General features: G+C 69.1%; 112 protein-coding genes, 2 tRNA genes and 1 pseudogene (1 of these 115 running past the window's edge). 46 read left to right on the top strand and 69 right to left on the bottom strand.

All coding sequences use genetic code 11. From position 1 onward, the window contains the following. The 4 genes from EXE45_RS03130 to EXE45_RS03145 form a co-directional block, all read right to left on the bottom strand. Positions 1-338 carry the 5' portion of a trans-aconitate 2-methyltransferase gene (locus EXE45_RS03130; RefSeq protein ID WP_137693497.1) on the bottom strand. It extends 319 nt beyond the left edge of the window, so only the first 338 of its 657 coding nucleotides appear in the window; its start codon is at positions 336-338; its stop codon lies off the left edge, out of view. A 311-nt stretch (positions 339-649) separates the two neighbouring features. After that, positions 650-1,690: a site-specific integrase gene (locus EXE45_RS03135; RefSeq protein WP_137693498.1), complete on the bottom strand. Its 1,041-nt coding sequence runs from the start codon at positions 1,688-1,690 to the stop codon at positions 650-652. Continuing rightward, complete coding sequence (locus EXE45_RS03140) at positions 1,690-1,965, bottom strand: hypothetical protein (protein WP_137693499.1); 276 nt, start codon at positions 1,963-1,965, stop codon at positions 1,690-1,692. The genes EXE45_RS03135 and EXE45_RS03140 overlap by 1 nt, the downstream gene beginning before the upstream one ends. Beyond that, on the bottom strand, positions 1,965-2,162 hold the full coding sequence (locus EXE45_RS03145; RefSeq protein WP_137693500.1) for a ribbon-helix-helix domain-containing protein: 198 nt from the start codon (positions 2,160-2,162) through the stop codon (positions 1,965-1,967). Before EXE45_RS03145 ends, EXE45_RS03140 begins: the two co-directional genes overlap by 1 nt. 110 nt (positions 2,163-2,272) lie before the next feature. On the opposite strand from EXE45_RS03145, the gene EXE45_RS03150 reads away from it, so the two are divergent. The 3 genes from EXE45_RS03150 to EXE45_RS03160 are packed head-to-tail and all read left to right on the top strand — an operon-like array spanning position 2,273 to position 4,356. Next, positions 2,273-2,476, top strand: coding sequence for a hypothetical protein (locus tag EXE45_RS03150; protein ID WP_137693501.1), 204 nt, complete (start codon positions 2,273-2,275; stop codon positions 2,474-2,476). After that, positions 2,473-3,111, top strand: a complete 639-nt coding sequence (locus EXE45_RS03155; RefSeq protein ID WP_137693502.1) for a hypothetical protein — start codon at positions 2,473-2,475, stop codon at positions 3,109-3,111. Before EXE45_RS03150 ends, EXE45_RS03155 begins: the two co-directional genes overlap by 4 nt. A 51-nt stretch (positions 3,112-3,162) precedes the next feature. Continuing rightward, positions 3,163-4,356: a hypothetical protein gene (locus EXE45_RS03160; protein WP_137693503.1), complete on the top strand. Its 1,194-nt coding sequence runs from the start codon at positions 3,163-3,165 to the stop codon at positions 4,354-4,356. Between the two features lies 1 nt (position 4,357). Here EXE45_RS03160 and EXE45_RS03165 read toward each other — a convergent pair whose 3' ends face one another. After that, positions 4,358-4,720: a nucleotide pyrophosphohydrolase gene (locus EXE45_RS03165; protein WP_137693504.1), complete on the bottom strand. Its 363-nt coding sequence runs from the start codon at positions 4,718-4,720 to the stop codon at positions 4,358-4,360. A gap of 128 nt (positions 4,721-4,848) precedes the next feature. On the opposite strand from EXE45_RS03165, the gene EXE45_RS03170 reads away from it, so the two are divergent. Next, a complete protein-coding gene (locus tag EXE45_RS03170; RefSeq protein ID WP_137693505.1) occupies positions 4,849-5,238 on the top strand; it encodes a hypothetical protein in 390 nt (129 codons plus the stop codon). A 28-nt stretch (positions 5,239-5,266) separates the two neighbouring features. Here EXE45_RS03170 and EXE45_RS03175 read toward each other — a convergent pair whose 3' ends face one another. Beyond that, positions 5,267-5,545 carry a hypothetical protein gene (locus tag EXE45_RS03175; protein ID WP_137693506.1) on the bottom strand — a complete coding sequence of 93 codons (279 nt, stop codon included), beginning with the start codon at positions 5,543-5,545 and terminating at the stop codon, positions 5,267-5,269. Between the two features lie 86 nt (positions 5,546-5,631). Between EXE45_RS03175 and EXE45_RS03180 the strand changes: the two genes are divergently transcribed. Further along, complete coding sequence (locus tag EXE45_RS03180; protein ID WP_137693507.1) at positions 5,632-5,868, top strand: hypothetical protein; 237 nt, start codon at positions 5,632-5,634, stop codon at positions 5,866-5,868. 69 nt (positions 5,869-5,937) lie between these two features. Then, positions 5,938-6,627: a hypothetical protein gene (locus EXE45_RS03185; RefSeq protein WP_137693508.1), complete on the top strand. Its 690-nt coding sequence runs from the start codon at positions 5,938-5,940 to the stop codon at positions 6,625-6,627. A 22-nt stretch (positions 6,628-6,649) separates the two neighbouring features. On the opposite strand, the gene EXE45_RS03190 is transcribed toward EXE45_RS03185, so the two are convergent. From EXE45_RS03190 to EXE45_RS03245, 12 genes are all read right to left on the bottom strand, one after another. Next, positions 6,650-6,916, bottom strand: coding sequence for a hypothetical protein (locus EXE45_RS03190; protein WP_241989418.1), 267 nt, complete (start codon positions 6,914-6,916; stop codon positions 6,650-6,652). Further along, complete coding sequence (locus tag EXE45_RS03195; RefSeq protein WP_137693509.1) at positions 6,913-7,092, bottom strand: hypothetical protein; 180 nt, start codon at positions 7,090-7,092, stop codon at positions 6,913-6,915. The genes EXE45_RS03190 and EXE45_RS03195 overlap by 4 nt, the downstream gene beginning before the upstream one ends. After that, positions 7,089-7,301 (bottom strand): hypothetical protein, encoded by a 213-nt coding sequence (locus EXE45_RS03200; protein ID WP_137693510.1) that lies wholly within the window; start codon positions 7,299-7,301, stop codon positions 7,089-7,091. Before EXE45_RS03200 ends, EXE45_RS03195 begins: the two co-directional genes overlap by 4 nt. Position 7,302: 1 nt before the next feature. Then, entirely contained in the window at positions 7,303-7,875 is a 573-nt protein-coding gene (locus EXE45_RS03205; RefSeq protein WP_137693511.1) for a hypothetical protein, read from the bottom strand. Continuing rightward, positions 7,875-8,612 (bottom strand): hypothetical protein, encoded by a 738-nt coding sequence (locus tag EXE45_RS03210; RefSeq protein ID WP_137693512.1) that lies wholly within the window; start codon positions 8,610-8,612, stop codon positions 7,875-7,877. Before EXE45_RS03210 ends, EXE45_RS03205 begins: the two co-directional genes overlap by 1 nt. A 31-nt stretch (positions 8,613-8,643) precedes the next feature. Continuing rightward, the gene (locus EXE45_RS03215; protein ID WP_137693513.1) at positions 8,644-9,201 is read right to left on the bottom strand and encodes a hypothetical protein; all 558 of its coding nucleotides are present in this window, start codon (positions 9,199-9,201) and stop codon (positions 8,644-8,646) included. Further along, positions 9,198-9,542 carry a hypothetical protein gene (locus EXE45_RS03220; RefSeq protein WP_137693514.1) on the bottom strand — a complete coding sequence of 115 codons (345 nt, stop codon included), beginning with the start codon at positions 9,540-9,542 and terminating at the stop codon, positions 9,198-9,200. The genes EXE45_RS03215 and EXE45_RS03220 overlap by 4 nt, the downstream gene beginning before the upstream one ends. 1 nt (position 9,543) lies before the next feature. Further along, positions 9,544-9,918 carry a hypothetical protein gene (locus EXE45_RS03225; protein ID WP_199233591.1) on the bottom strand — a complete coding sequence of 125 codons (375 nt, stop codon included), beginning with the start codon at positions 9,916-9,918 and terminating at the stop codon, positions 9,544-9,546. Between the two features lie 91 nt (positions 9,919-10,009). Continuing rightward, complete coding sequence (locus tag EXE45_RS03230) at positions 10,010-10,294, bottom strand: hypothetical protein (RefSeq protein WP_137693515.1); 285 nt, start codon at positions 10,292-10,294, stop codon at positions 10,010-10,012. A gap of 13 nt (positions 10,295-10,307) precedes the next feature. After that, positions 10,308-11,036, bottom strand: a complete 729-nt coding sequence (locus EXE45_RS03235; RefSeq protein ID WP_137693516.1) for a hypothetical protein — start codon at positions 11,034-11,036, stop codon at positions 10,308-10,310. Further along, a complete protein-coding gene (locus tag EXE45_RS03240) occupies positions 11,037-11,558 on the bottom strand; it encodes a hypothetical protein (protein ID WP_137693517.1) in 522 nt (173 codons plus the stop codon). Beyond that, a complete protein-coding gene (locus EXE45_RS03245; RefSeq protein WP_137693518.1) occupies positions 11,558-11,866 on the bottom strand; it encodes a hypothetical protein in 309 nt (102 codons plus the stop codon). Before EXE45_RS03245 ends, EXE45_RS03240 begins: the two co-directional genes overlap by 1 nt. 126 nt (positions 11,867-11,992) lie before the next feature. Here EXE45_RS03245 and EXE45_RS03250 point away from each other — a divergent pair, with 126 nt between their 5' ends. After that, positions 11,993-12,427 (top strand): hypothetical protein, encoded by a 435-nt coding sequence (locus tag EXE45_RS03250; RefSeq protein ID WP_137693519.1) that lies wholly within the window; start codon positions 11,993-11,995, stop codon positions 12,425-12,427. 4 nt (positions 12,428-12,431) lie between these two features. Here EXE45_RS03250 and EXE45_RS03255 read toward each other — a convergent pair whose 3' ends face one another. The 8 genes from EXE45_RS03255 to EXE45_RS03290 are packed head-to-tail and all read right to left on the bottom strand — an operon-like array spanning position 12,432 to position 17,085. Further along, positions 12,432-12,611, bottom strand: a complete 180-nt coding sequence (locus EXE45_RS03255) for a hypothetical protein (protein WP_137693520.1) — start codon at positions 12,609-12,611, stop codon at positions 12,432-12,434. After that, on the bottom strand, positions 12,608-13,432 hold the full coding sequence (locus EXE45_RS03260; RefSeq protein ID WP_137693521.1) for a hypothetical protein: 825 nt from the start codon (positions 13,430-13,432) through the stop codon (positions 12,608-12,610). Before EXE45_RS03260 ends, EXE45_RS03255 begins: the two co-directional genes overlap by 4 nt. 3 nt (positions 13,433-13,435) lie before the next feature. Next, a complete protein-coding gene (locus EXE45_RS03265; protein ID WP_137693522.1) occupies positions 13,436-14,005 on the bottom strand; it encodes a hypothetical protein in 570 nt (189 codons plus the stop codon). Beyond that, on the bottom strand, positions 14,005-14,604 hold the full coding sequence (locus tag EXE45_RS03270) for a hypothetical protein (protein WP_137693523.1): 600 nt from the start codon (positions 14,602-14,604) through the stop codon (positions 14,005-14,007). The genes EXE45_RS03265 and EXE45_RS03270 overlap by 1 nt, the downstream gene beginning before the upstream one ends. Continuing rightward, positions 14,601-15,278, bottom strand: coding sequence for a hypothetical protein (locus tag EXE45_RS03275; protein ID WP_092924115.1), 678 nt, complete (start codon positions 15,276-15,278; stop codon positions 14,601-14,603). The genes EXE45_RS03270 and EXE45_RS03275 overlap by 4 nt, the downstream gene beginning before the upstream one ends. Further along, on the bottom strand, positions 15,271-16,491 hold the full coding sequence (locus tag EXE45_RS03280) for a hypothetical protein (protein WP_137693524.1): 1,221 nt from the start codon (positions 16,489-16,491) through the stop codon (positions 15,271-15,273). Before EXE45_RS03280 ends, EXE45_RS03275 begins: the two co-directional genes overlap by 8 nt. Beyond that, entirely contained in the window at positions 16,488-16,805 is a 318-nt protein-coding gene (locus EXE45_RS03285; protein WP_137693525.1) for a hypothetical protein, read from the bottom strand. The genes EXE45_RS03280 and EXE45_RS03285 overlap by 4 nt, the downstream gene beginning before the upstream one ends. After that, the gene (locus tag EXE45_RS03290) at positions 16,792-17,085 is read right to left on the bottom strand and encodes a hypothetical protein (RefSeq protein ID WP_137693526.1); all 294 of its coding nucleotides are present in this window, start codon (positions 17,083-17,085) and stop codon (positions 16,792-16,794) included. The genes EXE45_RS03285 and EXE45_RS03290 overlap by 14 nt, the downstream gene beginning before the upstream one ends. 128 nt (positions 17,086-17,213) lie before the next feature. Here EXE45_RS03290 and EXE45_RS03295 point away from each other — a divergent pair, with 128 nt between their 5' ends. After that, positions 17,214-17,705 (top strand): hypothetical protein, encoded by a 492-nt coding sequence (locus EXE45_RS03295; protein WP_137693527.1) that lies wholly within the window; start codon positions 17,214-17,216, stop codon positions 17,703-17,705. A gap of 4 nt (positions 17,706-17,709) precedes the next feature. On the opposite strand, the gene EXE45_RS03300 is transcribed toward EXE45_RS03295, so the two are convergent. From EXE45_RS03300 to EXE45_RS03330, 7 genes are all read right to left on the bottom strand, one after another. Further along, positions 17,710-18,321, bottom strand: coding sequence for a tyrosine-type recombinase/integrase (locus EXE45_RS03300; RefSeq protein ID WP_137693528.1), 612 nt, complete (start codon positions 18,319-18,321; stop codon positions 17,710-17,712). Between the two features lie 293 nt (positions 18,322-18,614). Then, on the bottom strand, positions 18,615-20,114 hold the full coding sequence (locus tag EXE45_RS03305; RefSeq protein WP_137693529.1) for a DNA cytosine methyltransferase: 1,500 nt from the start codon (positions 20,112-20,114) through the stop codon (positions 18,615-18,617). Next, positions 20,111-20,338 carry a hypothetical protein gene (locus EXE45_RS03310; protein WP_137693530.1) on the bottom strand — a complete coding sequence of 76 codons (228 nt, stop codon included), beginning with the start codon at positions 20,336-20,338 and terminating at the stop codon, positions 20,111-20,113. Before EXE45_RS03310 ends, EXE45_RS03305 begins: the two co-directional genes overlap by 4 nt. Further along, the gene (locus EXE45_RS03315) at positions 20,331-20,858 is read right to left on the bottom strand and encodes a hypothetical protein (protein ID WP_137693531.1); all 528 of its coding nucleotides are present in this window, start codon (positions 20,856-20,858) and stop codon (positions 20,331-20,333) included. Before EXE45_RS03315 ends, EXE45_RS03310 begins: the two co-directional genes overlap by 8 nt. Before the next feature lie 241 nt (positions 20,859-21,099). Next, positions 21,100-21,741: an SWIM zinc finger family protein gene (locus EXE45_RS03320; protein ID WP_137693532.1), complete on the bottom strand. Its 642-nt coding sequence runs from the start codon at positions 21,739-21,741 to the stop codon at positions 21,100-21,102. Continuing rightward, positions 21,738-22,124, bottom strand: coding sequence for a hypothetical protein (locus EXE45_RS03325; protein ID WP_137693533.1), 387 nt, complete (start codon positions 22,122-22,124; stop codon positions 21,738-21,740). Before EXE45_RS03325 ends, EXE45_RS03320 begins: the two co-directional genes overlap by 4 nt. Positions 22,125-22,297: 173 nt before the next feature. Next, positions 22,298-22,371 (bottom strand) — tRNA-Tyr (locus EXE45_RS03330). Positions 22,372-22,533: 162 nt separating this feature from the next. On the opposite strand from EXE45_RS03330, the gene EXE45_RS03335 reads away from it, so the two are divergent. Continuing rightward, complete coding sequence (locus EXE45_RS03335; protein ID WP_137693534.1) at positions 22,534-23,403, top strand: hypothetical protein; 870 nt, start codon at positions 22,534-22,536, stop codon at positions 23,401-23,403. Between the two features lie 93 nt (positions 23,404-23,496). Beyond that, complete coding sequence (locus EXE45_RS03340) at positions 23,497-24,087, top strand: NAD(P)/FAD-dependent oxidoreductase (RefSeq protein ID WP_137693535.1); 591 nt, start codon at positions 23,497-23,499, stop codon at positions 24,085-24,087. Between the two features lie 67 nt (positions 24,088-24,154). On the opposite strand, the gene EXE45_RS03345 is transcribed toward EXE45_RS03340, so the two are convergent. Both EXE45_RS03345 and EXE45_RS03350 read right to left on the bottom strand, forming a co-directional pair. After that, positions 24,155-25,795 carry a succinic semialdehyde dehydrogenase gene (locus EXE45_RS03345; protein ID WP_137693536.1) on the bottom strand — a complete coding sequence of 547 codons (1,641 nt, stop codon included), beginning with the start codon at positions 25,793-25,795 and terminating at the stop codon, positions 24,155-24,157. A gap of 47 nt (positions 25,796-25,842) precedes the next feature. Then, the gene (locus tag EXE45_RS03350; protein WP_137693537.1) at positions 25,843-26,862 is read right to left on the bottom strand and encodes an AI-2E family transporter; all 1,020 of its coding nucleotides are present in this window, start codon (positions 26,860-26,862) and stop codon (positions 25,843-25,845) included. Between the two features lie 140 nt (positions 26,863-27,002). On the opposite strand from EXE45_RS03350, the gene EXE45_RS03355 reads away from it, so the two are divergent. From EXE45_RS03355 to EXE45_RS03370, 4 genes are all read left to right on the top strand, one after another. Further along, positions 27,003-28,193, top strand: coding sequence for an aminotransferase class I/II-fold pyridoxal phosphate-dependent enzyme (locus EXE45_RS03355; protein WP_137693538.1), 1,191 nt, complete (start codon positions 27,003-27,005; stop codon positions 28,191-28,193). Further along, a complete protein-coding gene (locus EXE45_RS03360; RefSeq protein ID WP_092924075.1) occupies positions 28,193-28,477 on the top strand; it encodes a hypothetical protein in 285 nt (94 codons plus the stop codon). The genes EXE45_RS03355 and EXE45_RS03360 overlap by 1 nt, the downstream gene beginning before the upstream one ends. A 198-nt stretch (positions 28,478-28,675) precedes the next feature. Then, a complete protein-coding gene (locus tag EXE45_RS03365) occupies positions 28,676-29,053 on the top strand; it encodes a translation initiation factor IF-5A (protein WP_092924072.1) in 378 nt (125 codons plus the stop codon). Positions 29,054-29,058: 5 nt separating this feature from the next. Further along, on the top strand, positions 29,059-29,925 hold the full coding sequence (locus EXE45_RS03370; RefSeq protein WP_092924070.1) for an agmatinase family protein: 867 nt from the start codon (positions 29,059-29,061) through the stop codon (positions 29,923-29,925). 26 nt (positions 29,926-29,951) lie between these two features. Here the strand turns inward: EXE45_RS03370 and EXE45_RS03375 are convergent, their stop codons facing one another. Together EXE45_RS03375 and EXE45_RS03380 are read right to left on the bottom strand one after the other, a co-directional pair. Next, positions 29,952-30,203, bottom strand: coding sequence for a hypothetical protein (locus tag EXE45_RS03375; protein ID WP_092924067.1), 252 nt, complete (start codon positions 30,201-30,203; stop codon positions 29,952-29,954). Positions 30,204-30,301: 98 nt separating this feature from the next. Then, positions 30,302-31,927, bottom strand: a complete 1,626-nt coding sequence (locus tag EXE45_RS03380; RefSeq protein WP_092924064.1) for an amidohydrolase — start codon at positions 31,925-31,927, stop codon at positions 30,302-30,304. A gap of 104 nt (positions 31,928-32,031) precedes the next feature. Between EXE45_RS03380 and EXE45_RS03385 the strand changes: the two genes are divergently transcribed. Then, positions 32,032-32,481, top strand: coding sequence for a universal stress protein (locus tag EXE45_RS03385; protein ID WP_092924061.1), 450 nt, complete (start codon positions 32,032-32,034; stop codon positions 32,479-32,481). 13 nt (positions 32,482-32,494) lie between these two features. Here the strand turns inward: EXE45_RS03385 and EXE45_RS03390 are convergent, their stop codons facing one another. Beyond that, positions 32,495-33,442: an alpha/beta hydrolase gene (locus EXE45_RS03390; protein WP_137693539.1), complete on the bottom strand. Its 948-nt coding sequence runs from the start codon at positions 33,440-33,442 to the stop codon at positions 32,495-32,497. A 49-nt stretch (positions 33,443-33,491) separates the two neighbouring features. Between EXE45_RS03390 and EXE45_RS03395 the strand changes: the two genes are divergently transcribed. Next, complete coding sequence (locus EXE45_RS03395; RefSeq protein ID WP_137693540.1) at positions 33,492-34,874, top strand: DEAD/DEAH box helicase family protein; 1,383 nt, start codon at positions 33,492-33,494, stop codon at positions 34,872-34,874. 447 nt (positions 34,875-35,321) lie between these two features. Beyond that, positions 35,322-36,755: a glycosyltransferase gene (locus EXE45_RS03400; RefSeq protein ID WP_137693541.1), complete on the top strand. Its 1,434-nt coding sequence runs from the start codon at positions 35,322-35,324 to the stop codon at positions 36,753-36,755. 118 nt (positions 36,756-36,873) lie between these two features. On the opposite strand, the gene udk is transcribed toward EXE45_RS03400, so the two are convergent. Beyond that, positions 36,874-37,572 (bottom strand): uridine kinase, encoded by a 699-nt coding sequence (udk, locus tag EXE45_RS03405; protein ID WP_137693542.1) that lies wholly within the window; start codon positions 37,570-37,572, stop codon positions 36,874-36,876. 181 nt (positions 37,573-37,753) lie between these two features. Between udk and EXE45_RS03410 the strand changes: the two genes are divergently transcribed. The 3 genes from EXE45_RS03410 (at position 37,754) to EXE45_RS03420 (ending at position 39,285) form a co-directional block, all read left to right on the top strand. Then, positions 37,754-38,482, top strand: coding sequence for an HPP family protein (locus tag EXE45_RS03410; protein WP_092924046.1), 729 nt, complete (start codon positions 37,754-37,756; stop codon positions 38,480-38,482). 86 nt (positions 38,483-38,568) lie between these two features. Further along, positions 38,569-39,150 (top strand): N-acetyltransferase, encoded by a 582-nt coding sequence (locus EXE45_RS03415; protein WP_137693543.1) that lies wholly within the window; start codon positions 38,569-38,571, stop codon positions 39,148-39,150. A 61-nt stretch (positions 39,151-39,211) separates the two neighbouring features. Beyond that, positions 39,212-39,285: transfer RNA gene (locus EXE45_RS03420), tRNA-Thr, on the top strand. Positions 39,286-39,327: 42 nt separating this feature from the next. Here EXE45_RS03420 and EXE45_RS03425 read toward each other — a convergent pair. Continuing rightward, on the bottom strand, positions 39,328-39,966 hold the full coding sequence (locus tag EXE45_RS03425) for an IS6 family transposase (protein WP_137693544.1): 639 nt from the start codon (positions 39,964-39,966) through the stop codon (positions 39,328-39,330). Positions 39,967-40,060: 94 nt separating this feature from the next. On the opposite strand from EXE45_RS03425, the gene EXE45_RS03430 reads away from it, so the two are divergent. Continuing rightward, on the top strand, positions 40,061-40,264 hold the full coding sequence (locus EXE45_RS03430; RefSeq protein ID WP_137693545.1) for a hypothetical protein: 204 nt from the start codon (positions 40,061-40,063) through the stop codon (positions 40,262-40,264). 98 nt (positions 40,265-40,362) lie between these two features. Here the strand turns inward: EXE45_RS03430 and EXE45_RS03435 are convergent, their stop codons facing one another. Then, complete coding sequence (locus tag EXE45_RS03435) at positions 40,363-40,875, bottom strand: CinA family protein (RefSeq protein WP_137693546.1); 513 nt, start codon at positions 40,873-40,875, stop codon at positions 40,363-40,365. A gap of 59 nt (positions 40,876-40,934) precedes the next feature. On the opposite strand from EXE45_RS03435, the gene EXE45_RS03440 reads away from it, so the two are divergent. The 4 genes from EXE45_RS03440 (at position 40,935) to EXE45_RS03455 (ending at position 43,756) form a co-directional block, all read left to right on the top strand. Further along, positions 40,935-41,606, top strand: coding sequence for a bifunctional 2-polyprenyl-6-hydroxyphenol methylase/3-demethylubiquinol 3-O-methyltransferase UbiG (locus EXE45_RS03440; RefSeq protein WP_137693547.1), 672 nt, complete (start codon positions 40,935-40,937; stop codon positions 41,604-41,606). Beyond that, a complete protein-coding gene (locus EXE45_RS03445) occupies positions 41,603-42,196 on the top strand; it encodes a hypothetical protein (protein ID WP_137693548.1) in 594 nt (197 codons plus the stop codon). The genes EXE45_RS03440 and EXE45_RS03445 overlap by 4 nt, the downstream gene beginning before the upstream one ends. A gap of 69 nt (positions 42,197-42,265) precedes the next feature. Continuing rightward, a complete protein-coding gene (locus EXE45_RS03450; protein WP_092924027.1) occupies positions 42,266-42,502 on the top strand; it encodes a hypothetical protein in 237 nt (78 codons plus the stop codon). 72 nt (positions 42,503-42,574) lie between these two features. Continuing rightward, on the top strand, positions 42,575-43,756 hold the full coding sequence (locus EXE45_RS03455; RefSeq protein WP_137693549.1) for a PAS domain S-box protein: 1,182 nt from the start codon (positions 42,575-42,577) through the stop codon (positions 43,754-43,756). 60 nt (positions 43,757-43,816) lie between these two features. On the opposite strand, the gene EXE45_RS03460 is transcribed toward EXE45_RS03455, so the two are convergent. The 4 genes from EXE45_RS03460 to EXE45_RS03475 form a co-directional block, all read right to left on the bottom strand. Then, positions 43,817-44,458: a thymidine kinase gene (locus tag EXE45_RS03460; protein WP_137693550.1), complete on the bottom strand. Its 642-nt coding sequence runs from the start codon at positions 44,456-44,458 to the stop codon at positions 43,817-43,819. Positions 44,459-44,540: 82 nt separating this feature from the next. Next, a complete protein-coding gene (locus EXE45_RS03465) occupies positions 44,541-44,996 on the bottom strand; it encodes a hypothetical protein (protein ID WP_092924018.1) in 456 nt (151 codons plus the stop codon). A gap of 78 nt (positions 44,997-45,074) precedes the next feature. Beyond that, positions 45,075-46,139: an amidohydrolase family protein gene (locus EXE45_RS03470; protein ID WP_137693551.1), complete on the bottom strand. Its 1,065-nt coding sequence runs from the start codon at positions 46,137-46,139 to the stop codon at positions 45,075-45,077. A 67-nt stretch (positions 46,140-46,206) separates the two neighbouring features. Next, positions 46,207-47,505 carry an HD domain-containing protein gene (locus EXE45_RS03475; protein ID WP_092924012.1) on the bottom strand — a complete coding sequence of 433 codons (1,299 nt, stop codon included), beginning with the start codon at positions 47,503-47,505 and terminating at the stop codon, positions 46,207-46,209. A gap of 131 nt (positions 47,506-47,636) precedes the next feature. On the opposite strand from EXE45_RS03475, the gene EXE45_RS03480 reads away from it, so the two are divergent. Further along, entirely contained in the window at positions 47,637-48,041 is a 405-nt protein-coding gene (locus EXE45_RS03480; protein WP_092924009.1) for a universal stress protein, read from the top strand. 73 nt (positions 48,042-48,114) lie between these two features. Here EXE45_RS03480 and EXE45_RS03485 read toward each other — a convergent pair whose 3' ends face one another. The 6 genes from EXE45_RS03485 to EXE45_RS03510 form a co-directional block, all read right to left on the bottom strand. Next, the gene (locus EXE45_RS03485; RefSeq protein WP_137693552.1) at positions 48,115-49,317 is read right to left on the bottom strand and encodes an HD domain-containing protein; all 1,203 of its coding nucleotides are present in this window, start codon (positions 49,315-49,317) and stop codon (positions 48,115-48,117) included. Between the two features lie 64 nt (positions 49,318-49,381). Then, positions 49,382-49,939, bottom strand: coding sequence for a transcriptional regulator (locus EXE45_RS03490; RefSeq protein WP_092924006.1), 558 nt, complete (start codon positions 49,937-49,939; stop codon positions 49,382-49,384). Between the two features lie 101 nt (positions 49,940-50,040). Further along, positions 50,041-51,411: a phosphoribosylamine--glycine ligase gene (locus EXE45_RS03495; protein ID WP_137693553.1), complete on the bottom strand. Its 1,371-nt coding sequence runs from the start codon at positions 51,409-51,411 to the stop codon at positions 50,041-50,043. A gap of 78 nt (positions 51,412-51,489) precedes the next feature. Further along, on the bottom strand, positions 51,490-52,722 hold the full coding sequence (locus EXE45_RS03500; RefSeq protein ID WP_092924000.1) for an FAD-dependent oxidoreductase: 1,233 nt from the start codon (positions 52,720-52,722) through the stop codon (positions 51,490-51,492). Between the two features lie 178 nt (positions 52,723-52,900). Then, the gene (locus EXE45_RS03505; RefSeq protein WP_092923997.1) at positions 52,901-53,134 is read right to left on the bottom strand and encodes a DUF2892 domain-containing protein; all 234 of its coding nucleotides are present in this window, start codon (positions 53,132-53,134) and stop codon (positions 52,901-52,903) included. A gap of 82 nt (positions 53,135-53,216) precedes the next feature. Beyond that, positions 53,217-54,821, bottom strand: a complete 1,605-nt coding sequence (locus EXE45_RS03510) for a cryptochrome/deoxyribodipyrimidine photo-lyase family protein (RefSeq protein ID WP_092923994.1) — start codon at positions 54,819-54,821, stop codon at positions 53,217-53,219. A gap of 111 nt (positions 54,822-54,932) precedes the next feature. Between EXE45_RS03510 and EXE45_RS03515 the strand changes: the two genes are divergently transcribed. Together EXE45_RS03515 and EXE45_RS03520 are read left to right on the top strand one after the other, a co-directional pair. Further along, positions 54,933-56,840 carry a prolyl oligopeptidase family serine peptidase gene (locus EXE45_RS03515; RefSeq protein WP_137693554.1) on the top strand — a complete coding sequence of 636 codons (1,908 nt, stop codon included), beginning with the start codon at positions 54,933-54,935 and terminating at the stop codon, positions 56,838-56,840. Positions 56,841-56,866: 26 nt separating this feature from the next. After that, on the top strand, positions 56,867-57,376 hold the full coding sequence (locus EXE45_RS03520) for a GNAT family N-acetyltransferase (RefSeq protein WP_137693555.1): 510 nt from the start codon (positions 56,867-56,869) through the stop codon (positions 57,374-57,376). Positions 57,377-57,418: 42 nt separating this feature from the next. Here EXE45_RS03520 and EXE45_RS03525 read toward each other — a convergent pair whose 3' ends face one another. The 6 genes from EXE45_RS03525 to EXE45_RS03550 form a co-directional block, all read right to left on the bottom strand. Beyond that, positions 57,419-58,291 (bottom strand): sulfurtransferase, encoded by an 873-nt coding sequence (locus tag EXE45_RS03525; protein WP_092923985.1) that lies wholly within the window; start codon positions 58,289-58,291, stop codon positions 57,419-57,421. 135 nt (positions 58,292-58,426) lie between these two features. Then, positions 58,427-58,849, bottom strand: a complete 423-nt coding sequence (locus EXE45_RS03530) for a universal stress protein (protein WP_137693556.1) — start codon at positions 58,847-58,849, stop codon at positions 58,427-58,429. Between the two features lie 69 nt (positions 58,850-58,918). Next, on the bottom strand, positions 58,919-59,908 hold the full coding sequence (locus tag EXE45_RS03535; RefSeq protein WP_137693557.1) for a Gfo/Idh/MocA family protein: 990 nt from the start codon (positions 59,906-59,908) through the stop codon (positions 58,919-58,921). 80 nt (positions 59,909-59,988) lie between these two features. Continuing rightward, entirely contained in the window at positions 59,989-60,510 is a 522-nt protein-coding gene (locus EXE45_RS03540) for a GNAT family N-acetyltransferase (RefSeq protein WP_137693558.1), read from the bottom strand. Continuing rightward, on the bottom strand, positions 60,507-61,793 hold the full coding sequence (locus tag EXE45_RS03545) for a TIGR00300 family protein (RefSeq protein WP_137693559.1): 1,287 nt from the start codon (positions 61,791-61,793) through the stop codon (positions 60,507-60,509). Before EXE45_RS03545 ends, EXE45_RS03540 begins: the two co-directional genes overlap by 4 nt. Before the next feature lie 90 nt (positions 61,794-61,883). After that, positions 61,884-63,785, bottom strand: coding sequence for a site-2 protease family protein (locus tag EXE45_RS03550; protein WP_137693560.1), 1,902 nt, complete (start codon positions 63,783-63,785; stop codon positions 61,884-61,886). Between the two features lie 110 nt (positions 63,786-63,895). Between EXE45_RS03550 and EXE45_RS03555 the strand changes: the two genes are divergently transcribed. Together EXE45_RS03555 and EXE45_RS03560 are read left to right on the top strand one after the other, a co-directional pair. Beyond that, entirely contained in the window at positions 63,896-64,366 is a 471-nt protein-coding gene (locus EXE45_RS03555; protein ID WP_092923968.1) for a DoxX family membrane protein, read from the top strand. A gap of 64 nt (positions 64,367-64,430) precedes the next feature. Next, the gene (locus EXE45_RS03560) at positions 64,431-64,670 is read left to right on the top strand and encodes a hypothetical protein (protein ID WP_092923965.1); all 240 of its coding nucleotides are present in this window, start codon (positions 64,431-64,433) and stop codon (positions 64,668-64,670) included. A gap of 37 nt (positions 64,671-64,707) precedes the next feature. On the opposite strand, the gene EXE45_RS03565 is transcribed toward EXE45_RS03560, so the two are convergent. From EXE45_RS03565 to EXE45_RS03575, 3 genes are all read right to left on the bottom strand, one after another. Continuing rightward, a complete protein-coding gene (locus EXE45_RS03565; protein WP_092924326.1) occupies positions 64,708-66,366 on the bottom strand; it encodes a methyl-accepting chemotaxis protein in 1,659 nt (552 codons plus the stop codon). A 207-nt stretch (positions 66,367-66,573) separates the two neighbouring features. Next, the gene (locus EXE45_RS03570; protein ID WP_137693561.1) at positions 66,574-67,557 is read right to left on the bottom strand and encodes a 5,10-methylenetetrahydromethanopterin reductase; all 984 of its coding nucleotides are present in this window, start codon (positions 67,555-67,557) and stop codon (positions 66,574-66,576) included. 2 nt (positions 67,558-67,559) lie between these two features. Beyond that, a complete protein-coding gene (locus EXE45_RS03575) occupies positions 67,560-68,315 on the bottom strand; it encodes a coenzyme F420-0:L-glutamate ligase (RefSeq protein ID WP_137693562.1) in 756 nt (251 codons plus the stop codon). Between the two features lie 479 nt (positions 68,316-68,794). On the opposite strand from EXE45_RS03575, the gene EXE45_RS03580 reads away from it, so the two are divergent. Both EXE45_RS03580 and EXE45_RS03585 read left to right on the top strand, forming a co-directional pair. Continuing rightward, a complete protein-coding gene (locus EXE45_RS03580; protein WP_092923956.1) occupies positions 68,795-69,298 on the top strand; it encodes a DUF367 family protein in 504 nt (167 codons plus the stop codon). A 91-nt stretch (positions 69,299-69,389) separates the two neighbouring features. Further along, the gene (locus tag EXE45_RS03585; RefSeq protein ID WP_092923953.1) at positions 69,390-69,863 is read left to right on the top strand and encodes a redoxin domain-containing protein; all 474 of its coding nucleotides are present in this window, start codon (positions 69,390-69,392) and stop codon (positions 69,861-69,863) included. Positions 69,864-70,306: 443 nt separating this feature from the next. Here the strand turns inward: EXE45_RS03585 and EXE45_RS03590 are convergent. Next, positions 70,307-70,510, bottom strand: a pseudogene (locus EXE45_RS03590) (hypothetical protein); the annotation flags it as partial. Between the two features lie 119 nt (positions 70,511-70,629). Here EXE45_RS03590 and EXE45_RS03595 point away from each other — a divergent pair. The 4 genes from EXE45_RS03595 to EXE45_RS20290 all read left to right on the top strand — a co-directional run bounded on the left by EXE45_RS03595 (position 70,630) and on the right by EXE45_RS20290 (position 74,848). Next, positions 70,630-73,065: a cation-translocating P-type ATPase gene (locus EXE45_RS03595; protein ID WP_137693563.1), complete on the top strand. Its 2,436-nt coding sequence runs from the start codon at positions 70,630-70,632 to the stop codon at positions 73,063-73,065. A gap of 77 nt (positions 73,066-73,142) precedes the next feature. Then, positions 73,143-74,147, top strand: coding sequence for a hypothetical protein (locus EXE45_RS03600; protein ID WP_137693564.1), 1,005 nt, complete (start codon positions 73,143-73,145; stop codon positions 74,145-74,147). Positions 74,148-74,240: 93 nt separating this feature from the next. Further along, positions 74,241-74,540, top strand: coding sequence for a hypothetical protein (locus EXE45_RS03605; protein ID WP_092923944.1), 300 nt, complete (start codon positions 74,241-74,243; stop codon positions 74,538-74,540). A gap of 131 nt (positions 74,541-74,671) precedes the next feature. Then, positions 74,672-74,848: a hypothetical protein gene (locus EXE45_RS20290; RefSeq protein ID WP_167603427.1), complete on the top strand. Its 177-nt coding sequence runs from the start codon at positions 74,672-74,674 to the stop codon at positions 74,846-74,848. Between the two features lie 46 nt (positions 74,849-74,894). On the opposite strand, the gene EXE45_RS03610 is transcribed toward EXE45_RS20290, so the two are convergent. Then, positions 74,895-75,962 (bottom strand): type II glyceraldehyde-3-phosphate dehydrogenase, encoded by a 1,068-nt coding sequence (locus tag EXE45_RS03610; protein WP_092923941.1) that lies wholly within the window; start codon positions 75,960-75,962, stop codon positions 74,895-74,897. Positions 75,963-76,146: 184 nt separating this feature from the next. Between EXE45_RS03610 and EXE45_RS03615 the strand changes: the two genes are divergently transcribed. Next, positions 76,147-77,097 carry an aminopeptidase gene (locus EXE45_RS03615; protein WP_092923938.1) on the top strand — a complete coding sequence of 317 codons (951 nt, stop codon included), beginning with the start codon at positions 76,147-76,149 and terminating at the stop codon, positions 77,095-77,097. Between the two features lie 345 nt (positions 77,098-77,442). Here the strand turns inward: EXE45_RS03615 and EXE45_RS03620 are convergent, their stop codons facing one another. After that, a complete protein-coding gene (locus EXE45_RS03620; RefSeq protein ID WP_137693565.1) occupies positions 77,443-78,351 on the bottom strand; it encodes a hypothetical protein in 909 nt (302 codons plus the stop codon). Positions 78,352-78,475: 124 nt separating this feature from the next. Here EXE45_RS03620 and EXE45_RS03625 point away from each other — a divergent pair, with 124 nt between their 5' ends. The 3 genes from EXE45_RS03625 to EXE45_RS03630 all read left to right on the top strand — a co-directional run bounded on the left by EXE45_RS03625 (position 78,476) and on the right by EXE45_RS03630 (position 81,081). Next, positions 78,476-79,459 carry a nucleoside recognition protein gene (locus EXE45_RS03625; protein ID WP_092923932.1) on the top strand — a complete coding sequence of 328 codons (984 nt, stop codon included), beginning with the start codon at positions 78,476-78,478 and terminating at the stop codon, positions 79,457-79,459. A gap of 54 nt (positions 79,460-79,513) precedes the next feature. Then, positions 79,514-79,678 (top strand): hypothetical protein, encoded by a 165-nt coding sequence (locus EXE45_RS20295; RefSeq protein WP_007345976.1) that lies wholly within the window; start codon positions 79,514-79,516, stop codon positions 79,676-79,678. 116 nt (positions 79,679-79,794) lie between these two features. Then, positions 79,795-81,081, top strand: coding sequence for a CaiB/BaiF CoA-transferase family protein (locus EXE45_RS03630; RefSeq protein ID WP_137693566.1), 1,287 nt, complete (start codon positions 79,795-79,797; stop codon positions 81,079-81,081). A 64-nt stretch (positions 81,082-81,145) separates the two neighbouring features. Here EXE45_RS03630 and EXE45_RS03635 read toward each other — a convergent pair whose 3' ends face one another. From EXE45_RS03635 to EXE45_RS03645, 4 genes are read right to left on the bottom strand one after another with little or no spacing between them, the layout of a single operon-like run. Beyond that, positions 81,146-82,066, bottom strand: coding sequence for a CoA ester lyase (locus tag EXE45_RS03635; protein WP_137693567.1), 921 nt, complete (start codon positions 82,064-82,066; stop codon positions 81,146-81,148). Further along, positions 82,066-83,106, bottom strand: coding sequence for an isocitrate lyase (aceA, locus tag EXE45_RS03640; protein ID WP_092923922.1), 1,041 nt, complete (start codon positions 83,104-83,106; stop codon positions 82,066-82,068). Before aceA ends, EXE45_RS03635 begins: the two co-directional genes overlap by 1 nt. A 4-nt stretch (positions 83,107-83,110) precedes the next feature. Then, on the bottom strand, positions 83,111-83,287 hold the full coding sequence (locus tag EXE45_RS19575; protein WP_158293698.1) for a hypothetical protein: 177 nt from the start codon (positions 83,285-83,287) through the stop codon (positions 83,111-83,113). Then, positions 83,284-83,598, bottom strand: coding sequence for a hypothetical protein (locus tag EXE45_RS03645; protein WP_137693568.1), 315 nt, complete (start codon positions 83,596-83,598; stop codon positions 83,284-83,286). The genes EXE45_RS19575 and EXE45_RS03645 overlap by 4 nt, the downstream gene beginning before the upstream one ends. 317 nt (positions 83,599-83,915) lie before the next feature. On the opposite strand from EXE45_RS03645, the gene thiL reads away from it, so the two are divergent. Further along, positions 83,916-84,827 (top strand): thiamine-phosphate kinase, encoded by a 912-nt coding sequence (gene thiL, locus EXE45_RS03650; protein WP_137693569.1) that lies wholly within the window; start codon positions 83,916-83,918, stop codon positions 84,825-84,827. Positions 84,828-85,137: 310 nt separating this feature from the next. Here the strand turns inward: thiL and EXE45_RS03655 are convergent, their stop codons facing one another. Both EXE45_RS03655 and gpmI read right to left on the bottom strand, forming a co-directional pair. Then, on the bottom strand, positions 85,138-86,280 hold the full coding sequence (locus EXE45_RS03655; RefSeq protein ID WP_137693570.1) for a thiolase family protein: 1,143 nt from the start codon (positions 86,278-86,280) through the stop codon (positions 85,138-85,140). A 101-nt stretch (positions 86,281-86,381) separates the two neighbouring features. Further along, the gene (gpmI, locus tag EXE45_RS03660) at positions 86,382-87,899 is read right to left on the bottom strand and encodes a 2,3-bisphosphoglycerate-independent phosphoglycerate mutase (protein WP_137693571.1); all 1,518 of its coding nucleotides are present in this window, start codon (positions 87,897-87,899) and stop codon (positions 86,382-86,384) included. A 136-nt stretch (positions 87,900-88,035) separates the two neighbouring features. Here gpmI and EXE45_RS03665 point away from each other — a divergent pair, with 136 nt between their 5' ends. The 5 genes from EXE45_RS03665 to EXE45_RS03685 form a co-directional block, all read left to right on the top strand. Beyond that, positions 88,036-88,695 (top strand): ArsR family transcriptional regulator, encoded by a 660-nt coding sequence (locus EXE45_RS03665; protein WP_092923906.1) that lies wholly within the window; start codon positions 88,036-88,038, stop codon positions 88,693-88,695. A 146-nt stretch (positions 88,696-88,841) separates the two neighbouring features. Next, complete coding sequence (locus EXE45_RS03670; protein ID WP_092923903.1) at positions 88,842-89,762, top strand: DMT family transporter; 921 nt, start codon at positions 88,842-88,844, stop codon at positions 89,760-89,762. Between the two features lie 79 nt (positions 89,763-89,841). Next, positions 89,842-90,774, top strand: coding sequence for an alpha/beta hydrolase (locus EXE45_RS03675; protein WP_137693572.1), 933 nt, complete (start codon positions 89,842-89,844; stop codon positions 90,772-90,774). A gap of 75 nt (positions 90,775-90,849) precedes the next feature. Next, positions 90,850-91,443, top strand: coding sequence for a GNAT family N-acetyltransferase (locus EXE45_RS03680; RefSeq protein ID WP_137693573.1), 594 nt, complete (start codon positions 90,850-90,852; stop codon positions 91,441-91,443). 111 nt (positions 91,444-91,554) lie between these two features. Beyond that, the coding region (locus EXE45_RS03685; RefSeq protein ID WP_137693574.1) for a transporter at positions 91,555-92,145 on the top strand (591 nt) is incomplete at its 3' end.

Consider the following 92,145-nt stretch of genomic DNA (forward strand, 5'->3'; position numbering starts at 1 on the left):
ACGCACTCGAACCGGCGGTCGACGTCCAACTCCGGGAGCCGCGCCGTCTCGAACCGCAGGGCGTCGGCCCCGCGCTCGTCGGCGATCGATCGGTTCCGTCGAACGACGGACGCGGCCGCATCGTATCCGAACAGGGTCGTGTCCGGGTGACGGCGGGCGGCCTCGAACAGCATGAACGCCGGACCGCAGCCGACGTCGGCCAGCGACGCGGGGAACCCGTCGAAGAGCCGCTCCAGTCGGTTGACCATCCGCTCGCCGGCGACGCGCATCTCGTCTAACTCGTCCCGGTCCGTCGCCTCCCAGTGGGCGTCCCAGTCGATGGTCGACGGAAACGACATCGGCACGCGCACGGTGTGCGCCGGTTGAAATCAACGCTTCGGCGCTTCGCCACTGGTAAGAAACTCGGTCAGCAACCGCGAGCGATAGCGAGCGGTTGCTGAGTGTCAGTCCGCCCTCCCCGAATTGAACTCCGAAAGACGTGCTCGCTACGCTGCGCGCGACTTCCGAGCCCTCGTTCGCTTCGCTCACGAGGACGGGGGACAAGCCGATCTCCAGCCACTACAAACCGGCTGAAAAGGAAGTCCGCCCTCCCCGAACGTGGCATCTCTGGTTTCGCTACCCGTCGCTCGCCGTCTGCGTGCTTGTCGATTCATATGTCGAAGTACCTCCGTCGCTGCGCCGCTTTCTCGCGCTCGCTGCGCCGATCGTAGTGCTTGTCGAGGACATCGTCGCTCGCGTTCAGTCGGTCCTCGACGAGGTCGCGCTTCACGTTCGCTCGCCGGTACGCCGTCACCCTGCCACTCCGCACGTCGTGGGGCGAGCGTGCGGACGGACAGCGGCTCATGTGGCCGCTCTCCGTGAACTCGCAGGTGTCCGGGTCCTCGTCGTGGGGGCACGCCTCGCCGCGCCAGCAGGGCCGCGTCACGCGGTACAGCGTACTCCTGATGGACGAGGAACTGATTCGCCCCTGCCGGGTCGACAGGAGCGGCCGCCGGCCGTGTTCGTCGGTCGCCTCCTTTCGCGGGCCGTCGATGTAGTCGCGGAGGACTGTCGCCACCTCTTGACTGATCGCGTTCCAGCGCGTTCCGGGCCCCTTGTTCTTGAGGGGCGTGCCGGTGTCCGGTCGGTGGACGAAGTGGACCGCCGGCCCCTCGCCACGGGCTCGGGTGCCGTCGAGGTCGAGGTCGCCGAGATCGAGGCCGCGTATCGCGCCCGACCGGCACCCCGTGTGCCACAGCAGCAGGAGGATGACGTGCTGGCGGCTGGCGTACTTGTACTTGTCCAGGTGCTCCAGAATCGCGACGGCGCGATCCGGGTCGAGGGTGCTGTCGCTCACCTGCTCGTCGCGGCCCGCGACCGGGAGCGGGAGCTTGTCCCAGAGTTCGTCTTCGACGGCGTCGATCGTCACGCAGAACCGGAGGAACGCGCGCACCGTCGCGAGCGTTCCCCGGAGCGTGACGGTCTCGATCTCCTCGCCGGAGTAGCCGCCGTCGCGTCGCCAGACGCGGAACTCGTAGAGGTCGCGGCCGGACAGCTCGTTCATGTTCGTGAGGCCCACCTCGTCGGTCCACGCGACGAATGCGCGGAGGTCGTAGAGCTGGGACTCGCGGGTGTTCTCGCTGATGTCGTCGCGGCCTCGCAGGTAGAGGTCGACCGCTTTCGACGGCTCGATCGGTTCGAGGTCCGCCACTACGCGACCACCTCGCCGGTTCTGAACTCTCTCGGCGGGATCTCCTCGCGGCGCCGTGCGAGGTCGACGGCGGCGGAGTCGGTCGCGAGCGGGGAGACCGCGGTCACGACCGTTCTCGTTCCGTATGCGGTGCGCAGCTTGACGAGACGGGTCACCGCGTCGTCGCGTCTCCGCACGTCGGGGACGCTGCGCGTGGCAGCGCGCTCCGCACGCTTTTTACGGTCGCTCGCGTTGTCTTCGACGGGCCCTGAGGGTGTCTCGTTAGGTTGGGTCATCACGCGGGGCCCTTCTTCGATTCGCCGTCCGCCGAACTGAGCGACTGCTCCGGCACCGCGAACGGCGAGTCGTCGGCTTGCCGGATCAGGAAGCGGATGTACTCAGCACGGCTCATTCCGTGTTCTTCGGCCTGTTCGGTCACGTCGTCGACCATCTCCATCGGCATGTTGACGGTCACATTGACTGATAGCGCCATGCGACCTCACATTGAGAGATGAATAACTTAATACTTTCTCCATCTCGGAGATTTGGAGATTACAAACTGTAATCCAGAGATTATTGAATTAGTAACTTCACACAAGGCACATGAGCGGTGCTTACGATCCGGATCAAGAATCCACAAATGTCACAGCTCGTGTAAATGATGAGTTCCTCGACGAGTTTGATCGAGCTCTAAAGAAAGCGCAAATCGAGGGAAAAGTCCCAATGGACATGACCCGTGCGGAGGCCATACGACAGCTTATGGCTGCTGCTATTGAGAATCCCTCTCTATTTGCGGAAAATAAATGAGATTGTACATTAACTCAGGAAAGCACGCCAGCAGAAAGATCGATCAGAGAATAAGTGAGATTGAAAAGAACGTCTCTTCTCCGGATGTGGTATTTACAGAAGATTCCGTAAGGAAACCTACCCTAAGAGAATACGGTAGTACGTTTGCCTTAGCGCCGCTGTTGGTTGGTACTATGATTCTATGGGGGAAGGTCGTTCTACCAGCGGTTCAACTAGCTTTTGAGAAGGATAAGAAGATTGAACAACATCTTGAGATGGAATATGGAGCAGATATTGTTCCGACGGATGCTCCCGCTCTTGAGCTCATCCAAGATGAATCAAAGCTTTGGAGCATGTCTAATTGGATTTCACTGGGGCTAATCGGACTCATAGTTCTGGAAACGGGTGTTTTGAATGAATATTTGTTTGTTTTCACTCTTCTATTTGGATTTGGTTCCAGTCTGTTTCTAGCATTCTTAGCTGGGAATCAGTATGCCAGAAACAGCCACATCGCAGAGCGAATCCAGTCTCACTCTGAGAAATATGATGAGGCCGTTCTCGTTACTGGCGGCGAACATCAACAGGGAATCACCGAACTTTTACACAGCTCTGATGCCGTCTTTGTTGAGAATTCGAGTCAGAGCAGCCAGCAGTGAATTCATTCTATACGACACAATTTATCACCGATTCCAACTGTACACTACTTGATGCGATCAGACCTCCTGAACGCTCCCGTCTACAAGTTCTCCGGCCGGATTGAACACTGGGTTACGACGTTTCACCACGGGTTCTGGGGCCTCCCTGAAGGAGAGCGAAGCAAGTGGGAACGCATCTCGGCGGGCGACGTGTTCCTCTTCCACGGCACGAAGCCCGAGTACATCGACGACAACGATGCCGGCGGCGGCGTGATCGGCGTCGGCGTCGTCGGCGGGTTCGACACCAAGGACGAGGCCGTCTGGCTGGAGGAGCTCCAAGGCGGTCGAGACTACCCGTTCCTGATCTACTTCGAGGAGATGTACTGGTTCGGCGACAGCGACGCCGTCGAGAGCGTCCCGGTCTCCGAGAAGGAAGAGACCCAGCTCATCGACGAGTCTCACGCCCTCTCCGAGAACATCCTCACGTTCGGAGAAATGCGCGAGGACGCCGGCTACTCGTTCAACCCGATGGGCGTCATGTCCGAGGTGAAGGAGATCCAGAAGCTCAGACCGCTCCTCGAAGGCCGCCTACGCGGCGTGGATGTCGACGAGCGCGACACGCCCTCCGCGACACACGACTCCGAGAACGACGGCGAGTTCGTGACGAGTTCGCCCACTTCGACCGGCAGCGGCGGACTCGGCTCGGGCTCCCGTCAACAGCGCGGTAGCAGCTCCGACAGGAGTTCGGGCGGGAGCAGCAGCGGAGGCCCTTCCAGCGGCTCCCGTCGCGATCGGAGCGGTGCCGACGACGTGGAGGTGACCGGCGACGAGACTGAGGTCAGCTTCGTCCGCGACACCGCCGACACACAGCAGAAGAATCAGGAACACGAGCACATCCTCGACGTGGTTGAGGACACGCTCGCGGACAGCGGGTTCACCGTCGAAGAGACCGAGTACAGCGACCTGATCGCTACTCGCGACGATACGCACCTGCTCGCAGAGGCGAAGTACATCGACGAGAGTAACGAACGCGATCAGATCCGATACGCGATCGGCCAGCTCGCGGAGTACCGCTACCGCGACTTCCGCCTCGGCGACCTCGACGACGACCCGCTTCGGTTCCTGGTCCTGTCCCAGCGTCCCACCGACGGCTACGCGCGGTTCCTGAAAGACCTCCAGAGCGAGGGGATCTACACTGTCTGGGTGGACGACGAGACGATCAAAGGCCTGAGTGAGTCCGTGTCGGTCTTTAGCGACCTGCTCTAGCTCAATCGCGTTGCCACTCGCTGAGGCTCTCGGTTATCTCCAACGCCGTCTCCTCGTCGAAACGCTCCTCGTTGTCTTCCATCTTCTCCGCGACGGCCTCTGCGAGGTCGATGTCGAACTGCTCCGCCATCGCGATCGAATAGATCACCACGTCGGCGACCTCCTCTTTGACGCGATCCCGCACCTCAGAGTCGGTACGGACCGCTTCGGAGGGGTGGTTGTCGTGCCAGAGGAAGATTTCGAGCAGTTCGTTCGCCTCCACGCTGATCGCCTCGGCGAGGTTCTTCGGCGTGTGGAACTGGTCCCAGTCGCGATCGTCGACGAAGCGTTTGTAGCGTTCAGTAAGATCGTCGAGGCCGGTCATCACCTACAGGTCTACCGTGGAGGTACATCAATCAGTTCGTGGTTTCATTATTCGGCTACACAGTACTAACGATCTTAATTTATTGAATCCTACAAAACAATTATAAGATAACATGTCACCGGTTCTGTATGGTGATCGAATCATTTGCGGCAGCCCTCCCGGACCTGTCTCAAGAAATGGTATTAATACTCAATCTAGTGGCTCTCGCTTCTCTAGGGCTATTTGTAGGACTCCCATTTGTGAGCTTCAAGGGAGGTGCTGCGAGGGTAAACGGTCAGTTTGCCTCAAATACACAAATTCTGGTTGGGTTGGCGATAGCAGTAGGAATAGTCGCACTCGTGATGGAGTCGATTGAGACGATCTACGATCTCGTGATTCTGAGTGGATACCAAGCACTAGGTGTTTTTATGGTTGCTTTACCCGTGAAAATCATGGACGAGACAGGTCGGAGTGCGGATATAATCCTTGGAGGGTGTGCGGTACTAGGGTTATTGTTTATTTTCCACCCCGCATTCTAGCCGAACATCCTGATCAGTCCCTCGGAACTCACTCGACGGGGACAGCTTCCCCAGCGAGATATTCTTTGATCTGTTCGATTTCGGCCTCTAGATCGGCGACTTCCTGCCGCAACTGCTGCCGTTCCAGCTCGGCCTCGATGTACAGCGAGAGGTCCATCCCTCGCCGCGGTGACGCCGGCTCTAGGTAATCCGCAGCGCCAGCGTTGGCGCCCATCATCCCCAGCACCTCGCCGAACGCCTGTTCCGCCTCCGGTCGGAGCATCCGCCGGAAATCCTCCAGTTCCTTCGCGCGCTGCTCAACAATCATCTGCTGCGTCCTACTTGGCGGCACACGTGGACGAAGCGGGTGTTTAAATAAAGACATAAGCCATGGGCGCTGGGTAAAAGTGAAACATGTCTCTCCAATCCGCCTATCGCGAGGATCTGCGTGAATTGGTCGCCGCGCTCGACGATCGTGGGATCTTCCGTCCCGGTGAACGTGAAGCGTGGGACGAGGGGATCGAGCAGGCCGACGATATGAGCGAGCTGATGATGACGGGCGAGGCGCTACACGCAGCGATGGTCGACCGAGAGGGCGTGGACGAGGTCGTCAGTGAGCATACTGAGGAGCGGACGCAGGCGTTTGTTTGAGCGAACCCAAGAAGCACATCTGAAATACAATCTCAAATTATTATAGGCTGGTAGCATGAAGAAAGGTTGATGTCAACCAATGATGTACAGATTGCGTTAGGGATACTCCAGCTAGTTGCGCTCACTCTTCCAGTATTCGCACTATTGACTCAAGTCTACCTCTCGACAGAAGATAACAGAACCCATGTCTCACTAGGTATGGTTCTTTTATTTGGCGGCGGAGTGTTGATCGTAGGGGCAATTTTCAGCGCACAGTCGTTGTATTTTGATACAAATTCTATTTTAATAGAGCTTTCACTAATGACGATTTCCTTAGGAATCATTGCTATTGGTGTAGTTTTGTACAGAATATACAACACATTACGCATGAATGCGGTGAGAGAAGCCCGATCAAATGAAGATAAGTTGGATCGTCTAATTGAACTCATGGAAGAACATGAGTTCGAAACGGTTAGTGAATTTCATGAATCCAATATTGAACTGGACGATGCGAACAAAAGAGAGGATCTAGAAACGACGACAGTAGAAGATTTAAGAAATGTAAGAAAAAGCGCCAAGAGTACAAGAAAATTCTTTGATAAGGGACTGATTGGAAACACTGAGAGTAGACAACTCGTATTCTTTGGATTAATTAGTCTACTCCTAGTGTTGATATGGCGCACAATCTTTGATTTTGCCCTCTCACCAATTGTGGCAATAGGCTTAGTTATAAGCATGATTTTGCTCACAGAGATAGCAGATCGGGTGGGAGCAATTTGATATTATGTGTTGGACAGACGTTTCATCTACTGATCATCTCAAATTTCTTGACTAGAGGGAAGACCACCCGCTTCCACACCTGATCGAGCGGCGTCGGGTACGGCGTCATGTGCTCGATCACGTCGTCGAGCGCGACCAGCAGGCCGATGAACGCGAAGCCCGCTCCCGTTGCGGGGTAGTACGGCCAGATCGACGCGAAACCGAACAGCGACAGCGCCACTCCCACGTAGAAGTGGTGCGGCGCCAGCGCGTCCCCGTCCGGCTCCTCTTCTGGGTCGAAGAACTTCACGCCTGAACCTCCCCGTCGGCGGGATCTCCGTCGTCGGTCGGACCGTTACCGAGACGATTCCGGACGGCTCGCACGGCCTCTCCAGACCACACTTTCGGATGCGTAAGCAGCGCCAGCGCGAACATCCAGTTCGGCGGACCATCGGCGACCGCCCACTCCACGGCCGCGTCGATCACAGGTGACCCTCCTCCTCCAGCACCTGGCGATGCCGAAGGACCATCTCCACGAGCCCGTTCCACGCCTCGTTTTGCTCGGCGCCGAAGATCGTCCGCAGCATCCGTTTCTGGTTGCGCCACATGGAGACCGCGATCCCCAGCGTCCCGACGGCCGCAGTTGCCGTAATCGCGGCCGCAACTGCGATCACGTACTGAACGGTCGGGGTCACGTCAGGCACCACCCCCGAGCTGGATGTCGAAGAGCTGTCCGGCGACATACATCCCGCCGAACAGCAGCGCGATCGCGGCGGCAGCTTGAATCCGGGTCTGAACGCCGCTTTCTCCGCCAGTCGGCCACGCGAGATCGTCCGAACCGGGCCCCTCACCCGCGTCGTCCGGCGCCTCCTCGGGCGCGTCCCCGCTGTCGCCGTAGACGTCGACCGACTCCGACAGCCGGCTCGACTCCTCACCGGTCTCGGCCATCCGAACGAACGCGTCGTATCGGTGCGTGCCGTCTCTCTCGGGCGCTTCGAAGGTTACCTCGGACGTTGCCTCGTAGGAGGCGACGATGTCGTGCTGCTTCGCGCAGACGGTATCGCCGACGAACTCCTCACCGTCCGGGCCGACCAGCACGCCCTCGACGAGCAGCCCGTAGTTGTTGCCCTCGTTACAGCGGTTGGCGTTCCACGGGTTGATGAAGTTGCTCGTGTTCGTCATGTCGATCCGAGCCGTCGCGGAGTCACCCGGATCTAGCGAATCCGGCAGATCGACATCCTCGATCTGAACGCCCTGCGCTCCGGGCATCAGTCGCCCCCTCCGACGTAGAGGGCGCCGGCCCCGGCGAGGAGCAGGGCGGTCCCCCCGAGAACGGGCGAGAGGCCGCCGCCGGAGTCAGCGCCGCCGAGTTGGTCGGGCACGGGCATGGACTCCATCAGCGACGCCATCTGCGCCTCGTAGGCGGCGCGCTGTTCGGCGAGCGCAGCGTCGATCTGCTCTCCCACGTCGACGCTGTTCGACCCGTCCGAGTTGTCCGGCGCGGAGCCGTCGCCCTCGCCCCAGATGCCATCTGACGCCGCATCCTCGTAGTCGCTGGCGTCGTCTCCCTGTACCGGATCGGTGTCGTTGACCGTGCTTTCGGTTCCGTCGTTCGTGATCGTGGTGTAGCCGCCGCCCGAGCCGCTGTCCTCCCAGTCGTCGGTGTCGTCGGCGCTGCTGTCGGTGTCGAAGCCGTCGCCGCCGTCGCTGCCGTCCGAGTCGAGGCCCCAGGTGTCGCTCCCGTCGGAGCCGTCCGAGGCGTCGGCGTCGTTGACCGTGCTTTCGGTGCCGTCGTTCGTGATCGACGTGTAGCCGCTGCTCGATCCGTCATCAACGAGCCCGCCCGAGTCGTCGTCCTCCGGCGTGAGGTCGGTCACACCGGCATCATCGGCGTCGGCGTCGTCTCCGCTGCTCGTCTCCACGTCCTGATCCCAAAAGGACCCGGACCCGTCGCTGTCGTCCGTACCTCCCGATCCGCCGCCGTCAATTATCGAATCGTAGTTCATTGTCGTTTTAGGCGTTCCTCATGTGTTTGCTCTAAATCGGGTGGGTGTGGTTCTGACCGGATGGCACCTCTACCCAGTCGAGAACGACCTGATAGCCGCCCGAGATGGTGTCAACAAGTTCGTTGACAGAGACCACCGTGCCACTATTCGCTCCAAACGATCCGGACTCGATAGTGCCGCCGAAGCCGTTTATAGTGTAATTCACTTGGTCAGTAGAGTCGTAAGTCGAGGAAAAACTGACCCTCTCAACGTAGGAACCGATCTGCGGGCTGCTGTTTTCAATACCCAAGCTGATATATTGCCGATGAGTCCCACCGGATGCTTGCTGCGTAGATGTGGGCCTGTCGTGGACCGCCGACTGGGCTTCGGTGTCAGTATATCGGCTGTGGTGATCGGCCGCCGACACACCAGCGAGTTGCCCGTGGTTCGTAACGGTCTGCTCGACCCATGAGCTTCCGGTGTACACGTAGGCGGCGTCTTCTGTGACATGATAGAGGCTCTCGCCCTCCTCGGCGTCGCTCGGGTAGCCGTCCATCACGTAGGTGTAGGGCGGCCCTGACCCGCCGCCGGAAGCCGGGAAGCGGGTCATGCTGTCACCCGCAGATCGAGGTCGACCGGGGTGTCGTTCGACGCAGTGATTCGGACCGCAGCGGCGTCGTAGTCGATGAACGCCACGTCCTCACCGGCCGCGTCGAAGCCGATCGGCGACTCGTCGCCCGGCTCTCTCCACGTCTCACCGTCCGGCGAGAACTCGATCGTGAGCCCCACGGCGCCCTCGGTCGCGATGAACAGCGTCGCCGACGACGCCGCTCCCGTCCCCGTCGAGAGGCTCGCCTCTCTGCCGTCGGAGATGTCCTCCGGGCCGTCCGTGAGGGCCGTACCAGACGCTCCGCGGGCCTTGATCTTTTCCACCTCGCTCTCAAGCCCCACGTCAGGCACCCCCGTTACCGCGGCGTTCGTAGCCGATCGGCTGAACGTGGTACTCCCGCTCGGTGTCGGAGAGGTTCGCCACCTGAACCTCCAGCTCCTGTCCGAACTCGTAGGCCGGGACGAAGCACACGCCGAGATCGTCGATATCGGTCGGCGGGATCGACGCCGGGCCGTAGACCTCCTCGTCGTCCATCGTGATCTCGTAGGTCGACTGCGACCGCTTCGAGACCGCGACGGTCGGGAGCACGAACCCGTCGTTCGTCCGCTGGCGGGCGGTGAACGTCACCGTCGCCTGCTGGCCCGGACCGATGTCGACCGACACCGGCTCGTTGACCGGGATGTCCTCCGCGCTCGGCGCCGGGACCACGTCGGTCACGCTTCACCCCCGTCGCCCTTGCGCTCCTCTTCGAGTCGATCGCGCTCTCCCTCGGAGAGGTCCTCGACCTCCACGCGGGTCTCGACGCGGCTCACGCGCCGGCACCTCCGTTCAGCGCGAGGTAGAGGAATCCGAGCGTTCCGATCGCACCGATGAGGTCGGTGAGCAGTTCGAGGTCACGCCGCGACCAGCGCGAGTCGGCGAGCCACTTCGACAGCGGGCTCTCGATGTCGGTCACGTCCACGTCGGCGGCGAGACCGTCGGCGCCCGACGCGCCCCCGGGCGCACCGCCGGACCCCATCGTCGTCACGGGGCCGTCGCTGATGGACGGGCTCTGCCACGGATCGCCGTTGACTGTCGTCGAAAAATCGGACATGGTGACGCCCTCGCTACCGACCCATGTCGGCGCTGATGGCCGACGTGAGTCCCTCGATCTCGCCGTTGGACTTCTGGGCAGGCACCTGAAGGAGCGCGTTCGTCGGCTCCGTGCCGTCCCCGTCCGGGTCGGTCCAACGGACCTGATACGGTGCCTTCAGTCGTGCGGTCAGCTCCATGTCGCTCGCGAGGAACCGCTGGAGCGCCGACTCGTTGAGTTCGAGGAACTCCGGCTGTTCGGACTGGTTCGCATCGTGGATCAGCCCGAGATTTGCCTCGTAGAGCTTCTCGGAGTTCGAGGTCTTCGCCGACGGCGTCTTCTTGCGGAGCTCGAACGTCGCCGCCTTCCCGCTGATGTAGTAGGCGTGAACGGTGACCGCCGATCCCGGCCCCGACACGGTGAACTCGTCGGTGTCGTGGTTGATCGACTTCGGCGACCCCTGATAGGCGTCGTCGAACCAGACCACCACGTCCTGCGTGTCCGGGCATTCAGCGAGGTCGTGGGTGACGTTGAACGTCTGATCGCTCCCGTCGCCCGCCGTGGTGAACGACTGGTACGCCGGGACCGCGATGCGGAGCGGGTTGCGGCGCCCGGTCCGGAGCGCGAGCGCGGTGTCGGCGACGAGCGTCGCGATGTCCGAAAGCGACCCCTGCGAGTTGGTCGACGTTTCGAACTGACGCGGCGCGAGCGCCGTGTTACGCACGTTCGCGTCGTCCAGTCGCTCCATCACTTCGTCGAACATCTACCGCGATCCCTCCTCGATGGCGGCCGTGTCGAAGTAGAACTCCGACTCGTTCCAGTCGATTTCGGCCGCCGACTCGACCGAGACGTAGAACGAGTCCACGTCCCGAACGTCGTGGAACGGCGCCGCACCGTTCTCGCTGGCGGCCTCTGGGTACTCCAGCGTCACCTTCGCGTTGTCGATGTTGTCGACGTCGCGCTGCGTGGTGATGTCGTTAGAGTTCCAGAAGCTGATCTGCTTGACCTCCTCGCTCACCTTGTGCTGGTCGTCGCCGCCGGCGCGCTCCAGCTCGAACTTGACGAGCGTGTTCGTCGGGAGCGGGTCGCCGTTCGAGTCGCGGAGCTTCATGTAGACCGGAATCCCGACCTCGTCGCCGCGCGCCACGCGGTTCAGGAGCCGGAGGAACGTCCCCCGGTCCGGGTCGATTTCGAGGATCGGGGTCGCCCGCTCGATCCCGGCCGCGTTCGTGTGCTTGACGACGACTTCGGACGCCGAGCCGTTGGAAATGTAGATGTCCGCCATCAGGCGAGCACCTCATTCAGGGAGTCGCGGACACCGAAACGCTCCATCAGCGAGAGGATCAGGGCGACACCGCCGCCGACCTGGAGGTGTCGCTTCGTCCGTCCCTCGATCATCGGCGCGTATTCGGCGCCAGCGATGACAGCGACCCCGCCGAGTTCAGCGGGCGTGTCGAAGCCGGCGACCGAGTGGCCGTCGGCGAGGTATCCGAGCGCTTCTCCTCCGAGGACGCCGCCGCCGACCGCGCCGGCGTCCATCATGAACTGCTGATCAGCCAGCTTGTCGAAGCCAGCCGTTACATCGTAGGCCATGCGAGCGGACCGAAACGGGGTCCGTTTGTGATAGGCCGCCCCGCTGAGTTGGCCGTGGATGAATTTTATTGGTGGTTGTATGAGGTTTCCCGAAAAATTACACATCAAGTACGTTCAACAGTACGCATGGAACGAAACTGGGAGGAGGTACTTCACTTGTTGTATGTCAGCGAAGAGGAGTGGATACGATTCTCTAAAGCAGGCGGAGTCACTCCGGATCATCCAATCGTAGAGAATACCGATTTGTCATTTAGTGAGGTACAAGCAGCGCTATCATTCTTGGAACAGCATGACTTGGTTTCTCAACGAGAGGATGGATTCTATTTACTTGAGCCGAAGGGGTTTGAGGTCGCAGCGAGTCGAGAAGAAAAGCGTAGTCAGAACCGGATTCAAGCAATCATCATGGCTCTAACAGTTATTCTATCTGTCGGAGCCTTAGCACAAGTCGCTCAACTCTTTGTACAAGCTGGTGTACAACCGGGAATACTGTATACGCTCCTTCCTCTCCTCTTCGGAATTGGGGGGTACAAATTCAGAGACTGGTTCAGCTTTTTTAGCTAGTGAATCATCTCTCTCTCGGGTCGTCGTAGGGGAGCCCATGCTGTCGATAGAGTAGCATCAGATCCTCGACGACTCTAGTTCGGGCGACCTCGTGGCCCCGAATGGCCTCGATCTCCTCTTTTACCTCGCGGAAGCTGTCCGCCGTCTCCCCATAGAGGGCCACCTCTTCGCTCGGACGGGTCACAGCCCCACCTCGATGCGTTTCCCCTCGGCGCCGACGTGGTCACACTCCGGTTCGTAGCGGTTCGACTCGACGCGCTCGATCTTCCCCGAGTCGTCGGAGTAGATCCATTCGGAGTTGACTGTCTGGGGCTCGCCGTCCGGCCCCTCCTCGATCCACTTTCGGACAGAGATCGCGCCCTCGTCGGACGCATGGAGCTTCGCCGGCAGGTTCGGGACCGACTGCCCGCCGGTGTTGTGCGCCTCCTTCGGGTACTCCAGCACGTCCTTCACCGCGTTGAGGTCGTTGCCGGACTGGTAGCCGCCGAGGAACCGGGCGGTACAGTTCCCGACTATCTTCTTACAGAGCTGGGCGAGCCGTTGAGTGATCCAGATCGACGACGTCGCCGAGCCGCCCTCGGTCCGGCCGTCCGTCGCGAGACCCTTGATCTCGTCGGGGTATCCCTCGCTCTCCGGAGCGACCCCGTGCGCCTCGTCGATGACGACCAGCACGTCGTGTTCAGACTGGCGACACGCGAGGATCACGTCGCGAGCGACCTCCTGCCAGTCGTCCTTGTCGACGTGGCGGCCAACGACGAGCGCCTCGTTCCGGTCGATCATGTTGCCCCACACGCCGGGGTCGAAGTGGTCCCGCTCGCGAGGGCCGGCGAACCAGTGCGACGCGAGCCCCGGCCCGGTCTCTTTACTCACCAGACCCCGGAACTCGTCGGACGTGTCCAGCACGACGACGCGGTCGTAGGTGTCGCCCTTGATGTTCTTCTCGGCGAGAGCGTGCGCCAGCCAGCCTTTCCCCCATCCCGAGACCGCGCTTACGAGCATGTGCATCTGCTACACCTCCCGGTCGAGGTCCGCGAGCGCCTCGGTGTGCGTCTCGATCGGGCCTGCGACGACCTCCTGAAAGACGCGGGCGGGTTCGAACTCCACGATCTCCTCCTCGAACTCGTCGAGGGTGACGCCGAACGTCTCGCGAACGTGGACGTCAGCGAGATCGCGGTCGGAGCGGTCCGCGACGGCGTCGCCGGCTCGGTCCCGGAACGTCGCCGCCCACTCCTCGATCTGGGCGTCCCACTCGTCGGCGTCGACGCCGGCGAACTCTCCCGCCCGGTCGGCGTTCTCCAGCTCGTCCGGCGCGAGGTGGTCGACGTAGAGACTCCACGCGTCGCCGACGACGTGCGCACCGACCGCATCGGCGAGTTCCGCCACGCGCACCTCGGGGTCCGGCGGCTCGGCGAGGCCGACCTCGTCCGGGTCGACGCCGAGGTGTTCGGCGTGCTGTCGCATCTGCTCCCGCTGCTCGCGTTCGAGCCCGGCGAGGATCCCCGCGTAGGCCCGGATCTGCTCGTTCTCCGCGGGGTTCGACATCATCTGCTTCATCGCCTGCTTCTGGAGCCCGAACATCACGCGCTCACCTCCTCGGAGGCGGCGCCAACGAACTTCCCGGCCACGTCACCATCCTTCAGCAGCACGGTGCCGCAGACGATCGCGGTCGAGAGGAGGAGCGCCTGCTTGTCGCTCATCTCCTCCATGCCCATATCCGAAACGACCGCGTCGAACTTCTGATCCAGCTCCACGGGCGGCTCGGTCGCGAGGGCCGCGACCTCCTCGGAGGACATCGCCTCGGCGTCGCCCTCGTCGCGCATCTCCGAGGCGACCTCCGGTAGGAGTACCGAGAGGGACTCGACATACATCTCGCCCCACGAACCCCCTTCAGAGGGGGTCTCTCCCCCCTCCTCACCCCCTTCTGATTGGGTATCGTCGGGGTTGGTCTCGTCGGGCGATTCGGACCCCTCTTCAGGGGGGCCGTCGCCCCCTTCCTCCTCGTTGATCTCCTCGGAGATCGCCGCGAGGTCAACGTCGGCCCGCTCCTCGTCGTCGATCGGGGGTCGTTCGTCCCCCTCGTCGCCCCCTTCGGCGGGGGCCTCGTCGGGCTCGTCGGGGGTCTCGTCGTCGGGCGATTCGTCCGGGTCGGCGTCGTCGTTGGTGGGGTCGTCAGTCATGTTTCGGTCGGCGTGAACTCCATGTCGTCCGTGTCGGTGCCGTCGATGGGGGTCGACCCCCCGCTCTGGTCCCATCCCGACCCCCCACTTCCGCCCTCGTTTTGGGTATCGGTGGGGTTGGTCGCGTCGGGCGATTCGGTGGGGTCCGACCCCCGTCCGCGGAGCAACACCGCGACCGCGAGGGCGCCGGTACCCAGCACGAGGGCCGTGCCGAGCCCCATGCCACTCTCTTCAGCGGGGTCCGGATCGGGGGTATCGTCGCCCTCTCCGTCGGTACCCTCCTCGGAGGGGTCCGGATCGGCGCCTTCGGAGGGGGTCTCGGTGGGGGTATCTGCGCCCTCCCACTGCGCGGCGTATTCGTCCGCCTCGTCGGGCGATTCGGGACCCCCTTCAGAGGGGTCGGGATCGAGGGTATCTCCGCCCCCTTCGCCGGTACCCTCTTCAGAGGGGGCCGGATCGGCGCCTTCGGAGGGGCTCTCGGCTCCCTCGTCACCCCCTTCGACCGCGGTACCCTCGTCGTCGAGGCCGTAGGCGCTCGGGTACCAGTCGTGATGGCGCCGGTCGGCCGCGGCCTCGACATGGTCGTCGTCCTTCCGTCCGTGGAGATGCGACCGGAGCCCCTGCGGCGTCCCCTCGTAGTCGCACCCATCGATCTTACAGGCGAGTTCAGGCATCGGTCTCCTCGTAGTTGTCTAACGTCTCCTCGCCGCCCGTCGCGGCGAACTGTCCGAGCCCGTCGCGGGCGCTGGCGCCCTCGTCGAAGCCGCGAGAGCCGCTCCGGGCGTATCCGCGGTTCTGTGCCCGGCGATGCTCTTCGGAGGGGCCGTCACGGCCCTCCTCGGGCTCGACGCCGAACCGGCCGAGTCCGTCGTCGGGATCCGGGTCGTCGACGTGGCGATCGTCGCGAAGGAGCTGCTCGCTCGTGTCGTCGCTGCCTGCGGACCCACCCAGTGCGTCCGGTCGCTCCGGGACCGCGGGCCGGTCCGGCGCGCGCTCGGCGAGGTCGATGTCGGTCGGATCGCGGCCGCGCCCCGGCTGGCCGTGGAGCCGGTCGTCGTGGCTCCCGTAGAGGTTCAACAGCGTCCGGTGGTGGCCTTCCAGCGCCTCGAACCGCTCCGTGTCGGCGTCGCTGATCCCCTCCTCGATCGCGTCGATCGCGGCAGCGGCGCGCTCCGCGTTCCGGAACTCGCGCTGTACCTCGTCGAGGAGACCCGCGAGCCGGCGGACGCTGGTCTTGTAGCCGCGCCACGAACGCGAGAGGGCGCCCTTCGTCTCCCCGTCGAGGTGTTTGTAAGGGACCGCCTCGGCGAAATCGAGGAGAGACGAGATCTCGGTCTCGTCGGCGCCGCAGTCCTCGGCGAGATGCTCGCAGGCGTCCGGGTTGCCGTGCTGGCACATGTTCCGGGCGTGGTCGCATCCCTCGCCGTCGACGCGCTGCGCCGCGTCCGCTTCTTTCTGGAGGCGTTCCTGTTCGGTCGGCCCGTCGCTCACGTCGGCGCCCGTCTGCTGCTGGCGCACCTCCTCGATCCGACCGGTGTTCTCGTCGGCGGTGAGTGTCGGGTCGTAGTGGGCCTCCCAGTCGTCGATCCCCGCGTCGAGAAACGCCGCCTTGACCGCGGTCGCCTTCCGGTAGTTGTTCGACCCGGTGAACGGGCCGACGCGACGCTTCTCGCCGTCCGTGAGTTCGACGTGCCCGGCGCCGCCCTCCCGGTCGGCGCGGCCGTCGGCGGCGATGCCGCGGATCTCCGCCTCGACGTCGTCGGGAATGTCGTCGGCGAGCTCGACTTTGGCGAACCGTCGGTCGAACCGGCCGGTGAGGTGGTCGGCGTGGTCGTCGCGCACCGCGTTGGCGTCGGCTCGGGTGCCGAATTCGACGATCTCCGTCACGCACAGCCCTCCGCGATGTCCGCGCCGGTCGGGTCGAACGCGAGCGACGGGCAGGGTTCCCCGTCGTCGACGCGCGCCCCTTCGGCAGCCTCGCCGTCGACGGCGTCGGAGCCCATCCCGTCGCGAAGCACCAGGGCGTCGGCACCGGTCGGGTTGAGGTCACAGTACCGGCCCGGATCGTCGTCCCAGAACGGACACGGCAGGCGGTACGCAGTCGCTCGGCGGTAGATCTCGCGAAGCCGTGAGAGCGCGGTCCGCTCGCCCTCGTCCTCCGGCTGGAGCGCGAGGGCGGCGCCGGCTTCAGAGACGCGCATCACCGATCACCGCCTCGATGAGAGCCGCGGCACCGATACCGAGCAGCAGCCCCTTCGCGGCGCTCTCGTAGCCATCCAACGACCTCCGCGTCTCGAACGCGTCCTCGCTGGCAGATGCGGCCTTCTTCGCGGCCACGTAGCTCATGAAGTCGGTGTAGTCGTCGAACTCCTCGATGCGGCTGAACCCGTAGAAGGGCTTGATTTCGTCGTGGTTGCCGTTCTCGGCTGCTTCCTGTGCTTCCTCGAACTCTTTCGGCGTCGGTAGGTCTGTGGCGACCATACCGACACGTCACACGGCCGCTGTATAGTTATTATTGCTCAATTAATAACTGAATAAATTGTGAAGAGGAGACGATCAGACTGGGGCAAAAGCCGTCTTTCATATAACTGTGTTCGAGACGTTTGTGTATGGAAACAGACAGCGTTGGTCCCAATCAGAAGGGGGCGATCGGTGAAGCACTCGTCTTCGGTGGTCGAATTGTGCCAAACCCGATTGAAGACGAGATACGATCATTTATCGAAGATACATATTCACTAGCAGAGGACACACCTATTCGAGTCTCTCACGGATCTGCCGACCATTTCAAAGTATCTACTGAAAACGGTGAAACAGTGTCCGCTCGGACAGACGGGGCATTTACCGCGAAAGTCATACCTGAAATCTACGAGGATGAGATTGAATGGGGGCGGGATGGACGAATCACAAATAAATGGAATATCCAAAAAGAGATTCATTTCCCGGTAGAGGTGAAGTCTGGAGAGTACGCTGAGCTGGAACGCGACCAGAAAGAAGTCTTAGAAGCGATTTCAGAGGCGAATACGGAACAGCATCCAATGTTAGTAAAAGTTCGAATCGAGAAACTACCAGAAGAGTACGAAATGTCTCCGAGGATATTATAGCGATTTAAACTCGGTCGATGTGGTCGTAGACTCGCTCGGTGGTTTGGATCGTCGCGTGCCTGAGCCGGTTCCGCACGTCGTAGAAGGTGTGGCCCTCTTCGACGTTGAGCATCCGGTAGGCGACGCTGTGCCGGAGCGTGTGCGGCGTCACGTCCTCCGGGTCGCCTCGCCCGGTGACCGTTATCGGTCGCACGTCGGCGCCGACGGCGGCCTCTCGAACGACGTTCCGAACGGACTCCGTAGTCATCCGGTCAGACTGTCGCGACGGCCACAGGGCTGTGGTCTCCTTCCAGCGGCCGGCGAGGTACGTCCGGAGCGTCCGGACGGTCTCGTCGGCCAGTTCGATCTCGGTGTAGTTCGGCGTGCGGTCGGTCGGGTAGTCCTTCTGGATGTCGGCCGGGAGCGCGAGAACGCCGTCGTTGAGGTCGACGTGGTCGGCCACGTCGAGCGCGACGGCCTCCGCGACGCGGAGCCCGGAGTCGTAGAGCGTCGCGATCAGCGCGTCGTTGCGAGCGGCGAGGTACGGCGCGCTCGCTTCGACGGTCGCGGAACGCATCCGGTCGACCTGCTCCGGCTTCAGCCAGACGGTCGCTTTGTCCTGAGTTTGGGTTTCCATTGTTCGGGGTGTTTCGAGGTAGTTGGTTTATAAACGGTTCAGGGGAAGGAAGGTGCGAGTTTGGGTTTCTGTATAGAGAATCCCAAACTCGTCTTGGGCGTTGACACACCCGTCAGAACCGCCAAATATTTGATGTGTCAACGAATACCTCAGCTGGTATGCCCGGTGAATGCCCGTCGTGCGGACGTACTGTCGATCCGGTGTATGATCCTCTCCCCGGCGACTACGATCCAAAAGTCTGGAAGTGTCCGGAGTGCGACGTGATTTTGGGAGTCTCTGCCGAGTAGCGCCGATCAATCCCTCAACACCTCGTTTTGGAGGTGAGCGGCTACATGGTACTGGAGCAGCGGAGGAACCGCGTTTCCGACCTGTGCGTACTGGCTCGTCTTCGTCCCGGTGAACACGAACCAGTCGGGGAACGACTGGAGCCGGGCGCACTCGCGGACTGTGAGCCGGCGGGCGCCCTCAAACTGCGATTCGTGGTGCCCGCGTTCGGTGAGCCGGGCTCCGGTGATCGTCGTCGCCGGGGCGTCGCTCTCGTAGCCGTGCGGCTCGTATTCGGTCGCCTCGCGCGGGTTGTGGTTCGGCGGCCGAATCGGTGGGACCGCTGCCGTCTCGTCGGCCGTAATCGTCGGTGACGGCCGCTTGAGCCGGGCCACCCGGCCGCTGAGGCCAGCACCCGGCCGGCGCCCGGCGAGGATGTCACGGAACCGCTCTCGGGCCTGCTCGCCGTGATCCTGTGCGACGTGGTTCGGCACTTTCAGCGGCGCTGTCCCGGCGCGGATCGCGTTCGCTGGTTCGTCGGATCCGACCATCGGCCGGCGGCCCGCTTTCTGGTGGGGCTCGTTGACCTGGTCGGTGATTTGGAACCCTCCATCCGGGCGAGTCACATGCGTTCCGCCGGTCTTGAGCGTGTGACTCGGTTCGTCTCGACCCCGCCAGCGCGCCGCGGAGGTGCCGTTGTTCTCTCCCTGCGGCCGGTGGTCGCCGACCGGCCGTCCGAGGTCGCCAATCGCCTCTTCGACGGTGACCCACTCGGTGAGTTCTTCGCCGTCGAGCGTCGCCGTCGGCGTCTCGGCGTGAGTCGGCGCCGGGAACCAGCGGCTCGGTGCCGGGAGATCCTCACGGACGCCGATAGTGATCACCCGCCGTCGCGTCTGCGGGACGCCGTAGTCGGCCGCGTTGAGCGTTCGCCACCTGACGGCGTAGCCCGCCTCCCGGAACGCCGCCTCCACGCGGTCCATGAAGTGGGTCGTGATGTTCGTCATCCCGGTCACGTTCTCCATCGTCGCCACACGGGGCTGGAGCGCAGCGAGCCAGTCCGTGAACCGAAAGACGAGACTGTTGCGCTCGTCGCCGATGTCGCGGCCGTCGTTGGCCGTCGAGAACCCCTTACACGGCGGCGAGCCGTGAAGGTACTCGGGGCTGCGAGCACGTTCAGGGAGAATCGACGGGTCGACATCGGTGAGATCGTGGCGGACCGTGTAGCCGGGGAGGTTCTCAGCGTGGGTATCCAGCGCGACCGCATTCTTGTCGACGCCAGCGACGACGTCGAAGCCGGCGGCGTGGATTCCGCAGCTCGCTCCACCGGCGCCACAGAACAGATCGACTGCGGTGGGTTGATCGACCCCGTCTCTCTCTTGAACGCGGCCACCGTCGGTCGCTGCTGCGCGCTCGATCTTCGCGGTGTGGCCGGTCTCGTCTCGGTGTTCGTCAGCGTCGCGAGCGGCCCCGTTCATCAGCTTCGGCTCGCCGGTCCAGTCGCATTCCGAGCAGACTGCGCGGTGCTTCATCGGCCCACCTCAACGTACTCGACGACGTGCGCCGCGTTCTGCTCGTCGTGGTCGACGAACCGCGTCTCGCCCGGCTCGACGTGAACCCGCTCGTTGTGGTCGCACGACAGGCACGTCACCTCGTAGATCCGGTGTCGACGGCGGTCGGCCGCGTCCTCGACGTCGCGCTTCCCGCGGAGGTCGACGTTCGGCGCCGCGCCGACGACCGTCTCGTCGTTACGCATCGCGATCACCTCTTCTCGTCGCGACCGCTTCGCCCGCCGCGGCGATCTCCTCCAGCTCCTCGCTCGGGGAGTCACTCGGTGCGTCGGCCGCCGGGACGAACTCCGCGAGGTCCTCCGGCTGACGGACCACCAGCACGCCCCACACCGGCTTGACGATCGGGTCGCCGCCGACGCGGTGCCGGGCGAGCGGGTTGATGACGCGGCGCCGGACCACGTTGCTCGGGAGGTTCGTGCGGTCCGCGATCCGACTCTCGGCGGCCTCGACATCGATCCGGGAGGTGAACGGCGCAGCCTCCTCAACGAGGATGCGGTAGCCGCGCTTCACCATCGGGTCGTCCGGCAGCACCGCGTCAACAACGTCGTCGTCGACGCCGTCGCGGTCGCCGTAGACCTCGCGGAGCGCGGCCCGGATGGCCTCCGACTTTGAGCCGTGGTCCTCGGCCGCGTCGTCGAGCGCGTCGAGGAGGTCGTCGTCGCTCACTCGGGCCGCCACGCGCTGGCCGGCGGAGTCGGCGCTCATCGGGCCACCCCGCTCCGCCTGCGGCCGCTCGGGCGGTCGCATAATGCGCACCGCCGCGCGCGCCGCCTGCTGTTTGCGCGTGAGAGCGCGGCGTGCGTCCCGCGGGGGAGAGACCGATTTGCCACCCCTCCCCCCGCTGTGTGACACAGAGCCGGAACGGCCGCATCGTCCTTGTTACCCCCAGAGAACGCGGCCTCGGGCTGTGTGACACGGTCGATGTCTGTCACACGGAACGCATCGATCATCGGCTCACCCCCTCGCCGAGCAGGTGGCGACCGTCGGTCACGGGATCGCGGTGACCGTCGCGACCGCCGTCAGCGCGGAGCTGCTGTTCGTGTTCGTGGACCTTCTCGCGAGCGACCCGGAGCCGGTTCGAGACCGTGCCGGGCGACGAGTAGCCCTGTGCGCGCTGGAACTCGCGGACGCCAGTGTCCCCGAGTTCGCACGCCAGATACGCCTCGCGCTGCTTCTCCGTCAGGTACGGGTAGCGGCGCTCGGCGGCGTCGGCGGCGTCGAGGTCGCAGATCCGGACCGTCCGCCCGTTGATGTCGCGCTCCGGCGTGACGCCGGTCCACGCAGCCTTTCTGACGGCGCAGAGGTGGACGCAGGGGCCGTCGTTGTACTCCCACCCCTTACAGTCGCAGAGACCGACGTGGTGGTCTCCCTCGCGAGCGAGAACGACGTGGTGCCACTCCTCGCCGTCCGGGGAGCGCACCTTGAATCCGAGCCGGGAGACGGTCTCGATGTCGGACTCGTAGGGCTCCGCCTTGTTCCACGAGGTGTCGTCCGTGCCGGCGAGTCGGTCGAAGTTGATCGACTCGCCGATCTCGGTGTCGACGCGGCCGAACTCCTCGAACCGTCCTCCGGAGCGAGACCGGCTCATGGGGGCGAACACCCCCGAACGAACGTCCCGACAGCACCCGCGTGTCTGTCGAGAACGTGGTCGCGAACGGATTCCGCGACATCCTCCGGCGGGACCTGCTCCTCGTGGATGTAGGTCGACTCGACGACGACTTGATCGTCGCTGACCATCGTCTCGGTCAGGACGTTGACGTGGTAGAACTCGCCGTCGCGACGCTCGTAGCCGTTCCACCCGGCGCCGTCGCTCCAGAGCTGGAGCCGCGCGTCGCACTGGTCCGACTCGACCGGCTGAAAGAGCCTGTCGACGCGAACGTTCTCGATCCGCTCGCGCTCGATTTCGAGGGTGCCGCCCTCGACGTCGATCTCGATGTCGACCGTCTCGTCGCTATCGCGACGAGTACTCATGATTCACCCCCGTCCACTTCGAAATTCGCACGACGGCGTCGGGCGGCGTTACGAACCTTGTTGAACTCCGATTTTTCCCGGCGTCTTCTGAAAATGCGGCCTACCGGCTCACGTCTTCTACGGACCGAAATCACCGGTCTCGGGATGGACCCGAAACCGCTGAGAAGCGGGTATCCGCCCTCCCCGAATTGAACGGGGGACAAGTCGATCTACAGTCGACTGCTCTACCAAGCTGAGCTAAGGGCGGTTACCGAAACGTAGCCGCTGGATCGGACTTAAGCGTTCCCTTTCAGAACCGGTGTGATCCGCCGTACCGCGGCGCCGATCGACCGACCCGGGCGCCGCGGCGAAGCCCTCGTGTCCGCGCTCGCCGCGCGGCAATTAAGTCGCTCGCGGCGGGAGCGGGGGCATGGCCGACGGCGACGACAGACAGGCGACGTTCGGGTCCGACGGAAGCCTCGAGACCGAGACGACGCCGGACGCGACGGGCGAGAACGACTACGGCGAGGAGAAGGGGCCGAACGAGACCGACGGCGGGTACAGTCGGTACGTCGTCTCCAGCCTCCTCCAGAAGGCGGTCAGGCGCTCCGACGAGGAGGTCGCGGCGTGGGCGGCGTGGGAGCTTGCCCGCTCGGGGTACGCCTGGAACCTCTGGGACCGCTTGAACCTCTACGTCGTCGAGGACCTCCGCGCGGGCGACGAGGTCGCGCTCCTGATCGAGCGCTACGAGGAGCTCGCGACCGAGCGCTGGGAGCCGGACGCGTGGAAGGGCCGCCTCTGTGCGATCCACGCCGCGCTCGCGGCCGCTCGCGCTCGCTCGACCCGCGAGGCGTCGAACGCGGACGCCTACTTCTCCGCGGTGGCCGAGATCCGCGCCGAGGCCCGCGAACGCGGCGAGGAACCCGCCCACGACTTCCCGGTCGGCGACCTCGAACCCGACGGGAGGTTCGACGCGGTCTTCGACGGCCACACCGGCGAGGGGTCGAAGCGGGGTCGCGGCACCCGGTTTTTCAAGACCCACGGCGCCCGCGTCGGCCCGGAGGGCGAAGACGAGCAGAGCGCGCGCTGGCAGCGGCTCGCGATGCTGCTCGACGAGGACGTCGAGTACGACGCCGCCGAGCTCGACCGGGCCGTCGAGCCGGTCGACTCCGAGGATCCGTGGGAGAGTCCGGAGTCGACTGGTGACGATTCCGAACCTGACGATCCCGGAGACGATGGGGCTGAAGACGACGATCCCGAAGTCGACGGAACCGGGTCGCTCACCGACTTCGCGGAGTGAGGATCGCCCGGTCCGTCAGCGCCGTCGACGGTCCCGTCCCTGTCGATCCCCGCTTCCGTCAACCCTTATGACCCGGGCCGCGTAAGTGGGCCCATGACAGACGTCGCAATCGTCGGCGGTGGACCCGCCGGACTGAGCGCGGGACTGTTCGCGAGCAAGAACGGACTCGACACCGTCCTCTTCGACACGGACGGGACGTGGATGCACAAGGCGCACCTGTTCAACTACCTCGGCGTGGGCTCTATCGGCGGCAGCGAGTTCATGGCGACCGCGCGCCAGCAGGTCGACGACTTCGGCGTCGACCGCCACCAGGGCGAGGAGGTCACCGGCGTCGAGTCGGCCGGCGACGGCTTCACGGTCTCGACCGAGGAGGGCGAGTACGACGCCGACTACGTCGTCCTCGCCACGGGCGCGAACCGCGACCTCGCGGAGGAGCTGGGCTGCGAGTTCGACGACGACGACACCGTCAGCGTCGGCGTCTCGATGGAGACCAGCGTCGAGGGCGTCTACGCGACCGGCGCGATGGCCCGCGCCGAGGAGTGGCAGGCGGTCATCTCCGCGGGCGACGGCGCCGCCGCCGCGCTCAACATCCTCTCGAACGAGAAGGGCGAGCACTACCACGACTTCGACGTGCCCGACACCGCGGCCAGCGTGTTCGGGGACCTGCGCGACGACGGGGAGTAGGCGCGACGACGGGGAGTAGGGGACATTTCGGCGCGCCCTCCCGCGCGAGCAGCGCGACCCGTTCCGTTCAGCGACGCGACAGCCGACGACGAATTCTCCTCGTCGCTCGACGCGTCCCGCGAGCGGCACGCATCGCCGCGAACGCGCCGCGGACGAACCAGTCGGCCGGGATCCGGTCGGGGAAGGTCAGCGGGCCGACCCGCGAGACGCCGACGGTCCGCGTCTCCGTGTAGCGCTGAATCCCCTCCCGGCCGTGCCGACGCCCGAGCCCCGAGTCGCCGAACCCCCCCATCGGCGCGTCGACGGCGCCCCACGTCGCGAGGAACGCGTCGTTGACGTTCACCGTGCCGCAGTCGATCTCGCGGGCGAGCGCCGCGCCGCGCTCGCGGTCCCCGGTCCAGACGCTCGCGTTCAGGCCGTACGGCGAGTCGTTCGCGGCCGCGACCGCCGCGTCCGCGTCCGGCACTGGCGTCACCGCGGCGACGGGGCCAAACGTCTCCTCGCAGGCGACCGTCGCGTCCGGGTCGACGCCGGTCAGGATCGTGGGGTCGTAGCAGTACGGCGCGACGTCGGGGCGAGCTCGCCCGCCGGTCTCGACGGTCGCGCCGCGCTCGCGGGCGTCAGCGACGTGCGACTCGACGCGCGCCAGCTGGTCGGCGTCGACGAGGGAGCCGAGGTCAGCGTCGTAGTCGTAGCCGGTCCCGAGCGTCAGCGTCTCGGTCTCGCGGACGAACGCGTCGAGGAACGCGTCGAACGCGGACTCGACGACGTAGATCCGCTCCGCCGAGAGGCAGAGCTGGCCCGCGTTCGAGAAACAGGCCTGGACCGCGCCGCGGGCGGCCTCGTCGACGTCGGCGTCCCCGAGGACGACGAGCGGGTTGTTGCCGCCGAGCTCCAGCGAGCAGCCGATCAGGTTCCGCCCCGCGCGCTCGGCGATCGTCCGCCCGACCGACGTGCTGCCGGTGAACGCGACGTAGTCGACCGCGTCGATCAGCGGGGGGCCGACCTGAGGGCCCTCGCCGGTGACGACCTGGAAGAGGCCGTCGGGGAGGCCGGCGACCTCCAGTAGTTCGGAGCACAGGAGGGCGCCGTACGGCGTCTTCTCGTCGGGTTTGAGCACGACCGCGTTGCCCGCGGCCAGCGCCGGGACCGCGTCGGCCATCGACAGGGTGAGGGGGTAGTTCCACGGCGAGATCACGCCGACGACCCCGACCGGCTCGCGGGTGACCGTCGCCGTCGCGATTCCGGGCGCGACGCCCCGCCGCCGCTCCGCAGCGAGCGCGTCTGGCGCCTCGCCAGCGACGTACGCGCAGCCGGTCGGCACGTCGAACACCTCCTCGACCGCGGTGCGCCGGGACTTCCCGGTCTCGACCTGGAGGACGTCGAGCAGCTCCTCGCGGCGCTCCGCGACGAGGTCGCCGAACCGCTCGACGATTCGGGCGCGCTCCGCCGCGGGCGTTTCCGCCCACTCCGCCTGCGCGTCCCGGGCGCGCTCGACCGCGGCCTCGACGTCGCCCGCGTCGCAGGCCGGGACGCTCCCGATCCGCTCGGCGGTCGCCGGAGCGAACACGTCGATGCGGTCGCCGCGGTCGCTCGCGTCGTCGTCCGCGGGCCGCGAGCGCGTCACGCGCTCGGTGAGGCCGTCGAGCCGTCGGGGCGTGAGGGTCGGCGCGTTGCCGACCGCAACGGGGGGATCCGTCGGGGGCATCAGATACCGAACGGACGGTCGGCCGAGGGAAAGCCGTGCCGGTCGGGCTACTCGGCCGCGTCCGCGGTCCCGTCGGCCGACTCCGCCGGGGCGTCGGTCTCGGAGAGCATCTCGATCACTTCGAGCAGCAGCGACACGACGAGCGGGCCGACGATGACGCCGATCGCGCCGAGCGTGAGGATCCCGCCGACGAACCCGACGAAGTACAGCCCCGGAGAGATCTTCCCGGTCCAGTCGGCGAGCTGGGTCCGGATCACCGCGTCCGGGACGAAGCCGATGACGACGATCCCGATCACCAGCACGGCGACCGCGCGTCCGGTCTCGCCGACGAGCGCGTCTCCGGCCCCGAGCGCGACGACGAGGACGCTCGGGCCGAGGACGGGGATGAACTGGAGGATCCCCGCGATGACGGCCAACAGGACCGGCGACCCGTACCCCAGCGTCCAGAACACCCCGAGCGCGAGGACGAACGTCCCCGCCGCGGTCGCGGCCTGAAGCACGTAGATCGAGTACAGCGTCCGCCGCGTGCGCTCGTGGAGCCGGGTCGGGATGTCGTGGTACGTCGCCGGGACGACGCCGAAGAGCGCGGTCCCGACCGCGCCCGGCCGATACAGGATCCCGTACACTAGGAAGGTGAACACGATGAGCTGTAAGACGAGCACCGGCGCAGCGCCGGCGACCCCGAGCGCGACGTCCCGGATGAACGTCTCGGCGGCCGCGACGTACGGGGCGACCTCGACGGTCGTCTGGAAGCCGCCGACGCTGATCGGGACGGCGTCGGGGATCTGTCGGAGGATCGCGATCAGCTGCGACCGACGGCGGTACAGCGCGTACAACAGCGGCGCCACGAGCAGGGTTGCGCCGAGGAAGGCGACCGCGGTGGTGGCGGCGCACGCGATCCGCCGCGAGAGGCCGTGACCCACGAGCTGCTTGCGAACCGGATAGAGGACGTACGCGACGGTGACCGCGAACACGACCGTCCGCAGCACCTCCGCCAGCACGACCGCGGCGAGGGTGGCCGTGAGGACGAGCAGCACGCCCAGCAGCCGTTGGCGGTTGATACCCATGCTCCGACGTCTCGATCCCCGAGGATAGTCGTTGGGGTGCGAGCGCGGACGTCGGTCCGTGCGCCGGTGAGCGACGGCGCCGGCGGCAGTGAGTCGCCGGCAACCACAGCACCTAACCTCGCGCCCGCCCGAGAGCCGGTATGCGCATCGACCCGTTCGGCCTCGAACGCTGGTTCGCGGAGCACGAACACGAGGCCGACATCATGCTGGCCGAAAGCGGCATCCGGTCGCTCGACGCGGACCGGTTCGACCTCGACCCGGGGAAGCTCGGCTACGTCATCCCGACGAACGGCGACCCCGAGTTCCGGGCGTCCGTCGGCGATCGCTACGACCGCGCCGCCGACGAGGTGCTCTTCACCTGCGGCACGCAGGAGGCGAACTTCCTGACGTTCCTCTCGCTGCTCGGCGACGAGGGCCCGGTCGACGGGGGGGCGGGGAACGGAAACGGGGCCGACGCCCCGCCTTCCGGCGTCGGCTCCGGCACCCACGCGGTCGTCGTCACCCCCACCTATCAGGCGCTCCACGCCGTCCCGGACGCGTTCGGCGGCGTGAGCCGCGTCGAACTGGAGCCGCCGGAGTGGGAACTGGACCCCGAGGCCGTCGCTGACGCCGCCCGCGACGACACCGCCGTGATCGTCGTCAACAACCCGAACAACCCTACCGGGCGGTACCACGACGAGGCCGCGATGCGGGCGGTCTACGACGTCGCCGTCGACCGCGACGCCTACCTGCTCTGCGACGAGGTGTACCGCCTGCTCGCCGAGGACCCGCAGCCGCCGGTGGCGAGCTACGGCGCGCACGGCATCTCCACCACGAGTCTCACGAAGGCGTACGGCCTCGCCGGACTTCGCTTCGGCTGGATCGCCGGCCCGGAGCCGGTCGTCGAGCGCGCGTGGCGCTGGAAGGACTACACCACCATCTCGCCAAGCCTCTTCGGCCAACACGTCGCGAAGCAGGCGCTCGGCCGACGCGAGGACCGCATCCTGTCGGAGAACCGCGAGCTGGCGACTGACCACCGCGAAACGGTCGCGGAGTGGGTCGACGACCACGACCTCGACTGGCTCGACCCCGTCGGCGTCAACGCGTTCGTAACCGTCCCTGAGGGCTTCGCGGACGCCGAGGCGTTCTGTCGGACGGTCGTCGAGGAGGCGAGCGTCGTCCTCGCGCCCGGCGGCCTGTTCGGGTTCCCGAATCGGTTCCGGATCGGGTTCGGCCTCCCGACCGACGAACTGGAGGAGGGTCTCGACCGGGTGAGCCGCGTGATCGAGGCGGCCGACGGCGTCGACGCCGCCGCCGACCGCGCGACCACCGAAAGCGGGGGTGACGCCTGATGGGTCTGCTCGGTGACCTCAAAGACGACGTGGTCGGCTTCGTCCGCGACCCGACCGACGAGCAGAAGGTGCTGTTGGTGGCGTTCGTCGCTATCGCGGTCGCGGACCGCGCCCTCTACTTCGTCGACTTCCCGTTCGTCGTCCGGACGACGGCCGCGGTCGGCGTCGGCTTCATCGTCATGTTCCTCGTCAGCTACCTGTACACGGGAGGGCTCGTCCCGCCGGACGGGAACGTCGACGACGACGACGAGCCGGAGGAGTACGTCGACGAGCTCGACCCGTAGACCGGTTCCTCGGGCCCGGTCCGGCCGCCGCGGCTCTCTCGGCCGTTACGTCGCCGCGGCCGTCACCGTCACACCCGACGGTCGACTTCACCCCTCCGCCCCGCTCTTCCGCCCCGTGACCGGGCGTGAACGCCGCTTCGAGCCGCGTCCCGACGGCGTTCCAAACCGTTTATACACGCGCCGCGGGAAGTAGCGCCTATGCCGCGAGAGCAGAAGCAGGTTCGCGAACTCCAAGAGGGCAGCTACGTGATGATGGACAGCGCGCCCTGTAAGATCAACCATTACAGCACCGCCAAACCCGGAAAACACGGCAGCGCCAAGGCCCGCGTCGAGGGGAAGGGCGTCTTCGACGACAAGAAGCGCTCGCTCTCGCAGCCGGTCGACGCGAAGGTGTGGGTCCCGATCATCGAGCGCAAGCAGGGACAGGTCGTCAACGTGAGCGGCGACGAGGTCCAGGTGATGGACTTAGACACCTACGACACGTTCACGATGCGTATCCCCGAGGGCGAGGAGTTCACCTCGGACGACAACATCGAGTACCTCGACTACGAGGGCCAACGGAAGATCATCGGGTAGCCGGCATGTTCCCCGGGGCGACGACCGACCGCGAAGCTGCTTCCTACGTGGTCGTCGGCGCTCCGCTCGACGCCACGACCACTTTTCAGCCGGGTACCCGGTTCGGACCGGACCGAGTCCGGCGGTTCGCCGAGAGCTGCGACGACTACGACCGCCGCACCGACAGTCGCTTCTCCGCGCTGGGCGTCCACGACGCGGGCGACGTGCGCCCGTGGGACGACGTGCCGGCGTACCTCGACCACCTCGCCGCCGAACTGCGGAGCGTCGCCTACGACGACGCGGTCCCCCTCCTCGTCGGCGGCGAACACACGGTCACCTACGCGGGCGTCGACGCCGTCGACCCCGAGGTCCTCGTCGTCTGCGACGCCCACCTCGACCTGCGCGAGAGCTACGACGGAAGTCCGTGGAACCACGCCTGCGTCACGCGTCGGTGTCTCGACGACCTCGGCGTCGACCGCGCGGTGATCGTCGGCGCCCGGACCGGCTCCGAGGCGGAGTGGGACCGCGCGGCCGACGCCGACGTGGAGGTCGTCGCACCGGAGGACGCCCGCGGGTGGCTCGACGCGCTCGACGGCGGGCCGCCGTTCGACGCCGACGACCCGCCGTTCGACGCCGACGACTCCGTCTACTGCTCGGTCGACGTCGACGCGCTCGACCCCGCTTACGCTCCGGGAACCGGGACGATGGAGCCGTTCGGGTTGGAGCCGCGGGAGGTCCGCGACTTGGTCCGGGCGGTCGCGCCGCGCGCCGACGGGTTCGACGTCGTCGAAGTGAACGATCGCGACGACGGACAGGCGGCGGCGGTGGCGGGCAAACTGCTGCGGGAGTTCGCGTACTCGCACGCGAGCGCCCGCGACGACGGCTCCGGGTGAGAGCCCCCGCGCGGCGGAACGGAGCGCTACGACACCTCGGAGAGCCGCCGCCGCGCGGCGGTCACCGCCTCCATCGCGTCGATCCACTCGCGGGGGTCGGTACACCAGATGCGGTCCCCTTCGACGCTGACGCAGAAGACGGAGTCGCCGGAGGGAGACAACGTGACGCGGTCGACGTCGGGGCGGTCGCCGAGATACGCGTCGATGAGCCGTCGGGCGGTCTCCGCCTCGGACCGGAGGCGGTCCCCCGCGGCGTACTCGATGGCTATCTCTGTCATGCGCACTACTTGGAACTACACGATTAATAACTACTGTTTTCTGGCAGCGATTGCGCGTTTCGCCGTCGACCCTCGTCGGGCCACCCGAACCCGCCGACTCACCGCCCGTCGAACACGACCTCGCCGTCGACGACCGTCAGCGCGACGTCGACCTCGTCGATCGCGTCGTCGTGCTCCCACGGCGACGCGTCGAGCGCGACGAGGTCGGCCCGCTTTCCCGGTTCGATCGTGCCGAGCCGGTCCTCGTCGAAGCCGGCGTAGGCGGCGCCGCTCGTGTACGCGCGCAGCGCCTCGGTGACGGTGAGCCGCTGCGCCGCCGCGGGGGCGTTGACGGCGTGGTGGACGCCGAACAGCGGGTCCATCGGCATCCCGTCGGAGCCGAACGCGAGTCGGACGCCGGCGTCGAGCATGTCGCGGTAGCGGTTCGTCTCCGCGGTGCGCTCGGGCCCCAGTCGCTCCTCGTAGAGACCGCCCTCCCGCGCCCACTTCAGGAAGTTCGGCTGGACGCTCGCGACGACGCCCGTCTCCGCGAGTCTCCCGATCGCGTCGTCGTCGGCCAGTTCGACGTGTTCGACCCGGTGGCGAGCGTCGCCCGCGTCGGTTCGGGAGGCGTCCGCGTAGGCGTCCACCACGGCGTCGACCGCCTCGTCGCCGATGGCGTGGGCGGTGAACTGGAAGCCGGCGTCGGTCGCGTCCGCCACCGTCTCGTTCAGCTCCTCGGGGTCGACGACCCACTGGCCGGTCTCGTCGGGCGCGTCGGCGTACGGCTCCGAGAGGCGCGCGGTCCGGCCGCCGATACTCCCGTCGGTGTACGACTTGATCGCGCCGGTCTCGACCATCTCGCTTCCGGCGTTCGTCGCGAGGCCGACCTCCCGGACCGCGTCGAGGTGGTCGCTCCAGTAGTTGATCCGGACGCGGGCGGTGAGCTCCCCTGCCGCGTCGAGATCGCGGTAGACGCGGGGGGCGTGCGAGTCTCGGACCATGTCGTGGAAGGCGGTGACCCCGCGGGCGGCGCAGCCTTCGAGCGCGGCCTCGACGATGTCGCGCGTCTCGGACGGATCCGGTTCGACCGCCCGGTAGATCGGGTCGATTGCGGCTTCGAGGAGGACTCCGGTCGGCTCGTCGTCGTCGTCGGTCGGCACCGTCCCGTCCGGGGCGGCCGCGAGGTCGTCCGCGAACCGGTCGAGCGCGACGCCGTTGACCGCGGCGACGTGCATGTCCTCGCGGAACGCAGCGACCGGTCGCTCGGTCGAGACGCGGTCGAGGTCCGCGCGGGTGAGGTAGCGAGCGTCGGCCCACGTCGACTCGTCGTAGCCGTAGCCGAGCACCCAGTCGTCCGTCCCGTCCCCCTCGTCTCCCTCCTCTCCCGTCGCTTTCGCCACGCGTTCCACTTCCGACGCGCGCTCCGCGAGCAGGTCGACGGCCGCCTCGGGCGAGTCGGCGGCCGAGAGGTCCGCGTGGACGAGGTAGCGACCGACGGTGGTCAGGTGCGTGTGCGCGTCGACGAACCCGGGGAGGAGGACGCGCCCGTCGAGGTCGACCACGTCGGTGTCGACGCCCGCGAGCAGCTCCACGTCGTGCGTCCGGCCGGTCCGGACGATTGCGCCGTCGCGCACCGCGACGGCCTCGTGAACCGCGTCGCCGTCGTCTGCGTCGCCGTCGTCCGGGTCCGCGAGCGTGTGTACCTCCCCGTTCACGAAGATCCGGTCCGCGGCCTCTGTCATGGGAATTCGGGGGGCACACAGCGTGTTAACCGTTCGGGAAACGGCGACCGCGCCGGTCGGGAACCGGCGACCGATTTATTCGCTCGCCCGACGAAGCGCCGCGTATGTACGACGATGTCCTCCTGCCCACCGACGGAAGCGTCGGCGTCGACCGCGCGACCGACCACGCGATCGACGCCGCCGAGCGCTACGACGCGACGCTCCACGTGCTCTACGTCGTCGACAGCGACGTGGTGAACGCCTACTCCGGCGACGAGTTCGTCGACGGCGCCGAGGGCGCCGAGGAGACGCTCGAAGAGACCGGACGCGAGGCGCTCGACGCGGTGGCGACACGCGCCCGTGAGGCCGGCGTGGAGGCGGTCACCGCCCTGCGGTACGGCGTCCCGCACGAGGAGATCCTCCGGTACGTCGACGAGGCGGACGTCGACCTCACGGTGATGGGGTCGAAGACGCGTTCCGGCGACTACCGCCGGATGCTCGGCTCCGTCACCGAGCGCGTCTCCCGGCAGTCCCCCGCCCCGGTGAGCATCGTGAAGACGACCGTCGACGCCTGAGTCCCCGCGACAGTCACAGATAGCTCCGCGCGTCCCTCGCGACCGCCTCCAGCGCCGCCTCCGCGGCATCGACCCGGTCCGCGAGGCTACAGAACCCGTGCGCCATCGCCGGGTAGTGGCGGTGTTCGACCGAGGTTCCCTCGTCCTCGAACCGCTCCGCGAGCGCGACGCCGTCGTCGCGCAGGGGGTCGAACCCGGCGGTGACGACCGTCGCGGGCGGCAGGTCACCCAGGTCGGTCGCCCGGAGCGGCACCGCGTAGGGGTTCGCGGCGTCGACCGGACTGCGGAGGTACCGGTCGTAGAACCACCGCATGTCCCCCCGAGTGAGCAGGGGGCCGTCGGCGTTCTCCCGGTAGGAGTCCGTCTCGAAGTCGCGGCCGGCGATCGGATAGAGGAGCAACTGGCCGGCGGGGGTCGGTAGGGAATCGAACTCCCGGGCACGGAGCGCGGTCGCGACCGCGAGCGCGCCGCCGGCGCTGGTCCCCGACACGCCGATCCGGTCGGCGTCGACGCCGAGTGCGCCCGCGGTTTCCGCGACCCACGCGACTGCCGCGGCCGCCTCGTCGACCGCGACCGGGAACGGGTGTTCGGGGGCGAGTCGGTAGTCGACTGAGACCACGACCGCGTCGGCGCGGACCGCGAGTTCGCGGCAGATCCCGTCGACCGAGTCGAGCGTGCCGAGCGTCCACCCGCCGCCGTGGAAGTGGACGAGGACGCGAGGCTCCGCCGAGTCTTCAACGATGCCCTCGGGACGATAGGTCCGGACCGGTACCTCGCCGTGGGGCCCGTCGAACGCGAGGTCGCGGACGTCAGCCACGGGCGGCTCGGGCGGACCGGCGAACAGCTCGTCCTCTAAGCGTCGGGCGGCCGCGACGGAGAGGTCGCTCCACGCGGGCGGTCCCAGCGACTCGATCTCGTCGATCGCCGCGGCGAGGTCCGGGTCGAGTTCGGCCGCGCGCATGGCGGACCGAGGCGGTGGGACTTTGTAAGTCGGTCGGCAACTCCGGGCGATGGACGTCCGGTTGACCTACGAGGACGGGACGATCCGGGTCGACGCGGACGCCGACCTCGCGCCCGACGCGCTCCCGCCGCTCCCGGGCGTCGAGACGGACCCGCGTTCCGGGACGAGCCGCGCGCCCGCGTACCGCTACGCCGAACTCCGTCGCGCGCTCCGGGTGGCCGGGATCGGCGTCGAGGACCGGGTGCTCGACGCGAGCGACCGCGCCGCCGAGGCGGCCGGGCTGCCGGACGCGCTCCTCACCGACTACGAGCTCCGCGAGTACCAGCGCGAGGCGCTCGACGCGTGGCGCGACGCCGGCGAGCGGGGGGTGATCGAGCTCCCGACCGGCGCCGGCAAGACCGTCATCGCGATCCGCGCGATGGTCGAGGTGGGCGTCCCGACGCTCGTCGTCGTCCCCACGGTGGACCTGCTCGACCAGTGGCAGCGCGAACTGGAGCGCGAGTTCGACCTCCCGATCGGCCGGTTCGGCGGCGGCGAGCAGCGCCGCGAGGCGGTCACGGTGTCGACGTACGACTCGGCGTACCTGAAGGCCGACGGCGTGGGCGACGCCTTCGGGTTCGTCGTCTTCGACGAGGTCCACCACCTCGGCGGCGAGGGCTACCGCGACGCCGCCCGACTGCTCGCGGCGCCCGCGCGGCTCGGCCTCACCGCCACCTTCGAGCGTCCGGACGGCGCCCACGAGGCGGTCGCGGAGCTGGTGGGCGACCGCGTCTACGCGCTCGACGTCGACGACCTCGCGGGCGACCACCTCGCGCCCTACGACATCCGGCGGATCGAGGTGGACCTGACCGACGCGGAGCGCGAGCGCTACGAAGACAGGCAGGGCACGTTCGTCGAATACGTGCGCGACGCGGGGATCACGTTTTCGAGCGGGAGCGACTACCAGGAACTGGTCAAGCGGTCCGGCAACGACCCGGCGGCCCGGGAGGCCCTCCTCGCGAAGCAGGACGCCCGCGAAATCATGATGAACGCCGACCGCAAGGTCGACCGGCTCGCGGAGATCCTCGACCGTCACCGCGACGACCGCGTGATCGTGTTCACGGCCCACACCGACCTCGTCTACCGGCTCTCCGAGCGCTTCCTGCTGCCCGCGATCACCGCCGAGACGGGCGCGAAGGAACGCCGCGAGATCCTCGAACGCTTCCGCGACGGCACCTACGGCCGCGTCGTCGCCGCCAACGTCCTCGACGAGGGCGTCGACGTTCCCGACGCCAACGTCGCGGTCCTGCTCTCCGGGTCGGGCAGCGAGCGCGAGTTCACCCAGCGGCTCGGCCGCGTGCTTCGCCCGAAGGAGGACGGCGGGCGGGCGACCCTCTACGAGCTCGTCAGCGCCGAGACCGCCGAGGAGCGGGTGGCGAGCCGGCGACGATAAGCGGGGGCAGTCGAGAGAAAATATTTAAGTGACGATGGGCGACTGCGACGGTTACATATAAATGACGGTGCGGTGGCGGCGGCTCTGCCGCCGGTTGTAAGAGGCGCGTCGTGCCTCCCTGCGTGCCTGCGAGCGGTCGGAGCGAAGCGGAGGCCGCGAGTCGCACGCGAGAGTGACGGGGTGAACGAAGGGAGCCTCCAGCGAACCGCGAGGCTGGGGGGTGTGAGGAAGTGGTGTTGTGTGAGGTGACCGCTGAGATAGGTAGTAGCCGTTACTGTGGCAGATCTGCGCTCTAAATATCATGAGCTTATTTTATTATATTTATTCGAACACCCCTGCGATTATCAGATCGTATATATCAGACAGAAAAGTTATGATATCACAGAGTTTCTTATCTCTGTGAATCTATCTTCTCCGTCGATATCACGGTGGGAATTCCTCGCTGTGGTGGGCATTCTCATATGCCTCTGTGTCGGTCTCGCCCTACTGTTGCCGTTTGAATTGTTCGTCATCGTTGTCGCCATCACGAGTATGATACTCGTCTTTTATTCGAGTTCTATACTTATTCTCTATTACAGCGAGACCCTCCCGGGCTGGGTGGAGTCTGTCCCGATCTGGACTACGTTGTTGTTACCGCTTACAATCATCTTCGTTCTCCAGACGCAACTCGAGGTTGCGATCCCAGTTGACACCCTCGTCCTACTGTTGGCGCTCATTCTCGTTTTCTTTTATTACTGGCTCATCGTCCCACTCGCGCTCTATCAACGACTTCGGGAGCAATCCCGGAACGTAGCTGTCGAAACGTGGCCGGAACTGACCGTCCTAATTCCCGCATACAACGAAGCGGGATATATCGGTGATACAGTTGAGTCGTTCCTTACGGCCGAGTATCCGCTCGCCAAGCTCGACATCGTTGTCATTGACGACGGAAGCACGGATTCCACGTATGAGGAGGCGCGATCCTACGCCTCTGACGGAGTTACTGTTCTAACGAAGGAGAACGGGGGAAAACACTCCGCCCTCAACCACGGGCTAACTCGGACGGACGGCGCTCTCGTCCTCACCGTGGATGCTGATTCCGTCATCGCTCCCGATGCGATCAAAGAAATTGTGCGGTCGCTACGAGCGAACCCCGATGCCGCTGCGGTCGCTGGAAACGTGAAGATCTCGAACCGCGGTACTCTGGTTACGAATCTACAGGCGCTTGAGTACATCCTGGGAATCAATACGTTTCGACGCGTCTTTGACCTCCTTGGCGTCGTCACTGTCGTTCCCGGCTGTCTCGGACTGTTCAAGCGTGACGGGATCGAGAGTATCGGTCAGTATTCGTCGGACACGCTCACGGAGGATTTCGACCTCACTATCGAACTTCTGAAAAACGGTTTCAGCATACATCACAGTAACGCAGTTGTATACACGGAGGCACCAGACACGTGGCATAACCTCTATCAGCAACGCATTCGGTGGTTTCGTGGGAACCTCCAGACAGTCGTCAAACACGGCCAAATATTCGTTCTACCGAAGTTCGGGATTCTTCACCGGGTTGGCGCGCCCTACCTGCTCTTCTCGATGTCAGTCATACCGGTGCTCGGTATCGCCGTGTTCGGACTCGTTATCTGGTTCGCCATCCAGGGGTCTATCACGGAGTTCGTCGGGGTTACCGCTCTTTTCATGACCCTCCAATTTCTCCTTTCGTTGCTCGCAATTCACATCGAGGACGACGATCTCTGGCTCGCTCGTTACGCCCCGTTCTCGATCCTCGGCTACAAACAGTTCCTCGACCTCGTCTTGGTTAAGAGTATTATCGACGTGCTTAGATACGACGATATCTCGTGGACGAGCGCTGAGCGTATTCGGCAGCGTGAAGACCGTGACGACTGAGTTGAGTGTCGACAACGACGAGAAACGCCGCTTCGTAGACGTGGGAAGTGCGCACACCGCGAACCGCTATTGACGCGGACGACAGCCGTTCTCGAGGAACGCCACCGACCCGTCCGATTCAGTCGTCGCCGTCGACGTCGAGCGAGCGCTTCTCGCCGAGCTCCTGTTCGAGGCTGCCGCGCTCCCAGCTGCGGACCGCATCGCCCTCGACCTCGGCGCGGAGCTTCTCTTCGAGGAGGTTCACGGCGACGCTGTTGGCGCCCTCCGGGATGATCACGTCGGCGTGCTTCTTCGACGGCTCGATGAACTGCTCGTGCATCGGCTTCACCGTCGAGAGGTACTGGTCGATGACGCCCTCCAGGTCTCGCCCGCGCTCGATGACGTCGCGCCGAATCCGCCGCAGGATCCGCACGTCGGCGTCCGTCTCGACGAACAGCCGGAGGTCCATCATGTCGTTTATCTCCTCGTCGTACAGCGCCAGGATTCCCTCCAACACGATCACGTTGGTCGGCTCGACGGTGACGCGCTCGTCCTTCCGGTTGTGGATCTCGAAGTCGTACTGCGGCATCTCGACGGACTGTCCCTCCAAGAGGGCCTCGAGGTGTTCCCTGAGCAGGTCCCACTCGAACGCCGAGGGGTGGTCGTAGTTGACCTCCTGACGCTCCTCGAACGCGAGGTGCGAGAGGTCCTCGTAGTAGTTGTCGAGCGGGATCCGGGTGACGCTGTCGCCGAGGTCGCGGGTGACGAGTCGAGAGACCGTCGTCTTCCCGGCGCCCGTCCCCCCCGCGATCCCGATCACGAACGAGGGAATGACCATACCGACGTTCGAACGTCGGAGGGTTTGAACGCTCCCTTTTTGTCCTCGCGCGTGGTTCTCGCCACCGCCGAGCACAGGGCGTCTCTCGCCCGAGCGTGCGAACCGATCGCATGCGTACGGCCGGCGCGAATAAAACGCTACCGGGGGCACCTTTTAGCCGGTCGGAGCGGATCCGAGTCATATGCGAACAGACACCACGGTCCGTGACGTGATGCACCGCGAGTTCCTCGGCGTCAGCGAGTCGGACTCGCTCCCGGAAGCGGCCGCGCTGCTGGTCGACGAGGAGACGAACTGCCTGGTCGTCGTGCGCGGCGGCGAACCGGTCGGACGGCTGGAGGCCCGCGACGCGCTCGACGCGCTGCTGGACGCGACCGCCGTCGGCGGCGGAGCGGACGGGGCCGCGGACCCCGCCGACCGCACCGTTGCCGACGCGATGGGCCCGCCGCTGCCGGCGGTGTCGCCGGACGACTCGCTGGCGTCGGTCGAGGAGCGCCTCGTCGCGGAGGGCGCCGACCGAGTGGTCGCCGTCGACGAGGGAGAGGCGGTCGGCGTCGTCACGGACGGCGACGTGCTCGCCGCCGGCGCTCCGCGAACGGGGACCGGGACCGACGGCTTCGGCGAGGAGACCGCGACCGGCGAGCCCCGGCCGGACGGAACGGTGCCCTCGGCGACCGTCGCGGACTCCGACGCGGAGCGTGGCGCCGGAGCGTCGATAGAGCCGGAGGCGGTAGCGGGCCGCGACGGGACCGCGTCGCGCGGCGGGGCCCCCGACACCGACGGCTCCGAGGCGGTCGCGGGAGCGTCGATCGGGGCCTCCACGCAGGGCGTCTGCGAGAACTGCGGCGCGCTCGTCCCCGACCTCGTCACCGCGAACGGGCAGGCCGTCTGTCCGAACTGTCGCGAGATCTGAGTCGCTGACCCGACGCTCGACGCGCCGACGGCGCGGTCGATTCCTCGGGCGGCAGCCTCAACACGCCGCGAGCCGAAGCCGAACGTATGGCCGAGACGGACGCCCGAATCGAACCGGCGACCGCCGACGACGTCGACGCCGTCACCGACATGTGGGTGGCGCTCGCGGCGAGCCAGCGCGAGTACGGCGCCACGCTCCGCGCCGAGGCGAACCGCGCGACGGTCTGCGAGTGGGTCGCGGGGTCGGTCGTCACGGGCGACCTGCTCGTCGCTCGGGACTCGAAACCGGACGGGTCCGCCGTCGTCGGCTTCGTCGGCTTCTCGCTCGAACGCGGGGACTACGAGCGCGACGCCGTCCGCGGCACCGTCAGCAACCTCTTCGTGGTGCCGGAGCGACGCGGCGAGGGGGTCGGCGCGGCGCTGCTCGACGCGGCCGAGCGCGCGCTCGACGAGATGGGCGCCGAGCGAGTGGCGCTGGAGGCGCTCGCCGACAACGACCGCGCCCGAGCGTTCTACGCGGACCGCGGCTACGACCCCCACCGCGTCGAACTGGCGAAGTCGCTGGGAGACGAGGGCGGTGACGCCGACGACTCGGGCGACGAGAGCGACGACGCCGAGGGCGGCGACGGCCGCGACGAGGACGCCGAATCCGCGGTCGAAAGCGACTGACGCCGGCCGGGTTCGCGGAAAGCGACACGCACTCATAGGAGGACCGAGTACGGCCGCACGCGCCAGGGGAGCATGGGTGGGTCATGCACTCGACTTGTAATCGAGACTTCCGGGGTTCAAATCCCTGCCCTGGCTTCGAACGGCGTGGTCGCCCCGCTCCACGACTCCTTGGTCGCATTAAGTTTGGCGTGAATTGTGGTGGACGGCGACGGCTTCGAGCCAACTTTGAGCTGTCTCTAGCGCGACATTGCTAAAACTATTCGCAATCGAGGATGTTCTCCGTTCTATTTCCCAAAAGACACGTTCGATGGCATTCCGATTTCCATGTTGAATGACTTGAAATCGATAGCCGTCTTCAGCGAGAACTGGTCCGAGATAGTCTGCGTCATCGACGAGAAATTCCACGTTGTCGAGCTGATAGCGCCGGTGTAGCTCGGTTAGAAACCATCGCGTCGTCTGTTTATTTGCGGTCGGATAGAGACTCACGTGAAGGATCTCGTTCGTCTGTGGATCAACCGCGCCGTACAGCCAGAACTTCTGGCCGTGGAGGCGGATCATCTTTTCATCAACCGCGAGTTGATCCTCGGAGACGGTCGATATCGGCTGTAGATCGGCTTTATGAACCCAATTGTGAACAGCGACGTGACTCCGATCGATCCCAAAACTTTCGAGAAATTTACTCACCTCACGTAGTGACATACCGGCCAAGTGACAGCGGATCCCTACTTCAATCGCCCATCGCGGCGTTCGATCTCGCTCCACAAACGACAAGTCGATCCACGTAGTACGTTCGCTGAGGCGTTCGATTTCGGTCATAGACACTCTGAAGTCGAGCGCCTCATCCTCTAACTTAACGCGACCGACTCCTTCCGCGGAAATTTCTTAAGTACCCGCGACGCGCACGTCGGGTATGGACCCGTCGGACCGCGCGCTGCTCGGCGTGGCCGGAATCGTCGGCGCACTCGTGGCGGCGATCGCGTTCGCCGCCGGCGCGCTCTTCGGCTTCGACGGGTCGGCCACACGGCCGCTCCGCCTCCTCGCCGTCGAACCGCTCACCTGGATCGTGATCGCCGCGCTGCTCGTCGCGGTCGTCGGTAACGCCTACATCGAGTGACGACGAGCGCGGCGCCCCGCGTGACTCCCCGCCGCGTGACTGCCTGCTAATGTCGGTGTCGGACGCCTCGCGGACGCGTGTCGGTCGAGGGTCGCGTCTCAGCCGTCGACGTCTTCGATCGCCCGGACGAGCGCGTTGAGCGCGCGCTCGGCCGCGGATCGCTTCACCGCGTCGCGGTCGCCGTCGAGGACCGCCCGCTCGGTGCGAACGAACGACGCCTCGGTGCCCCACGGGGCGGCGTACGCGACGCCGACGTAGACGAGTCCGACCGGCTTCTCGTCGGTCCCGCCCGTCGGCCCCGCGATACCGGTCGTCGCGACCGCCCAGTCCGCGTTCGCTCGGTCGCGCGCGCCGGCCGCCATCTCGCTGACGACCGGGTCGCTCACGGCGCCGCTCGCGTCGAGCGACTCGCGGGAGACCCCGAGTAGTTCGCGCTTGGCGTCGTACGAGTAGGTCACGAATCCGCGGTCGAAGTAGTCGCTCGCGCCCGGCACGTCGGTCACCCGCGACCCGACCAGCCCGCCCGTGAGCGACTCCGCGGTCGCCAGCGTCTCGTCGCGGTCGCCGAGGATCGCGTTCAGGCGTTCGGCGGGATCCGTCGCGTCTTCCATACCCCCGTTCCGAGCGAGGCGCCCCTGAGGTTTACGCCCCGGCGCGCCGAAGGGCGACCGTGACCGACACCGACTGGGACGAGCGCTTCGCGTCGGGCGAGTACCCGCGCGCCCCCGAGCCGTCCCCCGTGCTCCGCGCGTACGAGCCGTCTTTTCCCGAGGGCCGCGCGCTCGACGTGGCCGCCGGGACCGGGCGCAACGCGGTGTTCCTCGCGGACCGCGGCCGCGACGTCGACGCGCTCGACGCCTCGGCGGAGGGACTCGGTATCGTCCGCGAGCGCGCCGCGGAGCGCGGGATCGGCGGCCGGATCGAGACGATCCGGGCCGACGTGTCGACGTACGAGTTCCCGACCGAGACGTACGACGTGATCGCGATGAGCTACTTCCACACGCTCGATCGGTTCGCGGACCTCGTCGAGTCGCTCGCGCCCGGCGGGTACCTCTTCGTTGAGGGCCACCTCCGGTCGGCGGAGCCGTCCCCGTCGGGGCCGAGCGACGACCGCTACCGCTTCGCGGCGAACGAACTGCTCCGCGCCGGGCTCGGGCTGAGCGTGCGTTACTACGACGAGACGACCACGGAGCGCCCGGGCGACCGCCGCCGCGCGACGGCTCGACTGCTCGCACGGAAGGCGACGGGCGGCCGGCAGTCGTACCCGACGCGCCCGGAGGCGCCGGACCGGTGGCCGAGTGAGGGACACGACTCGACCGACGCGGACGGGCGGGACGCGTGAGCGACGACGACTCCGGGTCGCCCGCGGCGGTCCTCCGGTCGTTCGTGTCGCGCGCGGTCGACGCCGACCCCGCGGACCTCGCCGGTCGAATCGAGGTCGTCGAGCGCGGGAGCGGGTCGGAGGCCGGGGACGCCGCCGCGACTCCGGCCGGACGACTGGCCGAACTCGTCGGCGAGGCCGACAGCGTCGTCGCCGTCGTCCCGCGGTTCGACGCCGACCTCGCCCGACGGCTGAACGCGTCGCCGGCGGCCGGAGGCGACGAGACGGACGGGGAGAGCGACCAGGAGTTCCGGGCGAGCGCGCCGCGGGCGGTCCGCGTCGTGTTCACCGGGTCCGCGGCCGACCGCCTCTCCGGGGCGGCGGGGTCGATCGTCCGGCGTGCGCTCGTCGACCGCGGCGTCGACGCGTACCGTCACGAGGGGGAGTCGCCGGTGACGGTAGCCCTCGTCGACGACCGCGCGGTCGTCGGGCTGACGGACGGAGACGGGGTGGTCGCCCTCCTGTGGACGGACGACCCGTCGGTCCGCGAGTGGGCGGCCGCGACCTGTCGGCGCTACCTCGACGCCGCCGAACGGGTGACCGGCGCCTGAGCGGACCCGAATTCGGTCGGACGCGACGATCCCCCGTTCCCTTTTGAGGGTCGCCGGCGAAGGAGGCGTATGAAGGCGCTCCTGCTGTTGGTGGCCGGAATCGGGGGACTGCTCGAAGCCGTCGCGCCGCGGCGCGCCGTCGCGCTCTGGACGCGCGCGCTCTACCGGAACGCCGGCGAGGCGGAGCCGCGCGAGTGGACGTACGCGGCCGCGAAGGCCGAGGGAGCGCTGGTGGCGGCCGGCGCGCTCGTGGGCCTGTTCCGGCTCGCGACCGCGGACGACGACGCCGCGTCGGCCGCGGAGTGAGCCGATAGCCCGCCCGCGCCGCCGAGCCGACTGATCCGAACGTATATCCGACGGGTCCCGGTACGAGTTCGCATGTCGGGGCCTCCCGCGGACCACAGGTCGGAGGGCGCGTCGACGGTTCGCGTCCTCCACGTCGACGACGACCCCGCCTACCTCGATCTGACCGCGACCTACCTCGAACGGATCGACGAGGCGTTCGAGGTGACGTCCGAGACGGACGTCGACGCCGCGCTCGACGCGCTGGAGACGGGGCCGATCGACTGCGTCGTCTCGGACTACGAGATGCGCGAGACCGACGGGCTGACGCTCCTCCAGCGGGTCCGCGACCGGGGGATCGAGGTCCCCTTCGTGCTGTTCACCGGAAAGGGGAGCGAAGAGATCGCGAGCGAGGCCATCTCGGCGGGCGCGACGGATTACATCCAGAAGCGCGGCCGTAACGACCAGTACGAGGTGCTGGCGAACCGAGTGCGAAACGCCGTCGATCGGCACCGGTCGCGGGTCGCGCTGGCCGAGAGCGAGGAGCGGCTCTCGCGGTTCATCGACCAGTCGCCGCTGGGGACGATCGAGTACGACGACGCGTTCCGGATCGTCCGGGTGAACCCGGCCGCCGAGGAGATCCTCGGGTACGCCGAGTCGGAGCTGCTCGGCGGGACGTGGCTCCCGTTCGTCCCCGAGCCGGAGCGCCGTCACGTCGCTGCGCTCGAACGCGACCTGCTCTCGAACAGGGGCGGGTTCCAGAGCGTCAACGAGAACGTCCGGAGCGACGGCGAGCGGATCCGCTGCGCGTGGCACAACCAGGTCGTGACCGACGCCGACGGGGCGGTGATCGGCGTGTTCTCGCAGTTCGAAGACGTCACTGAGGCGACGGCGCGCAAACGCGAGATCGAGCGGACGAACGCCGTGTTGTCCACCGCGCTCGACGCGCTGCCGGTGGGGATGCTCGTCGAGGACGCGGACCGACGGGTCCTCCAGGTGAACGAGCGGCTGTACGAGCTGTTCGACGTCGAGGGGGACCCGGAGACCGCCGCCGGCCGCGACTGCGAGGCGCTCGCCGCCGAACTGAGCGCGTCGTTCGCTGATCCCGAGGCGTTCGTCGAGCGGATCGAAGCGGTAGTCGAGGGGCGACGCCCGGTCGACGGCGAGCGGATCGCGCTCGCGAACGGAGGAACGCTTATCCTGACGTACCGACCGATCGACCTGCCGGACGGAGAGGGTCACCTGTGGGCCTACCGGCGGGCGCGTTCGACCGACTGAGCCGGGGGCCCGCGACGGCGCCGCCGACTCCCGACGGGTCGGCCGCCCCCGGGGGTCGGCTCAGTCGTTCGCGGAGTCGGCCTCGGCGCTCTCGAAGGGTCGCTCCCCCTCGGGGCGGTCGCCGGTCAGGAGGACGTGGCAGTCGCGACAGCGAGCCTCGTAGGACTCCTCGGCGCCGACGAGGATCGTCGGGTCGTCGACGTGAGCCGGCTCGCCCTCGATGAGCCGCTGGTTCCGCGAGGCGGGCTCGCCGCAGACCGAACAGATGGCCTGGAGCTTGTCGACGTACTCGGCGGTCGCCATGAGCTGCGGGAGCGGCTCGAACGGATCGCCGCGGAACGTCTGGTCGGTGCCCGAGACGATCACGCGGCTGCCGCGGTCCGCGAGGGCGTTACAGACCTCGATGAGGGCGTCCGAGAAGAAGTTCGCCTCGTCGATGGCGACGACCTCGGCCGGGTCGTCGTCGAGGATCTCGAGGGGGCCGTCGTCCTCGTTGTCGACGACGGTCGCCTCCCACTGCCGCCCGGCGTGGCTCCCGATGGTCGCCTCGCCGTAGCGGTCGTCGATCGCGGGCGTGTAGACGGCGACCGACTGGCCGGCGATCTCCGAGCGCCGGAGCCGGCGGAGGAGCTCCTCCGTCTTGCCCGAGAACATCGACCCGGAAATGACCTCGATCCACCCGGATCGAGTGATGGCGTGCATACCGTATCGGGCCGGAGCCAGCGACTAAACCGTTTCTCTCCCGGGGCGCGACGGGCGCGATGTCGAGCCCGCCGGCGCCGCGTCAGATCCCGGTCGCGACCGCGACGACGACCGCGGCGACGACGACGTACGCCGCCGCGGACGCGGCCCAGTCGCGCCGTATCGGGCCGAGCCGCTGGCGCGGGAGTCCGGACGCGCGCGGCAGCGGGACGAGCGCGAAGAAGCCGACCATCAGCGCGAACAGCGCGACGCCGGCGACGGCGACCGTGACGGCGGTCCCGGCCCCGAGGACCCGCCCGGTCGCTGCGACGAGGCCGACGAACAGCAGCCCCGAGCCGCCGCCGGCGACGTAGTGGACCCACGTCGCCAGCCGCTCGGGCGCGTCGTCGACGGGCGTGTCGGTGAGCACGCCGGCGGCCACCTTCGGCGCGGTCGTTCCCTCCGGGAGCCGGGCCATCACCACGTCCATCGCGAGCGTCGCGACGAGTCCGACGACCGGCCCCAACGCGAGGCCGGCGAGCAGCGAGAGCGTCGTCATAGGGAGGGACACGGGCGGGAGCCGTTTCACTCCGTCGGCGGGGGAGCCCCCGCCCGGAGACGCCGGACCGGCCGGGCGTCAGCCGTCGCGGGGGACGACGGGCTCGCCGCCGATCACGACCCGCGAGACGTCGGCGTGGCCGGCGCGCCTGACGACCGCGCGGACGAGGTCGCGCGCGCCGGCGAGGTTGTCGGAGTCGCCGTCGAGGACGAGCAGGTCGGCGTCGGCCCCCTTCCGCACCACGCCGCGGTTCAGCCCGGCGATTTCGGCCCCGTTGACCGTCGCCATCCGCAGGATCTCTCGGGCCGGGAGGTCGGAGAGCTTCGCCGCGAACTCCATCTCGCGGAACATCGACGGCGAGTCGGTCATCACGTTGTCGGTGCCGAGCGCGACGGTCGTCCGCTCGGTCAGCCGGCGGACCGGAGGCACGCCGACGTTCGTCACGAGGTTCGAACGCGGGCAGACGACGACGGGCGTGCCGCGGTCTTCGAGCCGTTCGAGGTGGATCCCCTCCGCGTGGACCATGTGGACGAGGAAGTCCGGCTCTAAGTCCATCGCGGGATTGATGTCGGCGGCGTCGCGCTCGCCCGCGTGGATCCCGAAGGGCTTGTCGGCGTCGCGCGCCGCCGCCCGGACCGCGCCGAAGTCGGCGTCGCGCGCGCCGGAGGCGCCGTACCCGTCGGCGACCGAGAGCACGTCGGGGTCGTCGCGGCCGAAGACGACCGACTCGATCGCGCGTTCGCCGAACGCGACCCCCTCGCCCGCGAGCGCGTCGCGGAGCGCGGCGACGCCCTCGACGCCGCCCTCGCGGAACTCCAGGAAAGTGCCCGTCCCCGTCGCCTCCATGAACCGCAGCGTGCGCGCCATCGCGGCCACCTTCTCCTCGCGGTCCGCGTCCCGGAGGAGGCGGTGTTTCAGCCCGTCCGGCGGCGCGACGAGCTCGTCGAGCGAGAGCCCCTCGCCCGCCTCCTTGGCGATCGAGTCGCCGATGTGGGTGTGCGCGTTGACGAACGCCGGGAGGATCACCGCGTCGCTCTCGACCCCCGTCTCTTCGATCCGGACGATCTCGCCGTCCGCGACGACGACCCGGCCCTCGACCGGCTCGAAGTCGGGACCGACCAGAACCGTCCCCTCGAGATGCATGCCGATGGCTCGCCAGCGCGGGGTTAAAACGTCACGGGAAGGGGCCGGTGGAGCGCCGCGGAGTTCGCTACTCGAACTCGTCGAGCGTCGTCGGCATCGCCTTCCGGGCCTCGCTGACGAGCCCGTCGGGGTCGAGTCCGAGCACGTCGGCGGCGGCGCGCCCGACTCGCTCGGTCGCGGGCGCCGGGGCGTACACGCCGAGGCGCCACTGGTCTCGCTGGGCGGTCCGGAGCGCCGAGACGAGCGGGGACTGTCGCTCCAGGCGCCGTATCTCGCCGTTGACGGTGACGCGTGCCGTCGACTCGCGCATCGTCGGTTCGGCCGGCACGTCGAGGATCACGTGGTCGCGGGCGACGCCCGCCTCCGCCGCTATCTCGCGTTCGAGCGCCGTCTCGGCCGCGTGGTCCGCCTCGTGGACGCGCTCGGGGACGTCGTCGTACTCGGCCCACACCGCCAGCTTGTAGAGGTCGCGCTGGTCGTAGCGGCGGGAGAGCTCGGCGGTCGCCCGGCAGTCGCGGATCGCGGCCAGGAAGTCGTGGTCGTCCATCCGGCGGAGGTCGGCGGCCGTCGTCGCGGTCGCGTCGAGCAGCTCGCTCGCGGCCCGACGCAGCATCGCCTTCGAGATGCGCGCGACGTGGTGGGTGTAGACGACCGGGTTCATTAGCGCGCGCGCGAGCAGCAGGCTCTCGGCGGTCTGGACGTTCCCCTCGTCCAAGACGAGCTCCGGGCCGTGGCGGCCGGTCCAGTCGTCGTCGGCAGCGTCGCGGTCCGCACCGACCCCGTCGCCGTCCGCGACCGCGTCGCGCTCGACGAACGTCAGCTCGCGGACGAACCGCTCGGTGTCGATGGTGCCGTACGGGACGCCGGTGTGGTAGGCGTCGCGCACGAGGTAGTCCATGCGGTCGACGTCGAGCTCGCCCGAGACGAGCCCGGCGTAGGGGCCCTCGCCGGCGACTACCCCGGCGATCCGGTCCGGATCGAGGTCGTGATCGCGAAGCACCTCCCCGACCGCGCCGGTCGCGAGTAACTCGTCGACGTCGTCGTGGTACTTCCCGGTTCGCCGGTGGGTGAGCGACTCGAGGTTGTGGCTGAACGGGCCGTGACCGACGTCGTGGAGCATCGCCGCGGCCTCGATACGGTCGGCGCGTTTCCCCTCGATTCCGAGGTGATCGAGCGCGCGGCTCGCGAGGTGGTAGACGCCGAGGCTGTGCTCGAACCGCGTGTGGTTCGCGGAGGGGTAGACGAGCTGGACCGTGCCGAGCTGTTTGACGTGGCGGAGCCGCTGGACGGCGGGGGTGTCGACGAGGTCCGCGGCGACACCGTCGATCTCGATGTGGTCGTGGACGGTGTCCTTGACCGTGATCATACGTCGCCTTCGGCGGCAACCGATAAAAGGCTGGGAGTGTCGACCGCGGCAGGTCGACTCCGCCGCGACCCGGTTCCGCCGACCGTGAATTCGCGGGGTGATTTATGTTCCGGCTCGCCGAAGCGCCGGGTATGTACGACGTGTTACTCGGTATCGGGCTCGACGACGAGAAGCGGGCGGTCGCACAGGCCGAGGTCGTCGCCGACCTCCCGGACGCGCCGAACGAGGTGACTGCGCACCTCTGTCACGTCTTCCAGGACAATCCGGAGGGGGCGTCGGTCCACCAGCTCGGGACCGTCCGACGCGCCCGCGAGATTCTGGAGGAGGCCGGCGTGAACTGCGTTCACTACGAGGCCAGCGGCGATCCGGGCGAGGAGCTGATCGCGGCCGCGGACGAGGTCGACGCCGACCTCATCTGCGTCTCGGGTCGCAAGCGGAGCCCGGCGGGGAAGGCCGTCTTCGGCAGCACCACGCAGACGGTCGTGTTGAACGCGGACCGCCCGGTGTTGGCGGTTCCGGGGCCGGACGGAGAGTAAGGCGGCGACGCGCGACGCTCGGTGAAAAGCCGACCGCAACGTGCGACGGTTGGTGAAAAACCGACCGCGGTGCTCAGACAGAGAGTCGCCCCGTCGCGCGCAGCCCCAAGACCTCCCGCGCCGCGCCCGCGACGGCGTCGACGCGTTCGGCGGGACAGTAGACGCCGAGCGTCCAGCGGCGGCGCTCCGCGGCCCGGAGCCCCGTCACGAGTTCCGAGGCGTCCTCCAGGCGCTGGGGGACGCCGTCGACGACGACGGCGGAGCCGGACTCCTTGAGCGCCGGACGCGAGGGGATGTCCACGAGGACCGCGTCGCGGTCGATCCCCGCCGCGTCCGCGATCTCGCGTTCGGCCGCGCGCTCCTCCGCGCGTCCGGCGTCGACCGTGCCGGCCGGCACCTCGTCGATCCCGGCCCAGACGGCGCGCTTGTAGAGGTCGCGCCGCTCGATGCGCTCGCCGAGCGCCGGGACGCGGTCCCGGAGCTCGACGAGGAGGTCGTGGTCCGCCATCCGGCGGAACGTCGCCACGTCGGTCTCCGTGCGGTCGAGGTACCGCTCGCAGGCACGCTCCAGCATCGCGCCCGCGACCCGGGAGACGTGGTGACGGTAGACGACGGCGTTCATCAGCGACCGCGCGACGAGCAGGCTCTCCGCGGTGGCGACGTTCCCCTCGTCTAAGACGAGGTCGGCGGGGGCTCCCGTCTCGTCGCCGCCGACCAGTCGGAGTTCGGTGACGAGCCGGCCGGTGTCGACCGTGCCGTACGGGACGCCGGTGTGGTGGGCGTCGCGCACGAGGTAGTCCATGCGGTCGACGTCGAGCTCGCCCGAGACGAGGGGGCCGAACGCGCCCTCGCCGTCGATGAGGCCGGCGACGCGCTCGGGGTCGAGGCCGTTGCGTTCGAGGACCTGACAGGCCTCGCGGTCCGCGTCGGTGAGGAGCCACCCCACGTCGTCGTGGTCGCGCCCGGTCGCGCGCCGGATGATCCCCTCGGTCTGGTGGCCGTACGGGCCGTGGCCGACGTCGTGGAGCATCGCCGCGGCGCGCACGTGCGCCGCGGTGTCGTCGTCGACGCCGAGGCCCTCGACCGCGCGGCCCGCGAGGTGGTAGACGCCGAGGCTGTGCTCGAACCGCGTGTGGTTCGCGGAGGGGTAGACGAGCCGGACCGTCGACAGCTGCTTGATGTGTCGCAGCCGCTGGAACGCCGGCGTGTCGACCAGCTCGGCGGCGACGTCGCCGAGCCGGACGTGGCCGTGGACGCTGTCCTTGATCGCCTTCATCGCCGGCACCGGAGGTCCCGCTCGGTCCGCGGACTGGACGCGGCGACGGGGGAGACGGCGCGGGTCACTCGTCGACGACGTCGATCCCGAACCGCTCTTCGAGCGCTCGCACGACCGACCCGCCCACGTTGGCGGTCGCGGCGCGCCCGTCCTCGACCGCGAGCAGGTCGTCCTCGTCGACCTCCAGCTCGGCGGCGACCTCCTCGATAGTCAGCCCGGCGTCCCGTCGCGCCTCGGTGACGACGTCGCCGTAGCCGGAGACGAGGTACGGGAGCCGGTCGGCCTCGTAGCTCGTTCCCTCCTCCTCCCAGCGCTTCGAGTCCCCCGTCGCGGAGTCGTACATCTTCGCCTGCTTGCGGGCGAGCTCCTTGTTCCGGCTCTCGGTCGCCTCCGAGCCGGAGCCGCCGGCACCGCCGGGGCTGCCACCGGAACTCCCGCCGCGCGACCCGCCGCCGCCGCTCGGCGCGTTGCCGGCGTCGTCGTGGGGGCGGCAGTTCGAACACACGAGCAGCTTCGCGCCGGCGACCGTCGCCTTCCGGAGGTCCGTGGTCTCGCGGCCACAGAGCTCGCACGCGTCGCCGTCGTCGCCGCCGCCGCCGCCGCCCGTCGAGTACTTCGGCATACCACGAGTAGTGGGGCCGGGTCGTTAAAAAGTCGTGGAGGGCGAGGTCCGTCACCGACGGGCCGGCGACGCGGGTCGGGAGTCGTCGCTCGGGCCGGCGGTCACGGTCCGAGGTACCCCCACGCCTGGAGGCGGTCGCCGTCGCCGTCGACCCAGCGCTCGCCGATGTCGTCGCGGTAGTACAGGTTCGGCATGACCACGTCGTCGATCCGGTCGTACGCCTGCTCGCGCGCCGCGCCCATCGTCTCCCCCTTCCCGGTGACGACGATCGGCATCCCGCTCTCGCCGGCGACGCGCCACTGCCCGTCGACCTGCTTCGTGTCCTCCAGGTGGATTCCCTCGCGGTCGTCGGTCTGGAAGACGACCGCCGCGTTCCGCGAGTTCTCGTCGTACGTCTTCTCGTCGTCGAACGGGAACGGCGGCAGGACGACCCGCACGGCGATCTGGTAGCCGCCGTGGAGGTCCGGCTCGGGCTTGTCCCCATGCGCGAGGTCGTAGAAGAACTCGGCCGTCGACGACTCGATCGACTCCTCCTGGAGGGCGATGGTCGGGTAGCCGAACCGCGGCGTGAACTCCAGCGGGTAGATGCCGGTCTCGTTGACGATACAGTTGATGTCGATGCTCCCGACGTACCCCTCGTCGGCGAGCCACCCCTCGATCTTGCCGAACGTCTCCTGGAACAGCCTGTTCTTTCCCGCCCAGAACATCGAGGTCCCCATCTCTCCGGTCGACGGGCCGATGTTCCCCGGGAACAGCTTCTTGTGCTCGAAGTTGAAGTTCACCCGATCGACGAACTCGTTCCCGTCGAAGAAGCCGCAGACCGCGACCTCGACGCCCTCGACTTTCCGCTGGAGCTGGAAGCCCTTCATCCGGTGGCCCCACGCCTTCTCGTACGCCCGAAGCACGTCGACCACGTCGCTGCCGTCGTCCTCGTTGCCGACGTACAGCAGGCGCTTGACGTTCTGGACCTCCCCGAGCGGCTTGATCACGTACGGCGCGGGGTTCTCCCGGACGTGCCGGATGCCGGCGTCGAACTCGTGGAAGACGTGGTGTTCGACCGTGTTGACGCCGTGCGCTTCGAGGACCTCCATCGCGTAGCCGCGGTCCTCCTCGAGCCGGTCGGTGTTCGGCGTCCCGCCGACGACCGCGTGCCCGTCCTCGCGGAGCTCCCGTGCGAGTTCACCGGTGCCGACATCCGATCCGACTCGCGGGGTGTCACCCCGCTCGTTCGTTCCGGGACCCTCCCGCTGGTCGGGTCCCGTGACCCAGATGTCGTCGAAGATTATCACGTCGGCCCAGTCGACCTCGGCGCGCCAGTCGTCCGTCTTCGGGACGAACCCGTCGCCGATCTCTTGGTCGCTTTCGGCCTCGATGTAGTACTTCACGTCGTGGCCCTCGCGGCGGACCTGCCACGCCAGGTCCGTGATGAGCGCCGCGTCGGCCGAGACGAAGAGGAAGTTCGCGGTGTCCATACGACGCCGTCGCCCGGAAGGGACTTGAGTGTGCGTGCCGGCGCGGGCTCCCCGCCGCGGAGTCGCCGACCGGCCGGGTCAGTCGCCCGCTCGCGCGCCGACCACGTCGGCGTCCGTGGGGTTCGCCCCGCCGTACTCGACGACGAGTTCGTCCAGCCGATCGGGCTCGTCGGCGTGTGCGAGCGGTTCGGCCGCGGTCTCGCAGGCGGCGTCGACCCCCAGCCGGTCGCAGACGCGGTCGACGGTCGTCTCGGCCATCTGGCGGTAGGTAGTCAGCTTCCCGCCCACGACGCTGTAGAGGCCGGCGGCGCCGTCGCGCTCGTGGTCGAGCAGCGTGAACCCGCGGGAGATGCCCCGGCGGTCCTGCCCCGCCTCGTCGGGCTCGTAGAGGGGCCGGACGCCCCACCACGTCCGGACCGTCGGCGCGTCGGCGACCGCGGGGAGCATCGCGGCGCACTCCTCGACGGAGCGCTCGACCTCCCAGTCGGCCGTCTCGTAGTCGTCGGGGTCGGAGACCGGGACGCTCGTCGTGCCGAGCACGACCTCGCCGTCGTGGGGGACGACGATGTCGCCGTCGTCCGGGTCGCGACACCGGTTCAACACCGGGCCGAGCCCGTCGTACTCCACCGAGACCATCACGCCCCGGCTCGGCGCCATCCCGACTTCGACGCCCGCCATCTCGGCGATCGAGTCCGCCCACGCGCCGGTGGCGTTGACGACGACCTCGGGCGAGAGCGTCCCGTCGACGTCGCCGCCCACCCGGACCGACTCGACCGCGCCGTCGCGGACGGTCACGTCCTCGACGGGCGCGTGCGGGCGGACGGTCGCCCCGCGGCGCTCGGCGTCAGCGGCGTTTGCGGCGACCAGCCGCGACGGGTAGATGACGCCGTCCGGGACCCGAAACGCCGCCGCCACGTCGTCCGCGAGCCCCGGCACCGCCTCCCGGGCGGCGTCTGCGTCGAGCCGCTCCGTCTCGATGCCGATCGCCTCGCAGGCGGCGACCTTCTCTTCGAGGTACTCCGGGTCGTCGCCGGCGAGGCGGACGAAGAGTCCGCCGGTGTCGCGCACGCAGGCCCCGGCGATCGACCTGAGCGTCCGGTTCTCCGCGATACACTCGCGAGCGCCCTCGGCGTCGGCCTCCGCGTACCGGGCCCCGCTGTGGAGGAGGCCGTGGGAGCGGCCGGAGGTCCCGCTCCCGAGCCCGCCGCGGTCGACGAGCGTCGCGTCGACCCCGCGGGCGGCGAGGTCCCGAGCGATCCCGGTGCCCGTCGCGCCGCCGCCGATCACGAGGACGGTCGGGTCGTCGCTCACGCGGCGCTCACCCCGGGCGAGCCGGCGCCGCCGTCCGTCCCGATACCCCATCGATTCGGGTCGCAGTCGAACATGTGATCGGTACGCACTCGGGCCACTTGAGGGCACCGTCGGTCCGAAGCGAAAATATGGTTTAAACCCGTCTTGACGCTATAATTCGACGCTTTCGGAGCGATTTTCAGCGCGACCCACCGGCGTCCGCGGGACAGGTGTCGACGCCGAACAGAGCGTACAGGCCGCAGGTACCGGTCGCGGCGGTCGCGAGCATCGCGAGCGCGACGACGCCCAAGACCGGTGCCGCGAGGGCCGGGAGCGGCGCGGCGTTCGCGAGGGTCGCTATCGAGGCGAGGCCGGCGACGGCGCCGACCGCGGTCCTGACGCGCTTGTCCGTCGCACCGACGTTTTGGTCCATAAAATACAATACTAACCACAACCGTATGAAGCTTTCTACCGCGGCGGGTCGCACTCCCGCTCACGCGAGCGGGTCGCTTCGGTCATCCGAAGTCGTCGAGACCGGTCTGTGCGGGCCCGTCGCCCGCTCCCGTTCCCGTCGGCTCGCCGTGGTCGGCCGCGATCGACCGCGCGCCCGCTATCCCGCCCGACAGCGACGCGCGGCGGGCGATCGCCTCGTCGCCGAGGCGCGCCGCCGCCGCACCGTGGACGGCCCCGTAGCGCTCGCGGAACTCGCTGCGGGCCGCCTCGTAGTCGACGACGGGGTACGGGTAGTCCGCACCGATTTCGACGCCTACGTCGCGCTGGACCGCGAGCGGCGTCTTCTCGGGGGCGTCGAGGTGCGCGGCGGGCAGCGGTGCGAGCTCGGGAACCCACCGCGTGACGAACTCACCGCCCGGATCCTGGTCGCGAACCTGCTTGCGTGGATCGTACAATCGCAGCCCGGGGCGGCCGACCAGCCCGCACTGCGACTGCCACTGGGTGTAGTTGATCGCGGGGTCGCCGTCGATCAGGTGTTCGTGGAAGTGGTCGGCGCCGATCCGCCACGGCTGCTGGAGGACGTGGAAGTAGACGGAGGCGCACAGCGCCCGCATCCGGAAGTTGAGCCAGCCGGTCTCGCGCAGGCAGCGCATGCTCGCGTCGACCATGGGGAACCCCGTCTCGCCGCGCTTCCACGCCGCGACGAGGTCGGGGTCGTGACGGTCGCGATTGAACCCCTCGTACACCGGGTTCACCGCCCGGTCGAGCCACCCGGGCCAGTCGAGCAGCTTCTGGGCGTAGTGACGGTTCCAGAAGAGCCGGGAGACGAACATCGACTTCCCGCGCCCGTCCGGCGCGCGCTCGTCGACGTGCCGGTGGACCTCGCGGACGGAGAGACAGCCGAATCGGAGGTACGGGGAGAGCCCGCTCGTCCCGTCGCGGGCGTCGACCGGTGAGGAGATAGAGCCGGGGTACTCCGCAATCCGCTCCGTGAACGCGCGGAGCCGATCGCGCGCCGGTCCCCGCCCGCCGGTCGGAACGCGCGTCTTCGTCGGATCGACGCCGTAGGCGTCGCTCGCGCGGTCCGGGTCGACGCCCGTCTCGACGCCTTCGACCCCGACCGACCGGGGGTCCCAGTCGAACGGGTCGGCCGCGAGCCACGATTCGACGTGATCGCTCCAGCCGTCGCGGGGACGGTCCGCGTCCCGGACCAAGCCGTCGCCCTCGACGAACCGGACGCCGAGCCGCTCCCGGGCCCGCTCGTCCCGGCGTCGCCCGTACCGACCCGTCGGGGTCGCGGCCGCGACGACGTCCCAGCCGGCGTCGTCGAACCGCCCGAGGACGTCCAGCGGATCGCCGTGGGCGTACGTCAGCCCCGCACCGTCGACGTCGCGGTACTGCCGGTCGAGGTCGCGAAGGCAGTCGTGGAGGAACTCGATCCGGGCGTCGCAGGCCGCGCCGCGCTCGTCGTAGAAGGCCGGGTCGAAGACGAACAGCGGGAGGATCCGCTCCGACTCCGCCGCGGCCGCCGCGAGCGCCGGATGGTCCGAGATTCGCAGGTCTGCGCGGTGCCAGACGACGGTGCCCGGCGGCTCCGATTCGACCGCGGCCCGAACCCTCGCGGGCTCCGGCGCGGTCGGAAGCGGGGCGTCGTCGGACGAACCCATCTCGTCGTGAGGTTCGGCGCGTCCGGACAAGGGTCTGTCGGGGTCGTCGAGTCGTGCTCGGCCGGGTCCCCGGGAAACGTTCAAGGCGGTTCCGACGCCCGTTACAATCGGATGTCTGAGACCGAGGAATCCGACGTACTCCGCGAACTCGCGGAGCTCCCGACGTTTTCCAGTCCCCGAGTGTCGCCCGACGGCGAGACGGTCGCGCTCTACTACGACGTGACCGGCCGCAACGAACTCCACCTCCTCGACCCGTCCGACGGGTCGCTGACCCGACTGAGCGACGGCGACGTCCCGCGCTCCGTGCGGGCGGGCTTCGAGTGGGACCCGAGCGGCGACCGCCTCTTCTACCACCGCGACGAGGGCGGGAACGAGCAGCACGACGTGTGGGCGATGTCGCTCGACGGCGAGAGCGAACCCGTCGTCGAGATGGACGGCCAGACCCGCCTCCACGACGTGGGCGAGGACGGCGGGACGCTCCTGCTCGGCTCCAGCCGCGACGGGCAGATGAACCTCTACCGCCACGACGTACCGAGCGGCGAGACGACGAAGCTCACCGACTACGAGCGAGCGGTCGCCGCCGGCGAGCTGTCGCCCGACGGCGACCGGATCGCGTACGCGACCAACGAGACGGACGCCTACGAGAACAGCGACGTCTACGTCGCAGACGCGGACGGCTCGAACGCGCGGAACCTCGAGATCGGTGACGTGGGCGCGGAGGCCGCGCCGATCGACTGGAGCCCCGACGGCGACCGCCTGCTCGTCGTCGACAACACGACCGACCTCGGTCGGAGCGGGATCGTCGACCTCTCGGGCGGGGTCGGCGGGGAGGGCGACGTCGACGTGACCTGGTTCGGCGGCGACGAGTTCGAGGAGTCGCCGAGCCACTTCCTGGACGGCGGCGACCGGTTCGTCGCGAGCCGGACGCGCGGCGCCGTGACGGTCCCGGTCGTCTACGACGCAGACACCGGCGAGGGTCGCGAGCTCGACTTCCCGGCCGGCGTCGCCAACGTGACGGAGGGGCGGCTGGCCGACGACCGCCTGCTCGCGTACCGGACCACGTCGAGCCGGCGGCCGGAGCTGGTCGCGTACGACCTCGACGCCGACGCGGCCGAGACGGTGTTCGAGGCCGAGTACGGCCCGTTCGATCCGGACGACTTCGTCGAGCCCGAGACGGTCTCGTTCGTCTCCGACGGCGTCCCCGAGACGCCGGCGCGGGCGGTCGACCACGACCCCTACGAGGCGTTCGAGATCGAGGGGCTGCTGTTCGACTCCGGGCGACGGCCCTCGCCGCTGATCGTCAACCCCCACGGCGGCCCGCGGCACCACGACGCCCGACGGTTCAGCTACCGCGTCCAGTTCCTGCTCTCGCGCGGGTACTCCGTCCTCCAGGTGAACTACCGCGGCTCCACGGGACGCGGCCGGGAGTTCGTCCAGGAGCTGTACGACGACTGGGGCGGCGCCGAGCAGGGCGACGTGGCGACCGGCGCCGAGCACGTCCTCGACGAGCACGACTGGCTGGACGAGGACCGCGTCGTCGTGTACGGCGGCTCCTACGGCGGCTACTCCGCGAACTGGCAGATGGTCCAGTACCCGGACCTGTACGCCGCCGGGATCACGTGGGTCGGCGTGAGCGACCTGTTCGACATGTACGAGAACACCATGCCGCACTTCCGGACGGAGCTCATGGTGAAGAACCTCGGCGAGCCGGAGGAGAACGAGGCGATCTACCGCGAGCGCAGCCCCGTGAACTACGTCGAGAACGTCGACGCGCCCCTCCTCATCGTCCACGGCGTCAACGACCCGCGGGTTCCCGTCTCGCAGGCCCGCATCCTCCGCGACGCGCTCGACGACGCCGGCTTCGAGGCGGGCGACGAGTACGAGTACGAGGAGCTCGGCAAGGAGGGCCACGGCTCCGGCGACATCGACCAGAAGATCCGCTCGCTGGAGCTGCTCGACGACTTCCTCGACCGCCGGATCGGCGCGGAGCGGACCGCGGTCGCGTCGCTGGACGACTGATCGCGCGGCGGGACTCCCGACTCGGAATGGAGGTACGCGACGCGACGCCGAGGGACGCCGAGGCCGTCCGGACCGTCCACTACGCGTCGATCGTCGGGCTCGGCCCGGAGGGATACGACGAGCGGCAGGTCCGAGCGTGGGCCGCCGGGTGCGGCGACGCGGACTACGCCGACGGGATCGACGCTGAGGACGCGGAGTGCGTCGTCGCCGAGCGCGACGGCGTCGTCGTGGGGTTCGGGACGCTGACCGCCGACCCTCCCGACGGCTACGAGGCCGACCCCGACGCGGAGGTGACCGCCGTCTACGGGCTTCCGGCGGTCGCCCGCGAGGGCGTCGGGTCGCGCCTCTACGAGGAGCTGGAGCGCCGCGCCCGCGAGCACGGCTTCGAGGCCGTGGGCCTGACGGCGTCCCTGCCGGCGGTTCCGTTCTACGAGGCGCACGGGTACGACCGGGTCGCCGAACGCGACCACGAGTTCTCTAGTCAAGAAGGGACGGGCGTGACCGGACGGGTCGTCGAGATGCGAAAGAAGTTGTAAACCGGCTGCGTTGCTGGTCGGAACGGTGCGGCGGAGCGGCGCTTACTCGCCCGTCTCGATCGGCGCGCCGACGAGGTTCCCCCACTCGGTCCACGAGCCGTCGTAGTTACGGACGTCGTCGTAGCCGAGCAGCTCGTGGAGCAGGAACCACTCGATCGACGAGCGCTCGCCGACGCGGCAGTAGGTGATCGTCGACTCGTCGCCGTCGACGCCGGCGTCGCCGTACAGCTCGCGGAGCTCGTCGGCGCTCTTGAACGTCCCGTCCTCGTTCAGCGTGGTGCCGATGGGTACGTTGCTCGCGCCGGGGATGTGACCGCCGCGCTGGGCGGTCTCGTTGAGCCCCTCGGGCGCGATGACCTCGCCGGAGAACTCCTCGGGCGAGCGGACGTCGACCATCGGAATCCCCTCCTCGATCGCCTTGTCGATGTCGTCCTTGTACGCGCGGACGCTCTCGAAGGGACCGCGGGCCTCGTAGTCGCGGGGCGTGAACTCGGGCTCCTCGGTCGAGAGCGGGTAGTCGTTCTCGACCCAGTACCCCTTCCCGCCGTCGATCACGCGGATGTCGTCGTGACCGTAGTACTTGTAGATCCAGTAGCCGAACAGCGCGAACCAGTTCGGGACGCGCCCGCCGCCGTAGACGACGACCGTCGTGTCGGCGTCGATGCCGCCCTCGCCGTTCCGGGCCGCGAAGTCCTCCTTCGAGACGATGTCGCGCTCCGTCTCGTCGGTGAACACGGCGTCCCACTCGAAGTTCAGCGCGCCGGGGATGTGGCCCTCCTCGTAGGGCGTGTACTCCGACTCGTCGGTGACGGTCGGGTTGTTGATCTCGACGAGCCGATGATCGGAGTCGTCGTCTTGGAACGTGTCGAGTCGCTCTTCGACCCAGTCCGCCGTGACGAGTACGTCTTCAGACATCACTTCATCTTACGTGCCCAACTACTTTTGAGGACCGGATAACGGAGGTCCTTGCCAGCGTCTCTGACGCCGCCGCGGCTCGCGACCGGCCTCGCCGCGGGGTCCGCCGACCCCTCCCCGGGCGTCCGCCATCGCCTAGCGGATCACCGTCACCGGGACGTCGGCCTTGTCGACGACGCTCTTCGCGACGCTGCCGACGACCTGCTCGCGCTCCTCTGAGGGCCCCCGGTGGCCGACGTAGATGGCATCGACGCCTTCCTCGGCCGCGTACTCGGCGATCGCGTCGGCCGGACGTCCGGTGAGCAGTTGGGTCTCCACGGTGATCGGCTCGTCGACCGCCGCCTCTGCGATGCTGCGAGCGCCCTCCAAGACGCCCTCTCCGGCCTCGACGGCGGCCTCCTCGCCCGGGAGGACGATCGTCCCGTCGACCAGCTCCGAGTCAGGCGTCAACACGTGGGCGATCTCGAGCGTCTCGTAGAACGCGACCGCCTGTCGCGCCGCGTACCGAACGGCTTCGTCGCTCTCCGCCGATCCGTCGGTCGCAACGAGGTAACTCATACGCGGAGATGGGTCCGAGAGACACATAATTCCTGTCGGGCGTTCCCGGCCGGCGAGTTCGCGGCCGATTCACTCTCTGCCGGCGTCGATCCCGGGACGAACGCGGTCGCCCTCGGAGGCGTGGATCGCGTCGAGCACCGCCTGAACGCGCGTCGCCTCCGCGAAGGAGACGAGGTCGCCGCCGTCGTCGTCGACGGCGGCCGCGAACTCGGTCAGGAGCGCGCTCACGGTGTCGCCGCGCTCGTCGACGAGCGGTTCCTCGTCGTCGCGCCCGCGGTTCCGGACGAGCCGGTACCACGCCGTCAGCGACAGCGACGCCTCGTCGCCGACGACCGTGATCGAGTTCTCCTCCTCGCCCGTGTGGTCGCACAGCAGGTCGATCGTTCCCCGGACCCCGTCGGCCCGGAACGTCCCGACCACGTCGGCCTCGTAGGCGTCCGGTCCCGAGTAGCCGACGTCCGCCGAAACGGCCTCGATCGGCCCGAACAGCTCCTGAACGCCGAACAGGAAGTGCGTCCCGACCTCGCGGAGCGGGCCGCCCTGCTCGCGCGACTCCAGCCACGCCACGTCCTGCCACTCGCGGGGCCACTCCGGGAACCGGAACCGGAGCTCGACCCGGCGCGGAGCGCCGATCTCGCCCGCGGCGACCGCCTCGCGGAGGCGGACGAACCCCGGCGTGTAGCGGAACGGGAGGTTCACGGCCGTGATCCGGTCGGTCTCCTCCGCGAGCGCGACGAGTTCCCGTCCCGTCTCCGCGTCCGCCGCGATCGGCTTCTCGCAGATGACGTGCTTGTCGGCCGCGAGCGCGTCGGCCACCACCTCGCGGTGGGCGAGCGGCGGCACGCCGACGTACACCGCGTCGAGGCCGTCGCGCTCGACGAGCGAGGCGTGGTCGGTCGTCGTCGCGGTGCGGTCGGTGCCGTGGTCGGCCGCGAGCGACGCCGCGCGGTCCGCGTCGAGGTCGCAGGCGGCGGCCAGTTCGTACCGGTCGTGGTCGTCTATCGCGGCGGCAAGGCGGTTCCCGATGACGCCGCAGCCGACGATCCCGATCTGTATCACGGCCGTCGAGAACGGGCGAGCGCGCTTGTAGCTTCGGGAGTCGGAACCGTCGCGGGACCGGTCGCGGACTGGGTCGCCCCTCAGGACTCGTCGAGCGGCCGCGCGACCATCTCGCCCCACGGCTCGAAGCCGTGGCGGTCGTAGAACCCCTTCGCGCGCTCGTTCGCGGGGTCGACGTCGAGAACCATACGGTCGAGCGGGAGGTCCTGATCGGCCGCGAGCGCGAGCGCGGCGTCCATCAGGTCGTCGGCGACGCCGGTCTCCCGATACTCGGGCGCGACGTAGATCTCGTTCAGCACCGCCGCGTCCCAGATCATCGACATGCGCTGGGGGAGGACGAAGACGTAGCCGACGACCTCGCTCCCGGAGTCCTCGGTCTCCTCCACCGCGACGGTCACGCATCGCGGATCGTCGCCATCGACGCAGCGGTCGACCCAGTCGAGCCAGCGGTCGCGGTACGCGTCGGTGAGCTTCCCCTCGTAGGCGGCCGCCTTCCCGTCGCCGCCGGTGGTCGCGCCGAGGCCGCGCTCGAAGGCGCGCTTCAGCTCGTAGAGGCCGTCCGCGTCGCGCTCGCGGTCGTAGGGGCGGATTTCGGGGCTCACGCGTCGTCACCCAGCACGAACTCCGCGAGCGTCGGCACGAAGGTCCCGATGTCCGTGACCATCCCGATCGCCTGCGCCGAGCCGCGGTCGAGGAGCTGAGTGACGGTGGCGGGGTTGATGTCGACGCAGACGGTCTTCGTCGTCGACGGGAGGCAGTTCCCGACCGCGACCGAGTGGAGCAGCGTCGCGAGCATGATCACGATGTCGGCCTCGTGGGCCTGCTCGCGGATCGCGTCCTGCGCCTCCACCGCGTCGGTGATCGTGTCCGGCAGCGGGCCGTCGTCGCGGATCGACCCCGCCAGCACGGTGTCGACATCGTTTCGCACGCACTCGTACATCACCCCCTCGGTGACGACGCCGTCCTCGACGGCGGCCTCGATCCCGCCCGCGCGGATGATCTCCGAGATGGTCCAGATGTGGTGTTTGTGACCCTTCCGCGGGTGTTCGAGCGTCTCGACGTTCATCCCGAGCGACGTGCCGTAGATGGAGCGCTCCAGGTCGTGGGTGGCGAACCCGTTGCCCGCGGAGAGCGCGTCGACGTAGCCCGCGGCGACCAGGTCCGCGAGCGCGTCGCCGGCCCCCGAGTGGATCACCGCGGGGCCGGCGACGACCATCACGTTGCCGCCCTCGTCTTTCACCGCGCGCAGCTCCTCGGCGACCTCGCGGATAGTCGACTCCGAGGGGCGCTCGGCGGAGACGCCGCCCTGCATGAAGCCGAACGCGCCGCCGCCGCTCCGCGGGCGCTCGGGGGGGTTCACCCGGATCCCCGACTGGTCGGTGGCGACGAGGTCGCCCTCCTCGACCGCGTTGAGGGTCTTCGTGTAGGCTCGCGGAGAGCCGTCCTCGCCTCGCGAGGCGTCCGCTCGGTTCCCCTCGCCGGCGTCCGCTGCCGGGTCGGGGTCCACCACCAGCGCGCAGTCCATCTCGATCCGCTCGACCGCGATCCACTCGCCGTCGTACAGCACCTCGGTCGGGTGGTTCGTCGTCGAGTAGAAGTCCGGCGGGACCACCCTGTCCGCGGGCGCCGCGACGAGGTCCACCTCGGAGGGGTCCTCGAGCACCGCGCCGTTCTGGTGGAGCTCGTGGAGGATGTCCCGCAGCGTCTCGGGGTCGTCCGCGGAGACGGTCAGCCGGCAGTACGACTCCTCGGTCTCGTGTTTCCCGACGTCGAACCGCTCGACGTCGAACGAGCCGCCGAGGTCCATCACCGCGCCGAAGCAGCGCTGTATCGTGCCGCTGTCGATGATGTGGCCCTCGAGTTCGACGGTCCGCGAGTGGGTCATACGGAGGCGTCGCGCCCGCCCGGGAAACCGGTTTCCCTCGGCCGAGAGGGGACCGCCGCCGGCGACCGCGGCGGTAGTCGGCCGGCCGCCTCAGATCAGCCCCAGCGCGGTGAGGATCTGGTTGCCGAAGATCATCGCGATCAGCCCGGCCAGCATCACGAGCCCGGACGAGACCGTGATCGTCCGTACCGCGGCGTGTCGGTCGCTGATCGGCACCCGGCTGATCACCGCCTCGGCGACCATCCGGAGGATGCGGCCGCCGTCGAGGGGGAACGCCGGCAGGCAGTTGAAAAGCGCCAGCTGGATGTTGATCCACCCCGACCAGAAGAGGAGGTTCGCGAGCAGGAAGGTCCCGCCGCCGAGCGCCGCGAGCGGCCCCTCGACCACGAAGAAGTTGGTCACCTCGCCCGTGAACCCCGCGAAGTTGAACGGGAGCCCGAACAGGCTGCCGAGCGGGAGGATGAGCGCGACGAACACGAGGCCGAGCGGCGACTCGGTGACCCCGCCGAGCGGGATCCCGTCCGCGGCCTCCGCGCCGCCGTCGCCGCCGAGGAGTTCGAGGTACGCGCCCGCGGGGTACTCGGAGACGCCCACGTCGTCGAGCGCGAGCCCGCTCATCCCGGGGAAGACGCTGACCCCGATGAACCCGCCGCCGCGGTTCGGGTGCGCGGCGAGTTCCACGTCGTACGTCTCGCGCTCGCCGTCGGCGTCGTACACCGTGACGGGGACGGTCTCGCCCGGATCGCGGTCGACGAGAACGGCCGAGAGCGCCTCGTTGTCGACGACGCGCTCGCCGTCGACCGAGACGATCGTCAGCGGCTCGCCGAGTGGAGCGCCCTCGTCGTGGATCGGGCCCCCCTCCTGAACGCCGAGGACGTATGCGCCGATTGGCACGTCAGAGACGGTGACCGCGGCCTCGCCGTCAGCCGTTTCGACCCCCGACGCGTTCTCGGCGCCGGGCGCGTCGCGGACCTGTTCGAGGACGGTCGAGTTCCCGGTCACCGTCAGCGACACGCGCTCGGCGTCGCCGACCGCGGCGAAGAACGCCGACTCGGTGGCGACGGGCTCGCCGTTCACGGCCGCGATGGTCACGGGCGATTCCGCGATCATGACCCCGAGGGGGTTGCCGCCGGCGGAGCCGACAACCTGTAGCTCGCGGTCGACCGTCACCGTCTCGCGGGTCTCGCCGCCGTCGACGGTGAGCGCGACCGACTCCCCGGCGTCGGCGATCGCGGCCTCGAACTCGGCGCTCGTCTCGATCGGGGTTCCCGCGACCTCGACGATCCGGTCGCCCTGCGAGAGGTCCGCAGCGGCCGCCGGGGAGCCGGGGTTCACCTCCCCGACCGCGTAGCCCGCCGCGGGCGAGATGGCGCCGACGACGGGGCCGAAGAGGAGCGCGAAGACGACGATCGTCAGCACCGTGTTCGCGGTGACGCCGGCCGCGAACATCCGGGCGCGGGCGCCGCGGGAGGCCTCCTGGGTCGCCTCCTCGTCGGGTTCGACGAACGCGCCCACCGGGAGCAGCGCGAAGAAGACGAGTCCCATCGAGTCGATGTCGATGTCCTCGACCCGGCAGAGGAGGCCGTGGGCCCCCTCGTGGATCACCATCGCGCCGGCGAGCCCGGCGACGATCTCGGGGGCGACCGACAGCGGGAGGAAGTCGTTGACGCCGGGGATGATGAGGAAGTTCTGCGGCTGCTGGATCGCGGCGGGCTGCGCGTTCGTGAACGCCGACCGCGCCGACGAGAGGATGAGCGCGAACGACGCCACCATCGCCACCAAGGCCCCCCCGAGCCCGAGGTTGGCGACCGCGCGCCAGAACCGCTTCGGGGCCGCGAGTCGGCCGAGGAAGGCGCGCCCGCGGAGCGTCCGGAGGGTCAACACGGGGCCGGAGACCCTGAACGCGTCCGGGAGGACCCCCCGGTTCCGCAGCCACATCGCGACCGCGGAGTACGCGAGGATCCCCGTCAGCACCCAGAACAGCGTGTTCATTACGAGCGGGTTAGGTTCGGCCGTCCCTAAGACGTTCGGTTCCCGGAATCCCGGCGGGTCGCCGTCGCGGGCGGCGAGGACTGATACGCCTCCCGCTCGTGTGGCGACGTATGACCGACGCGGACCGAACCCGTACGGAGGAGCCCGCGGACGATTCCGGCGACCCCGACGGCCCCGAGCGGTCGTTCGCGCCGCTGATGGGCGCGACGTACGTCACTGCCGGGGTCGCGCACTTTCTGATCCCCGAGCGCTTCGCGGAGGCGGTTCCGCCGTCGTTCCCGCGGCCGGTCGGGCTGGTGTACCTCTCCGGGATCGCCGAGATCCTCCTCGGGATCGGGGTCGCGTGGCCTCGGACGCGGCGCCCGTCGGCGTGGGGGATCGTCGCCCTCCTCGTCGCGGTGTTCCCGGCCAACGTCCACCTCGCTCGCGGCGACGTCATCGAGGACCTCGTCCCGGACCGGCTCGCCGGCCCGGCGCGGCTCGCGGCGTGGGTCCGCCTCCCGTTCCAGGCGGTCCTGATCGGCTGGGCGCTGCGGTACGCGCGCGCCGACGAGGCGGAGTCGACGGCGGCGGAGGCGTGAGGCTGACGCCCGCGGCGCGGCCGCGAACTCAACACCCAAGTACCCCCCGTTCCAACCGTGGCCCATGATGGCGCTCATCGACTTCGTCTCCCGGCTGGTCGGCGACATCGGGCGGTTCGTCGACATCTTCCTGAACGACCTGATCCTCGGCGCGGGCGACCCGCTCTCGGCGCTGCTCGTCGTCGTCGGACAGGTCCTGCTCGTCGCGTCCGTCGGCGTGCTCGGGTACGCGGCGGTCGGCGCGCTGCTCGGCGAAATCGGCGTGGACCTCCCCTCGCTCGGCGGGCGCGGGCGCTCGGAGTAGCGCCCCGGGATCGCGGTCCGGGCCCCCGTCCGTCTCCTCAGTCGTCGTCGACGCCGGCGGCCCGCGGGGTCCCGACGCGGCGCTCCGGACCGCCGATCGAACCCGCGGCTCCGCCCGTTCCGTCCGGGACCTCGAACTCGTTCAGCCGCGCCAGCAGCCGGTCGGACTGGTCCGAGAGGGCGTGGACACGCTCGGTCACCTCGGAGACGGTCGCGGTCTGCTGCTCGGCCGCGGCCGCGACGGTCTCCGCCTCGGTCGCGGTCTGTCCGCTCACGGAGGCGACCCCGTCGACCATGTCGACGACCTCCTGGGTCGTGCGCGCCTGGTCGTCGGTCGCGTCGCTGATCTCCTGGACGGTCTCGTCGACGGTCGTCACCTCCTCGACGACCCCCTCGAACTCCCGCAGCGTCGACTCGATCGTCTCGACGCCGTCCGCGACCTGCGCCTCCATCGCCTCGGCGTCGGCCGCGGTCTCCGCCGACGCCTCCTGAACCGCCTCGATGCGCCCGGATATCTCCGCCGCGGACTCGCGCGTCTCCTCCGCGAGCGACTTTACCTCGTCCGCGACGACCGCGAACCCGTCGCCGGAGCCGTCAGCGCGCGCCGCCTCGATGGAGGCGTTCAGCGCGAGCAGGTTGGTCTCCTCCGCGATCTCGTCGATCACGGCCGCGATCTCATCGATCTCGCCGACCCGATCTGCGAGGTCGGTGACCGCGGCCGCCGTCTCGCCGATCCGGGATTCGAGCGCCTCCAGCTCCGCGATCGCCTCGGCGGCCTCCTCGCGGCCGGACCGACCCCGCTCGGCCGCGTCGCGGGCGGTCTCTGCGGCGTCGTCCGCGCTCGCCGCAATCTCCTCGACGGTCGCTGACAGCGTGTTCATCTCGGCGGCGATCGCCTCCAGCTCGTCGGTCTGTTCGGCCGCGCCGTCTGAGATCTCCTGGACCGAGCCGGCCACCTCGCCGCTCGCGTCGTCGACCTCGTCCATGCTCGCGCGCACCTCGTCCGCGGTGCCGGCCACGTCCGCCGTGAACGCGCCGACGTCGCCGAGCGTCTCGCCCAGCGTCGCGACGAGCCGGTTGTAGTTGTCGACGAGTTCGGCGTAGCGGTCCTCGTCGGTCGCCAGCGCCTCGTCGTCGATCGTCGCCGTCAGGTCGCCGTCCTGCGCGCGCTCCGCGGCGTCGCCGAAGGCGTCGACGAGCGCCTCCATCTCGGTGGTGTACGCGGCGAGGTTCCCGGCCATCTCGTCGAGCGACGCGCCGAAGGAGCCGGGGACCGCCTCGTCGAGCGCCGGGTCGTCGAACTCCTGGGCCGCGAGCGCCTCCGCCTGCGCGGAGACGGTCGTGAGGTATCGGTGGACCTCGTCGAACGCGCCGACGAGGTTCCCAATCTCGTCGGGCTGGGTCGGATCGAGGGCCTCGGCGGTCCCCCCGTCTCTCCCGTCGAGCTCCCCCGCGGCGATCGCCTCCGCCTCGCGTTCGAGCGCGCGGATCGGGGCGGCGAAGTCGCGCCGGACGATGAGCAGCGTGTTGTAGATTGCGACGACGGCCCCGAGGAACAGCGCCCCGGAGGCGACGTACGCGGCGGTCCCGGAGACGACGAACTGCGTGAGGAAGATGCCGACGGTGACGAGGAACTGGATGCCGACCGCCGTGGCGACCTTGCGCTCTATCGACTCGGAGACGCCGAGCGCGTCCATCGTCCGCCACAGGAGGGCCTCGTACCGCCCGCGTATCCCGGGGCGGCGCCGTCGTGTCGTGGACATGTTCGGACCTCGACGAGAGCGGGTTATGAACCTCCCGCCGAGGTTATCACGACCGATTCCCGATTGTCAGGGGGTGAGAATCCGCCGCCCGTGAGGGGGCGACCGGGAACGGGCGGCGGGCGGTCACGGCGTCGCGGCGCCTCAGAACAGTCCGTCGACCGCCTCGGCCGCGAGGTCGACGGCGCTCTCCAAGTCGGGTCCGAGCGGCGACCCGACCACGAGCCCGTCGGCGTGTTCGGCGACGGCGGCGGCGCGCTCGCGGACGGTCTCGGGGGTGCCGGCCATACAGAACGCGTCGACCATCGCGGGCGTCACGCGCTCGAACGCGGCCGAGAACTCGCCGGCGGAGACGCGCTCGCCGATCTCGCTCGCCGCGTCCGAGTCGATCCCGTGGCGCTTCAGGACGGGGGGGGCCGCACCCGCGGCGATGAACGCGACCGGCGGGCGGGCGGCCTCGCGGGCGGCGGCCTCGCTCTCGGCGACCGACACCGCGGCGTAGGCGATCAGGTCGAACTCGCCCCGGCGGTCGGGGCGATCCGCGAGGCCGTCGTCGACCTGCTCGCGGGCCCACGCGAGGTCCTTCGGATGCGAGCCGTTGTACAGCAGTCCGTCGGCGTGTTTCGCTGCCATCCGGCACATGTGCGGCCCCTCGCCGCCGACGTGAACCGGGACGTCGGCGCCCTGCGGAGGCTCGTAGTTGAGCCCCGCGTCCGCGGCGTCGAAGGTCCCCTCGTGGTCGACGCGCTCGCCGGCCCACAGCTTCTGTGCGGTCTTGAACGCCTCCAGCACGGGACGGAGTCCGCGCTCGTCTTCGAGTCCGAGGTTTTTGAGCGTCGAGGGGTCGCCGGGGCCGATACCGAGGACGGCGCGCCCCTCCGACAGCTCGTCGAGGGTGGCGACCTTCGAGGCGAGCGTCACGGGGTGGGTCTCGGAGGGGTTCGCGACGCCCGGGCCGAGCCGGACCGAGTCGGTGGCGGCCGCGAGCCGCGAGAGGAACGCCCACGGGTCGCGGTTGTTGTAGTGACACGTCGAGTGGACGGCGTCGTAGCCGGCGTCCTCGGCGCGGACGCCGAGGTCGACGAGGCGGGACAACTCGTGTTCGGGGGTGAGTTCGATGCCGAGCATAGTTACTCCTCGTAGCTCCAGTCGCGCAGCGCCTGCCGGACGAAGTCGCCCTCGACCTCGCGGAAGTGTTCGTCCGAGCCGTCGTGGTCGCCGAACGCCCAGTCGCGGACGACGACGACCGGGGTGCCCCCGTCGCCCTCGCCGGCGACGAGGTTGGCGGCGGCGGCGAGCTCGTCGACCACGTTCTGGACGGTGACGCCCATCTCGCGGCCGTCGCGGTCGCGTTCGCCGCGCCAGTCGCGGCTCGCGGGCATTCCCGCCCACCCGATCGCGACCCCGCGCTGGCCGTGTCTGAAGGGGCGGCCGCAGGTGTCGCTGACGACGACGCGGTCGGCCGCGATCCCCTCGCGGATCCGCTCGGCGCTCTCGGAGGGCCGTTCCGGGAGCAGCAGCAGGTCGCCGTCGGGGACGTTCGAGCGGTCGATGCCCGCGTTGACGCCGATATGCCCGAAGCGGGTCGCGGTGAGGAGGAACGGCGCTTCGGTGATCAGCTCCGTCGACTCCTCGATGACGGCCTGCGCGAAGCGCGGGTCCTTCTCCTCGCCCGCAATTTCGCCGAGGCGGTCGGCGACCGCCTCCGCTCGCGGGCTCGCCGGGAAGTCAGCGAGGTCGAAGACGCGCCCCTCGGCCTTCGAGACGACCGTGCTGGCGACGACGACGACGTCGTCCTCGCGGAGGTCGACGCGCTCGTCGATCATGGCCGCGAGGTCGTCTCCCGCCCGGATCTCCGGGAGGTCCGGGACCGCGAACAGCTCCATACATGTACCTGCGTGGCGACGAGGAAAAACCCCGCCGGTACCGGGCCGGTTTGACGGTATCCGGCGGGGTTTGAAGCTCCCCAAGTCGGCGCGACGCGGCTCGGAGCGAACCACGAAGTAAGAGTTCGAGATCGAATACGAGAATCGGATTCGAAAATCAATAATTACTCGTGTACGTGCCACTCCGCGTCTGTAGAGTAAACGGATATTAGGATATCCCCGGAATAATGAATCACTTAGCCGAACTGTTTTCCGTGGTGAGGTGAGACCGTCGCGTGTAATGTGTGAGCAATCGACGGAAGACGGATCGATGCCGATCGGGACGCGGACCCGCGTCCCGTCGGAAACCGACGACGACGAGCCGATCGTGACGCGGACCCGCGCCCCGTGACGGGCCGCGGGCCTCGGCTTCCCTCATTTTTGCGCGGTAACCGGTCACCGTCCGCACGGCTTATGTCCGGCTCCGCCGAACCCGAGGTGTGGACCTCCACGTCCGGTACGAGGGCGACGACGACCCCGAGAAGTGTACGGCCCGGAAGCTCTCGCGCTTCGACCTCGCGGAGCTTCACCGCTCGGACCGGGCCACGCCGTACGGAGTCGTCCTTAACCCCCACGCGGAGCGGGCGCTCTCGCCCGCGGACGCCGAGATGGCTCGCGAGAACGCGCTCGTCGCGCTCGACTGCTCGTGGGAGTCGGCCGGCGAGAAGCAGTTCACGCTCCCGGGCGAACACCGCGCGCTGCCGTACCTCGTCGCCGCGAACCCCGTGAACTTCGGGCGGCCGATGCGGCTCACCACCGTCGAGGCGTTCGCGGCCGCGCTGATAATCCTCGGCGAGCGCGACCACGCGGAGCGCGTCCTCGCGAAGTTCACGTGGGGCGAGACGTTCCTCGAACTCAACGCGGAGCCGCTCCGGCGGTACGCCGACTGCGAGGACTCGTCGGAGATCGTCGCGGTCCAGCAGGAGTACCTCGACCGCGAGTAGCCCCGACGCGGTCCGACCCCTCCCGCGCCGATACCGGCACCGAACGGGGTCGCGACAAGCCTTTTGGGTGAATCGACCGTACGACGTGACGATGGTATCCACAGGCGACGCCGCACCCACGTTCACCGCGACGATCGGGACGAGCGACCACGAGCCGTTCGACCTCGACGACCACGTCGGCGACGGGCCGGTCGTGCTCGCGTTCTTCCCCGGCGCGTTCACGCCGCCGTGTACGAACGAGATGATCGCGTTCCAGGAACGCGCCGACGCGTTCGAGGGGGCCGGCGCCACCCTGCTCGGGATCAGCGCCGACTCGCCGTTCTCGCAGGGCGCGTTCCGCGAGGAACACGGCATCGAGTTCGACCTCGTGAGCGACATGGCCGGCGACGCGATCAGGGCGTACGACCTCGAGATCGACATCGCCGAGCTCGGGCTCCACGGGATCGCGAACCGCGCCGTGTTCGTGATCGACGACGACGGCCAGGTCGTCTACGACTGGGTCGCCGACGACCCGACGAACGAACCCGACTACGACGCGGTCCTCGACGCCGTCGAGAGCGCGTAATAAGTAGCTGATCGTGGAGTAGTCGGTTCCGTTGCTGTTCCGATCATCTTTTTATAAGGCATCGCGGTGCCCGTAGTGGCGAATCCTTCCGGAGCCCCAGCCGATCATTTATAAATGGATGCTGGCGGATCCGCGGTGAAAACCTCCAAAGCCCCAGCCGTGAGGCGGGCGCACGCTCGTTGCGCTCCTCGTCACTCGCTTCGCTCGTTCCTACGGTGCTTACGTCGCCTGCGCCCGCCTCACGGCTGCCCCTTTGAGTCCCGCCCCGCACAGCAACCGCACCTCACGCCTCCCCATCCTCGTCGGTCGCCGTCGCTTCGCTCGGCGACCGACTCCCTCGCACGCGCTCCTCGCGGGCCACAGGCCCGCTCGGAGGCGCGCGCCAGTGTGGAAGGCTGCCTCTTCTGACTCGCTTAAAAATGATACTCTCGCGAAAACAGCGGCTATTCTCCGACGCCGCCGCCGATGGCGCCCGCGAGCGCCGAGTCGACCGCGAACAGGAACGTGAGGAACAGCCCGACCGCGAGGACGCCGGCGACGGCGAGCAGGCTCCCGAGCGGCCCGCCGACCAGCCCGACGAGGCTCCCGAACGCGGCGAGCGCGAAGGTGACGACGATCCCACTCACCGACCCCGCGAGTAGCCCATAGACGGATAAACACTCGCGGACGTTTTATTATCTCTAAGTTCTATTTTAATAATATTTTATAAAATAACCCGCAAGAATGGCAGCCGAATTAATAACGCTGCGGCGGATAGGGGGACCCAATGAGTGACACACGCGAATCGAACGGCCCCGACGCGGGGTCGACCGATCGACGGCCCGGCGAGGCGACCGATCGCCCCGACGGGGCGCAGCTCCGGCTCGCGGTGCCGGACATGGACTGCGCGTCGTGCGCCGGGAAAGTCGAGGGGGCGCTGGACCGCGAGGGCGTCCTCTCGGTCGACACCCGCCCGACGACGGGCGTCGTCGTCCTCGCGTACGACCCCGACCGGACCGACGCCGAGGCGCTGACGGCCGCCGTCGAGCGCGCCGGCTACGCGGTCGCGGACGCCGAGTCCGACGGCGTCGCCGACGACCTGTTCACGAGCCCCCGTGCGGTCGCGACCGCGGTCGGCGGCGCCTTCCTCGCGGTCGGGCTCGTCCTGGAGTGGCTGCTCCCGGGCCTCGACCCGACGTTCGCCACTATCGGCGGCGTCGGCTTCCTCGGACCGTGGGCCGTCACCGGCGCGTCGGTCGCGTACCTGCTGGCCGTCGCCGTCGCCGGCCCGCCGATCTTCCGGAACGGCTTCTACTCGCTTCGCGGCCTGAGCCTCGATATCGACCTCCTGATGAGCGTGGGCGTCGTCGCCGCGCTGCTCGTGGACCTCCCGTTCGAGGCGGCGACGCTCGCGGTGCTGTTCTCGGTCGCGGAGCTCCTCGAACGCTACTCGATCGACCGGGCGCGCACCTCCCTCCGCGAGCTGATGGAGCTGTCGCCCGACGAGGCGGTCGTGATCCGCGACGGCGAGGAGGTGACGGTGCCCGCCGAGAGCGTCGCCACGGGCGAGCGGCTGGCGGTGCGCCCCGGCGAGCGCGTCCCCCTCGACGGGGTCGTCCGCGAGGGCTCCGGCGCCGTCGACGAGTCGCCGATCACCGGCGAGTCGGTCCCCGCGGAGAAGGCGCTCGGAGACGAGGTGTACGCCGGCTCGATCAACGAGGCCGGCTACCTCGAGATCGAGGCGACCGCGCCCGCGGAGGAGTCGACGATCGCGAAGGTCGTCGAGCTCGTCGAGGCCGCCAACGGCGAGGAGACCCGCGCCGAGCGGTTCGTCGACCGGTTCGCGAGCGTCTACACCCCGATCGTCGTGGTCGGCGCGATCGCCACCGCGACGCTCGGCCCGGTCCTCGTCGGCGGCGGCGCGGAGACGTGGTTCGTCCGCGGGCTCACGCTGCTCGTGGTCGCGTGTCCGTGCGCGTTCGTCATCTCGACCCCCGTCAGCGTCGTCTCCGGCGTCACGGCGGCCGCTCGCAACGGAGTCCTCATCAAGGGCGGCGAGCACCTGGAGGCCGCCGGCGACGTCGACGCCGTCGCGCTCGACAAGACCGGGACGCTCACGCGCGGCGAACTGTCGGTGACCGACGTCGTCCCGCTGGGCGACCGCGACGCCGACGACGTCCTCGCGTGCGCGACCGCCATCGAGCGTCGGAGCGAGCACCCGGTCGCGGCGGCGATCGTCGCGCACGGCGCCGAGACGGGTGGCGAGGCGGCCGCCGTCGACGGATCGACGGCCGAGACCGACGTCACCGACTTCGAGGCGCTGACCGGCGAGGGCGTCCGCGCCGACCTCGACGGCGAGACCCACTACGCCGGCAAGCCCTCGCTGTTCGAGGAGCTGGGCTTCGACCTGAGCCACGCGCACGTCCGCTCGGACGGCGGCGTGATTCGGGAGCGCGACGCGGACGGCGACGCCCACGACGACGCGAGCGCAAGCGTCACCGAACCCGAGCCCTGCGACCACGGCCGGTACCTCGACCTGGCGAGCGAGACGATCCCCCGGCTCCAGGCCGAGGGGAAGACGGTCGTCCTCGTGGGGACCGAGGCGGAGCTGGAGGGCGTCATCGCGGTCGCGGACACCGTCCGCCCGGAGGCGGCGTGGGTCGTCGACCGGCTCCACGGCCTCGGGGTCGACCGCGTCGCGATGCTCACCGGCGACAACGAGCGGACCGCCCGGGCGATCGGCGAGCGCGTCGGCGTCGACGAGGTGCGCGCGGAGCTGCTCCCGGACGAGAAGGTCGCGGCCGTGCGGGAACTCGCGGCCGAGACCGACGGCGGCGTCGCGATGATCGGGGACGGGATCAACGACGCGCCCGCGCTGGCGGCCGCAGACGTGGGTATCGCGATGGGCGCCGCCGGCACCGACACCGCCATCGAGACCGCGGACGTGGCGCTGATGGCCGACGACCTGACGCGGCTCCCGTACGTGATCGACCTCTCCTCGCGCGCGAGTTCGACGATCCGGACGAACATCGGGGCCTCGCTCGCCGTCAAGGCGCTGCTCGCCGCGGGCGCACCGCTCGGCTACGTGAGCGTCGCGATGGCCGTGGTCGTCGGCGACATGGGGATGAGCCTCGGCGTCACCGGCAACGCGCTCCGCCTCGGCAACGTCGAGCCCGCCGAGCCGCCGGCGGCGGACGCGGACCCCGACGAGTCCGGCGCGTAGCGGAGCGCGCCGTCTTTCGGCGGAAGCCGGCGGAACCGCCCTCACGATTTTTATCTGACCCGCGGTAATTCGCGCGTATGCCCTCCGAGCGCGGACCCGCGGCCGCGGCCGACGCGGTCGACGCCGTCGACCCCCCCGAATCGGTCGAGGACGCCGAGCGCGAGGAGCCGAGCGAGCGCGACGACTCGGGAACCGCCGCCGGCGTCGACGGGGGTCGCGGTCCCGGACCCGGGGCGATCGAGTGGGGACCGGTCCGCCACGACCGGCTCCGCTCGCTCGCCGCCGGCGCGACGGGCGGGATCGTCGGCGCGGTCCTCGTCGGAATCGGCGCCGTCGCCGTCGCCGCGCTCAGTGGGGCCGGCGGGTTCGAGCCGCCGACCGTCGGCCTCGCCGAGGCCGCCGTCGCCGTCGGGTTCCTGTTCGCGCTCGCGGTCGCCACCCTCCCCTCGCTGTACGTCTGGTACCGCGAGACCCCCGTCAGCGAGCTGACGGTCTCCCGGCTGCGCGAGGCCGCGGGCGCGCTCAGTCCCGGGTGGACGCTCGCCGGGCTCGGCGCGGTCGTCGCCGCGGCGATGGCGCTCCCGACGGATTTTCTCCCCGCCTTCTGGCCGCTGTTCTGGCTCGTCTGGTTCGTGCCGGCCGTCGCCCAGTCGTCGGGGAAGGTCGTCCGGCTCGATCCGGCCGAAGCGACGGTCGAGCGGACCGACCCGAGCTACGACCGAACCCGGAGCGACGACCTCGGGTCGGTCGTGCGGACGCGGCGGATCGACCTCCGGTGGACGACGCTGTTCCTGCTCGCGTACCGCGGGAACGCGTGGTTCCGGTCGACGCCGTGGCTGTTCGTTCCGACCGACCGCGCCGACGCGGTCGAGTCGGCGCTCGACGCGGTGCTCTCCGCGAGCGACGGCCCGGACCGCGCGAGCGTCCCGGAACGGCTCACGCTCGCCGTGTTGGGGTCGTTCTCGCTCGTCGTCGGCCTCCTCATGGCCGTCGCGGCCGGCGAGGGGGCGGGCGGACTGGCGCTGGCGCTGCTCACGGCGCCGTTCTCGCTGCTGTTTCTCGCGCTCGCGGCACGGCTGTGAGCCGGGGACGCGGTCGGACCCCGGCCCGCCGGCACACCGGACGTGCCACCCCCTACCACGCGACTCATATACCCACAACCCCTAAACACGGGTATGGACAGACAGCGCCTGGAGAGCGCGCTCGAAGACGAGTTCGGCGGGAGCGAGGCCGAACGGCGCGCCGTCTCGCGGGCGGCCCGCGACCTCGTCGACTCCGAACGACCCTCCGAGGACCGCGGCCACGGACTGACCGTGGCGGGAGTGATCGGCCACCTGGAGGACGCGCCGGACGGCTCCTCGCTGGTCGAACGGTGGAACTGGTGGATGGGCGCGCTCGACGCCGCCTACGGCGGCTACGACTACTTCACGGTGCGGTTCGTCGAGGACGACGAGGCGACCGACCTCCGTCGTTAAGCGGGAACCGAAGCGGGAGTCTCCGCCCGGTCGAGGTCTCGAGCCGGCCGCCGGCGAGCCGGAACCCTCCACTTTCACTTTCACTCCGCGGACGGCTCGGTTATAGGTGCGTTCCGGCTCGACCGAGACGTATGAGCGCAGTCACCGCCGACCGACCGCGGTACGCGACGCCGACGCGCGTGGACGTCACCGAGTGTCGAACCGACCGCCTCCCGGAACGGGTCCGGGCGAACCGCGTCGACGGCAGCGAGGTCCACCTCGAACGCCGCGGCGGGCGGACGTTCCTCGTCACGCGACCGAGCGAGTGACCGCTGCCGCCGGGCAGCGACGAGGGGAGAGAACTGGTAGCGGCCGTCAGTCGTCGGCCGTCAGCTCCGTGTGCGCCGCGTCGCCGCCCCCGAGTCGGCTGTCGAGGCCCACGCCGAGCGTCTCGTTCGTGCGCGCGATCGACTCGGCCGCGTCGACGTCGGTCGCCATCGCGCGGATCGCGTCGACGTTCTCCGGGACGACGTCCGCCTCCTGGTGGACGTTCTGGAAGAGGTAGAGGTCCCGTCCCGCGACGCTTATCGACTCCTCCCAGACGCAGTTCTCCCAGAGGTCACCGCGGGGGCGGCCCGCGTCGGCCGCGTACTCCTTCAGGGCGCCGGCGCCGTCGACGTCGGCCGCCTCGGGGACGAGGAAGATGCGGCTCTCGCCGGCGAGCAGGTCGCGGACGGCCTGCGAGTCGGGGTCGGTCTCGAGGGTGACGTTGACGCTGTGTGTGTGCATCGCCGTGACCGGCGCCCGCAGCGCCGCGGTGTCGACCGCGAGGTCGGGAAGTATCTCGTTCACGTCCGGGCCGTGGTGAGAGGGGACCGTCGCCGGGTCGGGGACGATGTCGTTTATCGGACCGCGGTCGGTCTCGCTCGGGTCACCGCCGCGGCGCACGAGGGTGACGCGCGCCTTCTCGACGCCGTACGTCTCGTCGAGGGGCGCGAGCAGCCGCGAGAGCGCGGTGGTGTTACAGGAGACGACCCGGACGGAGTCGGCGCCCCGCGCCGCCTCGAACCGGCCGCGGGCGTTGAACGAGGCGTCTGCGACGGCGACGTCCTCGCCGCCCTGAAAGATCGCCGGGGTGTCGTGGGCCTCGTAGACGGGCGCGTTGCGCTCCCCGACGCCGGAGGGCGCGCAGTCGACGACGACGTCGACGGCGTCGAGCAGGTCGCCGAGGGTTCCGGCCAGGTCGACGCCGGCGGCCGCGAACTCGTCGGCGCGGTCCTCGACGGCCGCGTACAGGGCGTAGTCGCGGCGAGCAGCGGCCTCGACCCCGTAGTCGGGCGACGCCTTCGTCACGCCGGCGAGCTCCATGTCGGGCTGAGCCGCGACGGCGTCCGCGACCCGCTTCCCGATCGTGCCGTACCCGTTGACGCCCACGCGTATCATGCCTGTCCGTCGCTCGGGGACCGACATAATGTTTTCGAGAACAGCAAAATGAAATTAACTACCCCACGAGTAAGCGGTCGGTTAATTCGACGGCGATCGGCACCGGACGTAAATAATTCGGTTACGGAATAGAGTGAATTCGTCGATGGCAAGGCCTAACGCCCGGCCGGACGGAGACGCGGGTATGGCAACCGACCTCTCCGACGCCGCGTCGACCGCGGTCGAACAGTGTCTGAACGTCGCGCCCGACGAGTCGGTCGTCGTGGTTACCGACGACGAGCGCGAGCCGATCGGCGAGGCGCTCTACGCGGCGGCGAGTGACGTCACCGACGACGCGACGGTCCTGCGATATCCGCCGGCGGACCAGCACGGGACGGAACCCCCGGAGCCGGTCGCGGCCGCGATGCGAGAGGCCGACGTCTTCCTCGCGCCGACGACGAAGAGCCTGAGTCACACCCGCGCTCGCGGCGCCGCCTGCGACGCCGGCGCGCGCGGCGCGACCCTCCCGGGGATCACCGAGGACGTGTTCACGACCGGGCTCGACGCCGACTACGCCGCCATCGACGCCGCCTGCGACGGCGTGCTCGCGCAGGTCGGGGAGGCGGAGGAGGTCCGGGTCACCGCGCCCGCCGGCACCGACATCACGTTCGGGATCGGCGACCGCGAGTGGCTCGCCGACACGGGGATGGTCCGGGAGCCGGGCGACTTCTCGAACCTCCCCGCGGGCGAGGTGTTCGTCGCGCCCGAGACCGCGACCGGGACGTTCGTCGTCGACGGGACGATGATGCCTCACGGCCTGCTCGACGAGGGGCAGACGCTCGCGTTCGAGGTCGAGGACGGGTTCGTGACCGAGATCGGCGACGAGGAGATCCGCGCCGACGTGGAGGCCGCCGCCGAGGCGGTCGGCGACGCCGCCTACAACCTCGCGGAGCTCGGCATCGGCACCAACGGCGGCGTCGAGGAACTGGTCGGCTCGGTCCTCTTAGACGAGAAGGCCGGCGGCACCGTTCACATCGCGATCGGCGACAACGCCGGGATCGGCGGCGAGACCGACGCGCCGCTCCACCTCGACGGCATCGTCCGGAACCCGACCGTCTACGCCGACGGCGAGCCGGTCGACCTACCGAGCGCGTAGGAACGGCTAGAGCGGATATCGACCTTTTTATTTACAAATGAACGAGGCGGTGGCGCGTGCCGGCGAGCGGCCGGAGCGAAGCGGAGGCCGCGAGTCAGCACGCGCGAGGGAGTCGCGAGCGAAGCGAGCGACGAGGGTGGGGAGGCGTGAGGAGCTGTGCGGAGCGGTGCGGGGTGGGACTCGAAGGGGCGGCCGCGAGGCGGGCGCAGGCGACGTAAGGACCGCAGGGAGCGAGCAGTGCGAGCGACCGAGGACCGCAGCGAGCGTGCGCCCGCCTCGCGGCCGGGGCTTCGGCGGTGTTCGCCGCGCCGGCAGCAACGGAGAGACGCCGAGCGATCCCGCGTCTCACTCGTCTTCTTCCACGTCCGCGAGCGCCACGCCTGCCACCTCGCGGACGCCGACCACCTGGTGGCGCCAGCCGTCTCCCGCATCCACGCAGAGCGTCCCGACCCCCGTAACCACCACGGACACGCCGGGCCCGTACCCGAGCGCGACGACCGTCTCGTCCACGGGCAGGTCCGCGACCGCCCACGTCTCGTCCTCCCACTCGCCCGCACCCGAGTGAACCAACAGATCGCCGTCGACGACCGCCATCGCGTGACCGTCGCCGTCGGCCGCGACCGCGTCCGCGGCGCCCTCGCGAGCCGTCATCCAGCCGTTGCCGAGCCAGTAGAGCCCCGCACCGGTCGCCGCGAGGGGCGTCCCGGACCCGGCCGCGTCGCGCGCGTCGTCGAGGCCGACGTCCGTGAGTCCGTCCTCGCCCGCCCGGTACACCCCCTCCGCGCCCGCGACGAGCGCGCCGTCGACCGCGCGGGGCTCCGCGACGGATCCGAGGCGCGTCGTCGACGGCGCTGCCGACGGGCCGCCCTCCTCGCCCCCCTGTAACTCGACGCGCCCGACCGCGCCGTCTTCGCGGGCGACGAGGAGCGACCCGTCACGCGCCCCCGTCGCGCCCACCGCGACCGCCGGACAGTCGTCGACGAGCGCGAACTCCGGGTCGTCCCCGACCGCGGCGACGGCGAGTCCGTCGGGCGTGGCCGCGGCGACGAGGTCGGCGGCCCCGTCGCCGCGCGAGAGGACCGCGACGTCGCGGGCGGGGTCGCGGGCGACCATGTCGAACGCGCCGACCTTGTCGGCCGACAGCGAGACGCGGACGACTCCGGCCCCCGTCGCGACGTAGGCGTCGGTGCGGCCGGCGCTGCCCGCGTACACGCGCTTTTCGTCTATCGAGATGTCGTCCTCGGCGGGAGCCATCGAGCGGGCGTTCTCCGCGGGGCGACATAAGCCCCGCGCGCCTGGAACGGGCGCGCGTTCCGACGGGACGCGAACGGGCGCGCGTTCCGACGGCCATTTGAGCGCCCCTCGCGTACGTCGGTTCGTGCAATCGGTCGCCGCCGACCTCGCGGCGCTGCTCGCGGACGTGGTCCCCCGGCTGGCTCGGATCACGGCGTTCATCGCGGGCGGCGTCTTCGTCGCCAACGTCGCCGTCGCGTTCGGATTGGTCCGGTACGTCGCCGGAGTCGCGGGATGGCTCACGCGGCCGGCGAATCTCCCGGACGAGGTCGGCACGGCGATCCTCACGACCGCGGCGTCGACGACCGCGGGCTACGCGACGCTCGCGGAGTACCGCGAGGCCGGGCTGCTCGACGACCGCGCGACGCTCGTCGCGGTGGTGATGAACACGTTCTTCGGCTTCGTCCAGCACGTGTTCACCTACTACGTCCCGGTGTTGATCCCGATCCTCGGGGTCACCACCGGCGCCGTCTACGTCGGCGCGCGCGCCGGCATCGCGCTGCTGATCACGGTCACGGGCGTCGTCGCCGGCGGACTGCTCCTCTCCGAGTCGAACGTCGACCGGTCCGCGCTCGACGACGTCGACGCGACCGGGCCCGAAGACGACGACCGCACCGACCGGGAGCGCGTCCGCGACGCAGCCGAGAAGTCGTGGGGGACGCTCCGCCGGATCGTCCCGCGGCTCGCGGTCGTGTACACGCTCGTCATCTGGCTCGTCACGACCTACGACGTGGCGGCGCTGACGGACGTCGCGGAGCCGATCACGAGCGTGCTCGGGCTCCCCGGCGAAGCGGTACCCGTCATCGCGGTGTTCACGCTCGACACGACCGCGGGCGCGGCGACGCTGGCCGGGACCGAAGCCGGCACCTTCACCGCCCGCACCGCGGTCGCGTCGCTGCTCATCGGGAGCATCCTCTCGTTCGCCGTCTCGACGTTCCGGCGCTCGATCCCCTTCCAGTACGGGATCTGGGGCGCGTCGTTCGGCACAAAGGTGATCGTCGTCAACACCGCGCTGAAGCTCGCCTTCATCTCCGCGACGGTCGCGCTGCTGCTCGCACCGGTGTGGTGAGTTTCCCGTACCCGAATCAGTAGGTTCAACACCGCCCCGGACCGACCGGGGCACATGGCGCTCGAAAAGGACGTGGACTGTCCCGCGTGCGGCGAGACCCGCTCGTTCTACCGGACCGCGGCGATGACCCTCCACCTCGGCGAGAAGACGAAGTGGCGCTGCCCCGACTGCGGCTACGGCTACGTCGAGATCGACGGGATCGACACCCTCCCGGCCTGATCCGGTCGTCCCTCCCGTTTCGCTCGGCTTCGACCCCGCCGCAACACTCAGTAGCCCGGCGGCTGAGCCGGATCGCATGAACCGGACACGGCGACGGTCCGCGGAGGCGATCTCGCGTGGTCGGTGAAGCGCGCGATCCCGAGGGCGACGTGGGGCCGCTGGACGGGCTCACGGTGCTGGACCTCTCTCGGGTGCTCGTCGGGCCGTTCTGTACGATGCAGCTGGGCGACCTCGGCGCGGCGGTGATCAAGGTCGAACGGCCCGGTCCGGGCGACCAGACCCGGACGTGGGTCCCGCCGGCGTTCAGCAGGGGTGACGGCGGCGAGGGCGGCGGGAGCGACGACGAGGGCGCGGAGAGCGACGACGGCGCGGAGAGCGCCTACTACGTGAGCGTCAACCGCAACAAGCGCTCGATCCAGCTGGACCTGACGACCGAGGCGGGCCGCGCGGTCGCCCGCGACCTCGCCCGCGAGGCCGACGTGCTCGTCGAGAACTTCCGGGTCGGCAAGACGGAGGAGTGGGGCCTCGGCTACGGCGACCTCGCGGACGAGAACCCGAGGCTCGTTTACTGCGCCATCTCCGGCTACGGCGAGTGGGGACCCGACCGCGACGAGCCGGCCTACGACATCACGATGCAGGCCCGGGGCGGGTTCATGTCGTTCACGGGGGTCGAAGGCGGCCCGCCGGTCCGGATCGGCGTCGCGCTCGCCGACATCGGCGCCGGGATGTACGCGACGCAGGCGATCCTCGCGGCGCTGCTCGAACGCGAGCTCGGCGACGGCCGCGGCCAGAAGGTCGACGTGAGCCTGCTCGACGGCCAGGCCGCCTGGACCAGCTACATGGCGACGAACTACTTCGCCAGCGGCGAGCCGCCGGGGCGGATGGGGAGCAAGCACCCGAACATCGTCCCCTACCGCGCGTTCGAGACGGCGGACGACTACGTCGTCGTCGCCTGCTCGTCCGACCGGTTCTGGCCCCCGCTGTGCGAGGCGCTCGACCGTCCGGACCTGCTCGCGGACGAACGGTTCGAGGAGAACGAGGGGCGCGTCCGGAACCGGGAGGAGCTGGACCGCGAGCTCGAGGAGACCTTCGCCGCGATGACGACCGACGAGGCGGTCGAGCGGCTGGCGGACCATGACGTCCCCGCGAGCCGCGTCCGCGACGTGAGCGAGGTGTTCGCCGACCCCCAGATCGAGGCGCGCGGGATGCTCGAAACGGCCGAGCACCCGACCGCCGGCACGGTACGGTTCCCCGGCTCCCCGATGCACCTCTCGCGGACGCCGACGACGGTCCGCCGTCACCCGCCCGCGCTCGGCGAACACACGGAGTCGGTCCTCCGCGAGTACGGCTACGGCGACGACGACATCGACGAACTCCGTGAACGCGGCGCGATCTCGGAGTAGAACCGGGCACGAAATAAAAGGAGATGCCCACAGGGAATCGAGCGCGGGGCGGCGCGAGGTGACCTTACAGGATCCCCGCCTGCTCGGCGCGCGCGACGATGCCGCGGGCCATCTTGTCTGTCGCCTCGTCGACCATCTCGCCGTCGACCGAGACGGCGCCCTTGCCCTGCTCTTTCGCCTCCGCGTAGGCGTCGACGATCCGACGGGCCTTCTCGGCCTCCTCGGGCGAGGGCGCGAACGTCTCGTTGGCGGGCTCGATCTGGCTCGGGTGGATCGCCCACTTGCCGTCACAGCCCAGCTGGCTCGCCCACCGACAGGAGTCGCGGAACCCCGCCGCGTCCTCGATCTCGGCGTACGGCCCGTCGATCACCTGTAGCCCCTGCGCCTTCGCCGCGTGCGCGATGCGCGCGAGCTGGTAGTGCCAGTAGTGGCCGGGGTAGCCGCCGCCGGAGCCGATGGTGAGCCCCGCGGCGCCGACGTTCGCGGTGTAGTCGCCGGGACCGAACACGAGCGACTCCAGGCGGTCGCTCGCGCGGGCGATGTCGGTGACCTTCGTCATCGCCTCGGGCGACTCGATCTGCGCCTGGAGGCCGATGCCTCCGATCGGGAGGTCGTTGTTCGCCTCGACCTGCGTCAGGAGGTTGTCGACGGTCGCGACCGTCTCCGGATTGTTCGCCATCGGCACCATGATCGTGTCGAGGTGCTCGCCGGCGCGCCCGACGACCTCGATCACGTCGTCGTAGAACCACCGGGTGTCGACGCCGTTCATCCGGTAGCACGGCCGGGTGTCGGACCAGTCGTACTCGATCAGCCCCTCGATGACGTTCTCGCGGGCGTCGACCTTCGCCGCGGGCGCGACGGAGTCCTCCAGGTCGAGGAACGCCTCGTCGGCCCCGGAGTCGGGCGCCCGTTCGATCATCTCCGGGTCGGATCCCGGCGTCGCGAGCTGGCTCCGTCGGAGCGTGACGTCGTCCGGTCCGCCCATCAGTCGTCGCCCTCCGAGGCCGTGATCGGGTCGTTCTCCTCCTCGGTGAAGCCGGCCGACTCCTCCTGCCGCTTGCGCGCCTCGGGGTCGAACTCGGCCTCGACCTCCTGGTAGCGCGGGACGAAGGAGAGCTCGTGGTGGCTCTCGGTCTCGTGGCCGATGTACCGCTCCTCGAGGTCGAACTGCGCCTGTTCGTCGTTCTCGGCGATGTTCGAGAGGTCCTCGTAGACGGCGTGCGCGCCCGAGTGGAGCCCGTACAGCGTGATGAAGATGTACTGGTAGCCCAGGTCGCCCAGCTCCTCGAAGGTGAGCGGGTCCTCCTGGGCGCCCCACTCGAACGAGGAGGAGTAGTTGAAGGCTAAGTCGAGGTCGGGGTGCGTCTCGTGGATCGTCTCGGCGTACTCGACCGCGTCCTCGCGAGACGGGTCGGGCATCTCCGGCCAGACGAGGTCGACCCCGGCGTCGGCGTAGATCCGGCCGCGTTCGAGGTGCTCCTCCCAGTCGCCGTTGGCGGAGCCGTACGCGTCGGTGCGGGCGATGATCACCGTGTCCTCGCTCTGCTTGGCGTCGACCGCGGCCTCGAAGCGCGACCGCGCCTGCTCGCGGGAGACGATCTGCTTGCCCGCGATGTGGCCGCAGCGCTTCGGCGAGGTCTGGTCCTCGATGTGGACGGCGGCGACGCCGGCCTTCTCGTACTCGCGGACCGCGCGGCGGACGTTGTGGACGCCGCCGTAGCCGGTGTCGCAGTCCGCGATGACGGGGAGGTTCGTCGCCTCGACCATGCGCTTCGCGTTCTCGACCATCTCGCTCATCGTCACCATCTCCAGGTCGGGGAAGCCGAACTGGCCGAGGACGGTCGAGTAGCCGCTCATGTAGGCCGCGTCGAGGCCGGCCATCTCCGCGAGGCGGGCGTCGAGCGCGTGGTAGATCCCCGGCGCGAACGTGTACTCCTGCTCGTCGAACAGCTCGCGGAGCCGCCGGCCGGCCGGGTTGTCGATGTCTCTGTCGAAGACGTCGTCGTCGAGTTCGTTGGGATTCATCGGGTTACTGCGTGGCGGCGTCGTCTGCGGTCTGGTTGGGCGCGGTCCGGTTCGGCGCAGTCTGTTCCGGCGCGGTCCGGTTCGACGCGGTGGTGCGCCTCGTCGGCGCGAACGCCGTGGCGTCCGGTCGCGGGCCGTCGCCGGCCGGCGCCAGCGGGACGGCGCGGCGGAACGAACTCATCGCGACCCCCCGTCCGTCCGCGTCCGCGAGGCGGGACGCATGTCGGGGACGAGCGGCGCGTCGCGCTCGCCGTCCGTCGGCGGGCGCGTTCGGGAGCGGGTCTCGGTCCGCGGTGACGAGCCGGGCGACCGCGTCCCCGCGGCTCGGCGGGTGGCGATCGGCGGAACCAGCGGCGCGCCCGCCTCCTCGGTGGGCGGGATGCGGCCGGGAATCCGTTCGGGAGAAGTCGTCGTGTCCGACTCCGTGCGCCGGTCGGTCGTGCTGTCGGTGCGTCGGGTCGTGTCTTCGCTCGTGTCGTCAGGTGTCGTCATCGGGTCGTGTGGGCGGTTGCGGCGGTCGTCTGGTGATCGAGTCCGTGCGTCGGGTCGCTGTGTGTCCGTGTACGGATACTGCCATTGCGACTGGGACGATTCGGCGGGTAGTAATAAACATAATGATTGATAATGATAATATTCGTTATGTTGTTTTACCCGTTTAAATGTTCCATGACAACACGCGACACGGAACGGACGAATCGGAGGACGCGACCCGGGCGCAACTCCGAGGTGACCCCGCTAACTCCGAGGCGACCCGGCCTCGCCCGCCCGGACCGATCGCTTATTGGCCTCGCCGCGCGGAGCGTGGGGTAGTGAACGAACGCGACGCGCTCCGGGCCATCGCGGCCGACCTCCCGCACGCGGGCGACGACGCCGCCGTCGTCGACGGGACGGTCATCACGACGGACATGCTCCACGAGCGGACCGACTTCCCGCCCGGGACGACGCGGTACACCGCCGGCTGGCGCGCGGTCGGCGCCTCGCTGTCGGACGTGGCCGCCATGGGTGCGACGGCGCGCGCGGCGGTCGCCGTCTACGCCGACGATGCGTTCGACCCGGACGAGCTCGACGCGTTCGTCGCGGGCGCGGTCGACGTCTGCGAGGCGGTCGGCGCCGAGTACGTCGGCGGCGACCTCGACGAACACGTGGAGTTCACGACCGCGACCACCGCCGTCGGGGACGTGACTGAGGCCGGGAGCGTCACCCGCGACGGGGCGCGGCCGGGCGACGCGCTCTGCGTCACCGGCGAGTGGGGTCGGTCAGCCGCGGCGCTCCGCTTCTTCGAAGAGGAGACGGAGGAGTCGGTCGAGCGCGCGAACGACCTGTTCCGGTTCACGCCCCGCGTGGCCGACGGGGTCGCGCTGGCCCCGAGCGCGACCGCGATGATGGACTCCTCCGACGGGCTGGCGCGGTCGTGTCACCAACTGGCCGAGGCGAGCGCGGTCGGGATCGAGCTGGAGCGGGACGCGGTTCCGGCCCATCCCGCAGTCGAGGAGGTCGCGGAGGGGTCGGCAGAGCGGTTCGAGCTCGCGGCGCACTTCGGTGAGGACTTCGAGTTGTTGTGTGCGGTGCCGGAAGATGACGTGGAGGCGGTCGCGGAGGCGTGTCCGGCCGGGCTTACGCGGATCGGGACGGTAACCGAAGCGCCCGAGGAGGAGTCGTCGCGCGTCGTCGCCGACGGCGACCCGCTCCCCGACCGCGGCTTCACGCACGGCGACGAGTAAGCGATCGACGACGGCAACGCGATGGACACGAACACCGCCGAAGCCCCGGCCGGGAGGCGGGCGCACGCTCGCTGCGGTCCTCAGTCACTCGCTCCGCTCGTTCCTTGCGGTCCTTGCGTCGCCTGCGCCCGCCTCCCGGCCGCCCCTTCGAGTCCCGCCCCGCCCCGCACAGCCACGCACCTCACGCCTCCCCAGCCTCGTCAGTCGCCGTCGCTTCGCTCCGGCGACTGACTCCCTCGCGGGCTGGCTCGCGGCCGCCGGGGGCGGCCGCTCGCAGGCGCGCCGTGGCGAAAATCCGTCTCGCGGCTGTCTATCGCAGGAACTCGATCGCGGCGCCCTGGCCGAAGCCGACGCAGAGCGTCGCGAGGCCGCGCTCGGCGTCGCGCTTCTGCATCTCGTGGAGGAGCGTGACGGGGAGGCGCGCGCCGGAGGCGCCGAGCGGGTGACCGAGCGCGATGGCGCCGCCGTTGACGTTGTAGATCTCCTCGTCGACGCCGAGCTCGCGCCGCGCGTACTCGCACTGGGAGGCGAACGCCTCGTTCAGCTCGACGAGGTCGTAGTCGTCGATCTCGGTGCCGGCGCGGTCGAGGAGGCCGCGGGTGGCGGGCACCGGGCCGATCCCCATCACCGTGGGGTCGACGCCGGCGACCGCGTTCGTGCCGACCTCCGCGAGCACGTCGAGCCCGTGTTCGTCGGCGAACGCCTTGCTCGTCACGACCGTCAGCGACGCGCCGTCGGAGATCTGCGAGGAGTTCCCGGCAGTGACAGTGCCGTCGCCGGTGAACGCGGGCGAGAGGCCGGCGAGCTTCTCGGCGGTCGTGTCCGGGCGGATCCCCTCGTCTTCCTCGACCAGGCCGTCGTCGGTCTCGACGGGGACGATCTCGTCGTCGAACCGGCCCGACTCGGTCGCCTCGGCCGCGCGCCGGTGGCTCCGGGCGGCGTACTCGTCTTGCGCCTCGCGGCTCACGTCGTACTCCTCGGCCACCTTCTCGGCGGTCATCCCCATCTGCAGCTGGAAGACGTTGTACGTCTCCGAGAGCTCGGGGTGGAGGTGCTGGTAGGAGTCGCCGTCCATCGGGACGCGGCTCATGTTCTCGACGCCGCCCGCGATGATACAGTCGCGGTTCCCCGCGGCGATCGCGTCCGACGCCGAGATGACCGCCTGCATCGAGGAGGCGCACCAGCGGTTGATCGTGGTGGCGGGCACCGACTCGCCCAGCTCCGACAGGAGGGCGATAACGCGCGCGACGTTGTTGTCCTGCTCGGTGCGCTGCTGGGCGACGCCCCACATCAGGTCGTCGACGTGGTCGCTCGTCAGCCCCGTCTCGTCGAGCGCGTGGTCGATGAGCGTCGTCGAGAGGTCCTCGCTGCGAACGTCCGCGTAGACGCCGCCGTCTTTCCCCTGCGGCGTTCGGTAGGCGGCCGCGATCACCGGCGTGGTCTCGTCTGTCATGAACGATCACAGACGGGACCGCGTATTAAAACGCCGTGGAACGGGCGGGAATCTATCCCGAGTTTATCGTTTATTCGGCTGCGGTCGCGGGCGCCGCCGGGTCACTCCGTGAGCAAGCTCTCGCCCGTCATCTCCGCGGGCCGGTCGCGCTCCATCAGGTCGAGCAGGGTCGGAGCGATGTCGCACAGCGAGCCCCCCTCGCGGACCGCGTGCCCGCCGTCGTCGCCGTCGGGCGTCAGGTAGACGAACGGCACCGGGTTGTACGTGTGAGCGGTGTGGGGGTCGTCCGCGGTGCCCATGTCGTCGGCGTTGCCGTGGTCGGCGGTGACGACCGCGTGGGCGCCGGCGTCGGCGATCGCGTCGAGCAGCCGGTCGAGCTGTCCGTCGACGGCCTCGACGGCCTCGACCGCGGCGTCGAAGTCGCCGGTGTGGCCCACCATGTCGGGGTTCGCGTAGTTCAACACGAGCAGGTCGGGGTCGTCCGAGGCGATCGTCTCGACGGCCTCGTCGGTCACCTCGGACGCGGACATCTCGGGCTGGAGGTCGTAGGTGGGGACGTCCGGGCTCTCGACGATGGTGCGGATCTCGCCGGGGAACTCGACCTCGCGGCCGCCGTTGAGGAAGTAGGTGACGTGGGGGTACTTCTCCGACTCCGCGATCCGGAGCTGGGTACCGTCTGCGTCCGCGACGACCTCGCCGATCGTGTTCGCGGGGATCTCCGGCGGGAACGCGACCGGGAACTCGAACGTCTCGTCGTACTCGGTCATCGTCGTCAGGCGGATCTCGGGCTGGTCGAGGTCGAAGCCCCACTCGGGCCGGGTGTCGGTGAGCATCCGGACCAGCTGCCGGGCGCGGTCCGCGCGGAAGTTGAAGAATATCACCGCGTCCCCGTCGTCGAGGGCGGGCTCGCCGGCGACGAGCGTCGGTTCGACGAACTCGTCGGTCTCGCCGCGGGCGTGCGCCTCGCGGGCGGCCGCGACCGCGCTCTCGGCCTCGTGGGGGGCCTCGCGTTCGACGATCGCGTCGTACGCCTTCCGCGTGCGCTCCCAGTTCTCGTCGCGGTCCATCGCGTGGTACCGCCCGGTAACGGTCGCGACGTGGCCCGTCCCGCGCTCGTCGGCCTTCGCGGTCACGTCGGCGAGGAACTCGTCGGCGATCTCGGGGGCCGTGTCCCGCCCGTCGGTGAACGCGTGGCTCGTCGCGGGCACGCCAGCGTCGGCCGCGGCGTCGATCAGCGCGAGCAGGTGTTCCACGTCCGAGTGGACGCCGCCGTCGGAGACGAGGCCGGTGAAGTGGACCCGGCCGCCGGTCGATCTCGCGTGGTCGAGCGCGTCTGCGATAGCGTCGTTGTCCGAGAGCGACCCCTCCGCGAGCGCGTCCGTGATCCGCGTGTACGCCTGCTTCACCACCCGTCCCGCGCCGATGTTGAGGTGGCCGACCTCGGAGTTGCCCATCTGTCCCTCGGGGAGCCCCACGCGCCGCCCGTGGACGACGAGGCGCCCGTCGGCGCCGCGCTCCGTCGCCGCGTCGAACGTCGGCGTGTCGGCCGCCTTCACGGCGTCCCGCCGGTCGTGGTCGCCGAGCCCCCAGCCGTCGAGGATCACGAGTGCCGTCTCCATACCCCAGCGTGCCGCCCGGGGGGTAACTACCCTTCGGTGGGTGCCGTCTCGCCGCTCTCCCGGCGGCCCCACTCGCTCGGCCGACCGTCGTCGCCGGAAGCCAACCTTTTATCCGCTGAACGCTAACCACACGTTAATGGACTCCGCGGTACTGCTCGATCTCCTCGGCAACGAGAACCGGCGACGCATCCTCCGGCTTCTCGCTACCAAGCCGTGCTACGTCACGGAGATCTCGGAGTACCTCGACGTGAGCCCGAAGGCGGTGATCGACCACCTGCGGAAGCTGGAGGAGGCCGGTCTCGTCGAGTCGACGACGGACGACCAGCGGCGGAAGTACTTCCGGATCGCGCGCAGCCTCCGGCTGGAGGTCAGCGTCTCGCCGTACGGCTTCGGGGCGAAGAGCGCCTACCCGGCGAAGAACAGCCTCGACATGTCCGGACGGTGTCCCCACCTCTCGATCGAGGCACCGGACGGATCGGGCGCGACCGGCGGCCTCGCGGAACTCGCGGAGGAGTTCACGCGCCTCCAGGACCTCGACCGCGAGCTCTCGCTCGCCCAGCGGTGGGTTCAGGGTCGCGTCGAGGACACCCTCGCCGAGATCGACGATCGACTCGGCGGGCAGGCAGACAGCCGCTTTTTCGCGGCCGTCATCGCCGCGGTGGTCGAGACCGACGGCACGCCCGCCGCGGTCGCCGACGAGGTCGGCGCACGGGAGTCGACGGTCGAGGGCGCGCTCCGTCGGCTCTCCGACGTGGGCGTCGTCGCCCGCGACGCCGACGGGTATCAGGTCCGCTAACGGCCCGTCACGCTGCCCGGGCCGTCACGCTCCCCGGACTGTCACGCTCCCCGGGCGTCCGTCGCACTGCGCGCCCGGCGCCGAGCCGATCCAGCGACCGCGGCCGTTTCCGGAAGCTTTTGGCTCGGCGCCGGACGAGGGCGGACGTGAGCCGTCTCAGAAACCTCTCGCTGTTTCTCGTCCTCGCCGCCGCGTGGGGCTCCGCGTTCGTCGCGATCAAGGCGGGGCTGGCGTACTTCCCGCCGGTGCTGTTCGCGGCGTTCCGGTACGACGTGGCCGGTCTGGTAATGCTCGCGTACGCGGCGTACGCCGTCGACGACCCGATCCCCCGCGGGCGCGACCAGTGGCTGGAGGTCGCTTCCGGGGCCGTGTTCATCATCGCCGCCTACCACTCGTTCCTGTTCATCGGTGAGACCGACCCCGCGGTGACCAGCGCGGTCGCGGCCGTCATCGTCAGCCTCTCGCCGCTTTTGACCACCGTCTTCGCGCGGGCCTTCCTCCCCGCGGAGCGCCTGACCGCCGTCGGCGCGCTCGGTCTCGGTATCGGACTCGTCGGCGCGGTCGTCCTCGCGAACCCGGACCCCGCGAACCTCGCCGGCGGCGGCACCGTCTCGAAGCTCCTCGTGTTGCTCGCGGCGGCGTCGTTCGCGCTCGGGTCCGTGCTCTCTCGGGCCTCCGAGGCCGATATCGCCATCGAGACGATGGAGGCGTGGGCGATGCTGCTCGGCGCCGGACTCACGCACCTGATCTCGCTCGCGCTCGGCGAGTCGGTCGCCGACGCGGCCTGGAACGCCGAGTCGCTGCTCGCCTTGGGCTACCTCTCGATCGTCGCGAGCGGGATCGGGTTCCTCATCTACTTCGACCTGCTCGACCGGCTCGGCCCGATAGAGATCAACCTCGTCTCCTACGTCGCGCCGGTGTTCGCGGCCGTCGTCGGCTGGCTCGTCCTCGATGAGGGGATCACCCCCACGACGGTCGCCGGCTTCCTGATCATCTGCGTCGGCTTCGCCCTGGTGAAACGCGACGCGATCCGGGAAGAACTGCGAGCGGCCGAGCTGGTGCGGTGAGCGTCGCGGCTGCGACCGATCGCCGCCCGCCGGCGTCCCGCCGCAACCGTCTTGTCGGCGGCCCGACGACTCCCACGACGTGAGCGCCGACCAGATCGATCCGCAGGCGAAGCGCGCAGCCGCCCGCCAGTCGCGGATCCCGCTGCCGCACGGCCGCTACAAGCTGAAACTGCTCCGGCTCCTGACCGGTCCCCTGTCGCGGCTTCAGAACCGGAATCCGCCGAGCATCGGGGCGATCGAGTCGGTGACGGTTCCGGGGCCCGCGGGCGAGTTGGACGCGCGCCTGTACCTCCCGGACGGCGACCCGCCCTATCCGACCGTCGTCTTCTTCCACGGCGGCGGGTTCGTCCTCGGGAGCGTCGAGACGCACGACTGGCTCTGCCGGCACCTGACGCGGGAGAGCGGCTGCGCGGTGCTCTCCGTCGAGTACCGCCTCGCGCCGGAGCACCCGTTCCCGGCCGCGGTCGAGGACGCGTACGCCGCCGTCGAGTGGGCGGCGGCGTCGACGGAGCGGCTCCGCGGCACCGGGGAGGTCGCGGTCGCGGGCGACTCCGCCGGGGGCACCCTCGCCGCCGTGGCGGCGCTCATGGCCGCCGAGCGCGACGGCCCCGAAATCACCCACCAGGCGCTTCTCTACCCGGGAATCGGCGTCGACCCCGAGCAGGAGTCGGTGCGCGAACACGCCGGGATCGTCCTCTCGCGCGAGGACATCGAGTGGTTCTCCGACTGCTACTACCGGAACGATATCCACCGCCGGAACCCGTACGCCGACCCGATCAACGCCGGCGACCTCTCCGGCGTCGCGCCCGCGACGGTCGTCACCGCCGGCTTCGATCCGCTCAGGGACGGCGGGACGGCATACGCGGAGCGGCTGGTCGCGGACGGCGTCGCGACGCGCTACGAGAACTACCCCGCGATGGTCCACGGGTTCATGACGATGCGAGAGGTCGACCGCGCCCGCGACGCGATCGCGGACGTGGGCGCCGACCTCGCCGACGCGCTCGACGGCTGAACGCGCCGGTCGGACCGTGGAAACGGATCCCAGACCGCCGGTAGAGTTTATCCGTCCGCCGCCGTCGGCACCGGTGTGTTCCCCGAGACGATCGAGACCGACCGGCTCCGGCTGGAGGCGCGGGGACCCGAGAACGTCGACCTCGACACGTGCTACCGGATCTGCTCGTCGGACCCCGGGATCGAGGCGGTGACCGAGTACGTCACGTGGGACCCCCACGAGACGAAGCAGGAGACGCTGGAGTTCCTCGAACGCGGCCGCGAGCGCTTCGAGGACGGCGAGGCGGCGAGCTACGTGATCCGGCCCCGCGGGGGGGAAGACGACGCGGGAGAGATCGCCGGTTTCGGCGGCTTCGAGGTCGACTGGGAGCGGCGCACGGCGGTCCTCGGCACGTGGCTCCGGAAGCGGTTCTGGGGGCGCGGCTACTCCGGCGAGCGCGCCGCCGCGCTCGTCGAGGTCGCGTTCGACGACCTCGACTTAGACGTCGTCGCGGTGAGCCACCACCCCGACAACGAGCAGTCGCGGCGCGCGATCGAGAAGTACGTCGACCGGTTCGGCGGCCGGCGCGAGGGGCGGCTCCGGAATCAGTTGACCTTCGCCGACGGGAGCGTCCACGACGAGGTCCGGTACACGATCTCGCAGGACGAGTGGCGAGCGGCGACCGCGTGATCGGCGCGCGATTTTCGCCGTCTGCGGAGGTTTCACCGGCCGTTTCAGTTGAATTACCGGCGTGACTGCGACCCAACAAACACTTACCGCGTCCGAAACGATCCCGGGCGCATGTCCTCGTCACCGACAGGTGGAACGACCGCGACGACGGGTTCGAATCGGAACATCGCGCGAGAGGCGCTCGGCGGCGCGGTCGCCGGCGCCGCCGCCTACCTCCTCGGCTACCTGTCCGTCTACGTCACGCAGAGCGGCCGGATCGAGGAGGGGCTGTCCGGGCTCAACTTCCTCGCCGAGCTGTTCGGCGGCGACCCCATCTCGGCGTGGCAGGTGTCCGGCTGGATGTTCTACAACGCTCACTTCGTCGAGACCGTGTTCCCCGCGCTGTTCGGGGGCACGTCCTCGCGGAACATCCTCATGGAGGCCGAGGGCGCGGGGTTCCTGCTCGTAGTCCCGCCGCTCCTGCTGCTCGTCGCCGGCCTCGTCGCGGGGCGGGTCGCCGGCGCGGACGCCCCGCTCGACGGCGTCCGCTCGGGCGCGCTCGTCGCCGCCGGCTACCTCCCGCTCGCGCTCGTCGGCGCGTTCCTGTTCCGGTACGCGGTCGGCGACGGGAGCGTGGCCCCCGACGTCGTCACCGCCGTCCTCCTCGCCGGCGCCGTCTACCCGGCCGCCTTCGGCGCGATAGGCGGTGCGGGCTCGTCGCTG

Origin of the sequence: Halorubrum sp. SP9, from assembly GCF_005435015.1 — an archaeon.
In the GTDB taxonomy this organism is placed as follows: domain Archaea; phylum Halobacteriota; class Halobacteria; order Halobacteriales; family Haloferacaceae; genus Halorubrum; species Halorubrum sodomense.

Bases quoted from the DNA above. Each gene is read 5' to 3' on its own strand.
- EXE45_RS03140 (WP_137693499.1), bottom strand. From the start codon at position 1,965: ATGACCCAACCTAACGAGACACCCTCAGGGCCCGTCGAAGACAACGCG.
- EXE45_RS03145 (WP_137693500.1), bottom strand. From the start codon at position 2,162: ATGGCGCTATCAGTCAATGTGACCGTCAACATGCCGATGGAGATGGTC.
- EXE45_RS03150 (WP_137693501.1), top strand. From the start codon at position 2,273: ATGAGCGGTGCTTACGATCCGGATCAAGAATCCACAAATGTCACAGCT.
- EXE45_RS03155 (WP_137693502.1), top strand. From the start codon at position 2,473: ATGAGATTGTACATTAACTCAGGAAAGCACGCCAGCAGAAAGATCGAT.
- EXE45_RS03160 (WP_137693503.1), top strand. From the start codon at position 3,163: ATGCGATCAGACCTCCTGAACGCTCCCGTCTACAAGTTCTCCGGCCGG.
- EXE45_RS03165 (WP_137693504.1), bottom strand. From the start codon at position 4,720: ATGACCGGCCTCGACGATCTTACTGAACGCTACAAACGCTTCGTCGAC.
- EXE45_RS03170 (WP_137693505.1), top strand. From the start codon at position 4,849: ATGGTGATCGAATCATTTGCGGCAGCCCTCCCGGACCTGTCTCAAGAA.
- EXE45_RS03175 (WP_137693506.1), bottom strand. From the start codon at position 5,545: ATGATTGTTGAGCAGCGCGCGAAGGAACTGGAGGATTTCCGGCGGATG.
- EXE45_RS03180 (WP_137693507.1), top strand. From the start codon at position 5,632: ATGTCTCTCCAATCCGCCTATCGCGAGGATCTGCGTGAATTGGTCGCC.
- EXE45_RS03185 (WP_137693508.1), top strand. From the start codon at position 5,938: ATGTCAACCAATGATGTACAGATTGCGTTAGGGATACTCCAGCTAGTT.
- EXE45_RS03205 (WP_137693511.1), bottom strand. From the start codon at position 7,875: ATGCCCGGAGCGCAGGGCGTTCAGATCGAGGATGTCGATCTGCCGGAT.
- EXE45_RS03210 (WP_137693512.1), bottom strand. From the start codon at position 8,612: ATGAACTACGATTCGATAATTGACGGCGGCGGATCGGGAGGTACGGAC.
- EXE45_RS03215 (WP_137693513.1), bottom strand. From the start codon at position 9,201: ATGACCCGCTTCCCGGCTTCCGGCGGCGGGTCAGGGCCGCCCTACACC.
- EXE45_RS03230 (WP_137693515.1), bottom strand. From the start codon at position 10,294: ATGTCCGATTTTTCGACGACAGTCAACGGCGATCCGTGGCAGAGCCCG.
- EXE45_RS03235 (WP_137693516.1), bottom strand. From the start codon at position 11,036: ATGTTCGACGAAGTGATGGAGCGACTGGACGACGCGAACGTGCGTAAC.
- EXE45_RS03240 (WP_137693517.1), bottom strand. From the start codon at position 11,558: ATGGCGGACATCTACATTTCCAACGGCTCGGCGTCCGAAGTCGTCGTC.
- EXE45_RS03245 (WP_137693518.1), bottom strand. From the start codon at position 11,866: ATGGCCTACGATGTAACGGCTGGCTTCGACAAGCTGGCTGATCAGCAG.
- EXE45_RS03250 (WP_137693519.1), top strand. From the start codon at position 11,993: ATGGAACGAAACTGGGAGGAGGTACTTCACTTGTTGTATGTCAGCGAA.
- EXE45_RS03260 (WP_137693521.1), bottom strand. From the start codon at position 13,432: ATGCACATGCTCGTAAGCGCGGTCTCGGGATGGGGGAAAGGCTGGCTG.
- EXE45_RS03265 (WP_137693522.1), bottom strand. From the start codon at position 14,005: ATGTTCGGGCTCCAGAAGCAGGCGATGAAGCAGATGATGTCGAACCCC.
- EXE45_RS03270 (WP_137693523.1), bottom strand. From the start codon at position 14,604: ATGACTGACGACCCCACCAACGACGACGCCGACCCGGACGAATCGCCC.
- EXE45_RS03275 (WP_092924115.1), bottom strand. From the start codon at position 15,278: ATGCCTGAACTCGCCTGTAAGATCGATGGGTGCGACTACGAGGGGACG.
- EXE45_RS03285 (WP_137693525.1), bottom strand. From the start codon at position 16,805: ATGCGCGTCTCTGAAGCCGGCGCCGCCCTCGCGCTCCAGCCGGAGGAC.
- EXE45_RS03290 (WP_137693526.1), bottom strand. From the start codon at position 17,085: ATGGTCGCCACAGACCTACCGACGCCGAAAGAGTTCGAGGAAGCACAG.
- EXE45_RS03295 (WP_137693527.1), top strand. From the start codon at position 17,214: ATGGAAACAGACAGCGTTGGTCCCAATCAGAAGGGGGCGATCGGTGAA.
- EXE45_RS03300 (WP_137693528.1), bottom strand. From the start codon at position 18,321: ATGGAAACCCAAACTCAGGACAAAGCGACCGTCTGGCTGAAGCCGGAG.
- EXE45_RS03305 (WP_137693529.1), bottom strand. From the start codon at position 20,114: ATGAAGCACCGCGCAGTCTGCTCGGAATGCGACTGGACCGGCGAGCCG.
- EXE45_RS03310 (WP_137693530.1), bottom strand. From the start codon at position 20,338: ATGCGTAACGACGAGACGGTCGTCGGCGCGGCGCCGAACGTCGACCTC.
- EXE45_RS03315 (WP_137693531.1), bottom strand. From the start codon at position 20,858: ATGAGCGCCGACTCCGCCGGCCAGCGCGTGGCGGCCCGAGTGAGCGAC.
- EXE45_RS03320 (WP_137693532.1), bottom strand. From the start codon at position 21,741: ATGAGCCGGTCTCGCTCCGGAGGACGGTTCGAGGAGTTCGGCCGCGTC.
- EXE45_RS03325 (WP_137693533.1), bottom strand. From the start codon at position 22,124: ATGAGTACTCGTCGCGATAGCGACGAGACGGTCGACATCGAGATCGAC.
- EXE45_RS03335 (WP_137693534.1), top strand. From the start codon at position 22,534: ATGGCCGACGGCGACGACAGACAGGCGACGTTCGGGTCCGACGGAAGC.
- EXE45_RS03340 (WP_137693535.1), top strand. From the start codon at position 23,497: ATGACAGACGTCGCAATCGTCGGCGGTGGACCCGCCGGACTGAGCGCG.
- EXE45_RS03345 (WP_137693536.1), bottom strand. From the start codon at position 25,795: ATGCCCCCGACGGATCCCCCCGTTGCGGTCGGCAACGCGCCGACCCTC.
- EXE45_RS03350 (WP_137693537.1), bottom strand. From the start codon at position 26,862: ATGGGTATCAACCGCCAACGGCTGCTGGGCGTGCTGCTCGTCCTCACG.
- EXE45_RS03355 (WP_137693538.1), top strand. From the start codon at position 27,003: ATGCGCATCGACCCGTTCGGCCTCGAACGCTGGTTCGCGGAGCACGAA.
- EXE45_RS03360 (WP_092924075.1), top strand. From the start codon at position 28,193: ATGGGTCTGCTCGGTGACCTCAAAGACGACGTGGTCGGCTTCGTCCGC.
- EXE45_RS03365 (WP_092924072.1), top strand. From the start codon at position 28,676: ATGCCGCGAGAGCAGAAGCAGGTTCGCGAACTCCAAGAGGGCAGCTAC.
- EXE45_RS03370 (WP_092924070.1), top strand. From the start codon at position 29,059: ATGTTCCCCGGGGCGACGACCGACCGCGAAGCTGCTTCCTACGTGGTC.
- EXE45_RS03375 (WP_092924067.1), bottom strand. From the start codon at position 30,203: ATGACAGAGATAGCCATCGAGTACGCCGCGGGGGACCGCCTCCGGTCC.
- EXE45_RS03380 (WP_092924064.1), bottom strand. From the start codon at position 31,927: ATGACAGAGGCCGCGGACCGGATCTTCGTGAACGGGGAGGTACACACG.
- EXE45_RS03385 (WP_092924061.1), top strand. From the start codon at position 32,032: ATGTACGACGATGTCCTCCTGCCCACCGACGGAAGCGTCGGCGTCGAC.
- EXE45_RS03390 (WP_137693539.1), bottom strand. From the start codon at position 33,442: ATGCGCGCGGCCGAACTCGACCCGGACCTCGCCGCGGCGATCGACGAG.
- EXE45_RS03395 (WP_137693540.1), top strand. From the start codon at position 33,492: ATGGACGTCCGGTTGACCTACGAGGACGGGACGATCCGGGTCGACGCG.
- udk (WP_137693542.1), bottom strand. From the start codon at position 37,572: ATGGTCATTCCCTCGTTCGTGATCGGGATCGCGGGGGGGACGGGCGCC.
- EXE45_RS03410 (WP_092924046.1), top strand. From the start codon at position 37,754: ATGCGAACAGACACCACGGTCCGTGACGTGATGCACCGCGAGTTCCTC.
- EXE45_RS03415 (WP_137693543.1), top strand. From the start codon at position 38,569: ATGGCCGAGACGGACGCCCGAATCGAACCGGCGACCGCCGACGACGTC.
- EXE45_RS03425 (WP_137693544.1), bottom strand. From the start codon at position 39,966: ATGACCGAAATCGAACGCCTCAGCGAACGTACTACGTGGATCGACTTG.
- EXE45_RS03430 (WP_137693545.1), top strand. From the start codon at position 40,061: ATGGACCCGTCGGACCGCGCGCTGCTCGGCGTGGCCGGAATCGTCGGC.
- EXE45_RS03435 (WP_137693546.1), bottom strand. From the start codon at position 40,875: ATGGAAGACGCGACGGATCCCGCCGAACGCCTGAACGCGATCCTCGGC.
- EXE45_RS03450 (WP_092924027.1), top strand. From the start codon at position 42,266: ATGAAGGCGCTCCTGCTGTTGGTGGCCGGAATCGGGGGACTGCTCGAA.
- EXE45_RS03455 (WP_137693549.1), top strand. From the start codon at position 42,575: ATGTCGGGGCCTCCCGCGGACCACAGGTCGGAGGGCGCGTCGACGGTT.
- EXE45_RS03460 (WP_137693550.1), bottom strand. From the start codon at position 44,458: ATGCACGCCATCACTCGATCCGGGTGGATCGAGGTCATTTCCGGGTCG.
- EXE45_RS03465 (WP_092924018.1), bottom strand. From the start codon at position 44,996: ATGACGACGCTCTCGCTGCTCGCCGGCCTCGCGTTGGGGCCGGTCGTC.
- EXE45_RS03470 (WP_137693551.1), bottom strand. From the start codon at position 46,139: ATGCATCTCGAGGGGACGGTTCTGGTCGGTCCCGACTTCGAGCCGGTC.
- EXE45_RS03475 (WP_092924012.1), bottom strand. From the start codon at position 47,505: ATGATCACGGTCAAGGACACCGTCCACGACCACATCGAGATCGACGGT.
- EXE45_RS03480 (WP_092924009.1), top strand. From the start codon at position 47,637: ATGTACGACGTGTTACTCGGTATCGGGCTCGACGACGAGAAGCGGGCG.
- EXE45_RS03485 (WP_137693552.1), bottom strand. From the start codon at position 49,317: ATGAAGGCGATCAAGGACAGCGTCCACGGCCACGTCCGGCTCGGCGAC.
- EXE45_RS03490 (WP_092924006.1), bottom strand. From the start codon at position 49,939: ATGCCGAAGTACTCGACGGGCGGCGGCGGCGGCGGCGACGACGGCGAC.
- EXE45_RS03495 (WP_137693553.1), bottom strand. From the start codon at position 51,411: ATGGACACCGCGAACTTCCTCTTCGTCTCGGCCGACGCGGCGCTCATC.
- EXE45_RS03505 (WP_092923997.1), bottom strand. From the start codon at position 53,134: ATGGACCAAAACGTCGGTGCGACGGACAAGCGCGTCAGGACCGCGGTC.
- EXE45_RS03510 (WP_092923994.1), bottom strand. From the start codon at position 54,821: ATGGGTTCGTCCGACGACGCCCCGCTTCCGACCGCGCCGGAGCCCGCG.
- EXE45_RS03515 (WP_137693554.1), top strand. From the start codon at position 54,933: ATGTCTGAGACCGAGGAATCCGACGTACTCCGCGAACTCGCGGAGCTC.
- EXE45_RS03520 (WP_137693555.1), top strand. From the start codon at position 56,867: ATGGAGGTACGCGACGCGACGCCGAGGGACGCCGAGGCCGTCCGGACC.
- EXE45_RS03525 (WP_092923985.1), bottom strand. From the start codon at position 58,291: ATGTCTGAAGACGTACTCGTCACGGCGGACTGGGTCGAAGAGCGACTC.
- EXE45_RS03530 (WP_137693556.1), bottom strand. From the start codon at position 58,849: ATGAGTTACCTCGTTGCGACCGACGGATCGGCGGAGAGCGACGAAGCC.
- EXE45_RS03545 (WP_137693559.1), bottom strand. From the start codon at position 61,793: ATGACCCACTCGCGGACCGTCGAACTCGAGGGCCACATCATCGACAGC.
- EXE45_RS03550 (WP_137693560.1), bottom strand. From the start codon at position 63,785: ATGAACACGCTGTTCTGGGTGCTGACGGGGATCCTCGCGTACTCCGCG.
- EXE45_RS03555 (WP_092923968.1), top strand. From the start codon at position 63,896: ATGACCGACGCGGACCGAACCCGTACGGAGGAGCCCGCGGACGATTCC.
- EXE45_RS03560 (WP_092923965.1), top strand. From the start codon at position 64,431: ATGATGGCGCTCATCGACTTCGTCTCCCGGCTGGTCGGCGACATCGGG.
- EXE45_RS03565 (WP_092924326.1), bottom strand. From the start codon at position 66,366: ATGGACGCGCTCGGCGTCTCCGAGTCGATAGAGCGCAAGGTCGCCACG.
- EXE45_RS03570 (WP_137693561.1), bottom strand. From the start codon at position 67,557: ATGCTCGGCATCGAACTCACCCCCGAACACGAGTTGTCCCGCCTCGTC.
- EXE45_RS03575 (WP_137693562.1), bottom strand. From the start codon at position 68,315: ATGGAGCTGTTCGCGGTCCCGGACCTCCCGGAGATCCGGGCGGGAGAC.
- EXE45_RS03585 (WP_092923953.1), top strand. From the start codon at position 69,390: ATGGTATCCACAGGCGACGCCGCACCCACGTTCACCGCGACGATCGGG.
- EXE45_RS03595 (WP_137693563.1), top strand. From the start codon at position 70,630: ATGAGTGACACACGCGAATCGAACGGCCCCGACGCGGGGTCGACCGAT.
- EXE45_RS03600 (WP_137693564.1), top strand. From the start codon at position 73,143: ATGCCCTCCGAGCGCGGACCCGCGGCCGCGGCCGACGCGGTCGACGCC.
- EXE45_RS03605 (WP_092923944.1), top strand. From the start codon at position 74,241: ATGGACAGACAGCGCCTGGAGAGCGCGCTCGAAGACGAGTTCGGCGGG.
- EXE45_RS20290 (WP_167603427.1), top strand. From the start codon at position 74,672: ATGAGCGCAGTCACCGCCGACCGACCGCGGTACGCGACGCCGACGCGC.
- EXE45_RS03610 (WP_092923941.1), bottom strand. From the start codon at position 75,962: ATGATACGCGTGGGCGTCAACGGGTACGGCACGATCGGGAAGCGGGTC.
- EXE45_RS03615 (WP_092923938.1), top strand. From the start codon at position 76,147: ATGGCAACCGACCTCTCCGACGCCGCGTCGACCGCGGTCGAACAGTGT.
- EXE45_RS03620 (WP_137693565.1), bottom strand. From the start codon at position 78,351: ATGGCTCCCGCCGAGGACGACATCTCGATAGACGAAAAGCGCGTGTAC.
- EXE45_RS20295 (WP_007345976.1), top strand. From the start codon at position 79,514: ATGGCGCTCGAAAAGGACGTGGACTGTCCCGCGTGCGGCGAGACCCGC.
- EXE45_RS03635 (WP_137693567.1), bottom strand. From the start codon at position 82,066: ATGGGCGGACCGGACGACGTCACGCTCCGACGGAGCCAGCTCGCGACG.
- aceA (WP_092923922.1), bottom strand. From the start codon at position 83,106: ATGAATCCCAACGAACTCGACGACGACGTCTTCGACAGAGACATCGAC.
- EXE45_RS19575 (WP_158293698.1), bottom strand. From the start codon at position 83,287: ATGAGTTCGTTCCGCCGCGCCGTCCCGCTGGCGCCGGCCGGCGACGGC.
- EXE45_RS03645 (WP_137693568.1), bottom strand. From the start codon at position 83,598: ATGACGACACCTGACGACACGAGCGAAGACACGACCCGACGCACCGAC.
- EXE45_RS03655 (WP_137693570.1), bottom strand. From the start codon at position 86,280: ATGACAGACGAGACCACGCCGGTGATCGCGGCCGCCTACCGAACGCCG.
- gpmI (WP_137693571.1), bottom strand. From the start codon at position 87,899: ATGGAGACGGCACTCGTGATCCTCGACGGCTGGGGGCTCGGCGACCAC.
- EXE45_RS03665 (WP_092923906.1), top strand. From the start codon at position 88,036: ATGGACTCCGCGGTACTGCTCGATCTCCTCGGCAACGAGAACCGGCGA.